This window comes from Microlunatus sp. YIM B11417 (assembly GCF_059617205.1).
The window spans coordinates 396168-507872 of the sequence record NZ_JCAMPJ010000003.1; the positions used below are offsets into that span (position 1 = coordinate 396168).

The following is a 111705-nucleotide window of genomic DNA, read 5'->3' on the forward strand; positions in this document are numbered from 1 at the left end:
CGGCAACGGCGGGTTCGTCCGGAGAGGTGCTCGATCATCTCGACGCCCGGGTGCCCACATCGTTCTACTGGTCGTTGACGCTGCTGGCGACGGTGGGCGGGTTCCTGTTCGGCTACGACACGGCGAACATCGGCTCGGTGATCAACTTCGTGCCGTACGAGCTCAGTCCGCTCGCGCTCGGCTATCTGGTGGCCGGGGCGTCCATCGGTGCCGCGGTCGGGGCGCTGGCGGCCGGTCCGTTGTCGGACCGGTTCGGCCGGAAGTCGTTGCTGATCATCGACGCCGGCATCTACGCGGTCGGTGCGTTGCTGTCGGCGTTCGCCTGGGACTCGTCGGTGCTGATCATCGCCCGGACCCTGATCGGGCTGGCGATCGGCGCGGACTCGGCGATCGCAACGGCCTACATCGCCGAGTACGCCCCGAAGGCGCGGCGCGGAGCGCTCGGCATGCTGCAGCAGTGGATGATCACGGTCGGCATTCTGGTGTCGTACGTCGTTGCCCTGGTGATCTTGGTCGCGCTGCCCGACCAGGCGTCGACGATAGACTGGCGGCTGATCCTCGGGCTGGGTGCGGTGCCCGCCGTGCTCGCGTTCTTCCTGCGGACCCGGATGCCGGAGTCGCCGCGATGGCTGATGCGCCAGGGCCGGTACGACGACACCCGCAAGGCGCTCGCCATGCTGCAGGTCGACGTGACCACCGAGCAGATCGCCGGCAGCGCCCGCGCGGTCGAGGAGGAGGAACGCAAGGTCAAACGGTCGCCGACCCAGTGGAGTCGCGGGGTCCGCCGGGCGCTGGTCGTGGTCTGCGTCTTCTTCACCTTCCAGCAGATCACCGGCATCAACATGCCGCTCTACTACGGGCCGAAGCTGCTCGCGCCCTACCTGCAGGGCGGCAACGACGAGGTGGCGGCGGCGATCGCGGCGGTCGGCGCGACGGCGGTCCTCAGCACGGTCAACGTGGCCGCGACCTACTTCGCGTTCCGGTTCATCGACCGGATCGGCCGGCGCAAACTGGCCATCGGCGGGTTCGCGGCGATGGCGGCGGCCATGCTGATCGGAGCGGCCGGCGCGGCGTTCGCCCAGGGTCCCACCCAGCTCGTCGTGATCATGGTCGGGCTGACCCTGTTCATCGCCGCCTTCGCGATCGGCGTCGGCGGGACCGGCTGGCTGATCCAGGGCGAGTACTTCCCGACGGCGGTCCGGGGCCGGGCCGCCGCCATCGGGGCGTCGGTCGACTGGCTGGCCAACTTCGCCCTGATCCTGCTGGTGCCGACCATGATCGCCGGCCTCGGCCTGTCCTGGCTGATGATCGTCTTCACCGTCCTGTCGGTGCTCGCGATCATCTTCGTCGTCCGCTTCGTCCCGGAGACCAAGGAGTTGTCCGTGGAGGAGATCACCAGGCTGTTCGAGCGGCAGGCCGCAGGTAGGTCCTAGGGAGCTTCGAGCTCGGCGATGATCTCGTTGACCGCGGGCAGGGCGTCGGGAGCGATCCGGGGCATCGACAGGAAGCCGTGGACCGCGTCCGGATAGATGATCACCCGATTCGGTACGCCGGCGGCGGTGAGTACGTCGCCGTAGCGCGGGGCGTCGTCGCGGAGGGGGTCCTGGCCGGCCGCGATCAGCAGGGTCCGCGGCAGCCCGCGATGATCAGCGGCGTGGATCGGGCTGATCGACGGATCGGCGTAGTCGAGGCTGTCCGGCCGGCCCTGCGGCAGGTACTGCCGGCCGTACCAGTCGAGCACCCGCCGTCCAGCCAGCGGCGCATCGTGGAACTCGGCCACCGACGCCGACGACAAGGTCAGGTCGGTCGCCGGATAGAGCAGGATCTGCCGCCACAGCGGTACGGCGAGCGGCTCGTCCCGCGCCCGGAGCGCGATCAGCGCGGCCAGTGTCCCGCCGGCGCTGTTGCCGATCACGCCGGCCCGCTCCGGGTCGGCGTCGAACCGGGGGATCAGGGCCATCGCCAGCTGAGCCATCTGCCAGGCGTCCTCGACGGCGGCCGGGGCGGGATGCTCGGGCGCGAGCCGGTAGGACGCCGAGACCACGGTCAGGTTGCCGCGGTCGGCCAGCTGCCCGCACAGCCAGTCGGTCTGGGACAGGTTGCCCAGCACGAACCCGCCGCCGTGGAAGTTGATCAACAGCGGGCGCCCGGGTTCCAGGTCCCGCGGCCGGTAGGTCCGCATCCGCGGCCTCGGATTCGCCGACCCCCACACGGCCTCATCGGTGACCACGATCCGGCGCGGCACCGGCCCGTAGACGAACCGGGCCAGCGGCCGCACCGGCTCGGCCCGGAGCAGCCGCAGCATCATGGTCGACGGCGGGTCCGAGTGCGGGATCATCCGCGCGGCAAGGCCGATCAGGCGGTTGCGCCGTTGCGGAGTCATGATCACCTTCCCCACGGTCCAGGCCGTCAGCCCACCCGCAGGAGCACGACCACCCGCCCCGGCAGCAGCAGCCGCCGGCCGGCGTCGAGCTGATCGTCCGGCAGCTCGCCGGACTCGCCGGTGTGCGCCTGCACCGTGTAGCTCTTGGCCCACGGACCAGCCGGCAGCTCCACCTCGACCGGGTCGGCGCCGGCATGGAACCAGATCAGGTACGCCTCGTCATGATCACGCTCCGGCGTGTCGTCGGCCAGGTAGAGCCCCAGCGTGCGGCGGCCGCCGTCACTCCAGTCGGCCTCGGTGAGTTCCTCCGGTCCGCCGCCGAACCAGGCCAGGTTCTTCCGGCCGCTGGGCCGGCCGCGCGCATCCAGGATCGGCTCGGAGTGCCGGAACCGGGTGGCCCGGAACAGCGGCGAGTCCTTCCGCAGCGCGAGCAGCTGCCTGGTCAGCGAACCCAGGTCGGCCCAGTCCTCCGCGGTGTCCCAGTGCACCCAGGACAGCGGCGAGTCCTGGCAATAGGCGTTGTTGTTGCCCTGCTGGGTCCGGCCGAGCTCGTCGCCGGCGGTGATCATCGGCGTACCGGCCGCGAGCAGCAGCGTCGCCATCAGGTTCCTGGACTGCCGGTGCCGCAGCGCGTTGATGCCCGGGTCGTCCGTCTCGCCTTCGTGGCCGCAGTTCCAGGACCGGTTGTCGTCGGCGCCGTCGGCGTTGTGCTCGCCGTTGGCCTCGTTGTGCTTGCCGTCGTAGCTGACCAGGTCGCGCAGGGTGAACCCGTCGTGCGCCGTGATGAAGTTGATCGACGCCGCGGTGTCCCGGCCGGACTTCTCGAACAGGTCCGCCGAGCCGGTCAGCCGGGTCGCCAGCTCCCGTACCCCATGGGTGTGGCCGCGCCAGAAATCCCTGACGGTGTTGCGGAACGCGTCGTTCCACTCGCTCCAGCCCTCGCCGAAGGCGCCCAGCTGGTAGCCGTACGGTCCGACGTCCCAGGGCTCGGCGATGATCTTGACCCCGGCCAGCACCGGATCCTCGGCGATCGCCGTCAGCAGCGGATGATCATGGTCGACGTGGTGCCGCTGGTCCCTGATCAAGGTCGTCGCGAGATCGAACCGGAACCCGTCCACACCTAGCTCGGTGACCCAGTAGCGCAACGAGTCCAGCACCAGCCGGAGCACGCCAGGATTCGACGTGTCCAGCGAGTTGCCGCAGCCGGTCACGTCGTAGTCGTCGATCTGATCATCGGTGAGCCGGTAGTAACCGCGATGATCGATGCCGCGGTACGCCAGCGTCGGCCCGGTGTGGCCGCCCTCGCCGGTGTGGTTGTAGACGACGTCCAGGATCACCTCGATGCCGGCGCGGTGCAGCGCCGTCACCATCTCCTTGAACTCGGTCACCTGCTCGCCCTGCGTCCCGACCGAGCAGTACGCGGCGTGCGGGGCGAAGAAGCCCAGCGTGTTGTAACCCCAGTAGTTGGTCAGCCCGCGGCCGACCAGGAACGGCTCGGAGATGAAGTGCTGCACCGGCAGCAGCTCGACCGAGGTCACGCCGAGCGAGCGCAGGTGGTCGGTCACGGCCGGGTAGCCGAGCCCGGCGAACGTGCCGCGCAGGTGCTCCGGCACCAGCGGGTGCAGCCGGGTGTAGCCGCCGACGTGCAGTTCGTACACGCTGGTCCGGTCCCGCGGCACCGGGGCCGCGATCGGCTCCGGCGGGGGAGTGTCGGCCACCACCACGCTGAGCGGTACGGCCAGCAGCGAGTCGGTCCGGTCCGGCACCTCCGGGGAGCCCGGCGCGTGGTCCAGGATCGGGCCGTTGTAGTCGACGCCGCCGGTGATGGCGCGGGCGTACGGGTCGAGCAGCAGGCGGGCCGGATTGAACCGGGCGCCCTGCTCCGGATCCCACTCGCCGTGCACCCGGTAGCCGTACCGCTGACCGGGTCCGATGCCGGCCACATGACCGGTCCAGACCCCGTCGTCGCCCCTGGTCAGATCGCGGTTGGCCTGGGTCCGGTCCTCCGCGACCAGGACCAGCTCGACTCGGCTGGCCCGCGGCGCCCAGAGGGCGAAACCGACGCCGTCCTCGCGTACGCGGGCGCCGAGCACCGTCGACGGACCGGGCGCAGTGCTCGCCGTCGTCGTCATCTCTCGTACCCCCAAGGTGTCACCTCTCCTGCCGGTCGTCCCGAACGGTTCGGTCGACTCTGGCCGGACAGTCCATTCTGCAGGTTACCCGTCGGTAACTAGGCCGCTACGCTGTTGGCATGTCGCAGTCGCCCTCTCCGGACCAGGTGGAAGCCGCCTGGTCGGACAACAAGCTGGCCCAGGTGCTGTACCACGACTGGGAGGCGGACACGTACGACGACAAGTGGTCGATCTCGTTCGACGAACGCTGCATCGACTACGCCCGGGACCGGTTCTCGGCGGTCGCCGGCACGGACGGCTGGCCGTACGCCCGTTCGTTGGAGATCGGCGCCGGCACCGGCTTCTTCACGCTCAATCTGATGCAGGCGGGCGTCATCGTCGACGGTGAGGTGAGCGACATCTCGGCCGGCATGGTGGCGGCGGCCCGGCGCAACGCGGAGCGGCTCGGGTTCAGCATCGGCGGGCGGGTCGGCGACGCCGAGTCGCTGCCGTACGACGACGACAGCTTCGACCTGGTCATCGGACACGCGGTGATCCATCATCTGCCCGACGTGCGGCAGGCGTTCGCCGAGATCCGCCGGGTGCTGAAGCCCGGCGGGCGGGTGGTGATCTGCGGCGAACCGACCCGCCTCGGCGACGCGATCGCGCGCCGGTTGTCCAGGGCGACCTGGGCCGCGACCACGAAGCTGACCAGCCGCGGGCCGTTCCGGACCTGGTCCCGGCCTAAGCAGGAGTTGGACGAATCGTCCCGCGCTGCGGCCCTGGAGGCGGTGGTCGACCTGCACACCTTCGATCCGGACGAACTGGCCGGGACCGTCCGGTCGACCGGGCTGATCGACGTGGCCACGGTGACCGAGGAGCTCACCGCGGCCTGGGTCGGCTGGCCGATCCGTACCTTCGAGGCGGCGATCCGGCCGGAACGGCTCGGCTGGGGCTGGCGGATGTTCGCGTACCGGACCTGGCTCGGGCTGAGCGCCTTCGACCGGCTGCTGTCCCGGGTGGTGCCGGACGAGCTCTACTACAACGTGTCGGTGACCGGGCTGAAGCCCCGCGGATGATCAAGACGGTGAGCTGGCTGTTCCGGCGCGGCTTCCTGACGCCGGGGCATCTGCGCAGCGCGCTGCGCTATCTGTGGGTACGGTTGCGGCACCCCGAGATCGAGTTCGAGGGGTACGCGTTCATCGGGCCTGGCGTCCGGTTCGAGGTGCGGCGCGGCTACGGCCGGTTGATCATCGGAGCCTGGACGCATCTCGGCGAACGGGTCAAGCTGCGGGCGCACGAAGGAGTGCTGCGGATCGGGCCCAAGTGCGTGATCGGGTACGACAGCACGGTGAACTGCTATCTCGACATCGAGATCGGCGAGGCGACGATCATCGGCGACCGGGTCTACATCTGCGATTTCGATCACCGGACCGACGATCCCGCGGTGCCGATCAAGGACCAGGGCTTGATCAAGTCTCCGGTCCGGATCGGCCCGGACTGCTGGCTCGGCACCGGGGTCACGGTGGTGCGCGGCGCTGATCTTGGTGAGGGTTCGGTGGCCGCCGCTCATGCCGTGGTCCGCGGAACCGTACCGCCGCAGTCGATCTGTGCCGGCGTACCGGCCCGGGTGGTGGCCGACCGGGCGCAGCGGTACGCCGACGCCGAGCAGGAGCGGGCCTATGTGAAGGCTCTCGGTGACCAGGCCGAGGCCGCCGTCCGCCGGGTCCTGGAGGGCGGGACCGGTGTCGCGTAAGTTACTCGTCAGTAATATGCTGAGCTGAAGGCGAACCCGAGGGAGCTGCGATGAAGATCGTGACGCTGGTCAAGTATGTGCCGGATGCCACCGGCGACCGAACGTTCACCGACGACGGGACGGTCGACCGCAGCGTCGACGGCCTGCTGTCGGAACTCGACGAGTACGCCGTCGAGCAGGCGCTGCAACTGGCCGACGACGGCGACGACGTGGAGGTCGTCGCGCTGACCGTCGGGCCGGACGACGCCGCCGACGCGATCAAGCGGGCGCTCCAGATGGGCGCGGCGTCCGGTGTCCACGTCTGCGACGACGCGGTGCACGGCACCGACGTGATCGGGACCAGCGCGATCCTGGCCGCCGCGATCCAGCGGCTGGAGCCGGACCTGGTGATCACCGGGATGTCGTCCACCGACGGCACCATGGGCGTCATGGCCGCGCTCCTCTCGGAGCGGCTCGGCTGGCCGGCCCTCAGCTTCGGTGCGACCGTCGCGGTCGACGGCAGCACGGTCTCGATCCGCCGCGACGGCGACGTGGCCAGCCAGACCGTCGAGGCGGACCTGCCGGCCATCGTCAGCGTCACCGACCAGTCGGGCGAGGCCCGCTACCCGTCGATGAAGGGCATCCTCGCGGCCAAGAAGAAGCCGGTCGAGGAGTGGACGGTCGCCGATCTCGGCCTGGACCCGGCCGGACTCGGCTTCGACGGTGCCTGGACCGCGGTCGCCGAGACCCAGCCCCGGCCGCCGAAGCAGGCCGGCCAGGTCGTCACCGACGCCGACGGCAGCGGTGCCGCCGCGTTCGTCGAGTTCCTGTCCGCCGGCAAGTACGTCTGAGAGGGAGACCCGATGTCGACAGTCGTTGTCCTGGTCGAGCACACCGACGGCCAGGTGGCCAAGCCGGCCCTGGAACTGCTCACCCTGGCCCGCCGGATCGGCGAGCCGGTCGCCGTCGTCCTCGGCTCCGGTGCCGAGACGGCCGCACCGAAGCTCGGCGAGTACGGTGCCACCAAGATCATCTCCGTGGTCGACCCTGCGTTCGACGAGTTCCTGATCGCGCCGAAGGCGGACGCGCTGGCCCAGGTCGCGCAGCCGCTGCAGCCGGCCGCGATCTTGATCAGCTCGACCGTGGACGGCAAGGAGATCGCGGCCCGGACCGCGTTCAAGCTGGAGTCCGGCTTGATCACGGACGCCGTCGATCTCGAGGTCGTCGACGGTGAGGTGATCACCACCCAGTCCGTGTTCGCCGGCAACTGGAGTGTCCGGTCCAAGATCACCCGCGGTGCCCCCGTGATCACCGTGAAGGCCAATGCCGTCGCGCCGGAGGTGGCGCCGGTCGAGGCCGCCGTCGAGACCGCAGCGGTGACCATCGGTGACGCGGCCCGGAAGGCGCGGATCGTCAAGGTGGAGCCGAAGCAGGCCAGCGGCCGGCCAGAGCTGACCGAGGCGGCGATCGTCGTTGCCGGCGGTCGCGGCACCGGCGGCAACTTCGGTCCGGTCGAGGAACTGGCCGACGTGCTCGGCGCGGCCGTCGGCGCGTCCCGGGCGGCCGTCGATTCGGGTTGGTATCCGCACGCGTACCAGGTCGGGCAGACCGGCAAGACCGTGTCGCCGCAGCTCTACGTCGCGGCCGGCATCTCCGGGGCCATCCAGCACCGGGCCGGGATGCAGACCTCGAAGTCGATCGTGGTGATCAACAAGGATCCGGAGGCGCCGATCTTCGCGCTCGCCGACCTCGGCATCGTCGGCGACCTGCACGCGGTGCTGCCGGCGGTCACCGCCGAGGTGAAGTCGCGGAAATGATCGTGCGCGCGACCTCGGCGGCGACGTCGCCGGGGTCGCGGCCGGTCGAGTCGACCCGCGGCAACCCGAGCTTGCGATAGGCCGCCGCGTCGGTCTCGCCCTCCATGATCACCGCCGGATCGTCGCGGACCGCCAACCGAGTCCGGCGCTCCTCGTCCGCGCAATCGAGCAGCAACCACGGGCCGCCCGGCCAGCCCGCAAGCTCGTCCGGCGTGCAGACCCACAGCAGGAGCACCGGGTTCGGCAGGATCAGTTCGAGCACCGTGCGCAGCAGGCCCTCATAGGCCGGCCAGGTCGCCGGTGTCGAGGCGATCGGGGCACCGGCCAGTCTCTCGGCGTCCGGCATCAGGGCGTCGCCGTCGACCACGGTCCAGCCGGGCAGCCGCGGCCGGAGGTGCGGGACCAGCGTCGTCTTGCCCGACCCCGGCGCCCCGAGCACGTACCCGATCATGGGCGGGAGCGTACCCGCGACTTCACTCCACTTCTTAGCGCTTTACGCGAGTTACTTCTCGGGTAAAGCGACGGTTTTTCACGTTAACGTGAAAAACTTGGGGCCAGAGTGACGACGGGCGGCGGCACTAGGCTGGCCCGGTGACGAACCGGGTCTATCTCGATCACGCGGCGACCACCGCTCTGGTGCCGGCCGCGGTCGAGGCGATCACCCGGGAGCTGGCCAGGCTGGGCAATCCTTCGTCGTTGCACAGTTCCGGCCGGGATGCCCGGCGGGTGGTGGAGGAGAGCCGGGAGGCGGTCGCGGCGGCGTTCGGGGCTCATCCGACCGAGGTGATCTTCACGGGTGGCGGCACCGAGGCGGACAACCTGGCGATCAAGGGCGGCTACTGGGCAGCGCGGGCGGCGGACCCGGCCCGGGACCGGGTCGCGATCAGCGCCATCGAGCACCACGCGGTCCTTGAGTCGGCCGACTGGCTTGACCGCGAGCAGGGTGCCGTCGTCGACGTGCTGCCGGTGGATGCGGAGGGCCGGGTCGATCCCGGGACGGTCGGCGGCGAGGACACCGCGCTGGTCTCGGTGATCTGGGCCAACAACGAGATCGGGGCCGTGCAGCCGATCCGGGCGATCGCCGACGCCGCGCACCGGAGCGGCGCGCTGGCCCATTCCGACGCGGTCCAGGCTGCCGCGCAGCTGCCGGTCGACTTCGCCGCCAGCGGGCTCGACCTGCTGACGGTGACCGGCCACAAGCTCGGCGGGCCGGTCGGTGTCGGGGCGCTGCTGGCCCGGCGGGAGCTGACCCTGACGCCGGTGCTGCACGGCGGCGGCCAGGAGCGTGACGTACGGTCCGGGACGGTCGACGTGCCCTCCGTGGCGGGCTTCGCGGCCGCCGTCCAGGCCGCGGCGGCGGACCGGGCCGACGAGGCGGTACGGCTGCGGGCGCTGCGGGACCGGCTGACGGCCGGGCTCGCGACGCTGCCGGGCGTCCGGGTCAACGGGCCGAGCGTGCCGGACGAGGTGCTGCCCGGCCTGGTCAGCGTCTCCTTCGACGGCTGCGACGCCGACGCGATCGTGATGCTGCTGGACCGGGCCGGGATCGACTGCTCGGCCGGCGCCGCCTGCTCGGCCGGAGTCACCGAACCCAGCCACGTGCTGCTGGCGATGGGCCGGACGCCGGCGGAAGCCCGTTCGGCGGTCCGGTTCTCGTTCGGGCACGGCACCTCCGCGGCCGACGTCGACGCCCTGCTGGCCGTACTCCCGGAGGTGGCCGGGCGAGCGCGGGCCGCCGGAAGCCTGGCCGGTTAGACTTGCTCGGTCCAGCACTCCCGACCCGAGGAAGTATTCGATCATGAAGGTCTTGGCCGCGATGTCCGGCGGCGTCGATTCGGCCGTGGCCGCGGCGCGCGCGGTCGACGCCGGGCACGACGTGACCGGCGTTCACCTCGCGCTGTCCAAGAATCCGCAGTCGTTCCGGTCCGGAGCCCGCGGGTGCTGCTCCCGGGAGGACTCGCACGATGCCCGGCGGGCCGCCGACGTGCTCGGGATTCCCTTCTACGTCTGGGATCTCTCGGACCGGTTCGCGGCCGACGTGGTGGACGACTTCGTCGCGGAGTACGCGGCGGGCCGGACCCCGAACCCGTGCCTGCGCTGCAACGAGAAGATCAAGTTCTCGGCGGTGCTCGACCGCGGGATCGCGCTCGGTTACGACGCGGTGTGCACCGGGCACTACGCCCGGCTGGTGCGCACCGACGACGCCGTCGAACTGCATCGGGCGGCGGACGCGGAGAAGGACCAGAGCTACGTGCTCGGCGTGCTGACGCCGGACCAGCTGGCGCGGTCGTACTTCCCGCTCGGCACCTCGGTGAAGACCGAGGTCCGGGCCGAGGCCGCCCGGCGCGGGCTGGCCGTCGCGGACAAGCCGGACAGTCACGACATCTGCTTCATCCCGGACGGCGACACCGCCGGCTTCCTGGAACGGCACCTCGGCGAGCGTCCGGGCGCGATCGTCGACGAGTCCGGAGTGCGGCTGGGCGAGCACACCGGCAGCCACCGGTTCACCATCGGTCAGCGGCGGGGCCTGAAGCTGGGCGACCCGGCCGGGGACGGCAAGCCGCGCTACGTGCTGGACATCTCGCCGGTCAGCAACACCGTCACGGTCGGCCCGCGGGAGTCGCTCGAGGTCGGCGAGATCGTCGGCATCCGGCCGAACCGGCTGGGCTGGACCGGCGAGCGCCGCCGGGCCGAGGTGCAGGTACGGGCTCACGGCGCAGCCCTGCCGGCCGAAGTGATCATGGATGACGACGGCTGCCGGGCGGTGCTGGACCGGCCGGCGACCGGGATCGCACCGGGCCAGGCTCTGGTGATCTACGACGGCAGCCGGGTGATCGCCAGCGCCACCATCGACCGCGCGGCGACCGACACTCTGACCGCCGTGCCCGGTCCGGCATGACCCTCGAGCGCACCGTCGTGCACACCGGGGTGGGTTCCTGGCCCGGCACCGACATCGTCGAGGCGATCAAGATCACCTTCGACGAGTGCCCGGAACTCCCTTATCTGCCTGAACTTCCGGCCCGCGGTGCCCCGGCCGGGCTGATCGGCCGCAGTGCCGGACGGCTGGCCGACCTGACCGTCGACCTGCAGCCCTCGGGATGGCGGCTGACCGACGGCCTCGGCCTTGATCATCGCCGGGCGGTCGCGCTGTTCCGCGATGATCTTGATCTGCTGGAGGAGCAGGCGCAGGGCTACGCCGGCTGGTTCAAGATCGGCTTCGCCGGTCCGTGGACCCTGGCGGCCTCGATCGAACGCCAGCGCGGCGGGTTGGCCCTGGCCGACCGGGGCGCCCGGCGCGACCTCGGCCAGTCGCTCGCCGAAGGCCTGGCCGAGTTGATCAGCGAGCTGAACCGGCGGCTGCCGGACCTGCGGCTGATCATTCAGCTGGACGAGCCGTCGCTGCCGGCGGTGCACCAGGGCCGGGTGCCGACGGCGAGCGGGTACGCCACCCATCGGCCGATCGACGACCCCGAGCTGAGCGAGACGCTGACCCACGTGGTGCGCCGGCTCGACCCGACCCCGGTGGTGCTGCACTGCTGTGCCGCCGGGGCGCCGATCCCGCTGCTGGCCGGAACCGGGCTGCGCGGCCTCGGCCTCGATCTCGATCAACTCCGGGCGGTCGACTGGGACGGCATCGGCGTCGCCCTGGAGCAGGGCCTCTGGTTCGGCATCGGCGCTGCACCGACCGACCGGGTGCTGGGCCCGGACGCGGTCGCCGAGCGGGTGCTCCGGCCGGTCCGTGATCTTGCTCTGGACCCGTCGACCACCCGGCTCGCGATCACGCCGGCCTGCGGCCTGGCTGGGGCCACCCCGGCCGACGCGCTGGCGATCCTGCGCTCGGCCCGTACCGCCGCCGGGATCGTCGCCGACGAACTGCCCCGCTGAGCGGAGATCAGCCGGATCGCAGACACTGCTCGACCCGATCGGCCAATTCGTCGACCGGCAGGCGGCCGTCGAGTTCGAGCGAGGCCCCGGTCAGGATCAGCGGCTCCACCTCGGCCACGTAGCGCGCGATGTCCGCCTGCTGCTCGGCCGTCTTCCCGTACGGGTTGTTGGTCCGCGTCCGGACCCGGTCCAGCAGCACCGGGAGCGGTACCCGGAGATAGATCACGTGCTCGAACCGGTCGTAGAACCGGCCCTGGTTCTCCACCGTCCCGCTGACGGCGACGGTCGACTGCTCGGCGAGCAAGGCGCTCATCCGCGGCTCGTCCCACCGCCCGTCGGGCAGCGCCCAGCCGTCGTAGTCGGTGTCGACGACACGGAAGCCCCGGGCGGCGACCGCCTCCAGCACCGTGGTCTTTCCCGCGCCGGACATCCCCGTGAGCAGCACCCGAGCCATGGCAGGAGCGTAAACCGCACCCCTTCGGCGTCGATACAGAGCCGGCCGGACGTCCTAGTTCCGGCCGACCAGCATCGGCGGTCGGCCGGGCAGGGCGAGCAGGACACGGCCGTCGCCGGTCGGGACGGCTCGGCCGGGCAGGTCGCTCGGAGCGACCCGGGGGAGCCGGATCCGGGCCAGCTCGGTGCCGTCCACGAGGTCGTACGCGAGCAGGGTGGACTCCTCGCCCAGGGTGCCGAACAGGCCCGGCGTGGCGTCGCCGAGGACGACCACGGTGGAGCCGACGACGGAGACCACGGGCCGGCTCGCGCCGACGGCCAGCGGCAGCGGGGCGGACCGCCAGGCCGGCGGGGCGCCGGTCCGGACGAACGGGGTCCACGGCCAGCCGTCCAGCACGTCGCCGGTCAGCCGCGCCCGGCCGTGCTGGCCGAGGTCGCTGTCCGGGGTCCGGCCGAACGCCGTCGCGGTCTCGAACGGCTCACCGCCGCCGAGGACCGGGCCGGGCCGGATGACGGTGACGTAACCGTGCGGCTGCTCGACGACGAGCAGTCCGTTCCGGACCCGGATCGACCACGGGCTGACGCAGTCGACGGCCTCGGTCGGTCCGTTCTGGAGCCGGACGATGCACGGGCCGAGGTCGTCGCCGCCCAGCGTGATCGCCCACAGGTCGATCAGCCGGATCGCCTTGCCCTCCAGGGTTCCGGCCGGTTCGCCGGTGGCGGAGCGGAGGGCCCAGCGGGGCGATTCCGCGGGGCCGCCGGCGGTCCGGATCGCGAGCTGGGACGGCAGGCCGGTGGAGGCGTACTCGGCGACGTCGGGCCGGTGCAGCGCCACGTACGGCACCTCCAACTGCCAGGTCCGGTCGCCGGTCGCGGTCCGGCCCTCGACCCGGCAGCTGCCGCCGGCACAGAAGGCGAGCGCGACGACGCCCTCGTCGTAGGCGAGGATCCGGTGGCTGTCGATCGGCTCCGGCCAGGTCGGCCGGCCGGCGAGGTCGTACCGCATGAATCCTTCGGAGGTCCGGACCAGCACCCCGTCGCCGACCACGGTCGCCACGTCCGACGGCTGCAGCGGGACCTCGGCGACCACGGACCCGTCGCCGAGCCGGAGGAACAACAGCCGGTCCTCGGCGGTCAGCACGGCCGTGTCCCCGGCCACCGCCAGCGGCGCCGCCCCGCGGGTGGCAGCAGGAGCGACCCAGGTCAGCCCGGTCCCGCGCGGCCCGAACTGGGTTACGGCGACCGGGGCGATGACCAGCAGCAGCGTCGCTCCGCCGGCCACGAAGGCGGTGATCAGCGTGATCCGCCGGCGTCGCTCCGGCGCCGCGGGGCGGAGGGCGAGCGCGACCAGCAGCACCAGCAGACCGGCCGCCGCCGCCGTCGTGAGCAGCCGCAGTTCCAGGGTCCGCGCCGACCACTCCGAAGCCGCCAGCACCAGGGTCGCCCCGAGCAGCAGGGCTACCGCGACCATCGGCCAGGGCCCGCGGGCAGCCGGGGCAGGGCCGAAACCGCCGTCGTCGCCGTACGACAGATCTTCGGGACCGTCCTTCTCGAGGACATCCTTCGCGGACATGGTCGGGTCGCTTTCCGGTGCCGGCGCAGTGCGGACCTCTGCAGCCAGTATGGCGACTCCGGCAGGTTCGGCTCGGATGTCGGTGCGGGCCGTTAATGTTTCGGACGTGGCGAGGAAGAACGAAGAGGAACTGCCGGATGCGGCCAAGGTCGACATCGACATCGACGACCCCGACCCCAAGTCCCGGGAACGGCACGCCGACCTCGCGGAGGCGCTGAACGAGGCGCGCTGGCGCTACCACGTGCTGGACGCGCCGACGATCTCCGACGCCGAGTTCGACACGATGATGCGGGAGCTGAACGGGTTGGAGGACCGGTTCCCGTCGCTGCGGACGCCGGACTCGCCGAGTCAGCAGGTCGGCGGGCCACCGTCGACGACGTTCACGCCGGTGCAGCACCTGCAGCCGCTGATGAGCCTGGACAACGCGTTCTCCGCCGAGGAGCTGGAGCGCTGGGCGCAGCGGGCGATCCGGGAGCTGGGTGAGCAGCAGATCACCGAGTCCGGCTTCCTCTGCGAGCTGAAGGTGGACGGGCTGGCCATCGATCTGGTGTACGAGAAGGGCCGGCTGACCCGGGCCGCCACCCGCGGCGACGGCCGGGTCGGCGAAGACGTCACGGCCAACGTCCGGACCATCGACGCGGTGCCGGGCCGCCTGGCCGGGAAGGACGTGCCCGACCTGCTCGAGGTCCGCGGTGAGGTGTTCTTCGCGGTGGAGGACTTCGCGACGCTGAACGAGCACCTGGTCGCCGACGGCAAGCCGCCGTTCGCCAACCCGCGCAACGCCGCCGCGGGCTCGCTGCGGCAGAAGGACCCGAAGGTCACCGCGTCCCGGCGGCTCGGGTTCGTGGCGCACGGCCTGGGCGCCGCCGAGGGATTCTCGGTGCCGCGGCTGTCCGAGGTCTATCCGGCGCTGAAGGCCTGGGGCCTCAAGGTCAGCGAGCACGCCAAGCTGTGTCACGACCTGGACGAGGTCTGGCAGGTGATCAACCACTTCGGCGAGCACCGGCACTCGGTCGAGCACGAGATCGACGGCATCGTGATCAAGCTCGACCTGCGCTCGGTCCAAGATCAACTCGGGTCCACCTCGCGGGCGCCGCGCTGGGCGATCGCCTACAAATACCCGCCGGAGGAGGTCAACACGAAGTTGATCGACATCCGGGTCAACGTCGGCCGGACCGGCCGGGTCACGCCGTACGGGGTGATGGAGCCGGTCAAGGTGGCCGGGTCGACCGTGGCGATGGCGACGCTGCACAACGCCTCCGAGGTGGTCCGCAAGGGCGTGCTGATCGGCGACACCGTGGTGTTGCGCAAGGCCGGCGACGTGATCCCCGAGATCGTCGGTCCGGTGGTCGATCTGCGTACCGGTGACGAGCGGGCGTTCGAGATGCCGACCCACTGCCCGGAATGCGGCACCGCGCTGGCGTACGAGAAGGAGGGCGATGCGGACATCCGCTGCCCGAACACCCGGTCCTGCCCGGCGCAGCTGCGGGAACGGCTGTTCCACCTGTCCGGGCGGGCCGCCCTCGACATCGAAGTGCTCGGCTACCAGTCCGGCCAGGCCCTGCTGGACGCCGGCCTGATCGGCGACGAGGGCGATCTGTTCGGACTGACCGAGGAAGGGCTGCTGCAGAGCGAGTTCTTCACCACCAAGGCGGGCGCGCTGTCGGCGAACGGACGCAAGCTGCTGGCCAACCTGGAGGAGGCCAAGACCCGGCCGCTGGCGAAGTTCCTGGTGGCCCTGTCGATCCGGCACGTCGGCCCCGGCGTGGCGCCCGACCTGGCCGCCGCCTTCGGCAGCATCCAGTCCCTGATGGAGGCGACCGAGGAGCAGCTCGCCGACGTCGAGGGGATCGGTCCGACCCTGGTCACCGCGATCCGGGAACACTTCGCGGAGCCGTGGCGGCGGGAGATCGTGGACAAGTGGCTGGCCGCCGGCTGCGTGATGGCCGACGAGCCGGGAGAGACCAGGGACCAGACCCTGGCCGGGCACTCGTTCGTCGTGACCGGCTCGATCCCCGGTTACACCCGCGACTCGGCGGCCGAGGCGATCACCAGCCGCGGCGGCAAGGTCAGTGGGTCGGTGTCCAAGAAGACCTCCTTCGTCGTGGTCGGCGAATCGCCCGGCTCCAAGTACGACAAGGCGGTCACACTGAAGGTGCCGATCCTCGACGCCGAAGGCTTCGAGGTGCTGCTGCACAACGGTCCCGAGGCGGCCGCCGAGGTGGCCCGGGTCGGCGAGGAGGAGTGAGCGGATGGACGAGTCGAAGCTGAAAGCCCACTACGTGGAGATCTACGCGGAGGCCGATCGTGGCGGCCGCGCAGCGCCGTGGGACCGGGAGGGCCCGCACTCGCACCTGCGGCACTGGGTCGAACGCAGCGGCGTCCGGGGCGACGGCAGGACGGCGATCGTGGTCGGCTGCGGGTACGGCGGCGACGCGGCCCACCTGGCCTCGCTCGGCTTCCGGACCACCGGCTTCGACTTCGTGGCCGAGGCGGTCGACGAGGCCCGGCGCCGGCACGCCGAGGCCGGCCTCGACCTCCGGGTTGCGGACCTGTTCGCCCTGCCGGCCGAGTGGGCCGGTGCCTTCGACCTCGTCTACGAGAGCCTGACCATCCAGTCGATCTCGCCGGACCGCCGCGCCGACGCGACGGCCGCGGTCGCAAGCCTGGTCGCGCCCGGCGGCACCTTGGTCGTCGTCGCGTCCGCGCTCGACGAGGGCGAGGTCACCGGACCGCCGTGGCCCCTGAACCGGGCCGACATCGACCGGTTCACCGAGCACGGGCTGGAGCCGGTGAGCATCGACCGCGTGGGCCCGCAGGATCGCTTCGCCACCGACCCCTGGCTGGCCGAGTTCCGCCGGCCCGCCGTTGGCTAAGGTGGACGCCGTGCCGAAGATCTTCTCCAACCTGAACCTGAACGGGCAGGCGCCGCCACGGGTGCAGCCGAGTGTCGGCGAGTGGGGGCCGGAGAAGGTGCCCAGCACGAAGTCGAAGAAGCGGATGCGGATCTGGGTCAGCCTCGCCCTGTTCGGCGCGATGCTGGCCTGCTTCCTGCTGGGTTGGTACGTCTATTACGTGATGACCGGCGACCTGGGCTTCGGGCTCGGTCGCCCGGAGGGCAACTAGCCTTCGGCCCGGGCCGCCGGTCCGTCGCGGCCTATTTCGGCCGGTTGTCGTACGCCTGCTGGTAGAGCTCGAGGTAGGCAGGCAGGCCCATCGCCTCGAACTTGGCCACGTAGGCGTTCCAGGCGGCGTCGTCGTTGACGTCGAGCTCAGCGGTGCTGAACTTGGCCAGATGCTCCTTGACGGCCAGCTCGATCGCGGCCGCGGTGTCCGCCTTCTGCGCCGCGCTCGACTCGTCGAACAGCAGCGGCGGCAGCTGCATCTCCTTCGGCTGCTGGTGCGGCTCGTAGACCAGGCTCGCCTCGTACAGGTCCTTCTCGAACGTCGGCTGCTTCGGGTCCACCCACTGGCCGAGCCGGAAGTCGTTCGAGCGGTACATCACCGAGTGCTGATCCCAGGACGTGCCCTGCGGTGCCGGGAACTCGACCGAGTACCAGACGGCCTGCTTGCCGTTGATCGCCTCGTCGCCCTCCTTGGCCCAGCCCCAGTTCTCGTCCTTGATGCCGCCGTAGGCGCCCATGATCGCCTCCAGCTCCATCTGGGCGTCGGCCCACTGGACCAGCAGCTCGGGATTGCTGCACTTGCTGGTGATCACCAGGTTGCCGGCCGCGTAGCCGTAGTGGTCCCAGGCCGCGTACTGCACATCGCCCGGGCCCTTCAGCGGCGGCACCGGCACGTAGTCGTGCCAGAGCGCGTCCTCCTTGTACTCGAGGTCCATGAAGGCACCCCACCAGTAGCCGCGCATGACGCCGAACCGACCGGTGTTGCCGGCCTTGAGCAGAGCGTCCTTGGTCATGGTGAACGACGTCTTGGGCAGCGTGCCGTCGTCGTACAGGGTGCGCAGGAAGCGCAGCCCCTCGCGCCACTCCGGCTTGTCCGCGACGAACTCGACCTTGCCCTCGTTCAGCCGCAGCCAGCCACCGTTGCGGTCGCCGCCGGGGTTGTAGAGGAACGCGTTCATGATGAACCGGTCGACCTGCTGATCGACGGCCGCGCCGAACGGGATGATGTTCTTGCCCGGCGTCGGGTCGTTGTCCTTCAACGCCTTGAGGACCGTACGGAGCTCCTCGGTCGTCGTCGGAATCTTGGCGCCGATGGCGTCGAGGTACTTCTGGTTGACGAAGGCCCGGCCGGGGGAGACCCGGCAGTGGAAGCAGTCGTTGATGCCGCGGAACCAGTACGTGTTGCCGTCCTGAGCCCGGTTCAGGGCGTCGAAGTCCGGATACTCCTGGCGCATCCGCCGCGCCTCCGGTGCATAGGTCTCGATGTAGTCCTGCAGCGCCACGAACAGGCCCTGCTGCCCGTACAACGACACCTGATCACTGGTGAACGGGATGTTGAGGAACGCGTCCGGCAGTTCGTTGGAGGCGAGCATGGCGTTGATCTTGGTCATGTCGACCGACCCGTCGGTGGCGGTCACCATGACCTGGACGAATTCGATCTTGACGCCGGTCCGCTTCTCCAGCCAGGCGGAGAACTTGTTGGTGGACCAGTCGCCGACGTCCTCGGCGTCCACCTGGACCACGACCTTGAACGTCTTCGAGCCGTCGCCGAAGGGCTCCTTCTGACTGGCCCTCGGGCCGACGTACCCGTCCGGGTAGGTCACCCCGGGCGTGTCCGCGCCGAGCTGTTTCTGCTCGACGTTCTCGATGCCCTTGGGCTGCTCGGGTCCGCTGCCCTCGGTGGAGCAGGCGGCCAGCGCCCCCGGCACGGCGAGCCCGGCGGCGCCGAGCCCGGCGGCCCGGACGAACGCGCGCCGGTCCAGCTGCAGTGGCTTGAATTCTTTGGATTGCATGATCGGCACCCCTGTGTTGACGCGTACTGACTGGTAGATGCTGGGCGGACGGACTAGAAGAGGCTCTGCTTCGCGACCCGGCGGGCGAGCCAGTTGGCGACCACGAGCAAGATCACGCCGATCACGGACTTGAACAGCCCGATCGCGGTGGCGTACGAGAACTGCGGGATGGTCGCGAAGCCGATCCGGTACGAATAGGTGTCGATCACCTCCGAGACCGACTGGTTCAAGGGGTTCTGCATCAGCAGCACCTTCTCGAACCCGGTGTTGAGCATGTTGCCCATGTTGAGGATCAGCAACGTGATCATGACCGGGATGACGGCCGGCAGATCGATGTGCCAGATCCGGCGGAGCAGGTTGGCCCCGTCCACCTTGGCTGCCTCGTGCAGCTGGGGGTCGACGCCGGTCAGCGCGGCAAGGTAGATGATCGCCGAGAAGCCGAGCGTCTGCCAGGCGTCGGACCAGACGTAGGTGTGCCGGAACGCGCCGGAGCTGAGGAAGTCCACCGGCTGGCCGCCGAACGTCTCGATCGCCTGGTTGACGACGCCGCCGGACGGGTCGAACAGCATGATGATGATGCCGACCACGACGACGGTGGAGATGAAGTGCGGGGCGTACGTGATCATCTGCACGACCCGCTGGTACTTCACGCTGCGCACCGTGTTCACCAGCAGGGCCAAGATCACCGGCAGCGGGAACAAGGCGATCAGCTGGTAGAAGTTCAAGATCAACGTGTTGCCGAGGATCGGCCAGAACTGGTACGAGGTGACGAACTGCTCGATGTACTTCAGCCCGACCCACGGGCTGCCCTCGATGCCCTTGACCACGCTGAAGTTCTTGAACGCCATCTGCAGGCCGTACAGCGGCCACCAGAGGAAGATCAACGCGTAGATCGTGGGCGGGATCAGCAGGACGTACAGCTGCCAGGACCGGCGCAGCCGGAGCGACAGCTTGGTCTTCGGCTTCTCGGTCCGCTCGCGGTCCGCGGCCGGCCGGGCGGTGGGGGTCGTCGTTGCAGTCATCGCGGCCTCACTTCAGCGATCCGATGAGCGCACCCTTGACGAAGTGCTTCTGGACGAACGGATAGACGATCAGCGGCGGCAGCATGGCGACCACGATCACCGCGTACTTGAGCTTGTCGAACAGCTCCCGGTTCCTGATCAACTCCTGGACGTCCACGCCGGACAGCTGGGCCGGGTCGGGGGCGCTCTTGGCCAGGATGTTGCGCAGGACCAACTGCAGGGGATAGAGATCGGAGTTGGTCAGGTACAGGAAGGCGCTGAACCAGCTGTTCCACTGGGTCACGCCGTAGAACAACAGGTTCACCGCGATGATCGGCTTGCTCAGCGGCAGTGCCACCTGGAAGAAGAACCGGAAGTCACTCGCGCCGTCGACCCGGGAGGCCTCGAGCAGCTCCCGCGGGATGTTGATCTGGTAAAAGGTCCGGGTGACGATCATGTTGAAGATCGCCATCGCGCCCGGGAGGATGATCGCCCACCGGGTGTCCAGCAGACCGAGCTGGCGGACCACGATGTAGTTCGGGATGATTCCCGCGCTGAACATCGTCGGGATCAGGAAGAAGAACGTCAGCGGCCGGCGGAACGGCAGATCGTCGCGGGACAGCGGGTAGGCCGCCAAGATCGTGATCGCGGTGCCGATCAGCGCACCGGCCACCGCGTAGAAGAGCGAGTTCAGCAGACCGCCGAACAGCTCGGGGGAGCGGAAGATGTCGACGTAGGCGTCGATGTTGAAACCGACCGGCCAAAGCACGACCTGGCCGGAGTTGATCGCCGTCGCCGAGCTGACCGAGGCGCTCAGGACGAAGATCAACGGGTAGAGCACGGAGAGGCAGAACAGCGCCAGCACCCCGTAGTTGATGATCAAGAACGCGTGGTCGGACTTGGGCTCCTTGATCCGTCGCGACTGAAGGCGTTCCCTGGGCCGGCGGGCCGCGAGGACACTCATGATTGGATTCCCCCTCCTGCGTCCTGATGGTCGGTGACCGATTGGCTTGGAGTCGACGGGGTCGCGTCCCTCGTGGTCGATGGAGGGATCGGTGTCTGAGGCCAAGCCGTCGCTTCATTCGGTGAGCGACGATGCATCCGATGAACCAGGGTCATTCCTCCCAGCAAGCCTGCGGTGGCTGGGCTCATCATGGGCAAATGATCTGATGTTTGTCAACGCCGACACCGGATCGATGCCAAATCGCAGCGACCTTCCACGTTAATCGTTTCACCACGTGGACAGCCGAACGGCGGATCTTGCCGGCGAGGGCGTACCGAGTGTCGTCGGGCTGTGGGACCGTGGAGCGGTGGACGAAGCCGTCGAATGGCTGTTGGGCTCGGACGAGCCCGGCATCCGCCTCCAGGCGCGGCGCGATCTGCTCGGCGAGCCGGGGGTCGAGCCGCCGGCCGGGGTCCTGACCGGTCCGAAGGTGGTCGCGCTGTTGGAGGGGCAACTCCCGGACGGAAGCTTCGCCAAGCAGGTCACCATCCGGCGGTACGCCGGCACCTCGAGGGCGCCGGAGGACCTGATCGGGATCGACCGCATCGACGTGACCCCGGACGTCGGCGGGACGCTGTGGCGCACCCTGTCGCTGACCGAGCTCGCGGTGCCACCCGACCCGCGGATCCTGGCGGCCGCCGGCTTCCTGCTCGACGCCACGATGGCGGCCAGACCGCCGCGGGTGATCGACGGCCTGGCCCGGATCTACGGCTTCCTCCCGGGCGGCGTGCTCCTGATCGCCGCGCGGCTCGGGCTCGCGGATGATCAACGAGCCGTGGCGATCGCCCGGCGGCTCGTCGAGTGGCAGTGGCCCGACGGTGGCTGGAACTGCCACATCAAGGCCTCCGGGCGGCGATCGTCCTTCCACCAGTCGCTACTGCCCGCTGGCGGCCTCCGGGAGTACGCACTCGTGACGGGTGACGCTGCTGCCGCAGCAGCGGCGGACCGGGCCGCCGAGTTGTTCCTGGGCCACCAGCTCTACTACAGCACCGGGACCGGGGTCCCGAGTCGGTCCCGCCCGAACCCGAGGCCGGCCGGAGCGATCATCGACCAGCGGTGGACCAAGCTCGGCTATCCGTCGTACTGGCACTACGACGTGCTCGCCGCGCTGACCTTCCTGGCGGTCGATCGCACTGTCATCGACACCCGCGCCGACCACGCTCTGGACCTGCTCGAGCGCAAACGCCGCCCCGACGGACGCTGGGCGGCGGATCGGCAGTGGTGGGTGCCGAAGGGGCACCGGTTCGAGCACCAGGTCGAGGTCGTCGACTGGGGTGTCGCCGGCGCGCCCAGCGAGATGATCACGCTCAGCGCGCTGCGCATCCTGCGTGCGGCCGGGCGCTGGCGTCCGTGACGACGACCCGATCGACCGGCGCGCCGTGGAAGTCAGCCTGCGGTGTCGCCCGGCTCGTAGTGCTTGCTGATCTCCTCGGCGTTGTCGGCGAGGTCGTTGGTCTCGTTGAGGCTGTACCAGTTGCCGAACGGGTCCCGGAACACCGCCTCGACGCCGTACGGGCGATCCTGCGGCTCCTGCAGGAACTCGACGCCGCGGGCCGTGTACTCGCGGTGGGTGGCCCGGCAGTCGTCGGTGTTCCAGGCGCCTCCGCTCAGCGCGCCCTTGGCCAGCAGCATCCGGATCGCGGCCGTCGTCTCCTCGTCGTGCATCGGCGGTCCGGGCACGGTCAGGTTCAGCTGGAAGTCGGGCGCACCGGGCGGCGCGACGGTGCACCAGCGGTACCCGTTCTCCAGCTTGACGTCGAACCGCTCGGTGAAGCCGAGCTTGTCGACGAAGAACTCCTTGGCCTGGTCGTAGTCGGTGACGTAGATGCCGGCGACACCCAGTTTCGTGATCATGGAACGCTCCCTTCGGTTGGCCTCGACGCTACTGAGCCGCTCCGGGCCCGGGCTTCTCCGAGCTTGCTCTCCTGTGCGGCTGCCCGTACATGAGCACGTAGCAGCCGGGGATCGGCGGTCGGCCGGTCCGGTGGGCCTCGGCCTGGAACCGGGCCGGGGAGGTGCCGACGAAGTCGGTGAAGGCGCTGCTGAACGAGCCCAGGCTGCTGAACCCGACCAGGTGACAGACCTCGGTCACACTGAGGTTGACCCAGCGCAGCAGTTCGGCGGCGCGTTCGATCCGGCGCCGGGTCAGATAGCGGACCGGGGTTTCGCCGTACGCGGCGCGGAAGGCCCGGGCGAAGTGGAACCGGGAGTAGCCGGCCGCGGCGGCCAGGTCGTCCAGGTCGAGCGGTTCGGCGTAGTGGCGGTCCACCAGGTCGCGGGCCCGGCGTAGTGCGGCCAGCTGGGCGGCGTCGCGGAGCCGCCAGGGCTCTCGTACCGGATCGTCGGCGGTCATGATCATCAGAACGGTAGCCAAGCCACCCCGAGGGCCACCAGGACGAACCGGGTCACCCGGCCGGCCGCGACCACGACCCAGAACCAGAGCGCACGCATCCGGCTGGCCCCGGCGACCAGGGCGACGGCGTAGAGCGGCGGGATGCCGATCACCGCCGCCAGGGCGACGATCGGCAGCCCCCAGCGGTTCGTGCCGACCAGCTCCAGCAGCCGGGCCAGGACGGCCCGGATCCTGGTCCGGACCGGGCCGACCGCGGTTCGTTGATCATGGTGCTTGCGGAGGAACCAGTAGTCGCGGCCGCGCCGGACGGCGACGAACAACAGCAGCTTGCCGGCCGACTGGCCCAGCCCGACCCCGACCGCGACCGGGATCGGCCCGGCGACCGCGGCGACCTGCGAGGCGATCACGTACGCCTCGGCGTTGGCGACCGGGATGATCGCCGAGACCACGCCGAACGCGAGCGAGGTCAGCAGCGCGAGGAGTTCCGGCCAGCCGAGGAGCACGAAGCGTACGGTAGCGCCGGAAGCGGCCTATTTGACGAGCGCGGCCAGGTGGTTCAGCCGGGCGATCTCCGAATCCAGGAACGGCGGCCCGCCGAGCCGGCCGATGATGATCACCCGATCGTCCCCGACCGGCGTGATCACGACCGTCGATTCGCCCCAGCCGGGCAGCCAGCCCGCCGGCAGATCGACCCGCCGGGTCTCGTGGAACGGCGCCAGCGACTCCGGCGGCCGCTCGCCGAACTCCGGCGCCAGCGTGGTCGAGTAGACCGCCTGCGGCGGATCGGCGGCGACGTCGAGCAGCATGGCCCAGTGCGACCGGAAGACCACCGGGCACATCGACGCCAGCGTCTCCGCCGCCTGGGTCGGGTCGGCGGTCATCCGTTCCAGCGCCTCGAGATCGGACTGCAGCCCGCCGCCCTCGGGATAGCGGGAGATCCATTCGACCCGGACCCCGTCGAGCACCTCGCAGGCGGTCACCAGGGTCTCGGGCAGTTGGCCGTTCGGCAGGTCGACGATGAAGTCGTCGATGACGACGTCACCGGTCTTGTCGACGATCTCCACCGCGTTGATGTCGGCGCCGACCGTGCCCAGCGCGGACGCCACGGCACCCAGCGAACCGGGTCGGTCGGGCAGGGACACGCGCATCAGGAACACGCACACCATCATGGCCTACTCGCGATTACCGTGGTGTTTCGGTCTCGTCTGGCAGGCTGGGGCCGTGCCCGCCTTCGTGCCCTTCGCCGCCCTGCGCTATGCCGCCACCGACGATCTGGATGCGCTCGTCGCGCCGCCGTACGACGTGCTGTCGGAGGCCGACGCCGAGGCCTACCGGCAGCGCTCGGGCCACAACATCGTGCACGTCGACGTACCGAGCGGACCAGATGGCTATGCCCGTTCCGGCCGGTTGCTGGAGCAGTGGCAGGCGGACGGCACCCTGGTGACGGACCCGGTGCCGACGTTCACGATCTACCGAGTCCGGTTCACCGACGCGGCCGGCGTGCCGCGCGATCTGGCCGGCGTGATCGGCGGACTCGAGGTGGTCGACGAGGGCGCCGGCGGGGTGCTGCCGCACGAACGGACCACGCCCAAGGCGTCCACCGACCGGCTCGACCTGACCCGGGCCACCCGGGCCAACCTGTCGCCGGTCTGGGGTCTCGCGCTCGCGTCCGGTCTGACCGCGCTGCTGGCCGAGCCCGGCGAGCCGGTCGGCAAGGTGCTCGACGAGGGCGTGGAGCACGTCGTGGAGCGGGTCTCCGATCCGGCCCGGGTCGCCGTGATCGCCGCACTGGTCGGCTCCGACGACGTGCTGATCGCCGACGGGCATCACCGCTACGGGGTGAGCCGGATCTATCGCGACGAGGTACGGGCGGCGACCGGCCGGCGCGACACGGCGGCCGAGCAGACGCTGGCGTACGTGGGCGAACTGGTGGCCGACCAGCTCAGCGTCGCGGCGATCCACCGGCTCTACACCGGGATCACCGCCACCGACCTGCTGACCGCGTTGCGGCGCCGCTTCCGTACCAGTGAGATGGAGGCGCCGACGCCGGCGACCCTGGCGGCGATGGAGGCCGACGGCCACCTGGTCCTGGTCGCCCGGGACGCGGCCTGGCGGTTGGAGCCCTTGCCGGGCGCCTTCGAGGGCGTACGCGAGCTGGACGGGGCCTGGCTGGAAGCCGCGCTCGCCGACGTGCCGCACGAGGTGACGTACCAGCACGGGCTGGCGGAGGTCGGCGCCGCCGTTCGGGACGGCCGGGCCGAGGCCGGCATCCTGATCCGCCCCGTGTCGGTCGCCGAGATCCAGCGCACTGCCCGGGACCATCTGCTGATGCCCCCGAAGTCGACCTTCTTCACCCCGAAGCTCAAGACCGGCTTCGTGATCCGTCCTCTCTGAAAAACCCTTCCGCCGACCGGTCACCAAAGCAGGCGTTTGGGCGGCGTGTCGCTGCGCAACTGACCGGTCGGTGAGCCTCCTAGCTGTACCCGGCCATCAGGTTGGTAGCGGCGAGCCTGGTTGAACGAAGGGGAACCTCCGAATGGGATGTGGCTTGTCTAAGGCCCACTCCCACCCGGAGGTTCTCGTGTCCCACGCTAATGCCCGGTTGACTGTTCACGGTCGCCGATTGATCGTCCAGCGCCACCAGGCTGGCTGGCCACAAGCCCACATCGCCGCCGCGACAGGGGTCTCGCGCAAGTGCGTGAAGACCTGGATCGACCGCTTCGCATCCGAAGGCGAGGCGGGGTTGGTGACCCGATCGTCACGGCCACACTCGATGCCGACTAAGACCAGCGACGAGGTCGAGCAGGAAGTCCTCGCTGCACGTGCCGAGCATCGCGACGGCCCCGATGTGCTCGGTCCGAAAATCGGCGTCCCAGCCCGGACGGTGTCGCGGATCCTGCGCCGAAACCACGTGCCCCACCTGCGCGACCTGGATCCGCTGACCGGCGAGGTGATCCGGTCCTCGAAACAGACCACGGTCCGCTACGAACGTGACCGCCCGGGCGAGCTGGTCCACATGGACGTCAAGAAGCTCGGCAAGATCCCTGACGGCGGCGGCTGGCGAGCCCACGGACGAGCAGCGACGGTCGATCACCGCCACAAGAAGGTCAAGGTCGGCTACGACTACGTGCACTCCCTGATCGACGACCACTCCCGGTTGGCCTACTCGGAAATCCTTCCCGACGAGAAGGCCGCGACAAGCGCGGCGTTCCTACGCCGAGCAGCCGCCTACTTCGCAACCAAGGGCATCGCTCGGATCGAGCGGGTGATCACCGACAACGCCTTCGCCTACCGGCACTCAACCGAGATGAAGAAGGCCTGCGCCGCCCTGGGCGCCAAGCAGAAGTTCATCAAGCCCCACTGCCCCTGGCAGAACGGCAAAGTGGAACGCCTCAACCGCACCCTGTCCACCGAATGGGCCTACCACCAGACCTTCACCAGCAACGCCGACCGAGCCGCGGCCCTTGCACCCTGGATCGAGCACTACAACACTGAACGCCGTCACAGCGCACTCGGAGGCAAGCCACCGATCAGCCGCCTGCTACCAACCTGATGGCCGGGTACACCTAGCCGTGATCAAGGGCATCCGTGAGCAGGTCGAGGTGGCCGACATGGCAGGCCGTCTCCTCCAGCAGGTGCACCAGGACCCAGCGCAGGGTGACCGGGCCCTTGCCGAAGGAGGGGCGCGGCGCCCTGGTGTCCAGGGACGGCAACCGGTCGGTGACCGCGCGGCTGCGGGTGCAGGCGGCTCGGTACAGCTCGGTCAGCTCCTGCACCGTGTCGTCGGCCGCGGATTCGAAGTCCCAGCCCGGCCGGGTGGCCAGCGGCGCCGACGCCCACGGCTCGGGTAGCTCACCGCCGCCGACCCGGGCCGTGAACCAGTGATCCTCCATGTGCGCCAGGTGTTTGAGGATCCCGCCGGCCGTCAGTTCGGTCGCGGGCAGGACCCGTTGTCGTGCCTGGGCGTCGGTCAGCCGCTCCACCCGCTGCAGCGCTCGCCCGCGGTATTGATCAAGGAACTGGCGGAGCGTGGTCGGCTCGTCGGCGTCGAGGTCGGGGTACGGCTCCATCTCACCACTCGGCGAAGCTGTCGTCGGCCGGGTAGAACCAGGTCGGCGAGCCGGGGGCCAGCGGCTCGGTGGCGACCTGGGACCGAACCGCGTCCTCGTCGATCTCGATGCCGAGACCGGGGCCGGTGAGCACCGGCAGATAGCCGTCGACCGGGGCCAGCACTTCCGGGTTGGTCAGCAGTTCCAGGCCGCGGCCGGGTTGTTGATCATGGAGTTCGATCACGGTCTCCTGGGCCAGGAAGTTCGGCACCGCGGCGTCGACCTGCAGGCAGGCGGCCAGCGCGACCGGGCCGAGCGGGCAGTGCGGCGCCAGCTGGGCGTCGTAGATCTCTGCCTGGGTGGCGATCCGGAAGGATTCCGAGATGCCGCCGGCGTGCGAGAGATCCGGCTGGACGACCGCGACACCGGCCTCCAGCACCGCGCGGAACTCGGTCCGGGTGTAGAGCCGCTCGCCGGTCGCGATCGGGATCGACGTGCTGTCCACGACCGAGCCGATCAACTCGGAGTGTTCCGGCCGGAGCGGCTCCTCGACGAACGCGGGCGCCAGGTGCTCGATCAGCGGTAGTGCCCGGCGCGACATCGGCACCGAGAACCGGCCGTGCAGGTCGATCCCGAAGTCCACCGCCCCGCCGATCGCTTCCCTCAGTTCGGTGACGTCGGCGACGAACCGGTCCAGGTAGTCGGCGTTGTCCACGAACCCGACCTGGCCGTCCGGCGCGACCTTGATCATCGTGTAGCCCGCCTCGACCAGCGCACGGGCTCGTTCCGGGCTCCCGGTGTGGCCGGACCGGCCGCCGGCATGGGCGTAGATCCTGATCTTGGACCGGACCGAGCCGCCGAGCAGCTCATGGATCGGTACGCCGAGCGCACGGCCCTTCAGGTCCCACAGTGCTTGGTCGATCCCGGCCAGCGCCGACCCGAACAGTGGTCCGCCCCGGTAGAACCCGCCCCGGGCGAGCACCTGCCAGTGGTGGGTGATCCGGCGCGGGTCCTGCCCGACCAGGTAGTCGGCCATCTGCTCGACGATCGCCTCGATCGGCCGAGCCCAGCCCTCGAGCGTCGGCTCACCCCAGCCGAAGTGGCCGGTGTCGGTACTGATCTTGAGCAGGATGCGGCGGTTGGTGATCACGAACGTCTCGACGGAGGTGATCTTCATCGGTCGGGTCCTCTGCAGGTCGATGGGAGTGGAGGTTCGGCGACGACGGTCTCCCCGGATCGACCGGGGACAGCGCGATGATCAACATCGTAGGCCGCCCCGCCCGCCTCGGAGCCCCCCGGTCGGGCCGATGGGACGACTCGGCGAGCGCCGCGGGTGAGGGTCGACGGAGCGTGGCGGGGGAGCCACGGCGGCCTGGTGCGCGGAGGCCTGGGTGCGCGCCTGGGATCCACGTCCAAAGCCACGTGACTCAAATCTGCAACGCAACGCCTCCAGCAACCGATTTCTCGGCTTCGAAGGTCGGTTGTGAGGCAGATGTGTGTCACCGCCGCTCTTCGCCGGTCCGATCGCGCATCGCGTGATCGGCGGATCGTTCCATCGGCCGATCGTGGTCGGGCGGATCCGGGCTTCGAGTCTGCCGGTCAAGCCGGATCCACCGTGCACCACTGGGCGGTTGCCCCGGCTCGGGCGGGCCACGCCGAATCCACTCATCGTGCGCCGACCAGTCGCGCCCGCTCCACCGGCATCAGGCTCGCATCGCGCGGGTCGATCACCCGGGCCCCTCGACTGGGACCGGGCCTCTCGACAGTCGGTCGCCCGGCTTCGACCGCTGGTGGTCGGCGCGGGACCGCTTCGTGCGGACCAGACTCTGGGTCGGTCCGTTGCCGCGATGTCGGAGTACGGGCCGTCGGGCGTCGATCGCGGCTCGGCGGTTCCGCGCGACCTGGGCGGATCGCAGCGTTCCTTCACCGGGCGGCGGGCTGCGTCGCGGGTGGCGGCTGGGTCCGCGAGGGTGCGGGTGTCCGAGCGATTCGTAGCGATCTCCCTGATCCCGCGCAGGTGTCGACCGCTCGTGCGGTCCCATTGCTGGCCTCACCCGATCTTCGCATCGACCGGATCTCGTTGATGCGTTCCGGCCTGCGCCCGCTCCTTCGCCTCGACGGCTCGCGTCGATTCGTACTGGTCCGCGCCGGGTGCGCGTGTCGACCGGCCCGGCGTCGATTTGTTCGGGCTCGCGCCACTGCTTCGTCCTGATTCGTTCCGATTCGCCGACCCGTCTCGATGATCCAGCCCGGCCTGCACCCACCCTTCGCAACCGACCGGTTGACGCGGGACCCATCCGCTCTCCTCTCCATCGACACGTCAGTTCCGCAGCGACACGCCGCAACAACCGCTGCTTTGGTGACCGGTCAGCGGGATTTGGGGGTAGGGTTCGACATATGAACAGGTCTTCAGGTGTGCATCTGGTGGACGAGGAGCACGTTGCGGAGGTACGGGAGCGGATGCCGGAGGCCGAGGACATTGCGGACACTGCGGAGATCTTCGGGCTGCTGGCGGATCCGAGTCGGCTGCGGTTGCTGATCGCACTGTTGGACGGCGAGCTGTGCGTCTCCGACCTGGCCGCGGTCACGGGGCAGAGCGAGTCGGCGGCTTCGCATGCGCTGCGGCTGCTCCGGGCGCACCGGGTGGTGACGGCGCGGCGGGCGGGGCGGCTGGCGTACTACCGGCTCGCCGACGCTCACGTACGGATGCTGCTCGACGTCGCCATCGCGCACAGCGAGCACACCGAGGCGATCCACCCGGAGCGGGAGCACTGAGATGGGGCACGGACATGATCATGGACACGCGGGCGGCCGGCATCGCTGGCGGCTGGCGGTGTCGTTCGTCCTGATCGCGGCGTTCTTCGTCGTCGAACTGGTGGCCGGCCTGCTGTCCGGCTCCCTGGCACTGTTGTCCGACGCTGGTCACATGGCGGCGGACGTGGTGACGCTCGGGGCCGCGCTGGTCGCCACCAGGATCGCGACCCGGCCGGACCGGACCGGCCGGCGCAGCTACGGCTCCTACCGGGCCGAGGTGTTCGCGTCACTGCTCGCGGTGTTGATCATGCTCGGGCTCGCGGTGTACGTCACGGTGGAGGCGATCAGCCGGATCGGTGCGGCGACCGCGATCGAGACCGGACCGATGCTGGTGGTCGGCGTGATCGGATTGGTGATCAACCTGATCGCGCTGCTGTTGCTGCGGGACGGCTCGGCGGAGAGCCTGAACGTACGCGGCGCCTACCTCGAGGTGCTGGCCGACACGGCCGGCTCGGTCGGCGTGATCGCGGCCGGCATCCTGATCATGGTCACCGGCAGCCCGTTGTGGGACACGGTGATCGCGATCGCCATCGGGATCTTCGTCGCGGTCCGCGCCGTGATGCTGGGCCGGCAGGTGTTCGCGGTGCTCGGCCAGCACGTGCCGGAGGGCATGGACGCGGGGGAGGTGGCCGGTGATCTTGCGGCGATCGACGGCGTCGGCGACGTGCACGACCTGCACCTGTGGACGCTGACCTCGGGCATGAACGTTGCCACCGCCCATCTGGTCACCGCCGAGTCGGCCGATCCGCACGCGGTGCTCGACCGGGCCCGGGCGCTGCTGCGGGAGCGGCACGGCGTCGCGCACGCCACCCTGCAGGTCGAGCCGCGTGATCATCGCGGCTGCGACGAGGTCGGCTGGTAGTCCCCGGCGCAAACGTTCCCTGAGCCTGTCGAAGGGTTGGGCCCGAATCTGGCACTTCGACAGGCTCAGTGCGCGTTGGGCAGCGGGCTCAGGGCGCGTTGGGCAGCGGGCTCAATGCACGATCTGTCGTCCGGCTAGGTGGCGGTGCCGGCCGAGGGTACGTCGTCCGTGGGCTGATCTTCCTCGGCGCCGGGCCGCGTGATCGCGAAGAGCACCGCCGCGATGATCGCGAACAGGACGATCCCGACCACGCTGATCGGCCCGACCAGTGCGAAGTTGACCTGTTGCCCGGAGGCACCGAGGAGCAGCACCAGCCCGGTCGACCCGTTGAAGACGCCATGGCCGACGACGGCCGGCCAGACGCTGCCGGTGAACCACCGGGTCCAGGCGAGCACCGCGCCGAAGGCGATGCAGAACGGGATGAACATCAGCGCCGACCACGGCCCGAGCATCGCGTAGTTGTAGCCCAGCAGGGTCAGCGGTGCATGCCACAGGCCCCACACCACACCGGTGATCAAGATCGCCGCCCAGGGTCCGTACCGGAGCAGGTTGGGGAACAGCCAGCCGCGCCAGCCGAGCTCCTCGCCGAACGACGGCAGCGCGTTGAGCAGCGGCGTCAGCGCGACCGCGCCGATCGAGGTGATCAACATCGCCTGCGGGTTCGGGGCCTTGCCGGTCTTCAGGCGGTACTCGTCGCCGAGCAGCGAGAAGGTCTCCAGGTCGAGCCGGTACAGCCCGAAGAGTGCGCAGATCAGCGTGGTGATCACCACGAAGACCGGGATGCCGACCCAGACCGCCGCGATCACCGCCGCCGTCCGCCGCCGGTTCGGGCCGAAGCTGAGGCCGGTGGTCCAGGCGAGTTCCCGCAGGCTCCGCCCGCCGCGCGGCCGGGTCACCAGCCAGGTGATCACCACCGCCACCGTGGGCGTGAACATCATCGCCGAAGCGGTCGCGCCGAGCAGCGGCGAGGTGATGCCGCCGCCGTTCTGCCAGAGCGGTACGCAGACCAGCCAGGCGCCGGCGAAACTGACCAGACCGAAGATCACCAACGACCATCGCAACGACGTGCCCGATGCTCCGGGCGCGCTTGTGGAGTGCACTCCGAGTCCGCCTTCCTGGACGTTCCGCCCAGATCTTTCGGCGTGGTCCGCGGAGAGACTACCGGCGGGTCAGCCGAGGTTGCTGAGTGGGTGACCGTTTTCCGCGCAGCCGTCGATGATCAACTTCTTCGCCTCGGCCGGGACCTCCTTGGGGTTCTCCAGCAGCGTGATCGTGGCCTCGACCCAGGCCTGGCCGTCGGCGTCGAGTTGCCGGGAGTCACGCAGGGCCCGCAGCCCGGCCAGGGTCGCCTTGTTGGCGACCGAGCCGGTCGCCGCGACCGAGTCGACCGCCGGGCAGCCGATCGCGTACGCGTCCTTGGCGGAGATTCCGGTCTCGGCGCAGCCGGCGAAGGTCAGCGCAGCGACCGCGGTGATGGCCAGCGCAAGGATCCGCTTCATGCCGCCCAAACTAGCGTCGCGATCAACCTCACGTCCTGTCTGTGCGGTCCGTGTCCGGCGTCTGTGGGCGCGGTTCGGGGCGCCGGTTCTGAGGATCCGGCGCCGCGTCCCTAGGATTGGGCCGAAACTCGAAGCACCACCCGACGAGGAGAGACGTGGCACTGACCGCCGACGACGTTGCCGCCCTGGCCCGGCTGGCCAGGATCGACCTGACCCCGGACGAGCAGCAGCAGCTGGCCCCGCAGCTGGACGTGATCTTGGAGTCCGTGGCGCGGGTGTCCGAGGTCGCGGCCGAGGACGTGCCGCCGACCTCGCACGCCCTGCCGCTGACCAACGTGTTCCGGGCCGACGAGGTGCGGGAATCGCTGCCGGTCGACCACGTGCTGGCCGGTGCCCCGGCGGCCGAGCAGGACCGGTTCCGGGTGCCCCGGATTCTCGACGAGGAGGCGTGATGAGCGACCTGATCACCGCCACCGCGGCGGAGTTGGCGAGCAGGATCGCCGCCCGGGAGGTCAGCGCGGTCGAGGTCACCCAGGCCCATCTGGACCGGGTGGCGGCCGTGGACGACCGGGTCGGCGCCTTCCTGCACGTGGACGGCGAGCGCGCCCTGCAGCAGGCCGCGGCGGTCGACGCCAAGGTCGCCGCCGGCGAGGCGGTCGGTCCGCTGGCCGGCGTCCCGCTGGCCCTCAAGGACGTGCTGACCTACGTCGGCGCGCCGACCACCTGTGGTTCCAAGGTGCTCGAGGGCTGGCTGCCGCCGTACAACGCGACGATCACCCAGCGGCTGCTCGACGCCGACGTGGTGATCCTCGGCAAGACCAACATGGACGAGTTCGCGATGGGCTCGTCGACCGAGAACTCGGCCTACGGCCCGACCCGGAACCCGTGGGACCTGGACCGGATCCCCGGCGGTTCCGGCGGCGGCTCGGCCGCCGCCCTGGCCGCGTACGAGGCTCCGCTGGCGATCGGTACCGACACCGGTGGCTCGATCCGGCAGCCGGCCTCGGTGACCGGCACGGTGGGCATCAAGCCGACCTACGGCGCCAGCTCACGGTACGGTCTCGTCGCGCTGGCGTCCAGCCTCGACCAGCCCGGCCCGTGTGCCCGCAACGTCGAGGACGCGGCCCTGCTGCACCAGGTGATCGCCGGCCACGACCCGCGTGACTCCACCTCGATCGACGCCCCGGTCCCGCCGGTCGTCGAGGCGGCCCGGTCCGGCGACGTCAAGGGCATGAAGATCGGCGTGATCACCGACCTGCGCGGCGAGGGCTATGCGCCCGGCGTCATGCAGCGGTTCGACGAGGCGGTGGCGAAGCTCGCCGACCTGGGCGCCGAGATCGTCGAGGTCTCCTGCCCGCACTTCCAGTACGGCCTCGCCGCCTACTACCTGATCCTGCCCAGCGAGTGCAGCTCCAACCTGGCCAAGTTCGACGCGATGCGGTTCGGGCTGCGGGTCGGCGACGACGGCGCGAACTCGGCCGAACAGGTGATGGCGGCGACCCGCGAGGCCGGATTCGGTCCCGAGGTGAAGCGCCGGATCATCATCGGCACCTACGCGTTGTCGGCCGGCTACTACGACGCGTACTACGGCCAGGCGCAGAAGGTCCGGACCATGATCATCCGCGACTTCCAGGCGGCCTTCGATCAGGTCGACGCGCTGGTCTCGCCGGCCACGCCGGTGACCGCGTTCAAGATCGGCGAGAAGGTCGACGACCCGCTGGCCATGTACGCCAACGACCTGTGCACCATCCCGTCCAGCCTGGCCGGCAACGCCAGCGCCTCGTTCCCGATCGGGCTGGCGCCGGAGGACGGCCTGCCGGTCGGCCTGCAGGTGATGGCGCCGCCGCTGGCCGATGATCGTCTCTACCGCGTCGGCGCCGCCCTCGAGCGCGCGTTGATCAAGGACTGGGGCGGCCCGTTGCTCGACCGGATCCCGGAACTGGAGGTGGCGGCGCGATGACCGTCCTGCCGTACGAGGAGGCCCTGGCGACCTTCGATCCCGTCCTCGGGCTCGAGGTGCACGTCGAACTGAACACGGCCTCGAAGATGTTCTGCGGCTGCTCGACCGCGTTCGGCGCGCCGCCCAACACGCAGACCTGCCCGACCTGCCTCGGCCTGCCCGGCTCGCTGCCGGTGGTCAACGCCCGCGCCGTCGAGTCGGCGATCCGGATCGGGCTGGCGCTGAACTGCTCGATCGCGTCGTGGTGCCGGTTCGCCCGGAAGAACTACTTCTACCCGGACATGCCGAAGAACTACCAGATCTCCCAGTACGACGAACCGATCGCGTTCGACGGCTGGACCGAGGTGGAGGTCGACGGCGAGACGTACCGGATCGGCATCGAGCGCGCGCACATGGAGGAGGACACCGGAAAGTCGCTGCACGTCGGCGGTGCGACCGGCCGGATCCACGGCGCCGACTACTCGCTGCTGGACTACAACCGGTCCGGCGTGCCGCTGATCGAGATCGTCACCAAGCCGATCGAGGGAACCGGTGAGAAGGCGCCCGAGGTTGCGCGTGCGTACGTGACCATGCTGCGCGACCTGCTCCGGGCGCTCGACGTGTCCGACGTCCGGATGGAGCAGGGCTCCCTGCGCTGCGACGCCAACGTCTCGCTGAGGCCGTCCCCGAACGCCGAGTTCGGCACCAGGACCGAGACCAAGAACGTGAACTCGCTGCGCAGTGTCGAACGTTCGATCCGGTACGAGATCACCCGGCAGGCCGCCGTGCTGACCGAGGGCGGAACGATCAAGCAGGAGACCCGGCACTGGCATGAGGACACCGGCGAGACCACGCCGGGCCGGAGCAAGGAGACCGCGGAGGACTACCGCTACTTCCCCGAGCCCGACCTGGTGCCGGTCGCCCCGGACGCGGCCTGGGTGGAGGAGTTGCGGGCCAGCCTGCCCGAACCGCCGGCCGCCCGGCTGAAGCGGGTCAGCGCCGAATGGGGCTTCACCGAGCTGGAGCTGCGCGACGTCGTCGCGGCCGGCGCGGTGGACCTGATCGACCGGACCGTCGCCGCCGGCACGACGCCGCAGGCCGCCCGGAAGTGGTGGCTGAGCGAGGTCGCGCGGCGGGCCAACGAGACCGGAGTCGATCTTGCCGACGCCGGGATCACGCCGGAGCAGGTGGCTGAGATCCAGGCGCTGGTCGACGCCAGGACGATCAACGACAAGCTGGCCCGGCAGGTGTTCGACGGAGTCTTCGCCGGCGAGGGCTCGCCGGCCGAGGTGGTCAAGGCCAGGGGTCTCGCCGTGGTGTCCGACGAGGGCGCCCTGGGTGCGGCCGTCGACGCCGCGATCCAGGCCAACCCGGACGTCGCCGACAAGATCAAGTCCGGCAAGGTCCAGGCCGCCGGGGCCCTGATCGGCGCGGTGATGAAGGAGATGCGTGGCCAGGCCGATGCCGGCCGGGTCCGCGAGTTGATCTTGGAGAAGCTCGGCTGACCCGAGCCTGCTCGTCCCTTGAGCCTGTCGAAGGGCGTGGGCCAGGCCTGACCTGGCTCGGCCCTTCGACAGGCTCAGCGCACGTCCGCGGTCAGCGGAGGTCGATCACGTCGAGGTCGGGGCGGAAGCGGCGGAGCGGGTCGGCCAGGTGCTCCACCGGGAAGTTGCCGATCAGATCCGGCAGCCGGAACTCGGCGGTCACCCTCGGGTCCGTACCGTCCGAGGGCCCCGTCCGGATCGGGTCGTCGGCGGGCACCGGCTCGGCGAGCAGGATCAGGGTCGTCGTGGAGCCGTCGAGTTCCTCGATCTCCTTGATCAACACCGTCCGCACCCGTTCCCAGGGAATGAAGGCCTGGCGGCCCTGTGCGATGCCACCCGGGCCTGCGGTGATCACCGGGGTCGGCTTCCGCTCGCCGACGTAGATCGTCAGCGAGGCGACGATCAAGATCATCGCGATCAGGGTGAACGGCGAGACGCCCGGCTGGACCAGGAAACCCAGCGCGCCCATGGCCACGCCGCCGACCAGGAACAGGACGATCAGCCAGGTCCAGTGCCGACGTTCCACCCGCAGGACGTCGATCCGCTGATCACGCATCAGTGCTGACCGGGCGGGCCGTTCGGGTCCCGGCCGGCCCGCGCGGCCAACCAGAGCAGGACGGCGCCGGCGACGGCGACCACGAGGCCGATGATCAACCACAGCGGCTGGCCGGTCATCGAACTGCCGCCGATCAGGTTCGCGCCCTGGCCGATCCAGACCAGGCCGACGACGAGGGCCAGCACGCCGATCACGGTGAACAGCCGGGCCCGAGTACGCGAAGTCACCGGACCATCCTCGCAGTCACCGGGTGATCCGCAGCAGCCGGTCGTCCCCGTCCCGCGGCTGGGTCCGACCGTCGGTGTTGTTGGTGAGCACCAGCAGCGACTCGCCGTCGGCGGAGACCTCGACCGAGCGGAGGCGGCCGTACTCCTCGGTGAAGTGGGCGATCGGCTCGCCGGCCCGGTCGCCGTCCAGCGGGATCTCCCAGAGGCGCTCGCCGCGCAGGGCGGCGAGATAGAGCGATCCCTTCCAGTACGTCAGCCCCGACGGCGAAGCGTCCGCGGTGGACCAGACCGCCTGCGGGTCGATCAGGTCGCTGCCGCCGCCCTCGCCCTCGACCAGCGGCCAGCCGTAGTTGCCGCCGGCCTCGATCAGGTTCAGCTCGTCCCAGGTCTGGTCGCCGAACTCGCTGGCCCAGAGTCGGCCCTCGGGATCGAACGCCAGGCCCTGCACGTTCCGGTGGCCGAAGCTGTACACCTCGCTGTCGAACGGGTTGCCGGGCGCCGGCGACCCGTCGGGGGTGATCCGGAGGATCTTGCCGGCCAGCGAGTCACGGTCCTGGGCCAGGCCCGCCTCGCCGGTCTCGCCGGTGCTGACGTACAGCAGGTCGTCGGGACCGACCCGGAGCCGGCCACCGTCGTGCCGGGCGCCGTGCGGGATGTCCTGGAGGATCACGTCGGGCTGGCCGAGCTGGTTGCCGTCCCAGCTGAACCGGGCCACCCGGTTGTCGGAATCGGTGGTGAAGTAGGCGAAGACGACACGTTCGTCGGCGCTGGCGGCGATACCCAGCAGACCGCCCTCGACGTTGGGCTCGGCCTCGGCCACGGTCGCCACGACCGCGGCCTCCTTGCCGACGATCCGCTTGATCTCGCGGGTGTCCCGTTCGGAGACCAGGAAGCTGCCGTCCCGGAGCGGGATCAGTCCCCACGGGGAGGTGAGCCCGGTGATCAACTCGGTGGCCTTCGGCGCGCCGAGTTCGGTCGAGCTGGGCGTCGGGGTCGGCGTCGCGGACGGGCTCTTCGACCCGACCAGAGGCGACGGCCCGCGCGAGGACGGGGCCGGGCTGGGCGATGGTGGAACGGGCTCCGGCTGCGAGCAACCGGCGACGCCGGCCGCGGCCGCGAGTCCGAGGAAGCGGCGGCGGGGCAACATCATCGGGCCAGTCTCCACCGATCGGCCAAACGGCGCCATGGGGCTATCGTGCGATCATGCCCGGTCGCGCCCAGCCGCTGATACCGCGCGTCGAACGCCAGCATCGGCTGATCGAGGAGCTGCGGATCAGCGCGCCCAAGGCCGTGACCGCCGAGGTGCTCGGCGATCGGGTCGGCGCCGTCGCGCGGACCATCGAGCGCGATGTTGCCGAACTCACGGCCGCCGGCGTGCCGATCACCACCCGGCGCGGCCCCGGCGGCGGCTACGCCATCGACGCCCGGCGCGACCTCCCGCCGATCCGGCTGACGCCCGGCGAGGCGTCGGCACTGGTGGCGGCGCTGACCGTGATCGGCCCGCGGTCCTCCGCGACGGCGCAGACGGCGATGGGCAAACTGCTCGCGGCGCTGTACGGCACCGAACCTGAATAGCCGACACTGGCGGGTCGGGCTCCGGTCGTAAGTTGATCATCATGACGACGACACGGACCGCGATCGAGGTGACCGACCTGGCCGTCCGTTACGGACCGGTGGCAGCCCTGGACGGGATCGGGTTCGAGGTGCCGGCGGGTACGGTGACCTGCCTGCTCGGCCCGAACGGCGCGGGCAAGACCACCGCGGTACGGGTGCTGTCGACGCTGGAGCGGCCCAGCTCGGGCAGCGCGCGGATCCACGGCCACGACGTCGCCCGGTCGCCGGGCGCGGTACGACGGCTGATCAGCGCGGTGGGCCAGCAGACCACCCTGGACGACCAGGTGACCGGGCGGGACAACCTGCGCCTCTCGGCTCGGCTCTGGGGATACCGCCGGGCCGCGGCGGTCGAGCGCGCGGACGCGTGGCTCGCGCTGACCGGGCTCGGGGGCGCCGCGGACCGCCGGGTCCGGACCTACTCCGGGGGGATGCGGCGCCGCCTCGACCTGGCCGCCGGCCTGATCGGCGAGCCTGCCGTGATCTTCCTCGACGAGCCGGCCGTCGGCCTCGATCCGATCGGCCGCCGGACGGTCTGGCGGCTGATCGAGGACCGGGTCGCGGCCGGCGCCGCGGTCCTGTTGACCACGCAACAACTGGATGAGGCCGAGCAGCTCAGCGACCAGGTCTGCCTGCTCGACCGCGGCCGGGTCGTCGCCGCCGGTACGCCGGCCCAGCTGATCGCCGCGCTGCCGGGCGATCGGATCGAGCTGGTGATCTCCGAGCCGGGGCGGGTCGCCGATGCGGCCGCCGCCGTGGGCCGGCTGACCGGGCGGACGGTCGAGTCGGTGCCCGAGCAGTCGTCGATCGCGGTCACGGTGCCGCAGGGACCGCAGCGCATCCCGGCCCTGATCGGGTGCCTGCTGGCCGAGGACATCGGTGTCGCGGAACTCAACCTGCGGCCGCCGTCCTTGACCGATGTGTTCCTGGCCCGGGCCGGCACGAGCCGGGGAGGTGCCCGGTGACGGCCGTGCCGGCCAGGGTGCCGGCCGGACCGATCGCGGCGGTGCCGGTGTTCGTCGCCCGCCATCTCCTGCTGCTCCGCCGCAGCCCGGATGTGATCATGCTCGGCCTGGTGCAGCCGGTGATGTTCGCCTGCCTGTTCGCCTTCGTGCTGGGCGGCGCGATGGGTCCACCGGGCGACTACGCGGCGTACTTCCTGCCCGGTCTGCTCGTGCAGACGGCCGCGTTCCTCGGCATGGGAACCACCGCCGCCGGGTTGGCCGACGAACTCCGCGGCGGTGCGGTGGAACGCTTCGCGACCATGCCGGCCGGCCCGGTCGCTCCGGTCCTCGGCCGGACCGTCGGGGATCTGGCCCGGGCGGCGGCCGTCCTGATGATCATGGTCGGGATCGGCGCAGCACTCGGGCTGCGGGCCGAGGCGGGTCCGTCCCGGGCCGTCACCGGCGTCATGATCATGATCGCCACAGCCTGGGTGTTCAGCTGGCTCGGGGCCGCGGCGAGCCTGCTGACCCGCAGTGCCGAGGCGGCCCAGTACCTGACCTTCGTGATCTTGTTCCCGCTGACCTTCACCAGCTCCGCGTACGTGCCGGTGGCCGGGCTACCGGCCTGGTTGCGCCCCGCAGCCGAGCACAACCCGATCACCGCGCTGGCGGATCTGGTCCGGAGCTGTTTCGCACCGGGCCCGGTCGACGCCGCGGCCGGGATCGTCTGGCTGGCGGCCCTCTGGGCGCTCGGGCTCGGTGTCTCGCTGTTCCAGTTGCGTCGCCGGTTTCGATCGGGAAGGCGGTCGTGATCATGAAAGAGCTGGACCGGGTCCGGGTTCTCGACCATCGCCGCCGTGCGCAGGAGTTGATCACCCCGGCCGCGAGGCCGGCCGACTGTGCCGTGCTCGGTGCCGGGATCCGGGACAACCCGGTCGGCCGGACGGCGCCGCTCGCGCTGCGGGCCCGGACCGAGCCGGCCGACGACGCGGAGGAGGGACTGCTCCGCGCCTATTCGGTACGGAGTGCGATCCACCTGCACCGCCGGGCCGACCTGCCGCTGCTCGTCGCCGCCCTGCGCTGGCAGCGGCCCGACGAACCGGCCCGGGGCAATTTCGGCGACCTGGCGGTCCCGGACGCTCCGGCCGCGGTGGCCGAGGCGGCGGGGGCGATGCGGGCGATCACGGCTGACGGCGGGCCGCTGACGAAGGGCGAGCTGAGCGGAGCGGTGACGGCCCGGCTGGATCCCGCGCTCTCGCCGTGGTGCGCCGGCTGCGCAGCGCACCATCTGAACGACGGCCTGTTCCGGCAGGCCACCCTGCAGGCCGGGCTGGTCGTCGTCCCGGAGCCGGCCGGATCCTTCCGGCTGCACCCGTACGACGGCGTGATCGAGGATGTCGACCCGGACTCGGCCCGGCGGGAGTTGCTGCGCCGCTACCTGCACCTGGCCGGCGTCGCGACCCCGGCCGGGTTCGGCACCTGGCTCGGCTTGAGTACGTCCGCGGCCCGCGCCTGGTGGGACCTGCTCGCCGACGAACTGGAGCCGGTCCGGGTGGCGGGCCAGCGCTGCTGGATCCACGCCGACGACCTCGCCGCACCGGCCGGGCCGGCCGAACCCGTGGTCCGCCTGGTGCCGCCGCACGACCCGTACCTGGAACTGGCGGAGCGGAAGCTCCTGGTGGCCGACCCGGCCCGGCGGGCCAAGGTCTGGCGGGCGGTCCGCAACCCGGGCGCGGTGCTCCGCGGCGGCGAGGTGATCGGCAGCTGGCGGGATCGCAAGGTCCGGTCCGGCCGCTCGGTCACGGTGGAACTCTTCGAGACGCCCGGCCGAACTCTGCACCGTGCGATCGAAGACCAGGCCGAGCGGCTGCTGCCGGGCGCGACGGTCGAGACTCAGCGGTCGTAGCTGACGAAGCCCCGGACCGGCTCGAAGCCGAGTGAGCGGTAGAGCGTGTCGGCGCCGGTCGGGCTGGCGGCGTCGACGCCGAGCGAGGTGGTCTGAAAGCCGAGTTCGGCTGCGGTCCGGGCGACCCGGCGGATCAGGGCCGACGCGATGCCACGCTTGCGGTGGCTCGAGGCCGTGCCGACGGTGTCGATCCAGGCGTCCCGCTGACCGGTCGCCGCCGTGTCGGCCTCGAAATACTGGGTCAGCGCCAGTCCGACCGGCGTCCCGTCCGCGTCGACGGCGAGCCAGGTCAGGTCCGGCCGGAAGCTGCGGCTGCGGGTCTTGTAGTGCCGCCACTGCTCGACGGTCCACTGGCCGGCGCCCCAGTGATCGGCGAAGGCGGCGTTGCGCAGCTGCCGGAGCGGTTCCTCGTCCTCGTCCCGGTACGTCCGCAGCGTCAGCCCGGCCGGCTCCGGCGCCGGTTGCGGGGGAGTGGCGGACAGATCCCAGGTCAGCTCGGTGAACCAGCGGACCGCGGCGAAGCCGTGCCGGGTCAGCAGCCGGTCGCCGCCCCGGTCCGCCTCCGGCAGGCCGGTACGCAGGTTCAGCGGCAGGTCGGTCCCGGCCGCGGCGTGACGGGCCTCGGCGGTCCGGATCGCCCAGGTGATCAAGGTCGTGCCGACCCCGCGACCGCGCAGGGCCGGGTGCACCGAGGCGTCCAGGCTGAGCCGGAACACCGGCTCCGTCGTCTCCCGTGCCGCCAGCGTGGCCCAGCCGGCCAACCGCCCGTCGCCCAGCACGGCCAGTGTGTCCCGGTCCAGCTCGAGACCGGGCGTCTCGAGATCCTCGGCCAGGTCCTCGGGCGTGTAGTGCTCGCCGGTCCGGTCGGCCTCCGCGCAGGCCTCCAGCAGGTCGACCCAGGCCGGCAGGTCGGCGCGGCTCAGCGGCCGGGTCCGCAGATCCACGGGTCAGACGCTCAGGTCGGTCGAGTTGAGCAGGTCGATCGCGGCCGGCTCGCCGACCAGCTTCACCTCGGCGGCGGCGGTCCGGCCGTTGGCGAACAACATCAGCTCGCTGGGTACGCCGACCACGGTGACGATCGTGGCGCCGGTGCTGGCCCGGATCGCCTCGGGCTCGCCGTCGTCGCCGACCGAACCGGCCCGCTCCAGCACCACGCCGAGCGGCGCCCGGCGGAAGAAGGCCCGGCCGAGCAGCTTGAGCCGCCGCCACATCCAGTCCTCGACCTCGGCGTCCAGCTCCCGGTGGGGCTGCGGGACCGCGCCCGCTCGCCGTACGTCCTCGTGATGGATGAAGAACTCGGTCGTGTTCGCGGCGTCGTCGACCCCGGGCAGCGCGAACACCGAGAACCGGGCCGGGCCGTGCCGCAGCCGGTCCACCAGCTCGCCGTACTCCCAGCGCTGCTTGGTCTCGGCCATCCGTCGCTCGGTCAGCCCGGCCAGCGGTTTGGCCAGCATGCCGGGCGCACCGAGCGGGTCGGTCTCCCGGATCCACAGGTGGGCGGCCAGGTCGTGGGTGGACCAGCCTTCGCAGAGGGTCGCCGCGTCCGGACCGGCCTCGTCGAAGAGGTCACACAACGCGGCGCGTTCCGACTTCGCGAAGGTCATGTGCAGAAATGCTAGGACACCCGAACGATTGCCAAGCTATCCGGTGCAAGACTCCGTGGTGACAACCGCAACAATGGACCCCGTGTCCGAGACCACCGCCAACCCTGAAACGCTGCCGGCCGACATCGCTGCAGCGCTGAAGCGCGACCCCGACGGCCTGGTCGCCGCCGTGATCCAGGAGGAGAGCACCGGCGACGTGCTGATGCTCGGCTGGATGGACGACGAGGCCCTGCGGCGTACGTTGACCACCGGCCGGTCCACCTTCTGGTCGCGGAGCCGGCAGGAGCACTGGGTCAAGGGCGAGACGAGCGGCAACCGGCAGTGGGTCCGCGAGGTCCGGCTGGACTGCGACGGCGACGCGTTGTTGATCAAGGTCCACCAGGAGGGCCCGGCCTGCCACACCGGGACGCACACCTGCTTCGACGACCGGGAACTGCCGGCCGTGGTCCTCGACCGTGACCAGGAGGTACGGACCGAGGCGCCGGTGACGCCGACGCTGGACGAGTTCCGGGTCCAGGCCAAGGACCGCCGCGTGATCAGCGTCTACCGGCGGTTGTTGGCCGACACCGAGACCGCGGTCGGGCTGTACGCCAAGCTGAGCCGCGGCCTGCCCGGCAGCTACCTGCTGGAGTCGGCCGAGCAGGGCGTCTGGTCCCGCTACTCGTTCATCGGCGTGAAGACCGTGGCGACGCTGACCGAGCAGGACGGCGAGGCCCACTGGACCGGGCACGCGCCGGTCGGCCTGCCCACCGACGGCGACCCGATCGAGGCGGTCCAGGAGACGCTCCGGCTGCTGCACACGCCGCGCGCCGAGGGTCTGCCCCCGTTCACCTCGGGCCTGGTCGGCTATCTCAGCTACGACGCGGTCCGCCGGGTCGAGGTGCTGCCCGACACCAACCCGGGCGACATCGCGATCCCCGAGCTGGCGTTCCTGCTGGCCAGCGATCTGGCCGTGCTGGACCAGCACACCGGCGAGGTCTGGCTGATCGCCAACGCGATCAACTACGACGCGACGGACGAGCGGGTCGACGAGGCGTACGCGGACGCGGTGGCCCGGGTCGACGCGATGACCGAGGCACTGCGCCGGCCGACGCCGTCGGCCGTCGTGGCCGCGGACCGCGAGCACCAGCTGCCGATCCGGCGGCAGCGCACCGCCGACGAGTACCAGGACTCGGTGCGGGCGGCCATCGAGGAGATCAAGGCCGGCGAGGCGTTCCAGATCGTGGTGAGCCAGCGGTTCGAGGTGGAGACCTCGGCCGATGCGCTGGACATCTACCGGGTGCTCCGGCTGACCAATCCGAGTCCGTACATGTACCTGCTCCGGATGGACGGCTTCGACATCGTCGGCTGCTCGCCGGAAGCCCTGGTCACGGTCAAGGAGGGCACCGCGATCACCCACCCGATCGCCGGTTCCAAGCCGCGCGGCGCGACGCCGGCCGAGGACGCCGCGTACGAGGCGGAGCTGGAGTCGGATCCGAAGGAGCGGGCCGAGCACGTGATGCTGGTCGATCTCGGCCGGAACGATCTCGGCCGGGTCTGCAAGCCGGGCACGGTCGAGGTGATCGAGTTCGCCGAGGTGCGCCGGTACAGCCACATCATGCACCTCGAGTCCACCGTGACCGGCACCATCGCGGACGGCCGGAGCGCCCTCGACGTCGTGCTCGCCGCGTTCCCGGCCGGCACCCTGTCGGGCGCGCCGAAGGTCCGGGCGATGGAGATCATCGACAAGCTGGAGGTGAGCCGGCGGGCCCTGTACGGCGGCGTGGTCGGCTACTTCGACTTCGCCGGTGACGCCGATGCCGCGATCGCGATCCGGACCGCGTTGATCAAGGACGGCGTCGCGTACGTGCAGGCCGGCGGCGGCATCGTCGCCGACTCGGTGCCGGCCAGCGAAGATCAGGAGAGCCAGAACAAGGCCGCCGCGGTGATCCGGGCGATCTCCGTCGCGGAGTCCTTCGCCGAGCCGGTGCCCGCCAAAAGTTGATCATGGTCGATTCCGACACCACGATCACCAAGGTGGCCGGGCTGAGCCCGGGCCGGGCCAGGTTCGTCGCGCTGGCCGGGGTGGCCCTGGCCGGGCTGCTGGCCCTGATCATCTCCGGCCAGCCGTGGTGGCGGGCCCAGGGGAGCGATGCCGGCGTCGTCTTCACCGGGTCGGACGCGACGGCCGGGCTGAGCCAGGCACTCGGCGCGGTGGCGCTGGCCGGGTTCCTGCTGGCGTTGACCCTGCGCGGGCGGGGCCGGCAGGTGCTGGCCGGCCTGCTCGGGCTGGTCGGGATCGCCGTGATCGTCGTCGGCGGCTTCCGGTTCCAGCCGGACACCGCCGCCGTACGGGCCAAACTGCAGCAGGTCAGCCTGAGCCAGGAGTTCGCGCTGACCGGCACCCCCTGGCCGATCGGGTACGTGATCGCCGGCGTGCTGCTGCTCGCCGCCGCGATCCTGATCATGGTCACGGCGCCGTCCTGGCCGACCCGGACCGACCGGTTCCGGCGGGATCGGTCCGGCGCCGCGACGGCGGATGCGGAGCCGATCGACCTCTGGAAGGCGATGGACGCCGGCGCCGACCCGACGGTGCGGGCCGACCAGGAGGACGTGGGCGCACCGATGTCCGGCGACCAGGACGACGCGAGCTCCTCGAAGCCTGGCGACCCGGGCGGAGCGAGCCGGTCGAGGACCGGCGACCGGGAGACCCTGGACTGATCCGACGCGCGGTTCGGTGGGCGGCTCACCGGGGCGCGGATTGCTCCGCGGTGTGGGCGGGGCCACGGGGTCACACCGGCAGGCCTCGGCGAAGCTCGGCGCCACCCGGCGCCGAACCACTCGGCCGGCGCGGCCGGTGTTCCGTGCGGCCGGACCGTGGCGGCGGAGCGACAGCTACGGCAGGTCGGCGATGTCCCCGGCGGGCCCCGTGCGGCGGCGTCCCGGGCCAGGGTGGCGGACAGGCCGGTGCGCGCGGCCGGGTCCAGCAGTTCGACGATCGCGGGGCGGTCGAGATGCGCGGTGAGGCGGTCGTCCGCGGCAGGCGCTCCTCGAACGAGACGCGCCGCTGATGTCCGGTCATCGCCGTCCCGTCTCGATCGTGGGCATCGGGCGAGCATGTCATAGCGCCTGCTCACGACCCCGATGTGCATTCGGAGGGGCCGAGAGTCCACAATGGGGGAAACATGGCGAGGCGAGGGAACCATGACTGACACATCGAACGTGGCGGAGGAGAACTCCGCGCCGACCCGGGCGAAGCACGTCCACCACGGCCGGACTCCGGCTGCCTGGATCGGCGTGACGATCGGGATGATCGGCTTCATCGTCGGCGGCATCGCCATGGTCATCGGACCCAACTGGCCGCTGTTCTGGATCGGGGTCGCGATCTTGGTCGTGGCCCTGATCGTGACCCAAATCCTGCGCAAACTCGGCTTCGGCGCTGACTGAAGCCGGCCGTACGAGCTGATCGGGTGAGCCAGCCATGGGAGCACTAGACGACATCATCGCCGGCGTGCGTGCCGACCTTGAGGTACGCCAGCAGGAGGTGTCGCTGGACCGGCTGAAGGAGCGCGTCCAGCACGCCAACCCGGCCATCGATCCACGCCCGGTGCTGTCCGCGCCGGGGGTGGCCGTGATCGCCGAGGTGAAGCGCTCCAGCCCGAGCAAGGGCGCGCTCGCCGAGATCGCGGACCCGGCCGCCCTGGCCGGGGAGTACGAGGCCGGCGGCGCGGCGGCGATCTCGGTGCTGACCGAGCGGCGGCGGTTCGGCGGCTCGCTGGAGGACCTGGTCAAGGTCCGCTGCGCGGTCGACATCCCGGTGCTCCGCAAGGACTTCATCGTCACGGCCTACCAGCTGTTCGAGGCCCGCGCGGCCGGTGCCGACCTGGCCCTGCTGATCGTGGCGGCCCTGGACGACAACGAGCTGGTCAGCCTGATCGAGCGGGCCGAATCGATCGGCCTGACCCCGCTGGTCGAGGTGCACACCGCCGAGGAGATCAAGCGCGCGGTGGACGCCGGCGCCAAGATCATCGGCGTCAATGCCCGGAACCTGCAGACTCTCGAGGTCGACCAGAGCACCTTCGCCCGGCTGGCGCCGTCGATCCCGAACGGGATCATCCGGATCGCCGAGTCGGGGGTCCGCGGCCCGCACGACGTGATCGAACTGGCCCGGGCCGGCGCGGACGTGGTGCTGGTCGGCGAGGCACTGGTCACCGGCCGCGACCCGCGGGCCGGCGTGGCCGACCTGGTCGCCGCCGGTGCCCACCCGGCGCTCTACAAGTCCTGATCAGGCAACAATTCGATGATCTTCCGTGTCCCGGCCTCGTGCCGGGGCCGTTTCCAGGAAAGTTTCCTACTGTGTCGAGTTCAACCACCCCATCGACGGATCGACGGCTGCCCGACGAGCGCGGGCACTTCGACGCGTTCGGCGGAAAATACGTCCCCGAGGCGCTGTACGCGGCGCTGGACCAGCTGAACGCCGAGTTCGAGAAGGCGGTCGCAGATCCCGCGTTCGTGGCCGAGCTGGCCGCGCTGCGCGCCGACTACACCGGCCGGCCCAGCCCGATCACCGAGGTGCCCCGTTTCGCCGAGGGCTCCGGGGCCACGATCGTGCTGAAGCGCGAGGACCTCAACCACACCGGTTCGCACAAGATCAACAACGTGCTCGGACAGGCCCTGCTGACCCGCCGGATGGGCAAGACCCGGGTGATCGCCGAGACCGGCGCCGGTCAGCACGGCGTCGCCACCGCCACGGCCGCCGCGCTCTTCGGACTGGACTGCACCGTCTACATGGGCGAGGTCGACACCGAGCGGCAGGCGCTCAACGTGGCCCGGATGCAGCTGCTCGGCGCGACCGTGGTGCCGGTCAAGTCGGGCACCCGGACGCTCAAGGACGCGATGAACGACGCGATGCGCGACTGGGTCGCCTCCGTCGACAGCACCCACTACCTGATCGGGTCGGTGGCCGGTCCGCACCCGTTCCCGATGATCGTCCGCGAGTTCCAGCGGGTGATCAGCACCGAGGCCCGGGCCCAGCTGCTGGACCGCTACGGGCGGCTGCCGGACGCCGTCGCCGCCTGCGTCGGCGGCGGGTCGAACGCGCTCGGCATCTTCGCCGATTTCATCCCCGATACCGAGGTCGCCCTGTACGGCTTCGAGGCCGGCGGTGACGGCGTCGCGACCGGGAAGCACGCGGCGGCGATCACCGGCGGCGAGGTCGGCGTGCTGCACGGCATGCGGACGTACGTGCTGCAGGACGAGGACGGCCAGACCAAGGACTCGCACTCGATCTCGGCCGGCCTGGACTATCCCGGCGTCGGGCCGGAGCATTCCTGGCTGGCCAGCACCGGCCGGGCGACGTACGAGGCGATCACCGACGCCGAGGCGATGGAGGCGTTCGGGCTGCTGTCGCGGACCGAGGGCATCATGCCGGCCATCGAGTCGGCGCACGCGCTGGCCGGCGCGCTCAAGCTGGGCGAGCGGTTGCGCCGCGCGGACGGCGAGCCGCCGCTGGTGCTGGTCAGCCTGTCCGGGCGCGGCGACAAGGACGTGGCGACCGCGATCGACTGGTTCAAGCTCGACGTCGACGCCGGCAAGGAGTTGGGCTGACATGGGTTCCGAACAGCGGAGCTTCGAACAGGGCATCACGGGCGCTGCGCTGGCGGACATCCGGCAGAGCGGGCGGGCCGCGCTGGTGGGCTACCTGCCGGTCGGCTTCCCGTCCGTGCCCGGGTCGCTGGCGGCGCTGCGCGCGCTGACCGGCGAGGGCGATTCGCCGGGCGTCGACCTGGTCGAGGTCGGCATCCCGTACAGCGATCCGGTGATGGACGGCGTCACCGTGCAGCGGGCCGGGACCGCGGCACTGGAGCGCGGGGTACGGACCCGGGACGTGTTCGCGGCGGTCGAGGCGGTCACCTCGACCGGAACGCCGGCCGTCGTGATGACGTACTGGAATCTCGTCGACCGGTACGGCGTCGACGCGTTCGCCCGGGACCTGGCCGGGGTGGGCGGGGCCGGGCTGATCACGCCCGACCTGACCCCCGACGAGGGCGCGGAGTGGATCGAGGTCGCGGACGCGCGCGGGCTGGACAAGGTGTTCCTGGTCTCGCCGTCGTCGACCGACGAACGCCTGGCCCGGACGGTGAACGAGTGCCGCGGCTGGGTCTACGCCACGGCTGTGATGGGCGTGACCGGCGCCCGGGCCACCGTGTCCTCGGCGGCGCCCGAGTTGGTCGGCCGGATCCGTACCGCGGTGCCGGAGGCGTTCGTCGGCGTCGGGCTCGGCGTCTCGACCGGGGCCCAGGCCACCGACATCGGCGGCTATGCCGACGCGGTCGTGGTCGGGTCGGCGCTGGTGTCGACGCTGCTCGAGGCCGACGCGGCGGGCCGGCCGGACGACCTGACCGCGCTGCGCGGCCTGGTCGCGGACCTGGCCGAGGGTGTCCGTGCTCACAGTCCCGGTCACAAGTCGGACACGGCAGGAACCATTGCGGGAGATGTCGGGTTAGTCCCTCAGTGAGTCTCCAGCACCCCTACGCAGCCGCGCATCCGGTGAGTTCGTGGATCTCCACGCTGGCCCGGTGGCTGCTGGGTGGGGTGCTGATCGCCGCCGGCGCCATCAAGATGGTCAACCTGGCCGACTCTGCGGCCGGGGTGCGTGCCTATCAGTTGCTGCCGGAGACCCTGGCGGTCGCGGTCGGCTGGATGATCCCGTTCTTCTCGATCCTGCTCGGGCTGGTCCTGCTGGCCGGGGCGGTCACCCGGGTCGCGGCCATCGTGTCGGCGGTGCTGATGGTGCTGTTCCTCGTCGCGGTCGCGTCGGCGGCGGCCCGCGGGCTGAGCGTCGACTGCGGCTGCTTCGGCGGTGGCGGCGAGGTGGCGCCGGGCCAGGCTCAGTACGGCTTCGAGGTGGTCCGCACGGTCGGGTTGCTGGTCTGCGCCGGCTGGCTGATCGTCCGGCCGCGGAGCCGGTTCAGCTTCGACCGGGCCTCCCTGGACGAGGATGCGGCCGCCGAGCACGACCGCGAGGCCTCCCTGATCGGCGGGCGCCGGTGAACGCGTCGGCCAAGCGTCCCGGCGGGAAGGGCGGCCAGGCCGCGGAGCAGGAACGGCAGCGGGCCCAGCGGCGGAAGGACCTGCGGACCCTGATCATCGCCGCGGCCGTCCTGCTCCTGCTCGTCGTCGGCGCCGGCGTCGGCTACCAGGTGTGGCGGGTGAATCGGATGCCGAGCGCCGTACCGGAGCGGGCCGAGACCCTGGCGCCGCTGCAACTGGCCGACGGCAAGCCGGTCCGGCTGGGCCGGGCGGAAGCGCCGCACGTGCTGACCGCCTGGGTCGACTTCCACTGCCCGGGCTGCGCCGGCTTCGAGCAGGACTACGGGCCGGGGCTGTTCGCCGCCGTCCAGCAGGGCTCGGTGGCGATCGACGTCTACCCGATGTCGTTCCACGACGCCGGCTCGGTGGCCGCCGCGAACGGGTTCGCCTGCGCGGCCGAGGCCGGTTTCGGCACCGCGTACTACCGCGGCCTGTTCGCCAACCGCGACCTGGACTGGAGCAGCGACCAGTTGACCGACCTGGCCGGCCGGGTGTCCGCCGAGGTCCCCGCCTCCTTCGGGGACTGCCTCGCGAACGGGACCCACCAGGCCTGGGTGGACTCGATCACGACCGCCGCCGACCGGGCCGGGGTGCAGCAGACCCCGACCATCGCGCTCGACGGCAACCCGGTTGACCTCACCACCACGACACCTGAGATGCTCGTCGCCATGATCGAGAAGGCGACGGCCGCCCGATGACCGAACTCACGGTGCTCAGCATCCCGAGCCCGCCCGTGTCGTCCTGGAACATCTTCGGCTTCCAGCTGCGGGCGTACGCCGTCTGCATCATCATCGGCATCGTCGTCGCGTACTTCATCGCGAATCGGCGCTGGAAGGAACGCGGCGGCCGGCCCGACTCGATGGAGTTGGTGGTGGCCGCGGCCGTACCGTTCGGGATCGTCGGCGCCCGGATCTACCACGTGATCACCGACTACCAACTCTACTTCGGCCCCGGCCGTGATCCGCTGGACGCGTTGAAGATCTGGCAGGGCGGCCTCGGCATCTGGGGCGGCGTCGCCCTCGGTGCGCTGGGGGCCTGGCTGGTGGCCCGGAAGCGCAAGATCAAGTTCGCCGCACTGGCCGACGCCGTCGCACCCGCGATCCTGGTGGCGCAGGCGATCGGGCGGCTCGGCAACTGGTTCAACCAGGAGCTCTTCGGCGCCCCGACGACGCTGCCCTGGGGCCTGGCGATCGATCCGCAGCACCGGCCGGCCGGCTACGAGCAGTTCGAGACGTTCCACCCGACGTTCCTGTACGAGCTGCTCTGGTGCCTCGGCGCCTTCGTCGTGTTGATCTTGCTGGACCGGCGCCTGAAGCTCGGCCGCGGCAAGGTCTTCGCCCTGTACGTCGTCCTCTACACCGCGGGCAGGTTCTGGATCGAGGCGCTCCGGATCGATCCGGTGAACGAGGTCGGTGGGTTCCGGCTGAACAACTACACGTCCCTGATCGTCTTCGTGGCGGCGGTGATCGTGGTGATCCTGCTGTTCAAGTTCCGGCCCGGCCGGGAGGAGATCGTCGAGGGCGACCCGCCCGCCGCCGCACCGCCGGCGGACGACGACCACGCGAAGGACGACCGGTCCGCCGCCGACCCCGAGCCGGAGGAGTCCGAGCCGTCCGGGGCGGATCAACCGCCGGCGGCGGAGAAGCCGCTGAAGGCCGAGTCGACCTGACCCGGCAGCGAACCGGGCGGCCCGGACCCAGGGAAGGGACGGTCGCATGACGGGCCCGGCTCTCGTACCGGAATTGCTCGTCACCGACGTCGCCACCAGCCTCGACTTCTGGTGCGGTGGCATTGGAGCCGCCGCTGGGGCGAGGGATCAATCTCCAGATCGCGGTGTCGGACCTCGAGCCGATCCTTGCCGCGCTCTCGGGTGCCGCCTGGCCGCTGTTCCTGGAGCCGGAACTGAAGTGGTACCGGGTGAGTGGAACCGAGGAGGCCGGAGTGCGGCAGTTCCTGGTGACCGATCCGGACGGCTACCTGCTCCGCTTCCAGCAGTCGGTCGACCGCCGCACGGTGGCCGACTGACGGACCGGTCAACCCTGGTTCCGCCTACGATCAGGCGATGGGACCGTTCGAGTACGTCAGCGATCTCGATCTCAACCTGCACCATCTCCTCTACGCGGCCGCGTTCGGCGGCGTGCCGGGACGGGCGCGGGCGCAAGCGGTGCCGGACGACCTGGCCCTGAGCGGCCGGTCGGAATTCGCCCCGGCGGTGACGTACTACCGGGAACGGTTCGCGGACCGCGATCTCTTCTTGGACGACGACTTGTCGGGCTTGAGGCTGGTGCTGGCCTTCGGCGAGGGTGAGGCGCCGGCGGGCTGGGCCGACGTGTTCGATCCGCTGCGCGAACCGTACGCGGAGACCGACTGGCCGGCCCACGACAAGATCAACAAGGACTGGTCCGCTGCGCTGGCGGAGCGGTTGGGCCCGTTGCTGCCGGAGGTGCTGACCGAGCTGGAGCGGGTCTTCCGGCACCCCTGGCCGGAGGCCCCGGTGCGGGTCGACACGGTCTGGGTGGGTCACGCCCTGCCGGCCTATACGAACGTCCAGCCGGCCCACATCTGCTGCATGACCACCCATCCGCACCAGCGCGACTGGCTGACCGTGGAGATCGTCCTGCACGAGGCGTCCCACCTGCTGGCCCGCCCGCTGCAGTTGGCGATCCGGGAGCGGATCGATCCGTCCCGGACGGGCCTCGACGAACTCTGGCACGTGGTCCTGTTCGTGCTCACCGGCGAAACGGTACGGCGAGCCCTGGCCGGCCTCGGTGTCGATCATGAGCCGTACCTGGACGCGACCGGACTCTTCGACCGGGCCTGGCCGCAGTTCCGCCGGCCGGTCACGGAGGCCTGGACCGGCTACCTCGACGGCAGGGTCGACTGGACGGCTGCCTGCGATCGGATGCTGGCTGCCGTCGCCGACCGCTGAGGGGAGGCGGGGCGACCACGGTCTCCGGCCGTGGTCGCCCGCTGGCCCGAGCCGCCGTCAGCCCACGGGGGTGAAGTCGCGCGCCCCTACGTGCGGCGGGCGCGGCCGGGCCGCCGCGTACGGGGCGACGCAGGTGTTCTCCACGCTGTTGAAGACGATGAACACGTTCGACCGGGGGAGCGGCGTGATGTTGCCGTTGGACCCGTGCATGCAGTTGCAGTCGAACATGATCGCTCCGCCCGCGTTGCCTTCCAGGACGTCGATCCCGTGCCGGTCGGCGAGCCGGCTCAGGCTGTCGCGGTCCGGCGTTCCCGCCTCCTGCTGGACGAGGGAGGACTTGTAGTTGTCCGCCGGCGTTTCGCCGCCGCAGGAGATGTAGGACCGGTGCGACCCGGGCATGATCATCAACGCGCCGTTGTACGCGTGGTTGTCGGTCAGCGAGATCGAGATGCTGACGGCTCGCATCCGGGGCATGCCGTCTTCGGCGTGCCAGGTCTCGAAGTCGCTGTGCCAGTAGAACTCCTTGCCGTCGAAGCCGGGCTTGAAGTTGACCCGGCTCTGGTGGATGTACACGTCGGAGCCCAGGATCTGCCGGGCGCGGCCGACGACGCGGGGATCGGCGGCGAGTTCGCGGAAGACCTCGGAGATCTTGTGCACCTCGAAGATCGAGCGGACTTCCTGGCTCTGTCGCTCGACGATGGTCCGCTCGTCGGCTCGGACCGCGGGGTCGGTCGACAGTCGGTGCAGTTCGTCGCGGTACCGGCCCAGTTCGGCCTCCGTCACCAGCCGGTCGATCGACAGGTAGCCCCGCTCGTCGAACCCGGCCAGGGTCTCGGCGGTGATCGGGCCGGGCTCGGAGCCCCAGACGACGGGGTCCTGCCGTTCGAGTTCGCTGAAGTCGCCGGTGGTCCGGGTCGGGTAGAGGTCGGTCGGGTGTTCGAGGGTTCCGGTCATGCTTGAGCCTCCTGAATCTCGTCGGCGGTGGGTTCGGCGGCGGACGTCCCGCCGTCGGTGAGCAGCGGATAGACCCCGCGCTCGTCATGGACCTCGCGGCCGGTCACCGGCGGATTGAACGTGCAGGCCATCCGGAGATCCGTACGGGCCCGTACGGTGTGACGTTCGTGGCCGTCGAGCAGATACAGCGTCCCGTCCCGCAACGGATGCACCTCGCCGGTCTCGTCGTTGACGAGCTCGCCCTCGCCGCCGACGCAGTAGACGGCCTCGATGTGGTTCGCGTACCACATCGAGGTCTCGGTGCCGGCGTACAGAACGGTGTCGTGGAAGGAGAATCCGACTCCCTCCGAGGCCAGCACGAATCTGCGGCTGCGCCAGGTCTCGGTCCGGACGTCGCGGTCGGTGTCGTCGAGGTCGGTCAGCTGGGTCACGATCATGGTGTTGCTCCTCTCGTCGGGATGGATCCGGCCGGTCAGGCCGCTGGCTGCAGCACTTCGGCGGCGGCGGTCCCGATCCGGGCCACCCCCTCGGCCAGCCGGTCCGCCGTGATGGTCAGCGGCGGCATCGTCTTGAGCACCTCGCCCTCGGGGCCGGAGGTCTCCACCAGCAGCCGGTGCCGGAACGCCGTCTCCGCGATCCGTCCGGCGACGGTGGCGTCGGCGAACCGGATCCCAGCCAGCAGGCCGCGGCCGCAGACGACGCCGCCGTGCCGGTCCGCGATCCGGGCGAGGCCGCCGTGCAGTTCGGTGGAGCGCTCGCGTACCTCCTTGGCGAAGACGTCGTCGGACCAGAACTTCTCCAGTGCCGCGCGGCCGGTGACGAACGCCGGATTGTGGCCCCGGAACGTGCCGTTGTGCTCGCCCGGCTCCCACTGGTCGAGGTCGGGCCGGATCAGGGTGAGAGCCATCGGCAGGCCGTAGCCCGAGATGGACTTGGACAGGCAGACGATGTCGGGCACGATGCCGGCGCTCTCGAAGCTGAAGAAGGTCCCGGTCCGGCCGCACCCGGCCTGGACGTCGTCCACGATCAGGAAGATCTCGTGCCGGCGGCACAGCTCGGCAAGACGCCGGAGCCAGCTGTCCCGGGCCGCGTTCAGCCCGCCCTCGCCCTGGACGGTCTCGACGATGATCGCGGCCGGCTGGTCCACCCCGGACCCGCTGTCGGCCAGGACCCGCTCCAGCCAGGCGAAGTCCTCGACCGTGCCGGAGAAGTAGTCGTCGTACGGCAGCTTCGAAGCGTTGGTGAGCGGGATGCCCGCGCCCTGCCGCTTCATCGAGTTGCCGGTCACCGACAGCGAGCCGAGGGTCATGCCGTGGAAGGCGTTGGTGAACGACAGTACGTGCTCGCGGCCGCTGACCTTGCGGGCCAGCTTGAGCGCCGACTCCACCGCGTTGGTGCCGGTCGGGCCGGGGAACATCACCCGGTAGTCGAGTTCCCGTGGCCGCAGGATGAGGTCCCGGAACGTGGTCAGGAAGTCCCGCTTGGCGGCGGTGTGCATGTCCAGCGAATGCAGCACGCCGTTGTCGCGGAGATAGTCGATCAGCGGCTCGCGCAGCTCGGGCGGGTTGTGCCCGTAGTTCAGGGCGCCGGCGCCGCTGAAGAAGTCCAGGTAGGCGTCGCCGTTCTCGCTGTACAGGGTGTCGCCCTGGGCGCGGGCGAAGGTCACCGGCCAGCCGCGGCAGTAGCTGCGCACGGACGACTCGAGTTCGCTGAAGATGTCGGGTGAGGAGGCTTGGTTCATCTCTTCCTTTCGGGCGCAGCGGCAGGCTGCGCCGTCGCGGGACGGTGCGGGACGAGGGACGGCCGGGAGGTTCAGCCGGCGAGGGGACCGACCCGGAACAGGAGCTCGGCCTGATGCCCGTCGGGGAAGTCCTCGGCGGGGAACAGGGGCCGGCGTTCGATGGCAGCTCCGCGAGCCGCCGCGAACGAACGGAACAGGGCGATCGACGCGTGGTTGTCGGCCGTGATGGTCGTCTCGAGCTGGTCGAGATCCTCGTCGGTGGTGAGATGGTCCAGCATGCGCCTGGCGAGGCCGCGCCCGCGGTGTTCGGGCGCGACGGCCACCTGCCAGATCATCAGTGTGGCCGGTGCTTCGGGTCTTCGGTAGCCGGTGACGAAGCCGGTCACCTCGTCATCGACGGTCGCGATCACCGACGTGTCGGCGAAGTCGCGGGCCCACAGCAGGTAGGCGTAGGAGGAGTTGAGATCGAGCGTCCGCGAGTCTCGGGCGAGTCGCCACATGGCGCCGCCGTCGGCTGTCGACGGGCTTCGTAATTCTGTTGTCCGGTTGGTCTTCGGAGGTCGGTCTGTGGTCTCGAGGATCTCAGACATAGACCAGGGACCTTAGGCGACCAAGATCAGCAATGATCGGCGGGGGGTGCTCGAGATGCCGATCTCGGAGTATGGACGATCACGCCGGATCAGTCGATCACGATTGCGCAGGCCGGAGTCACTGTGCTGGTGGGCTGCTCCGGATCGCTTCTGTGCAAGGGATTCACAAGGCATGTGCACGTGATCAAGATCATGGGTCGACACTGAGTCTCGCCCGGAAAAGATCTTGAAAGGGACCTCAGGCGAGCCTCGATGTCGCCCCGCTTGCGTTCCTGGCTTAGGATTCGCGGCCGCTCGGTGATCTTGTCCTGTTCAGCGGGTCCGCATGATCAGGATCGGCTGCGGTCAGGTCAGGTGGTCGAAGTCGCCGCGGACCCAGCCGATGTGACGGTCGGCGGAGCGGCGGAGGATCTCCTGGCCGCCGGCGGCGACGGTGTTGCCGAAGTTGCCGATGATCCGGTCGAAGGTGAACCGGCCGAGCCGGGTGGCGACGCGGTCGACGACGGCGGCGGAGAGCGGGATCTTGTTGGGGTAGCTGCGCAGGAAGCCCAGCGAGGTCCGGTCCGGGTTGGGGAAGACGGTGTCGCCGGCGAACAGGATGCCGCGGCCCTCGGCGCCGGCCGCCCAGACGGCGACGCAGCTGCCGGGGAAGTGACCGCCGACCTGGTGCAGGGACAGGCCATCGGTGAGGTCGCGCCGGTCGGACCAGAACTCGACCGCGGACCCAGTCCGGCCCAGCCACTCCCGGTCGGCCTCGCAGACCAGCACCGGCGCGTCCAGCGCGGCGGCCCATTCCAGCTGGACGCCGAACATGTGCGGATGGCTGGCGGCGATCGCCAGCACGGGGCCCTTGGCCTTGATCCTTTCGACGGTCTCGTCGTCGATGAAGCCGAGCGGGTCCCAGAGCAGCGAGCCGGCCGGCGTGCTGATCAGCTCGGCGGTCTGGCCGATGCCGACACCGGGATCGGCGGAGAGCGCGACCAGGTTCGGCTCGCGCTCGGTCCAGGTGATCGTGCGGCCCTCGCCGGCCAGGGTGGCCAGGTCGGTCCAGTGCTGTCCGTCGGCCGGCACCCACTGACGCTCGTCCTCGCAGATCGGGCAGACCTCGGGCGTCGGCTCGTCGTACTCGACGGCGCAGGTGGCACAGATCAACATCGGTCGTTTCCCCTCGTCCTGAGATCACTCCGGCCGGACGGCCACCAAGGCGGCGTCCGCTCCGCCGCGCCAGACTAACCCGGCCTCGCCGAATCCGGCGGCCTTCAGCACCTCCAGCTGGTGGTCGTGGCTGGGCTGCCAGCGATCCTGGTCCGGCGCCGGGAAGATCGCGTCCCGCTCGGCGACCGCATCGCCGAGTTCGGCCGACCCGCGGGCCCGCTCCCACCAGCCCGGCCAGGTCTCCGCGGCTCCGTCCCGGTAGGCCTGGTCGCGGCGCCGCCCGGCGAGATCGGCCAGCCTCGCCGACAGGGTGGGCAGGCCCGGATCGGGCATGTGGTCCGCATTGCCGAACAGGCCGCCGGGCCGGATCAGCCCCGCCAGCTCGCCGTAGAGCCCGACGATCCGGTCCCGGGTGAACCAGTGCAGGGCCGTCGCGGTGAGGACGGCGTCGAACGGACCCTCGGGTTCGGGCAGGGCCGCGGTCCAGCCGGAGTCACTCAGGTCGGCGCGCGCGATCCGTACCCGAGCGTCCTGGCCGATCGTGTGCTCGGCGATCCGCAGCAGCGCCGGATCGGCGTCCACCAGCACGGCCGATGCGCCGGGGAAGCGTTCCAGCAGCCGGATCGTGATCGACCCCGTCCCGCCGGCCAGGTCGAGCACCCGCGGCTCGGTCCCGACGGTCGCCTCGACCGCGTCGAACAGGACGGCCAGCCGTTCCTCCCGATCCGGCAGGAACGCCTCCTGCTGCCGGTCCCAGGTCCGCTGCCAATCCCACCAGTCCACGCCGTCCTCGCCCGGGCCGGAACGGCCGACGGCGCCCCTGCGGAACCGCGCCGGGCCGGTCTGGACGGGCACCACGCAGAAGACCAGCCCGTCCGGGTCGGCCAGCTCCGCGTACTCGCCGTGGTCCCCCCGTATCGAGGCTCCCAGCCCGACCAGCCGGCCGACCTCAGCCGGTACGTCATCGGTCTCCAGGTCCAGGTGCACCCGCGGCGCACCCTCGTCGAGATGCTGGAACGCGAACTCGACCCCGTCCAGCCAGCCGAGGCTGCCGTACGTCTTCGAGGGGTCGGCGGCGGGCACCCCGACCGCGGCCTCCCAGAACCGCTGCGCCGCCTCCGACCGCGGCCGCGGCTGATCGATCAGGACGACGGCGACTCGACTCCGATGCATGGCTCGCACCCTAGTGGCGTGTCGCGGCTAGTGATCAGGCCGACAGCACCCCGGACGGCCGTACCAGTCGGCCCTCAGGTAAGAAGTGGCCCAGGTACCGCGCGATAGGATCATGGGTGCCGTTCGCAGCATCCCGCGGGCGGGTGAGGGGTGTCACACCGAGGCGCCCCAGTGTGAAAGATGTGCTGCAACCGGACCTGATCGGGTCGGGAATCTTCGGGGGCGTGCCGACCTGGGCGCGAGGTTGTTGCACGTGATGCGGTGTGAGTGCACTGATCACGGGGCAAAACCGTTCCAGGATGCCCGATGGGCTGGGTTAGCATCGCCCGGACCACTCCTGGCCAGCGCCGCCTCCGGGGTGCACCGACGCCGCAAGGCAAGACGCCGCAAGGCAACCGGTCCGTTTCGCGGAGTGCGAACGACGGGGGACGAAGGGGGTTCGCTCGCTTCGCTCGGCAGAGTCCCCGTTCCTGGGCTCCGCCACCGGCCTCGACGACGGGAGTACCGACGATGAAGAACGCGCCTGTACGGCTGTCCCGAACCCTTCCGGGTCGCCCGGCGGAGGGCCTCTACGACCCCGCCTACGAACACGACGCCTGCGGCGTGGCGTTCGTCGCCCACCTGTCCGGCGAGGCGACCCACACGATCGTCGAGCAGGGCCTGGAGGCGCTGCGTAATCTCGATCACCGCGGCGCGACCGGCGCCGACCCGGGCACCGGCGACGGCGCCGGCATCCTGATCCAGGTCCCCGACGAGTTCCTCCGGGCCGAGGCCGGGTTCGACCTGCCGCGCCCGGGCGGGTACGCAGTCGGCCACGCCTTCCTGCCGACCGACGAGGAGGACGCGGCCAAGGCGCGCGCCCAGATCGAGCGGCTGGCCGAGGAGGAGAGCCTCGCCGTGCTCGGCTGGCGGGTCGTGCCGACCGACACCAGCTCCCTGAGCGACGTCTCCCGGGACGCCATGCCGCGGTTCGAGCAGCTGTTCGTGGCGGCCCGGCCGACCCCGCTGATGGGGATCGCGCTGGAGCGGCTGGCGTACTGTCTGCGCCGCCGGGTGCAGAACGAGGTCGGCGTCTACATGTCGTCGCTGTCCTGCCGAACCCTTGTCTACAAGGGAATGCTGACCACCGAGCAGCTCGAGCTGGTGTTCCCCGAACTGCACGACGAACGGCTGGCGAGCGCGCTGGCGATCGTGCACTCCCGGTTCTCCACCAACACCTTCCCGGCCTGGGAACTGGCCCACCCGTTCCGGATGATCGCGCACAACGGCGAGATCAACACCGTGATGGGCAACCGGAACTGGATGCGGGCCCGCGAGGCGCTGCTGCGGAGCAATCTGCTGCCCGGCGACCTGGAGCGGCTGTTCCCGATCATCACGCCCGGCGAGTCCGACTCGGCGTCGTTCGACCAGGTGGTCGAGCTGTTGCACCTCGGCGGCCGGTCGCTGCCGCACGCCGTGCTGATGATGATCCCGGAGGCGTGGGAGAACAACGCCGAGATGGACCGGGCCCGGAAGGACTTCTACGCCTTCCACTCCTGCCTGATGGAGCCGTGGGACGGGCCGGCCTGCGTCGTCTTCACCGACGGCACCCAGATCGGTGCCGTGCTGGACCGCAACGGCCTGCGGCCGGGCCGGTTCTGGGTCACCGACGACGGCCTCGTGGTGCTGGCCTCGGAGTCGGGCGTGCTGGACCTGCCGGCCGAGAAGGTGATCAAGAAGGGCCGGCTGCAGCCGGGCAAGATGTTCCTGGCGGATCTGGCCGAGCACCGGATCATCTCCGACGACGAGGTGAAGGGCACCCTGGCCACCGCCGCGCCGTACGGCGAATGGCTGGTCGGCGGCCGGATCGCGCTGTCCGACCTGCCCGAGCGTGAGCACGTCCGGCACAGCCACGCGTCGGTCACCCGGCGCCAGCAGATCTTCGGCTACACCGAGGAGGAGCTGCGCCGGATCCTCGCCCCGATGGCGAACGCCGGCACCGAGCCGATCGGTTCGATGGGTACGGACACGCCGGTCGCCGTGCTCAGCGAGCGGCCGCGGCTGCTGTTCGACTACTTCTCCCAGCTGTTCGCGCAGGTGACCAACCCGCCGCTGGACGCGATCCGCGAAGAGCTGGTCACCTCGCTCTACAACACCATCGGACCGGAGCACAACCTGCTCGAGCCGGGCCCACGGTCCTGCCGCCGGGTGGTGCTGCCGTTCCCGGTGATCGACTCCGACGACCTGGTCAAGATCAGGCACATCAACCGTGACGGCGACATGCCGGGCTACGCGACGCACGTGATCCGCGGTCTGTACGACGTCCACGGCACCTCCGGCGGGCCGGGCGGGGCCGAGGCGCTGGCCGCCAAGCTGGAGGAGCTGTGCGCCGAGACGTCCGCGGCGATCGCCGACGGCGCCCGGATCATCGTGCTCTCCGACCGGCACTCGACCGCCGAACTGGCGCCGATCCCGTCGCTGCTGCTCACCTCGGCGATCCACCACCACCTGGTCCGGGAGAAGACCCGGACCCAGGTCGGCCTGATCGTCGAGGCCGGCGACGTGCGCGAGGTGCACCATGTGGCGCTGCTGATCGGGTACGGGGCCGCAGCGGTGAACCCGTACCTGGCGATCGAGACGGTCGAGGACCTGGCCAAGCAGGGTGATTTCGTTGATCTTGAGCCCGAGGACGCCGTCAAGAACGTGATCAAGGCGCTCGGCAAGGGCGTGCTCAAGGTGATGAGCAAGATGGGCGTCTCCACCGTCGCCTCGTACACGGGAGCGCAGATCTTCGAGGCGCTCGGCCTGTCGCAGGACCTGGTGGACCGCTATTTCACCGGCACCACGTCGAAGCTGGGCGGCATCGGCCTTTCCGAGCTCAGCGAGGAGGTACGGCAGCGGCACCTGCGCGCCTACCCGTCCGACGGGATCCCGCTGGCGCACCGGCGGCTCGAGGTCGGCGGCGAGTACCAGTGGCGCCGCGAGGGCGAGCCGCACCTGTTCGACCCCGAGACCGTGTTCCGGCTGCAGCACTCGACCCGGGCCGGCCGGTACGACATCTTCAAGACCTACACCCAGCAGGTCGACGACCAGTCCGAGCGGCTGATGACGCTGCGCGGGCTGCTCAAGTTCAAGTCCGACCGGCCCTCGATCCCGATCGAGGAGGTCGAGCCGGTCTCCGAGATCGTCAAGCGGTTCTCCACCGGGGCGATGTCGTACGGCTCCATCTCCAAGGAGGCCCACGAGACCCTCGCCATCGCGATGAACCGGCTGGGCGGCAAGTCCAACACCGGTGAGGGCGGCGAGGACACCGACCGGCTGCACGACCCGGTCCGGCGCAGTGCGATCAAGCAGGTCGCCTCCGGCCGGTTCGGCGTCACCTCGGACTACCTGACCAACGCCGACGACATCCAGATCAAGGTGGCCCAGGGCGCGAAGCCGGGGGAGGGCGGTCAGCTGCCCGGCCCCAAGGTCTATCCGTGGGTCGCGAAGACCCGGCACTCGACGCCGGGCGTCGGCCTGATCTCGCCGCCGCCGCACCACGACATCTACTCGATCGAGGACCTGAAGCAGCTGATCCACGATCTGAAGTGCGCCAATCCGGCCGCTCGGATCCACGTCAAGCTGGTCGCCGAGGTCGGTGTCGGTACGGTCGCGGCGGGGGTCAGCAAGGCCAAGGCCGACGTGGTGCTGATCTCCGGTCACGACGGCGGCACCGGCGCGGCGCCGCTGACCTCGCTGAAGCACGCCGGCGGCCCGTGGGAGCTCGGCCTGGCCGAGACCCAGCAGACGTTGTTGATCAACGGACTGCGGGACCGGATCGTGGTCCAGGTCGACGGCCAGCTGAAGACCGGCCGGGACGTGATCATCGGCGCGCTGCTCGGGGCTGAGGAGTTCGGCTTCGCCACCGCGCCGCTGGTGGTCAGCGGCTGTGTGCTGATGCGGGTCTGTCATCTGGACACGTGCCCGGTCGGCGTGGCGACCCAGAACGAGACGCTGCGCCAGCGCTTCACCGGCAAGCCGGAGTTCGTGATCAACTTCTTCGAGTACATCGCCGAGGAGGTCCGGGAACACCTGGCCGAGTTGGGCTTCCGTACGTTGGACGAGGCGATCGGCCACGTCGAACTGCTGGACGCGACCCGGGCTGTCGATCACTGGAAGGCGCACGGCCTGGACCTGTCGCCGATCCTGCACCTGCCGGAGCTTCCCGAGGGTGCGCACCGGCGCCAGGTGATCACTCAGGATCACGGGCTGGAGGCGTCGCTGGACACCGAGTTGATCGAGATCTGCCGGCCGGCTCTTGATCAAGGAGCGCCGGTCCGGGCCCAGCTCGACGTACGCAACATCCACCGGACCGTCGGCACCCGGCTTGGCCACGAGGTGACCAAGGCGACCGGCGGCGTCGGGCTGCCGGACGGCACGATCGACATCACCCTGACCGGCAGCGGCGGACAGAGCTTCGGCGCGTTCCTGCCGGCCGGAGTCACGCTGCGGCTGGAGGGCGACAGCAACGACTACCTCGGCAAGGGCCTGTCCGGCGGCCGGCTGGTGGTCCGGCCGGCCCGGGACGCGGTGCTCACCGCCGAGGAGAACATCATCGCCGGCAACGTGATCGCCTACGGCGCGACGTCCGGCGAGCTGTTCCTGCGTGGCGTGGTCGGCGAACGGTTCTGCGTCCGCAACTCCGGCGCGACCGCGGTCGTCGAGGGCGTCGGTGATCATGCGCTGGAGTACATGACCGGCGGCATCGTGGTGGTCCTCGGCCCGACCGGCCGCAACGTCGCCGCGGGCATGTCCGGCGGGATCGGGTACTTCCTCGATCTTGATCTTGGTCGGCTGAACGCCGAACTGGTCGACGCGGGCGCGCCGACCGAGGCCGACCTCGAGGTACTGCGCGGGCTGGTCGCCCGGCACGCCGAGAACACCGGTTCGACGGTCGCCGAAGGCCTGCTGGCCGACTGGACCGCCGCCGGCGCGCGGTTCACCAAGGTGCTGCCGCGGGACTACGCCCGGGTGGTCGCCGCCCGGGAACAGGCGGAACGGGACGGGCTCGACGACGCGACCACCACGACACGGATGATGGAGGCCGCTCATGGCTGACCTCTTGACGATCCCCGAGCCTGTCCAAGGGCAGGGCACGAAGGGCGGTGATCACCATGGCTGATCCCCGAGGGTTCTTGAAGCATCCGCGCCGCGTCGCCGAGCGACGCCCGGTGGCGGAGCGGGTGAAGGACTGGAACGAGGTCTACCCGGGCACGCCCGGCCGGGCCCTGCTGCCGATCATCAGCGACCAGGCCGGCCGCTGCATGGACTGCGGCATTCCCTTCTGTCACACGGGTTGTCCGCTGGGCAACCTGATCCCGGAGTGGAACGACCTGGTCTGGCGCGACGACTGGGCCGAGGCGCTGGAACGTCTGCACGCCACCAACAACTTCCCGGAGTTCACCGGTCGGGTCTGCCCGGCGCCGTGCGAGGACGCCTGTGTGGTGGCGATCGCCGACGAGCCGGTGACGATCAAGAACGTCGAGGTCGCGATCATCGACAAGGCGTGGGACGAGCGCCGGGTCGAGCCGCAGCCGCCCGAGTGGCACACCGGCAGCACGGTCGCCGTGATCGGCTCCGGCCCGGCCGGGCTGGCCGCCGCGCAGCAGTTGACCCGGGCCGGCCACACGGTCGCGGTGTTCGAGCGGGACGACAAGCCGGGCGGTCTGCTCCGGTACGGCATCCCGGAGTTCAAGATGGAGAAGAAGGTCGTCGACCGGCGGATCCGGCAGATGCGTGACGAGGGCACCAACTTCCGCTGCAATGTCCGGGTCGGCGTCGATGTCACCGGGCAGCAGTTGCGGCAGCGCTACGACGCCGTGATCGTCGCCACCGGTGCGACCGTGCCGCGCCAGCTCGAGGCGAAGAACCCGGAGCTGAACGGCGTGCACTACGCGATGGACTACCTGACCCAGGCCAACCGCTCCTCGCTCGGCGAGGAGGTGCCGGACCAGATCACCGCCGAGGGCAAGAACGTGATCATCATCGGCGGCGGCGACACCGGCGCCGACTGCCTCGGCACGGCGATCCGGCAGGGTGCGAAGTCGATCCTGCAGCTGGAGCACAACATCACCCCGCCGGAGCAGCGCGAGCCGCACGAGCCGTGGCCGACGTACCCGCGGATCTTCCGGTCCTCGGCGGCCAACGAGGAGGGCGGCGAGCGGCTGTTCAAGGCCGCGACGACCGAGCTGGTCGGCGACGAGAACGGCGACGTGACCGCGCTGCGCATCGTCGAGGTGGTCCGGCAGAACCGGGTCAACACGCCGGTCGAGGGGACCGACCGGGAGTTCCCGGCCGACCTGGTCCTGCTCTCCATGGGCTACACCGGCCCGGAGCCGGACGTCCTGGAGCAGCTCGGCGTCAACACCGAGCGCGGCCTGGCCGTCCGGGCCGAGGACTACAGCACCGACGCCCCCGGCGTCTTCGTCTGTGGCGACGCCGGCCGCGGCCAGTCGCTGGTGGTCTGGGCGATCGCCGAGGGCCGCGCCTGCGCCGCGACCGTCGACGAGTTCCTCTCCGGCTCGACGAAGCTGCCCCGCCCGATCCCGTCGACCGCCCGCCAGATGGCCGTCTGAGAGGGCTGCGGCGGCAGGTCGACGACCGGGGCGTTGAGCCGCAATCGCTCGCTCCCCGGTTCGGCGGCATGCAAGACTTGGGCCGTGACCTCGTCCGCTGATCGTTGGACCGGATCGTCGTCGATCCGGGGATCGTGCATGGGAAGCCGCGCATTCGCGGTACCCGGCTGACCGTGCAGGGCATCCTCGAATTGCTTGCTGCAGGGGAGACCATCGACGAACTGCTGGGCGACTATGACGAGTTGACCCGTGAGGATGTTCAGTTTCCTCGGGCAGGGGACTCTTCGGATGCGGAGATCACGGCGTTGGCCGACACCGAAGGTCGCGTCGTCGTGACCAGGATGCGGACTTCCGTCACAGCCACGAAGTCTCCGGCCGCCCGGCACGGCTGCTGCACATCACCCTCGGGAATCTGACGAACCAGGAATTGCTCGACCACCTTGAACGTCACCACTCCTCGCTCGTCGCCGCGCTCGACCAGGCGGACTTCGTGGAACTCGGGTCCATCGGGCTAACGCTGCACAAGTGACTCGGGCCAGAGGCACAGCCGATCCCTATCGGCGGGAGTGATGGGCTGAAGGCGGTGACGCGCTGATCGGTCGCGTTCGCGATGGGCCCGACCTGGCTCGTGGAGCCGGCCCCGCGGTGACGCTCGGACCTGCGCGTGCGGGTGCCGTCACGCAGCCCAGGCGACCGCGTGGTCCTGGCTGTCCGGGGCGACGTAGCGGAGCAGGCGTTCGGCCTCGTCGGCGAGGGCGGTCCGATCCTGGCGGGGGAGCGGCGCGAACGGTTCCAGGGTCAGCGTGGCCAGCTCGTCCGTCGACTCCCAGCTCCACAGGCCCGCGACCGTGCCGTCGATCAGGAAGGTGGGCAGGACGTCGCCGTTCTTCTTGTAGACCGCGGCGACGTGGGCCGGGTCGACCAGCCGGGCCCGGGCCTTCGGGGCGTACGCGATCAGGGCGCTGTCCCAACGGGCCAGCAGGCGGGGCGGGGCCGGGACATCGGCCGACACCCGATCGAGGTCGGCCAGGTCGAGCCAGGGTTCGGTGCCCGGCCCGTCGAACTCGACGATCCGGTCTCCGAGCGCCTTCAGCGCGGCCTTGACGATCCCGACCCGGCGCTGCCCGGACCACTGCATGAAGTCGCCCGCCGTCGCCGGACCGTACCCGGCCAGGAACCGTTCGATGCCGGTCCGCAGTGCCTCCTCGGGGGTCGGCTCGTCCGCCGCGGCGGCCTCGGGCAGCCAGCGGTCCGCCGCGACGTAACTGGGCTTGCCGTGCTCGCGCCAGAACCCGCTCGGCGGTACGTGGACCAGCCCGCCGCCGGCCGTGCCGAGCCGGAACCAGCCGTTGCGGACGCCGCCCGGGATGTGGTCGGCCGGGTCGATCCCGGGATGCAGAGTGCTCAGCTGCTGCTCGATCTCGGCGACGGTGCGCGGCTCGGCGCAGAAGTCCCGTACCGCGTTGTTGAGTTCGGTCAGGTCGAGGCCGGCCCGGGCCGCGCTCGGCTGCCAGGTCGCCAGCCGCGGCAGCGCCGACAACGCGTCGAACGTCCGGACGTCCGCGGCATCGAGCAGGTGCAGCGTGGTCCGCATCACCGTCGCCTTGACCACGCTCGTGTCGGCCAGCGCGTTCTCCAGTTCGGCGATCTCGGCCGTGTGACGGCGACTCCAGAGTGCGACGTAGGGCCAGGTCGCATGCTGGGCCTGGAGGCCGCCGACCCGGCCGATCGCGTCGGCCACGGAACCGTCGCTCCGCTCCAGCAACAGCTGGCGGTGCAGCGTGGAGCGGTTCAGCTCCTTCAACGTCAACGCGGGTCGAGAACTCATGGGCCGAGTCTCGCAACTGCTGCCGACATTCCGTCGGTGATCAGTGGGTGTCGGCTGCGGTCAGGGCCGTGGCGAGGGGTTCGAGGCCGGTGATCAGCTCGTCCAGGTCGGCGGGAGCCAGATGGGAGTACGCGGGAGCGTCCAGGTCGTCGGTCATCGTCTCGATCCGTTCCCGGAGGTCCCGGCCGGCGTCGGTGAAGCGGTCCTCGGCGTCGACCAGTCCGCGGGCGCGCAGCCCGGCCAGGATCGCGGTCAACGTGGCGACGGGGAGGTGGCTGACCCGGCCGTCCCGCAGCGGCGGGTCGCCGTCGGCGAGCGCACGCAGCAGATGGGACTCGGTGCCGCCGACGCCGAAGACGGCGAGGGCGAGGTTGTGGACGTCGCCCCTGTACTCCCGGAGCAGGGTGGCCCCGTGCCAGAGGCGGGCGATCGGCTCCTCCGGTACGGGCAGCGCACGGAGCCCGGCGAACAGCGGCCGGGACTCGGTCGGCGCCCCGGCGGCGGCCTTGATCATCAGGTCCGCCACCCGGGCGACACCGGCGCCGTCGGCCAGGTCGCCCAGGATCCGCCGCAACGCCGCGACACAGCCGCGTTCCCGCGCGGCCAGCGCTGCCTCCGGCGTCGTGATCTCCCAGACCCGCGGGATGTGCCGGGCGACCTCGCCGTCGGCGAAGTTGTAGAACACGGCGTGCACGACCTCGGCCGGGGCCAGGCCGAGCGGCGCCGCCCGGCCGGCGAAGTAGCCGTCCCAGTAGTTGCGCCGGAGGCCGAGCGCCGCCAACTCCTCGTTCGGCTCGTCGGCCTCGTAGGCGATCAGGTGGATCGGGTCGACCAACCTCTTGATCCGGCGGGTCACGGGCGATCCGGTCATGATCAACTCCTTCGTCGCGATGCGGTCCGTCCACCTCTGCCACGAACGGGCGGCGCCGGATCGGACACCACGCGCCGCGGAGAGGTCAGTCGGCCGGTCCGAGGGCGGTCACGGGCGGTGTGGCCATCCGCGGCGTCTCGATCAGCAGCCGCCAGCTGTCCGTCTCGGTGTCCAGCCAGCGGACGTCCTCGCGATGATATTGGAGGGCGTACGCGACGCGCGGCTCAGCGGTGACATTCGGTCCGGACCCGTGCACGGTCCACCGGCTGAAGGCGACCGCGTCACCCGGGCGCAGCCGGATCGGCAGGCACTGCAGGGGATCGACGTCCACCTGCCGGTGCGTGTCACCGTCGTCGCTGGACCGCGAGTCGAGTTGGGCCCGGTGTGACCGCGGAACGATCTGCAGACAGCCGTTGTCCGGTGTCATGTCGCCGAGCGCCACCCAGAGGTTGATCGAGCCGAGCGCCGGATCGTGCCGGGTGTAGTTGTTGTCCTGGTGGAAGTGCATGGTGCCGCCTCCGCCGCCGGCCTTGACCGCGGTGAACGGGAGATAGCGGTGCGCCGGACCGCCGATCAGCCGGGCGGCCACGGCCAGCGTCGCCTCGCCGTTGATCAACTCGTCCAGCGCCGACCCGGCCAGGTACTGCGGGCACTGGCGCAGCTTGTCCGCCGTGTCGGTGGCCCGGTTCAGGCCGGCCCGGGGCACCCCGTTGGCCTCCAGGACGGCGAACACCTCCTCCCGCAACTGCTCGACCGCGCTGCTGTCGACCAGTCCGGGCAGGGGCAGGTAGCCTTCCCGCTTGTAGAATTCGACCTCACTGTCGGTGAGCGAGAGTGGTGTGACGATGCCGCTCCGGGCCGATTCGATCATGGAGATGTCCCTTTTCTGATCGCGAATTGCTGCTGGTTGGGATCCATCCTCGGCGGTTCATGATCAACAGGCCATGGAGGTTGACGTCGATGATTTGCATCTTTCGACCGCGAGGGGAGTACGGTCGTGCTGGATGACCTGATCTTTTTGCACGGCAAGCACACGCCGGCCTGCATCGCGACCGTGGACAAGCATTTCGACTACCACACGGTGCAGTTGCTGACCGGCGGAGCGGTCGAGCTGTTCTACGACGACCGGCGGTACGAGCTCGCCGGCGGTGCCTGGCTCTGGCCCTGCCATCCCGGCCCCTGGATCCGCTTCCACGAGTGGCCGCGCGGCCGGCCCTGGAACCACCGCTATCTCTCGTTCACCGGTCCGCGGGTCGTCGCCTGGCAGGCCGACGGGTTGTGGCCGCGGCAGCCGGTCGCGTTGCCGCCCGAGCTCGCGGTGTCGGCGTCCGGGCTGCTCGACGCGGCGACCGAGCTCGCCCACCGGCAGGACGGCTGGGCGCAGCGCCGCGCGGCGAACCTGCTGGAACGGCTGCTGCTCGAACTGGCCGAGGCCGCCGCGCGGCCGAGCCGCAGTCGGCCCGCTTGGCTGGAGCGGGTGCTCCGGGAGTTGGCCGGGCCGGACCAGCCGCCCGACCACACCCGGCTGGCGGCCGAGGTCGGGATGTCGCTGACCACGCTGCGCCGCCGGTTCCGCGAGGCCACCGGGCAGTCGCTGCACCAGCATCACCTCGCCTGCCGGGTGACCGAGGCCAAGCGCCGGCTCAGCGACTCCGACGAGCCGATCAAGCTGATCGCCCAGCAGCTGGGCTATCGCGACGTCTTCTACTTCAGCCGCCAGTTCCGGCAGCTGGCCGGCACCTCCCCGGCCGCGTACCGCCGCAGCCGGCAGGCCTGACCCCGGGCCCGCTCAGTCGACGATCATGATCGCCTGGCCCGGGCAACCGGCCGCGGCGCGGTGGACGGCGGCCTCCTGCGCGACCGGCGGTTCGGCGTCGAGAACGTACCCCTTGTCGTCCTCCTCGCGCTGGTCGAACACCTCCTCGATGATCAACACGCACTGGCCGGAGCCGACGCACCGGTCCTGATCGATCTCCACCCGCACGGCAGCCTCCTTGTTTCGCGTCGTTGACGACTGTTAACTTGACAGTAAACACTCACCCTCCAATCACCGTGCCCCAGGGGGTCTGATGGATCAACTGCCCTTCCCGTCCACCGGCGATCCGCTCGCGATCGCGCCGCGGTACGCCGAGCTGCAGCGCAGCGAGCCGTTGACCCGGGTGCTGACCCGGGTCGGCGACGAGGCCTGGCTGGCCACCGGCTACGAGGTCGTCCGGGCGCTGGCCTCGGAGCCGACGCTGGGTCGCTCCCATCCCGAGCCGGAGCGGGCCGCACGCAGCCACGAGGCCGCCCTGCTCGGCGGCCCGAGCGGAGACTTCGAGACCGAGCAGCAGAACCACGCGCAGATGCGCCGGCTGCTCGGCTCGGCGTTCTCGGCCCGCCGGATGCGGCTGCTGCAGGCGTCCATCGAGCAACGGGTGGAGGCACTGCTGGACGCCTTCGGCGAGCCGCCGATCGACCTGCACGAGGCGCTGTCGGCGCCGCTGCCGGTGATGGTGATCTGCGACCTGCTCGGGGCACCGGTCGAGGACGCCGACCTGCTCCGTACCTTCTCCACCCGACTGGCCAAGATCAGCGACGCCGCGGACTCGCACGCCGCCGACCTCGAGTTCACCGAGTACGCGGCCGGCCTGCTGGACCGCAAGCGCGCGGCACCCGGCGAGGACGTCTTCTCGGACCTCGCCACCGTGGACGGGCTGGCGGCGGCGGAGGCGGCGCGACTGGCCAAGGGGCTGCTGTTCGCCGGCCACGAGACGACGATGACCCGGATCGACCTGGGCACCCTGCTGTTCATCCGGAACCCCGAACAGCGCACGCGGCTGCACGCCGACCCGACCTTGATCAACGGCGCGGTGGAGGAGATCCTCCGGCTGACCATCGGGACCGGTTCGTCGGCCGGCACGCTGCTGCGCTACGCCGGGACCGAGCTCAAGATCGACTCGACGGTGATCAACCGCGGCGACGCGGTGCTGCTCGGCTTCGGCGTGGCCAACCGGGATCCGGGTGTGTTCGCGCGGCCGGACGACTTCGACATCGCGCGGGATCCCAATCCGCACGTCGCGTTCGGCCACGGTCCGCACTACTGCATCGGCAACAGCCTGGCCCGGATCGAGCTGCGCGCGGTGTTCGCCCGGCTGTTCGAGCGCTACCCGGACCTGCACCTGGCCACCGAGCGGCTGGACCTCCGCGACGACGCGATCGGCGGTGGGCTGGCCTCGCTGCCGGTGGCCTGGTGACCCGTCCGGTCAGGGGCCGTCCAGGGCGGCGGCGGCCATCGCCTTGATCGCCTCGACCAGGTGGTCCGCCGGGATCGGGCGGTCGGTGTCGAGCCAGGCCAGGATCGACTGGATCGTCAGTTCAGGCACCGCCGCGGCCAGCCAGGCCCGGCGCCGGCGGTCCCGGACCCGTACCGCCAGCAGGTCGTTCGAGGTGGCCCGCTGGGTCGCGTCCAGCTCGCGGACGTAGTCGGCGAACTCGGGTTCCCGGCGGACGTGCCGGAACAGGATCCGGAACCCGTCCGGGTCCTGGTCGGCGGCCTGCACCAACCGGGTCAGCCGGTCCGCGTCGGCACCCGTCGCCGAGGTCGACAGCCGGTCCCAGGCCCGGCCCAGGACGGCCAGGTAGATCTCCCGCTTGGTCGAGAAGTGCCGGTAGATCAGCACCTTGGTGACACCGGCCGCCTCGGCGATCTCGTCGACCGTCGTACCGGCGAAGCCGCGCCGCAGGAAGGCCCGCGCCGCCGCGCCGATGATCTGGTCCCGCCGCTCGGCCCGGCCGAGCAGCACCCGCTCGCCGCGCGGTGCGCTGCCTCGGGTCATGATCATCCTCCGCTGGGCCCGGTGACCGGGACGGTCGTACGGGCAGCCTATGCCGAACGACGGGCTTCGGCCGTATAGTCACCGCATGGGTCCCGATGCGGTGGATGCTCAGGCAGCTGATCAACGTCGCGAGGTGACCCGGCCGGTCGGCAAGGAGACGGTCGAGGAACTGATCGCCACCTACGACGAGGAGCGCCCGGCCCGCCGGCTCGGCCCACGGCTCGATCTCGTGCTCGGTGCGATCTGTTTCGTGATCGCGCTCTGGGTGCTCTGGCAGGTGTTCTTCCCGCTGCCGCAGGGCAACCAGTTCTCCTTGATCATCTTCCTCGGCGCGACGCTGCCGCTGGTGTTCCTCACCTTCCGTTTCCGCAAGCGGCGCAGGGAAGGAGCGCGCGGGGACAACCCGGGCGTGATCGACTGGCTGCTCGCCGCGATCGCCCTGCTGGTCTGCCTCTATCCGGTGCTGCCGGTGCCCGGCGGAGGCTTCAACGCGTTCCTTGATCGACAAGGGCAGCTGAGCACGCTCGACGTGATCGCGGGAGCCCTGCTCACCGTACTGCTGCTGGAGGCGTGCCGGCGGACCACCGGACTGGTGCTGCCGATCGTCTGCGTGGTCTTCTTCCTGTACGCCTACTACGGCGGGTTCCTGCCGATCTCCTGGCCGGTGAGCCACGCCGGCGTCGACTTCGACCAGATCATCAACGGGTTCTACAACGACCAGTCCGGCTTCTACGGCACGCCGCTCGACGTCGCCGCCTCCTACATCGTGCTGTTCACGATCTACGGTGCGGTGCTGGACGCGACGGGTGCCGGCCGGTTCTTCATCGACCTGTCCTTCGCGCTGTTCCGCAAGTCCCGCTCGGCTCCCGGCCGGACCGTGACGCTGTCCGGCTTCCTGCTCGGTACGGTCTCCGGCTCCGGCACCGCCACCGCGGTGAGTCTGGGCGCCGTCACCTGGCCGATCCTGCGCAAGGCGGGCTATCCGCGGGAGAACGCGGGCGGGATGCTGGCCGCGGCCGGGATCGGGGCGATCCTGTCCCCGCCGACGCTCGGCGCGGCCGCGTTCATCATCGCGGAGTATCTGCGCGTCCCGTACCTGCAGGTGCTGCTCTGGGCCGTGGTCCCGACGATCTTGTTCTACCTCGGCATCATCCTGGCGGTCGAGATCGACTCCCGCCGGTTCGGCGCGCACGCGGTCGAGGTGCCGCGGCGGAACCCGCTCAGGCTCCTGCTCCGGTACGGCTACCACCTGCTGTCGCTGGCGATCATCGTCGTCTTCCTCGCCGTCGGCATCCCGCCGTTCCGCGCCGTCGTGTACGCCACCGCCGTCGCCGCGCTGTTCGGGCTGGTGGAGCGCCTGGTCTCCCGGCACGACCCGCTGGACCCGGACACCGAGCCGCAGCCGCGCGGCCGGGCCATGATCACGTACGGAAGGGATCTGGCCCGGGCCCTGAGCAGCGGCATCCGGTCGGCGCTCGGCGTGGTCACGGTCTGCGCGTCCGCCGGGGTGATCACCTCGGTGATCGTCAAGACCGGCCTGGGCCAGAACCTGGCCGACATCCTGGTCGCGGCGGCCCGGGCGCTGACCGACAACCAGACCGTGGTGTTGATCTTGACCGCGGTGCTCGCCGCCGTGGCGGTGCTGTTGCTCGGGCTGGCGGTGCCGGTGACCGCCTCGTTCATCATCGCCTGGGTGGTGATCGGCCCGGCCCTGCAGACGCTCGGGGTCAGTGCGCCCGAGGCGGCGATGTTCATCTTCTATTACGCCGTACTGTCCGAGGTGTCGCCGCCGACCGCGCTGGCGGCGGTCGCGTCGTCGGCGATCACCGGCGGCAGGACGATCCCGACGATGTGGCAGGCGACGAAGTACACGCTGCCCGCCTTCCTCGCCCCCTTGGCGTTCGTGATCACCGACAACGGGTCGCACCTGCTGCTGCAGGGTTCGCCGCTGGACGTGCTCTGGACGACCCTGGTGAGCATGATCGCGATCGCCGCCCTGGCCGCGCTGACCGGCGGCTGGATCGTCCGGGAGGCGAACTGGCTGCAGCGGCTGCTCTGCCTGCCGGCCGCACTGCTGCTGCTCTACCTGCACCCGGTCTCGATCGCGGTCGGCCTGGCCTGCGCCGCGGTCGCGGTGATCTTGAACCTGCTCTCCTCCCGACGACAATCTCCAATGATGCAAGGAGTTTCCGATGCGTGATCAGCTCCGTCCGGCGGCCATGATCGTCGCGACGCTGTCCGTACTGGCCCTGGTGCTGAGCGGCTGCGGCGGCCGTCAGGACCGCAGCAGCGAGCCGTCCGGCGGCGGGTCGGCCGGCGCCTGCGAAGCGACCGCGGCCCAGCTGACCATGGCCACCGGCAACAGCACCGGCGTCTACTACGTGCTGGGCGGCGGCATGGCCGGCCTGATCAGCGCCGAGACGCCGATCCGGACCACGGCCGCGGAGACCGGCGCTTCGGTGCAGAACATCCAGCAGCTGGTCGACGGCACCTACGACATCGCGTTCTCGCTGGCCGACACGGCCGCCGACGCGGTGGCCGGGAAGAGCGCGTTCGACCAGCCGCAGCCGATCCGGGCGCTGGGCCGGGTGCACTCCAACTACACCCAGGTGGTGGCCCGCAAGGACGCCGGTATCGAATCGATCGAGGACCTGCGCGGCAAGACCGTCTCGACCGGCTCGCCCAAGTCCGGCACCGAGGTGATCGCGAACCGGCTGTTGCAGGCCGGCGGCCTGGACCCGGCCAAGGACGTCAAGGCGCAGCGGCTGGACCTGGCCAAGACCGTCGACGGGCTCAAGGACGGCTCGATCGACGCGTTCTTCTGGTCCGGTGGCCTGCCGACGCCCAACCTGACCGATCTGTTCACCTCGCAGCCCGACCTGGCCGCGTTCGTCGACGTCACGCCGCAGCTGGCGAAGCTCAAGGAGATCAATCCGGTCTACGCGGAGGGCACCATCCCGGCGGCGACGTACAACCTGAAGAGCGACGTGCCGACGATCGTGGTGCCGAACGTCCTGCTGGTCCGCGACGACTTCCCGGCCAACAACGCCTGCGCGATCACCAAGCTGCTCTGGAGCAGCAAGGACAAGCTGGCCCAGGTGCACCCGTCGGCCAAGGAACTGGATCCGAAGACCGGTCAGGAGACGGCGCCGATCGAGCTCGCCGCCGGGTCGAAGGAGGCGCTCACCGAACTCGCCGGCGGCTGACGGTCCGGTGCAGGCCTCGCGGACAATGGGCCGATGGTCGACGTACGGCAGCCACGGGTCCGGATCAGCTACTGCACGCAGTGCCGGTGGCTGCTGCGAGCGGCCTGGATCGCGCAGGAACTGCTCAGCACGTTCCCGCGGGAACTCGGCGAGGTCGCCCTGGTGCCGACCACCGGCGGCACCTTCGTGATCGAGGTCGACGACGTCCGGATCTGGGATCGGGCCGGCGACGGCGGCTTCCCGGAGATCGGCGCGCTCAAGCGCCGGGTCCGTGACCTGGTCGCGCCCGGCCGCCCGCTCGGCCACGTGGACCGGGCCGCGGACGATGCCGACTGAGCCGTCGCTGCCCGGAATAGGTCCCCGGCGCACGGAGTTGCTTGAAGAGTCAAGAACTTCGTGATGAGGAGGCGGCATGTCGATTGCGGTGACCGGGGCGACCGGGCAGCTGGGTGGGTTGGTGCTGGAGGCTCTGACGGCGAGCGGGCACGGGTCGGAGGAACTGGTCGCGGTCGTCCGCGACCCGGAACGGGCGGCGGGGCTCGCCGAGCGAGGCATCGAGGTGCGGACCGCCGACTACGGCGACCCGGACGCCCTGCTCAAGGCGTTCCAGGGTGTCGAGCGGCTCCTCTTCGTCTCCGGCAGCGAGCCCGGCCGGCGGCTCGAGCAGCACCGCAACGTGGTGGCCGCGGCGCGGTCGGCCGGTGTCGGGCACCTGGTCTACACGAGCGCCCCGAAGGCCGACAGCACCGACCTGGTGCTCGCTCCGGACCACCGGGCGACCGAAGAGTTGATCAAGGAAGCGGGGCTGCCGGCGACCGTCCTGCGGAACAACTGGTACACCGAGAACTATGCGGCCCAGCTGGACGAGGCGCGCAACACGGGAGCGATCACCGCGGCCGCGGGGGAGGGCCGGGTCGCCTCGGCCTCCCGAGCCGACTTCGCCGCCGCGGCCGCCACCGTGCTGACCGGTGATGATCATGTCGGCCAGGTGTACGAGCTCGCCGGCGACACCGCCTGGACCTACGCCGAGCTGGCCGACGCGGTCGGCGAACTGCTCGGTCGCGAGGTGGTCTACCGGCCCGTCGAACCGGCCGAGCTGACCCAGAAGTTGATCACCGCCGGCCTCGACGAGCCGACCGCCGGCTTCGTCGCCGCCCTGGACGCCAACATCGCGGCCGGCGCCCTCGCCGACACCGGCGACCGCACCCTGAGCCGCCTCCTCGGCCGCCCCACCACACCGCTCCTGGACGGCCTCCGCCCACTCCTCTGACTGGGCCGTCGGTTTTTCACGTTAACGTGAAAAACTGGCACTTTGCTCGAGATATATCGCGCGGGAAGTGCCAGAAAAGTGGGTGAGGTGTGGCCCGTGGTGACACCCGCGTCCGCGGACTGGTCCCGTCCGTTCGCGGAGCGGGGCGGTGGATCTGAAGGGGGTCGTCCCCCTTCACTCAACACGATCAGTGCGTGTCCGTTCGCGGAGCGGGGCGGGGGATCTGAAGGGGGCCGTCCCCCTTCACTCAACACGATCAGTGCGTGTCCGTTCGCGGAGCGGGGCGGGGGATCTGAAGGGGGTCGTCCCCCTTCACTCAACACTGTCAGTGCCGTGCGATGGACTGTCGGCGGCGTGCCTCATGATGGTGCGTTCCGAGAGGGCATAAGGTGTGTGTCCGAGCCGAAACTTCCCCACGGCCGGCGCCGCAACTTCGAGTATTGGAGGAAGGTTTCAGGTCATGGCGGGAACCACGGCGGCAGCGGGTCAGGACAGCTTCGTTCACCTCCACGTGCACACCGAGTTCTCGATGCTGGACGGGGCCGCCCGGATCGGCGATCTGTTCGCCGGCGCCGAGCGGATGGGCATGCCGGCACTGGCGGTCACCGACCACGGGATGCTGCACGGGGCGTACGAGTTCTACAAGCAGTCCAAGAAATATCCGGTGAAGCCGATCATCGGCATCGAGGCGTACGTCACGCCGAAGACGCACCGGAGCGAGCGCAAGCGAGTCCGGTGGGGCGACGGCGGTGGCGACGACGTCTCGGGTGGTGGCGCGTTCACCCACATGACGATCCTGTCCGAGACCAACGAGGGCATGCACAACCTGTTCCGGCTGGGCTCCCGGGCCTCGCTGGAAGGCTTCTTCTACAAGCCGCGGATGGACCGCGAGTTGCTGTCGGAGTACTCGAAGGGACTGATCGCCACCACCGGTTGCCCGTCCGGTGAGGTGCAGACGTACCTCCGGCTGGGCAAGTACGACGAGGCGATCGCCAGCGCCGCCGAGTTCCGCGACATCTTCGGCGCCGGCAACTACTTCGTCGAGATCATGGACCACGGGCTGAGCCTGGAGAAGCGGGTCCGGGAGGACCTGCTCAAGATCTCACGCGAGCTCAACCTGCCGCTGGTCGCGACCAACGACCTGCACTACTCGACGCCTGAGGACGCGCCCGCGCACGAGGTGCTGCTCTGCGTCCAGACCGGCGCGACGATGGCCGACGCGAACCGGTTCAAGCTGGACGGCAACGGCTACTACCTGAAGTCGCCGGCCGAGATGCGCCAGGTGTTCAAGGAACTGCCGGAGGCCTGCGACAACACGCTGGCGATCGCCGAGCGGTGCCAGATCGCCTTCACCGAGGGCGAGGGCCGGTTCATGCCGCGCTACCCGTGCCCGCCCGGCGAGGACGAGATCTCCTGGTATCTCAAGGAGGTCGAGAAGGGCCTGAAGTTCCGCTACCCGAACGGGATCACCGACGAGATCCGCAAGCGCGCGGACTACGAGAACGAGGTGATCATCCAGAAGGGCTACCCGGGCTACTACCTGGTGGTCGCCGACTTCATGCAGTGGGCCAAGGACCGGGGGATCCGGACCGGTGTGCGGGGGTCCGGCGCCGGCTCGCTGACCGCGTACGCGATGCGGATCACCGACCTCGATCCGCTCGAGTACAAGCTGACCTTCGAACGCTTCCTCAACCCTGAGCGCGACTCGCCCCCCGACTTCGACGTCGACTTCGACGAGCGTCGGCGGGGTGAGGTGATCCGGTACGTCACCGAGAAGTACGGCGACGACCGGGTGGCCCAGATCGCGACCTACGGCACGATCAAGGCGAAGCAGGCGGTCAAGGATGCGTCCCGGGTGCTCGGCTACCCGTTCGCGATGGGCGACCGGATCACCAAGGCGATGCCGCCGCCCGTGATGGGCAAGGACGTGCCGCTGAAGAAGCTGTTCGACGAGTCTCACCCGCGGTACGCGGAGGGCGGCGAGTTCCGGCAGCTCTACCAGGGCGACAACGACATCCAGCGGGTGGTCGACACCGCCCAGGGGCTGGAGGGCCTGATCCGGCAGTCCGGCGTGCACGCGGCCGGCGTGATCATGTCCTCGGACCCGCTGCTGGACATCATCCCGATCATGAAGCGGGAGGCCGACGGCGCGATCATCACGCAGTTCGACTACCCGTCCTGCGAAGCGCTCGGCCTGGTCAAGATGGACTTCCTGGGCCTGCGCAACCTGACCATCCTCGGCGACGCCGTGGAGAACGTGAAGCTCAACCGGGGCGTCGAGCTCGATCTCGACGAGCTCGGCCAGGACCCGACGGACGAGAAGGCCTACCAGCTGCTCAGCCGGGGCGACACGTTGGGCGTGTTCCAGCTGGACGGCGGCGGCACCCGGTCGCTGCTGCGGCTGATGCAGCCGCGCCGGATCCAGGACATCATGGCGACGATCGCCCTGTACCGCCCCGGTCCGATGGGCATCAACTCCCACGTCAACTACGCGCTGCGGCGCAGCGGGCAGCAGGAGGTCGTCTACCCCCACCCCGAGGTGGTGGAGGCCCTCGAGCCGGTCATCGCGAACAACTACGGCCTGATCGTCTACCAGGAGGACGTGATCGAGGTCGCCCGGCAGCTGGCCGGCTACAGCCTCGGCCGAGCCGACCTGCTGCGGCGGGCGATGGGCAAGAAGAAGAAGGAAGTCCTCGACGCGGAGTACGAGCCGTTCGCGGCCGGCATGAAGGAGCGCGGCTTCTCCGACGAGGCCGTCAAGGCGGTCTGGGACGCGCTGATGCCGTTCGCCGACTACGGGTTCGGCAAGGCGCACGCCGCCGCGTACGGCCAGGTGTCCTACTGGACGGCGTACCTGAAGGCGAACTACCCGGCCGAGTACATGGCCGCCGTGCTCACCTCGGTGAAGGACGACAAGGACAAGATGGCCATCTACCTGGCGGAGTGCCGGCGGATGGGGATCAAGGTGCTGCCGCCGGACGTGAACGAGTCGGAGCACAACTTCACCCCGGTCGGTTCCGACATCCGCTTCGGGCTGACCGCCATTCGCAACGTCGGCGCCAACGTGGTGGACGACATCGTGGCGGCGCGCGAGGGCAAGGGCAAGGCCGCCACCTTCTACGACTACCTGGACCACATCGGCCAGGTCGCGTGCAACAAGCGAGTCACCGAGTCGTTGATCAAGGCCGGCGCGTTCGACTCGATGGGGCACAGCCGGCGCGCGCTGATGTCGATCTACGAGAACGCGGTCGACAGCGTGATCGACATCAAGCGGAACTCGGCGCACGGGCAGGACGATCTCTTCGGCGATCTGGGCGGCGACGACCCGGTGCTCGGCGGGACCGTGCCGGACCTGGAGGACTGGGACAAGACCACCAAGCTGGCGTTCGAGCGCGAGATGCTCGGGTTGTACGTCAGTGATCATCCGCTGCAGGGACTCGAGCACATCCTGTCCGCCGAACGTGATCTCAGCATCGCGGCCGTGCTGGCCGACGACGGTCCGCGTGAGGGCATGATCACGATCTGCGGCATGATCACCAACATCACCCGGAAGACGACCAAGCGGGGCGACATCTGGGCCGTGATCACGGTGGAGGACCTGGAGGCCTCGATCGAGGTGCTGCTCTTCCCGAAGGCGTACGACCTGGTGTCGACGGTCCTGGCCACCGACACGGTGGTGAAGGTCAAGGGCCGGCTCAAGGTGGACGACGACAGCATCGCGTTGACCGGCCAGGAACTGACGCTGCCCGACGTGACCGACGCGCCCTCCGGTCCGGTGGTGATCTCGCTGCCCGCGGTGCGCTGCACGCCGCCGGTGGTCGAGCAGCTCCGGGCCGTGCTCACCTCACATCCGGGCGGCACCGAGGTGCGGCTCAAGCTGGTGTCGTCCGGCAAGACGACGCTGATGCGGCTTGATCAACAGCTGCGGGTGAACCCGTCCCAGCCGCTCATGGCGGACTTGAAAGCACTGCTCGGGCCTTCCTGCTTGGCCTCCTGAGGGGCGGACGCCGCCCGGAGGGTCGGGGTGTCAGTGCGCGGGCAACCAGTCGCGCGCGGTGATTCTGTGCCGCTGCCGCGATTCCCTATGCGCGCGACGGCCAGTCCCATCCACGCCCGCGCACTGACACCCCGACCCTCCGGGCTCGAGCCAAGGGGTGCCTGAAGGCCCTCGAGTGCGGAGGGATTGGTCGACGCGAGTTGGGTGCGTGGGGGATCTGGGCGCCGCGCGTTGATCTCAGCCGGGAACGGGTGTGGTGCGGAATGCGGCGCGCTCAGGTGGTCTTCGGCGCGTACCTGTGGGAGCGAGGAGTGGGGAGCATAGACTCGCCGGGTGCCAGCACGTCGGGCGATGGAAACACGGCGGGATCGACGGCGCCGGGCTCTGCGCTGGATTCTCGGTTACGCCGCGCTCTGTGTTGCCCTCGGGCTGCTGACCGGGGTGCTCTGGACCCGGATCACGCCGCTGGCGACGTACCGGGTGGCTTCGGATGCGTCCGCCTCGATGCCCGAGCGGCAGTTGGTGGAGATCGTGGCCGGTGACGCGTACTTCGTCATGATCGGCTTCGTCGTCGGGCTGGGACTGGGGATCGTCGCCTGGCGTTGGCTCGGGCGGCTCGGCTGGACCTCGGTCCTGTTCACGGTGCTCGGTGTGTCCCTCGCCGGGTTGATGTGCTTCCTGGTCGGCGGGATCCTCGGGCCGCACGACTTCGAGTCACGGCTGGCGTCGGCCCGGCCGGGCGACCTGGTGCCGATCGACCTCACCCTGCGCTCGCCGATCGCGTTCCTGGCCTGGGCGTTCGGGGGAGTCATCCCGCTGCTGCTGGCGTCCTCGTTGGTCCGCGACCCGGAGGAGCCGCGGCCGCTGCTGCCGCGCCGGGCGGTGCGGTCAGGGCGTTAGGTCGCGAGTCGCGAGCGCCGGCATCGCGCGGGACATCCGGGCGAAGTCGATATCGCGGTGGACGATGATCAAATCCAGCCGCAGCGCCACCGCGGCGATGAGACAGTCCAGACTTGACCTGACGGTGTGCCCACGGGAACGAGTCAGCCGGTAGATCGAAGCGGCGTCGTCGAAGTCTGCCTCGGTGACGGCCGCTGTCGGGATCAGGTTCAGAGTCTCGCGGATCAGTTCATGGTCAGCGTCGCCGGATCCCTTGAGCAGTTCGAGCCGAACCGGCCCGCAACTCCAGACTTCGGCATCGTCTGGATCGATCAGGGTCGCGAGTCTGCTGGAAACGCTCTCGTCCCCGTTGAACCAGCTGATCCAGACCGAGGTGTCGAGGAGGAACCTCGTCATCAGGAGTCGCCGGCATCTTCGAGTTCGTCATTGGACATCGGATAGCCGATGCCCCGGAGGCTGCGGAACTTCGTCTTGAAGGCACGCTGGTCTCGCACCGTTCGGCGCAGGGCGAAGTCGATCGCTTCTCGTTTGGTCGTCAGCCCGTTCTGCTCCATCACGGTCTGAACCAACTCGTCGTCGATGTCGATGTTGGTGCGTGTCATACACCAACGATACACCTTGATCAGGAAGCGTCCTCGACCACGATGTCGTCGGGCGTCTTGTCCGGCCGCCAGCCGCGCCAGACCGGGTGCCAGAGCAGGCCGGGTTCGGTCCAGCCCGCGTACTCCACCTCGCCGACCAGCACCGGCTCCACCCAGTGCACGCTGCGCGGCTCCTCGGCGGGCACCGCGGGCAGCGGGGTCTTGGGCAGGGCGAGCGGGGTGAGCAGTTCCATCGCCAGGTCAAGGTCGGCGTCGGCCAGGCCGCTGCCGGCGGCGCCGACGTAGCGCAGCCGTTCGCCGTCCGGCACCGCGAGCACCAGGGCGCCGATGCTGCCGTCCCGGCGGCCCTGCCCCTCCCGCCAGCCGACGACGATCACCTCCTGGTGCCGCCGGTGTTTGATCTTGAGCCAGGTGCTGGCCCGGCGGCCCTTGAGGTACGTCGAAGTACGGCGCTTCGCGACGACGCCCTCCAGGCCCATCGCCTCGCTCACCTCCAGCGCCGTCTCAAGATCACCGTCGAAGGCCGGCGGCACCTGGATCCGGGGATCGGCGCCGGTCAGCAGTTCGGTGAGCCGCTCCCGCCGTTCCGTGTACGGGGTGCGCAGCAGGGACCGGTCGTCGACCATGATCAGATCGAAGGCGACCAGCTGCACCGGGACGCTGGACCGCAGCCGGGCCACATCGGCGGATTTGCTGACGTTGATCCGGTGCTGCAGCCGGCTGAAACTCGGCCGGCCGTCGGTGTCCAGGGCGACGATCTCGCCGTCCAGGATGGTCTGGTCGGTGTCGAGCTTGGCGCAGGCCTCGGCGATCTCCGGGTACGTCGCGGTGACGTCCAGCCCCCGCCGGCTGTACAACTTCACCTGGCCGCCGCCGAGGCAGGCGACCACCCGGACGCCGTCCCACTTCATCTCGAACGCCCAGTCGTCGGTGGTGCCGAAATCGCCGACCGAGGCCAGCCCGGCCGTCATCGGCGTCACGGGTTCCGGCAGTGGGCCGGTGGCCTCCGCCGGCTGGTCCTGCAGCTTGGCTGCCGACTCCGGCTTCATCAGGTGGATCAGCCACTGGTTGTCCGGCCGGTCACCGCCGCCGGTGTGGATCAGCGCATAGGTCCGCGGCCCGTCCAGCCCGCCGCCGTCGCGCCCGGTCAGGGTGGCGATCACCTCCTTGCCGTCGCGCCACTTGTGCTCGACATAGCTGCCGGAGTCCCAGATCGTCACGTTGCCGCCGCCGTACTCGCCGGCCGGGATGGAGCCCTCGAAGCTGCCGTACTCCAGCGGATGATCTTCGGTCTGGACGGCCAGATGGTTGGTGTCGGGGGTGGTCGGCACACCCTTCGGCAGGGCCCAGCTGACCAGGACGCCGTCGTGCTCGAGCCGGAAGTCCCAATGCAGCCGCCGGGCGTGGTGCTCCTGGATCACGAAGGACCGGCCGTCGGACTCGATCGGGCGAGTGCTGGGCACCGGTTCCGGCGTCTTGGCGGCGTCGCGCATGCTGCGGTACGTGCTCAGTCGGTCCGGCCGGGCCTCGGCCGGGACGAGGTCGGCCAGCGGGTCCGGTTGATCGAGCCGGGCCAGCACCTGGTGGTAGTCGAGATGATCAAGGTCCGGGTCGTCCAGCTCGGCCCAGGTGCGCGGCGCCGCGACCATCGGCCGGGACCGGCCGCGCAGCGAATAGGGGCAGATCGTCGTCTTGGCCGCGTTGTTCTGGCTCCAGTCGACGAACACCTTGCCCGGCCGGAGCGACTTCTTCATCTGGCTGGTGACCAGGTCGGGGTTGGTCGACTCCAGGGCCCGGGCCAGTTCCCGGGCCAGCGTGCTGGCGCCGTCCGAGGTCACGTCGCCGGCCAGGTTCGCGTACAGGTGCAGGCCCTTGCTGCCGCTGGTCACCGGCACGGCGGTGAGGCCGATCCCGGTCAGCAGGTCGCGCAGCTGCCGCGCCACTTCGGCACACTCGGCCAGCCCGACGCCGGGTCCCGGGTCGAGATCGAGCACCAGCCGGTCCGGATGCCCGGGCTTCCCGTCGGCGTCGAACCGCCACTGCGGGACGTGCAGCTCCAGCGCCGCGTACTGAGCCATCTGGGTCAGCGAGGCGAGCGAGTCGATGATCGGGTAGTTGTTCACCCCGTCGCTGTGGGTGATGCCCTGCCGGGTGATCCAGTCCGGAGTGCCGGAGTCGAGGTTCTTGGTGAAGAAGACGATCTCCGGGTCCCGCTCGGTGCCGACGCCGTTGGGCCAGCGCTTCCGGGTCGCCGGCCGGTCGGCCAACTGTGGCAGGATCCGGTCGGCGATCTCGGTGTAATAGAGCAGCACCTCGCCCTTGGTCGTCCCGGTCTCGGGATACAGCACCTTGTCGAGGTTGGTCAGCCGGACCTGATGCCCGTCGATCACCACCATCCCGCCATTCTTGCCGACGGGCGCGGCCCGGGTCGAAGATGAGGTGCTCAGTGAGCGATGGCCGCGAACGCGCCCTTCGTGGCGGTCCGGAGGTCGGCCGGGGCCAGTTCCAGTTGCAGGCCGCGCTTGCCGGCCGACACGAAGATCGTCGGGTACGACTCCGCGGAGGCGTCGATCACCACCGGCAGCGGGCGGCGGGACCCGAGCGGCGAGATGCCGCCCACCACCGAGCCGGTCAGCCGGGCCGCGGCCTCGGGATCGGCCATCGCCGCCTTCTTCGCGCCGCGGGCCGCCGCCAGCGCCTTCAGATCGAGCTGCCGGGCCACCGGCACGACGGCCATCACCGACGCGCCGGCCACGTCGGCGACCAGGGTCTTGAAGATGCGGAGCGGGTCGACCCCGAGCGCGGCAGCGGCCTCGTCGCCGTACCCGGTCGTGCCGGGGTCGTGCTCGTACGGGTGCAGCGTGAAGTTGATCTTGGCCCTGGTCAGCAGGGCGGTGGCCGGGGTGCCGCCGGTCGCCATGCGCGTCCTCCTCTGTCCGCCGGTCACCTTCGCACAGCCCGGCCGGGGTAGCCTCAGCGGGTGCCCGACCCAGACCGCGAGCCCGGCCTGACCATCGGCCCGGGCCGGGATTCCGACCGGGACGGGCCGGAGGCCCGGGAACCGGAGTCGCAGCGCGGCCAGGTGGCCATCGTCCTCGGCCTCATCGCGGCGGTGCTGCTGGCGGTGGGCGGTTTCGTGATCGTCCGCGATCTGACCGACTCGGACGATTCCGGCGAGGTCGTACCTGCCTCCTCGGCCTCGGTGACCCCCGGACGGGTCGAGACCGAGCCGGGCGGCCGGGAACCGCTGCCCGAGGGTTGCCGATCGCCGGCCGCGACGCCCCGGCCGCTGGCCAGCGAGGCCGCCGCGAGGGAGCTCTGCCAACGCTTCGGCGACCGGCTGCGCCGAGACACCCGAGCCATGTTCGACTGCACGATCGACGACCGCGTCGAGGACTGCCGCCCCGCCGCCCGCCGGGCCTGGTCCACCCTGGCCGCTCTGCGCCAGGACCCGGCCTTCGCGAAGGCCCAGGTCGTCCTGAACGACGCGGTCGCGCTGGCCGACGAGAACGGCCGCCAGTACCTCGGCGGGACCTGCATCGGCCGCAACGATCCCCAGGACGAGACAGCCGTCGACTGCAACGCCGGCTACGCCACCTTCGGCCTCGGCCTGAGCACCCTCGAAGTCCGTCTCCGCGCCTCCTGACCCATCCCATCCGCCGACCGGTCACAGAAGCAGGCGTTTGGGCGGCGTGTCGCTGCGCTTGTGACCGGTCGATTCGGGGTTGTGGTAGTGGGGGCGCCGTGACCTCACACGCGAGGTATCCCTGGCAGGAGTCGACCCGGAGCGGGCTCGAGGTGGTGGGCTCGGGTCAGGAGGAGGGCGGCCCGGTGGCGGAGGTGTACGGCACGGCGGTGGGCCCGGGCCCGGCGGCGGGATTCCCGGCGGAGGCGGATCGCCTCGGCGAGGTGTCGGGCCTGCTCGAGGTCCGGCCGGTCGGGGGCGCCGGGGTGGGGCAGGCCGAGGCGGGTGGTCAGCCAGACTTCGTGCCCGTACACCATGATTCTCCGATCTGAAGCACTTCTTTCAGACATGAAGCCTAGAAGGCACGAAGACCGATGTCAAACACTTCTTTCACATCTTCGTTAGGCTGGGCGCATGAGTGACGAGGACGAGGTCCAGGTCGAGCTCACCGACGCTCGGGCGATCCGGGCGATCGCGCACGAGGCGCGGCAGCGGGTGATCAACATCCTGTACGCCGAGCAGCGGCCGCTGACCGCGACCCAGTTGGCCGGCCGCACCTCGCTCAGCCCGAGCGCGCTCAGCTACCACCTGCGGGCTCTGGAACGCTGGGGCGTCGTGGTCCGGGACGAGGGGACCGACGGCGACGGGCGGAACCGGCCGTGGCGGGCGGCCGGGACCGTGCTCGCGATCCGGGCCGGTCACGGGCCCGGCGACGCCGGGGCTGCCGACGCCCTGTTCGAGGCGATGCTGGACGACCAGCGGCAGCGGATCAGGCACCTGCGGACGCTGCCGGAGCGGGACCAGGAGGGATTCACCTCGATGAGTGTGTCCACCTACTGGCTGACCGACGACGAGGTGGCCGACGTGCGGCGCGAACTGGACCGGCTGCTGAAGTCCTACCGCGGCGACCGGCCGGTGGCGGGGGAGGGCCGGCGCCGGGTGGCCGTCACGTATTCGGTCCTCCCCGTCGTCGAGTCATGATCAGAAGAAGATCAACCGCAGCACGGCCGTGACGGCGACCGCCACCACGAACACCACCAGCAGGCCGCGTTTCAAGATCAACATCAGGACGCCGGCCGCGAAGCCTGCCAGCACCGGCCAGTCGACACTGAACCGCCGGCCGCCGTCGAACAGCTCGGTGATCACCAGCGCCGACAACATGGCGATCGGCAGGTAGTGCGCGATCCGCTGCACCCGCGGATGATTGAGGACGGACTCGGGCAGCGACAGCCCGGCCAGCTTGAGCAGGTACGAACCCACGGCGGCGATGATCACCGCGACCCACAGCGCGGTCATGCCGGCGCTCCCGGCGGCTCAGGCCGGTTCCGATCCCGGTCCGGGGCGAAGCCGGCGACCACGGCGACGGCGGCGGCCGCGATCACCGGTACGCCGGTCGGCGCGATCGGGATCAGCAACAGCGCCAGCGCGGCCGCGCCGACGGCGGTCCAGCGGGCCCGGGGCCGGCGCAGCGACGGCCAGAGCAGCGCCAGGAACACGGCCGGTGCCGCGGCGTCCAGCCCGAACGCGGCCGGGTCGATCACGCTGCCCAGCAGCGCCCCGGCCAGGCTGCCGCACTGCCACAGCACGAAGAGGATGAGCCCGGTGGACCAGAAGGCGTACCGCTGGGTCGGCCGGTCCGGCTGACCGGAGGCCATCGCGGTGGTCTCGTCGATGACGAAGTGCGCGGTCCAGAGCCGGGCCGGCCAGCGCGGCGTCAGCATCTCCGCGACCGGCACCCCGTAGAAGGCGTTGCGGACGCCGAGCAGCAGCGCGGCCGGGATCGCCGCGAACGGGGCGCCGCCGGCCGCGACCACCCCGGCGAAGGCGAACTGCGACGCGCCCGAGAACAGCACCAGGCTGAGCACCATCGTCTGCCCGACCGAAAGCCCCGACCCGACCGAGACGGCCCCGAACGAGGCGCCGAACGCCCCGGCGTAGAGCCCGATCGCGACGGCGGACCGGACGATGCGCCCGTGTTGGCGAGGTTCGGGCGGTTCGATGGCGGGCTCGGTCACCCAGCGGATTCTGGCAGACGGGTTTCGGCTCCCACGATGGGATATTGGCGCGGCGTTCGCGGACCGGCTCCGTAGAATCGGCGCGTGCCACAGACCTCACTGACCCTGCGCCGGATCGACCTCCGCGGCCGATCGGCCCACGGCGAGGCGATCGACTACGGCTCGGTCGTGCCGCGGGCCGAGTTCGCCATCGAAGCCGCCGTCGAGGCGGTCCGGCCGATCGTCGAGGACGTCGCCGAGCGCGGCGTCCCTGCTCTGGAGAAGTTCTCCGAGGAGTTCGATCACGTGGTGCCGCAGCATTTCCGGGTTCCGGCGACGGAGCTGGCCCGGGCTGCGTACGAGCTCGACAACGACCTGCGCGGCGCCTTCAACGAGTCGATCCGACGCCGCCGTGAGGTGTGCGTGGTCGAGCGGGGCGAACCGGAGTCGATGATCGAACTGGCGCCCGGAGCCCGGGTCAGCCAGCGGTTGATCCCGGTCGACCGGGTCGGCCTCTACGTTCCCGGCGGGCGTGCCCCGCTGGCCTCCAGCGTGATCATGAACGTCGTCCCCGCGCAGGTCGCCGGCGTCGGCTCGATCGCCGTCGCGTCCCCGCCGCAGGCCGAGTTCGGCGGCCTGCCGCACCCGTCGATCCTGGCGGTCTGCCACCTGCTCGGCGTGACCGAGGTGTACGCCGTCGGCGGCTCGCAGGCGATCGCCATGTTCGGGTACGGGGTCGAGGGCCTCTGCGAGCCGGTGAACGTGATCACCGGTCCGGGCAACAGCTACGTCGTCGCCGCGAAGCGGCTGCTCAAGGGTCGGGTCAGCATCGACGCCGAGGCCGGCCCGACCGAGATCGCCGTGCTCGCCGACCACACCGCGAACCCGCGCTTCGTCGCTGCTGATCTGATCTCCCAGGCCGAGCACGATCCTGCCGCGGCCTCGGTGTTGATCACTCCCGACGAGGCGCTGGCCGACGCTGTCGACGCCGAACTCCAGCGGCAGCTGCCGGCCACCAAGCACACCGACCGGATCCTCACCGCGCTGAACGGCCAGCAGTCCGCTGTCGTCCTCGTCGATGATCTTGATCAAGGGGTCGCGGTGGCGAACGGCTACGCGGCCGAGCACCTGGAGATCCAGACCGAGGACGTGACCTCGATCGCCAGCCGGATCCGCAACGCCGGCGCGATCTTCCTCGGCCCGTGGGCGCCGGTCTCGCTCGGCGACTACTCGGCCGGCAGCACCCACGTGCTGCCCACCGGCGGCTGTGCCTGCCACTCGGCCGGGCTGACCGTCCGCAGTTTCGTCAAGGCCGTGCACGTGATCGACTACACCGAGTCGGCGCTGGCCGAGATCGCCGGCCAGATCGAGAACTTCGCCAACGCGGAGGACCTGCCGTCGCACGGCGCGGCCGTGTCGGTCCGGTTCCAGGAGGGCCGATGAAGCCCGCCGCCACGGCGCCGGGCCGTCTCGCTGATCTTCCGCTGCGGCCGGAGTTGGTCGGCGAGGAGCCGTACGGTGCGCCCCAGCTTGACGTCCCATACCGGCTGAACGTCAACGAGAACCCGTACTCGCCGAGCGCGGTGGTGATCGCCGACATCGCGGCCGCCGCGGCGACGGCGGCGACCGACATGAACCGCTACCCGGACCGAGAGGCCCGGGCGCTGCGTGATGATCTTGCTCGCTACCTCGGCCACGGCCTGACCGGCGACGAGGTCTGGGCCGCGAACGGCAGCAACGAGGTGATGCTGCACGTGCTCGGCGCGTTCGGCGGGCCCGGCCGCAGCGTGCTGTCGTTCGCTCCGACCTACTCGATGTATCCGGAGTACGCCCGCGACACGCACACCGCGTGGCTGACCGTGCCGCGGGCCGACGACTTCACGATCGACCCGGCCCAGGCGGTCGCCGCGATCAAGGAGCACCGGCCGGACGTCGTCTTCGTGACCAGCCCGAACAACCCGACCGGTACCGCCGTTGCGCTGTCCACGCTGGAGTTGATCATCGAGGCGGCGCCCGGCGTGGTCGTGGTCGACGAGGCGTACTACGAGTTCGCCCGGGCCGGTACGCCGAGCGCTTTGGAACTGCTGCCGCGGTATCCGCGGCTGGCGGTGACGCGCACCATGTCCAAGGCGTTCGCGTTCGCGGGTGGGAGGCTCGGCTACCTGGCGGCGAGCCCGGCCTTCGTCGACGCGCTGCGGATCGTCCGGCTGCCGTACCACCTGTCGGCGGTGACCCAGGCGGTGGCCCGGGCCGCGCTGGCCCACGCCGACGAACTACTGGCCCGGGTGGCCGACCTGCGGGAGGCCCGGGACGACCTGGCCGCCTGGCTGGCCGACCGCGGCTTCGCGGTGGCCGAATCGGACGCGAACTTCGTGCTGTTCGGCCGGTTCGCCGACCGGCACGCGGTGTGGCAGGGTCTGTTGGATCACGGCGTGCTGATCCGGGAGACCGGCCCCGACGGCTGGCTCCGGGTCAGCGCGGGGACGCCGGAGGAGATGGCCGCATTCAAGGACGCCCTGGACCGGGTGACGAAGGAGCAGCAGACATGACCGACCGGACTGCGCAGGTGGAGCGGGAGACGTCCGAGTCGTCCGTGAAGCTGAGCCTCAACCTGGACGGCACCGGCCGCTCCAACATCCTGACCGGGGTCGGCTTCTACGACCACATGCTGACCGCGTTCTCCAAGCACTCGCTGATCGATCTCGACGTGCACACAGTGGGCGACATCCACATCGACGCGCACCACACCGTCGAGGACACCGCGATCGTGCTCGGCCAGGCGATCCGGACCGCGCTCGGCGACAAGGCCGGCATCCGCCGGTTCGGCGACGCGCTGGTGCCGCTGGACGAGGCGCTGGCCCAGGCCGTCGTCGACGTGTCCGGGCGACCGTACTGCGTGCACACGGGTGAGCCGGACGGCCAGGAGTACGTACGGATCGGCGGCGGGCCGGCCGGCTCGGCGGGCGGCACGGTGCCGTACACCGGATCGCTGACCCGGCACGTGCTGGAGACGCTGGCCTTCCACGCCCACCTCTGCCTGCACGTACGGGTGCTGGCCGGCCGCGATCCGCACCACATCATCGAGGCCCAGTTCAAGGCGTTGGCGCGGGCCCTGCGGACCGCGATCGAGCCGGACCCGCGGGTCACCGGCGTGCCGAGCACGAAGGGTGCGCTGTAGCCCATGAGCGTTCCCCGCGTGGTGATCCTGGACTACGGCTCGGGCAACGTCCGGTCCGCGGTCCGCGCCGTCGCCCGCGCCGGTGCCGAGGTCGAACTGACCGCCGACCGCGATGCGGCCCTGCGCGCGGACGGCCTGGTGGTGCCGGGCGTCGGCGCGTTCGCCGCCTGCATGGACGGGCTGACCGCGATCGGCGGCGGAGACATCATCGCCGAGCGGGTCGCCGCGGGCCGGCCGGTGCTGGCGATCTGCGTCGGGCACCAGGTCCTGTTCACCGACGGGATCGAGCACGGCGAGCAGGCCAAGGGCTGCGGTGTCTGGCCCGGCACGGTCGAGCGACTGCATGCGGTCCGGCTGCCGCACATGGGCTGGAACGTCGTGCAGCCGCCGCCGGACAGCGCCGCGTTCGCCGGCGTGGAGCGGCAGCGGTTCTACTTCGTGCACTCGTACGGCGTGCGGGCGGACTCGGTCCGGCTGCATCCCGAACTGGCCGGCAAAGTCACCTGGGCCGACCACGAGGGCGACCGTTTCGTTGCGGCGGTCGAGGACGGCCCGGTCTGGTCCACCCAGTTCCACCCGGAGAAGTCCGGCGACGCCGGCCGGCAGTTGATCACCAACTGGCTGGGCCGGCTCTGATCCCGGCCGAAGTCGATCAGCGGACCGTGATCAACTCCGCGCGGACCGTGGCGCGGTGCAGCAGGGCGGCGAGTCCGGCCAGCAGCAGCGCCGTCACGGAGCCGGCCACGGCGAGGTGCAGGCCGGCCGTGATCGACGCCGGCGTCGGCGCATCGGATGCCGCGGCGTAGAAGATCACTCCGATGACGGCCACGCCGAACGAGCCGCCCAGTTGCTGGACCGTGCTCAGCGTGCCCGAGGCGCTGCCGGCATCGGCCGGCGGCACGGTGGCGAGGGCGACGTCGTACACCGGGACGATGATCAGGCCCATCCCGATCCCGCCGAAGCTCAACCAGCCGGCCAGCTGCCACCAGGCCGGCGCCGCGCCGGCTCCCGGGTCCGTCGCGGCGACCGCGACCATGATCATCGAGAGGGCGAACAGGCCCGCGCCCGCAGCCATCACACGATGGCCGAACCGGGCCAGCAGCGGCGCCGCGATCGAGCTGCCGATCAGCGCGCCGACGCTGAGGCCGAGCCAGACCAGACCGGACTCGAGTGCGCCGAATCCCAACGCCTGCTGGAGATACAGCGTGACGAACAGGAAGAAGGCGACCAGTCCCGCCTGGAGGCAGAAGTTGATCATGCTGCCGGTCCGGTAGCCGCGGTCGGTGAACAGCCGGAGCGGGATCAGCGGCGTCCGGCCCGCGCGGTCCAGCCGGCGCTGCCGTACCGCGAAGGTGAGCAGGAGCAGCGGCCCGGCGGCGAACAGCAGCCAGCACCACCACGGCCAGCCGCGCTCGCGTCCCTCGATCAGCGGCAGGATCAGGCAGAGCACGCCTGCCGTGATCAGGGCGGTGCTCGGCAGGTCCAGGCGTAGCGCGGGTCCCGGCCGTGCGCTCGGCACCAGACGGAGGGCGGCCAGGAACAGGATCACACCGACCGGGATGTTGATCATGAAGATGGCGCGCCAGCCGAAGCCGTACGCCCCGGTGCTGACGATCACGCCGGACAGCACCGGTCCGACCACGCTGGCCGTACCCGTGATGAAGCCGACCACGCCGTAGACGGGCGCCCGGCGCTCGGGCGGGAACAGCACCTGCACGCCGGCCAGCACCTGGGGCACCATCAGACCGGCCGCGCCGCCCTGCAGTGCGCGGGCGATCACCAGCACCGTTGCGTCCGGAGCCGCGGCGGCCAGCAGCGAGGCGAGCGTGAAACCGGCGATCCCGGCCAGGAACACCCGACGCAGCCCGACCAGATCACCCAGTCGCCCGCCGGTGATCAAGGTCGCGGCGAGGGCCAGGGTGTAGGCCGCGACCAGCCACTCCACCGAGGCCGACCCGGCACCGAGATCGGCCTGGATCGACGGCAGCGCCACATTGACCACCGTCGTGTCCATCAGATCCATGAAGTTGGCGACGATCAGGACGACCATCGCCGCCATCGCCCTGGTCCGGTTGCCGGCCATCGACCCTCCCGAGATAGTTCCGATCTGGAATTACCTTGGCACGATAGCATGTGCTTCCAGAATGGAACTACTTCCGGGAGGTCGGATGCGAGCGAGGTCACAGGGCGAGCAGACGATCCGCGACCGCTTCCAGCACCTGGTGCCGCAGATGATCTTGCTGCACGAGCGAGTGGCCAAGGAGATGGGTCTCTCGGCGGTCGCGCTGCAGGCGTTGCACATCATCGACCTGCACGGCGCGCCGATCTCTCCGACCGAGCTGAGTCGGCAGAGCGGCCTGCCGCGGAGCACCGTCGCGCGGGTGCTGGCCGGCCTGGAGGTCGACGGGTACGTGACTCGCTCCGAGGTGCCCGGCGACGGCCGCCGGGCCTTGATCAGCTCGGCACCGAAGGCCCGAACCGTCGGTCGCCGGTTCGACCTGTACGAGAAGGCCATGCAGGCCGCCGTGGCCGACTTCACCGACGACGAGGTCGCGGTCATCGCCCGCTACTGGGATTCCCTGCTGGACCACGTGACCCAAGCCGATCCCGCGCCCGACTGACCGCCCCTGCGCCGATCGCCGCTCCGGTTCGGTTCGTCGAGCGTGACGAAGGAACCACCTGAAATCGATCTCAGGCGTCCGCAACGTCACACTCGGCGAGTCGTGGGGGTTGGTCGGGGCTCAGCGGTGGCGGGTCCGGGCTGGACCTTGAGGGTGGCGGGGTCGGGCTGGGCTTCGAGGGTGGCGGGGTCCGGACTGGACCTTGAGGGTGGCGGAGTTCTGGGTGCTGGGACTCGGTTGTGCTGGGGTCGGTCGGAGCTTCACTGGAGGCGGAGGCGGTCTGGAGCTCGAGGGTGGCGGGTTCGGGTTGGACCTCGACGGCGGCCGGGTTCGGGTTGGACCTCGACGGCGGCCGGGTTCGGGTTGGACCTCGACGGCGGCCGGGTTCGGGTTGGACCTCGACGGCGGCCGGGTTCGGGTTGGACCTCGACGGCGGCCGGGTTCGGGTTGGACCTCGACGGCGGCCGGGTTCGGGTTGGACCTCGACGGCGGCCGGGTTCGGGNCCGGGTTCGGGTTGGACCTCGACGGCGGCCGGGTTCGGGTTGGACCTCGACGGCGGCCGGGTTCGGGTTGGACCTCGACGGCGGCCGGGTTCGGGTTGGACCTCGACGATGGCCGGGTTCGGGGGTTTCCGTTGCAGCTGGCTCGGGTCGGCGTTCTCGGTGGGTTGCGGCACTGCTGGGGCGACGGTCGCCGGGCCGGCGGTGCGCCCGAGCCTTGGCGAAGCGGGGCCAGGCCACGGCGGGCGGGCGTGCGAACTGCCGACGACGGCTACGACTCGGCCGCCGGGCACGGGTCCGGTGACCTCGCGGAGCTGCGCCGCCATGGCGAGGTTGCTGGTGGAAAGTTCGGCCGGTTCTCGCGGTCACAGGGGTTCCGGCAGAAGGTCGACGATCGTCACCGGCACGGGGTTGTCCGCGATCACGTCGGCCCATGATCGGCGCCCGGAGCAATCCCGGCGTCCTGTTCACTCCGGACCCCACCCCTTCATCGACCGGTCACTTCAGCAGCGACACGCCGCCGAAACGCCTGCTTTTGTGACCGGTCGGCGGTCTTCTTGGGGTTATTCCTGCAGGGAGAGGGCGGCGGAGGGGCAGAAGGCGACCGCTTCGCGGGCGGCTTCCTCCTCGTCGGGGTCCGGTACGTCCTTGATCACCAGGACGGTGCCGTCGTCCTCGCTCTGGTCGAAGAGTTCCGGCGCGGTGAACGCGCAGTTGCCCGAACCGACGCAGACGGTGCGGTCGGCAATGATCTTGATCGGCATGATCACCACGCTACCGGGAGTCGGTGCACGCCGTAGATCACCATGTCGTGGCGCAGTGGTACGTCGCTCGGATCGACGGCGAGCCGCAGGCCGGGGAAGCGGGCCAGGAGCTTGCCGAGGCCGACGACCAGTTCGGTCCGGGCCAGTTGCTGGCCGAGGCACTGGTGGATGCCGTGGCCGAACGCGACGTGGCGAACCCGTTCGCGGGTGACGTCGAGGGTGTCCGGGTCGGCGAACTGGTCCGGGTCGCGGTTGGCCTCGGGCAGGTGCATCGCCACCGTCTCGCCGGCCGGGATCCGGTAACCGCCGAGTTCGACGTCCTCCAGCGGCACCCGTACCGCGACGAACTGGACGATGGTCAGGTAGCGCAACAACTCCTCGACGGCGCCGGGGATCAGGTCCGGATCGCGGCGCAGCCGGTCGAGTTGATCTTGGTGCTGCAGCAGGGCGAAGGTGCTCAGCCCGATCATGTTCGCCGTGGTCTCGTGGCCGGCGATCAGCAGCAGCTTGCCGACGTTGGCGAGTTCCTCGTCGGTGAAGGCCGCGTCGGACTCGATCAATCCGCCCAGGATGTCGTCGGCAGGGTGTCGCCGCTTGTGCCGGACCAGATCGCGCATGAAGTCGTCCAGCCGCTGCCACAGCTCGCCGACCTCCTCCATCGGGGTCTCCAGGTTGAGCAGCTTCGCGGTCCACTCCTGGAACCGGGCGCGGTCGGCGTAGTCCACGCCGAGGAGTTCGCAGATCACCAGCGAGGGGACCGGCATGGCGAACTCGGCGACCAGGTCGGCCGGGGCGCCCGCCGCCTCCATCGCGTCCAGCCGCTCGTCGACGTACTCCTCGATCCGGCCGGCCAGCGCCCGCATCCGCCGTACGGTGAACAGGCCGGTCAGCTGCTTGCGGTAACGGGTGTGGTCCGGCGGGTCGTGCGAGATGAACATGCCCGGCGGGGTCTCCCGGCGGTCCTGCGGCCGGCGACCCCGGATCGGCGAGTCGGCCTTCGCCCGGTCGGCCGAGAAGCGCGGATCGGCCAGCACCTGACGCGCCTCCTCGTAGCCGGTGACCAGCCAGCCGCGGCGATCGCCGGCCATCAGGATCGGCCGCACCGGGCCGAGCCAGGCCGGGTCGCGAAGCGCCGGCGGCGGGTCGAAGGGGGTGCTGCGCTGGGTGGGGAGCGGGGTGAGGGTCTCGGTCGCGTACGGCTGCGTCATGGTGCACGTACTCCTTCGGTGGATCCGCCAGTTCCTCCAGCGTAGGAGTGATCTTGCGTGGTCTGCAAAGTTTCTTGATGTGAATCAGTACACACAGGGTCCCCTTGCTACCGTGAGGCCATGTCCGTTCCCACTGGGCTGCGGGAGCGCAAGAAGCGCGCGACCAGGGTCGCGCTCAGCCGCGCGGCGCTGCGGCTGACCCTCGAACTCGGCTGGGACAAGGTCACCGTCGAGGGGATCGCGGCCGAGGTGGACGTCTCGGCGCGCACGTTCTTCAACTACTTCTCCACCAAGGAGGAGGCGGTGATGGCCGACACCGAGGATCAGCTCGACCGGTTCGTCACCGCGCTGACCGAGCGCCCGGCCGACGAGCCGATCCTGGACGCCATCCACCACGCACTGATCGACACGATGAAGTTCGGCGACGACGACGCCCGGGAATGGGTCGCCCAATTCCGGTTGGCCCGCCGCGAGTCGAGCCTGCTGCCGTACTTCATGGCGAGGGTGCACGAGATGGAACGCCACCTGGTCTCGGCGATCGCCGCGCGTACCGGTACCGACCCCGAACATGATCTCTACCCGGCGCTCGTCGCCACCGCGGCCGGCGGGGCGATCAAGGCGGCCCTGCGGGTCTGGTCCGACCGGCGCAGCCCGCTGCCGCTGGCCGACCTGGTGGCCGATGCCCTGGACCAACTCGGCCGGGGCCTGCCCGAGCCGCAGCGGCGGTCCTGACCGGGCCGGGGTCGTGGGCGGTCCGGCGACGCCCGTCGGATAGGTTGGCGCGCATGCCTGAATCCAGCTATTCCACCGTGGTGTTCGATCTTGGAGCGGTGGTGCTGGCCTGGGATCCGGTGCCGGCGTTCGCGACCGTACTGCCGGCGGAGGATGTGCCCGCCTTCCTGGACAAGATCGACTTCCGGACCTGGAACCACACCCAGGACGCCGGCCGGACCTTCGAGGTCGGCGAGGCCCTGCTGGTCGAGCAGCACGGCGCCGAGCACACCGACGCGATCCAGGCCTACCGGCTCAACTTCCCCAAGACGTTGACCGGGATGATCCCGGGCACCGGCGCCGTGATCGCCGAACTGCAGCGGGCCGGGGTACGGCTGCTGGCGCTGACCAACTGGTCGCACGAGACGTTCCCGCACGCCCGGCGGCGGTTCGGGCTGCTCAACCGGTTCGAGGACATCCTGGTCTCCGGCGCCGAGCGGCTGGCCAAGCCGGATCCGGCGATCTTCCGCCTCCTCGTCGAGCGGTACGGGCTCGACGCCGGCCGGACGGTCTTCGTCGACGACGTCGCCGCCAACATCGCGGGCTCCGAGGCGGTCGGCCTGACCGGGATCCAGTTCACCGACTCCGCCGCGCTGCGGGCCAGGCTGGTCGAGCTCGGTCTGCTCGGCGAGCGCGAACCGGTGGCAGGGCCGGTCTATCACCTGACCGACGCGGCAACCTGGCAGGCGGCCCAGGCCGCGGGGGAGTACCCGTGGTCGACCCGCGACGTGCCGTACGACAGCGAGGGATACGTCCACCTCAGCTTCGCCGGCCAGGTCGCGGGCGTCCGGAAGCGGGCCTATCCGGACCACGCCGACGCGGATCTGGTGCTGCTCCGGCTCGACCCGGAGCCGGGCGACCCGATCGTCGCCGAGGACCTGGACGCCGGCGAGCCGTACCCGCATCTCTACGCCCAGCTCCCGTTGGACCGGGTCCGGGTCGAACCGCTGCCTGACCCTGTCGAAAGCTGAGCCGCATCGGGCCGGGCCCTTCGACAGGCTCAGGGCGCTGAAGCTGGTCGTTCCGGACACGTTGCCGTCAGTTCACGCCGTGTTCAGCGTCGGTCCCTAGTCTCCGCGGGTGCCGAGAAACGCGTTGTTCATCGCCGCCTTCGACTCGCAACTCAAATGGTGCGGGCGGATCCGCGACGAGTTCGCCGACCGCGGCTACGCGTGCCGGGTCGTGGTGCCGGACGTACGGTCCGCACTGTCGGCCCAGCAGATCGCCGACGCCGGCTTCGACCGGGTCGACTCGCTGAGTTGGTCGGACCTGCTCGACGTCGCGGTGATCAGCGACGTCGTGGTCTGCGGCCTGTCCGGGCCGATCACCAAGGGCTTCAGCGTGGAGCTGGCCGACCGCCGCCGGGCCGCGGGCGTCGTCGGGCCGGTGTTGATCACCGGCTGGGTGGGCGTGATCATCGAGAAGATCACCGCCGGCTACCTGGACCGGTGCGGCTCCGACATCGTCGCGGTCAACTCGGTCGCCGACTTCGACCACTTCACGACCGTGGGCGGCCGGCTCGGGCTGCCGCCGAACAACCTGGTGCTGACCGGGCTGCCGTTCCTCAGCCCGCGACCGCAGCCGCAGCGGACCGGCCCGATCCGGCGGGTCCTGTTCGCTGATCAGCCGACCGTGCCCGGCCGCGAGGTGGAGCGCCGCTACGTCTACCAGAAGCTGGTCGACTACGCCTACCAGCATCCGGACCGCGAGGTGATCCTGAAGCCGCGGCACCGGCCGGGCGAGGACACCTTCCACAAGATGCTCTACCACCCGGAAGCCGTACTGGCCGGGATCGAACAGCCGCCCAACTTCATGATCGACTACACGCCGATCGGCGAGGTGCTGGACTCGATCGATCTCATGATCACGATGTCGTCGACCGCCTGCCTGGAGGCACTGGACCACGGCTGCCGGGTCGCCCTGGTGCTGGACCTCGGCGTGCATGAGCGGTACGGCAACCAGGTGTTCCTGGACAGCGGCCTGCTCCGGACCTTCGACGCGATCGGTGCCGACCAGCTGGGCACGCCGGAACAGTCCTTCCTGGACAGCTACTTCTTCGACCGCGACCGTACCTCGACGGCGATCATCGCCGACCGCGCCGACGAGCTGGTCGCCGCCGACACGCGGCCCTCGCACGCAGCCTGGGAGACCGACTACCTGCGCAGCGCGGCGGAGTTCCACCGGGAGACCTCGGCCGGACCTGGCGGCGGCCGGCCGAACGGGCAGCACAGCCTGGTCGCGCTGCGCCGGCGGATCGTCCGGCACGGCCCGGTGAAGGGTGTGCTCGCCCAGGCCTCGGTCTCGCTGCTGCCGCCGATCCTCAACCGCTCACTCAGGAATCTGATCAGGAACGGAAGGACCCTATGAGCAAGCCCATTCGCGGATACTCCGACATCCCAGGCTGGTTCTGGTGGATCGACCGCCAGCTCTTCGCGACCATCCTGGACGTCCAGGCCGCCTCGGCGCCGGGCGTGCTCGTCGAGCTGGGCACCTACAAGGGCAAGAGCGCGGTGATCATCGGCAACCACGTCCGGCCCGGCGAACGGTTCGTCGTGCTGGACCTGTTCGGCCGCACCGAGCTGCTGACCGACACGGCCGCCGACCGGGCGAACCGGACCGAGGCCGAGCGCTCGTACGCCACGCTGGACCGGATCACCTTCGAGCAGAACTACCTCGCGCTCCATGATCAACTTCCGGAGATCATCGAGGCGCCGAGCACCGCGATCGTCGAGTCGGTCCAGCCGGACACGGTCCGGTTCCTGCACGTCGACGCCTCGCACCTGTATCCATACGTCCGCGAGGATGCCCGGAACGCCAAGTCGATGCTGCGGTCCGACGGCGTGGTGGTCTTCGACGACTGGCGCGGCGAGCACACGCCCGGTGTCACCGCCGCGGTGTTCGAGTCGGTGTTCGCCGACGGCCTGGTCCCGTTCGCGCTGACGCCGACCAAGTTCTACGGGGTCTTCGGCGACCCGGAACCGTACCTGACGGTGGTCCGGGAGTTGATCAAGAACGATGACCGGGTCTGGGGCGAGGAGCAGGAGATCCTCGGCCGGCCGGTGCCGCGACTGAACCTGATCAAGAAGAAGGAAGCCCCGAAGGGCTCGATGTCCGACGCCGACATCGACCGGATCAGCGAACGGTTGATCACCAAGCTCGGCCCGGCCCTGAACGGCCTCCGGACCAGTTGACCCTCTCCCGGCGCGGTCAACGTGGAAATCTGCGCCGGGTCTGATTGACCGAAAGTTCCACACCCCGGGTGTGCCTCCCGGGGCCGGTCCGGCGATCGCGGCGCTCCGTGCCGGGTGCAGGTCGCAGGCTGCGTGACCCGACCCGCTGCTCCGGTCCATGGGCGTCGGGCGCCGTGAAATGCCCGTGATACCAGGCCTGACAGGACGTGTCGCGGACCCCGTGCCGGCAAGCTGCACGCCAGGTCATCGCTGAGGCGCGCCACGCACCACCGGCCGCCGGTCCGGGTCGGTGGGTCCCGTCGTTCGCCATAGCGACGCCGCTTCGATGTCGCGATTTCTCTTCACGCCGGACGGTTCAACGTTGGAATCGGCCGGAGCGCTCCATCAGCAGTGAAATCGTGACAGGCACCGCGGGACGCAAGAACCGCGGACGGCCTCCGGCGCTACAGCCTTGCGCCGAGTGTGACGGTTCCATCCGCGATCTTCGCTCTCGCGGCCCGGATCGCACTCGCCGGTTCGCGGCCTGGACTCCGCAGGCCTGCACCGACCGGTCACTTCGGCAGCGACACTCCGTCCAAAGTGCTGCTTTGGTGACCGGTCGGCGGAGTTCGCGGGGTCAGGGGGTTGTGACGGGGCGGGGTGCGGGGCGGAGGGCGCGGAGGACCTTCCGCTTGCCGCGGCCGACCATCCGGCTCAGTTTCGGGCCGAGGATCCGGCGGACGGTGCGCTGGAGCGGGGACCGCTTCCTGCGCGGCTTCTTGATCACCGTCGGGAGCCGGCCGGGCAGGTCGAGGATGGTGAGGCGCCGGCGCTTGACGTACCCGCGCACCTCCTCCCAGTGCTCGCCCAGCACCCGCTCGGCGGTCGGCCGGAGGTCGGGGTTGCGCACCGACTGCATGCAGTAGCCGACGGTCCGGACCAGGTCGTCGGTCGACACGGCGCCGGTGGCGGCCGGTGCGAGCGCCGGGCCGGTGGCGAGGTGGTGCAGGTCGGGCAGGGTCGCGTGCACCAGGGTGACCGGGATCCGGTTGCTGTTCTCGTACGGCCGGACCCGTTCCAGCGCCAGTTCGGTACCGATCCGGGCAGTCGGCAGACCGTAGCAGCTGGCCGCCGTCAGGAGCGCGGTGGAGAAACAACCGGCGACCAGGCCGATGCCCGGCTGGTCGAACCAGGCCTCGACGAGATCCGGCTCGTCGTGCACCGTGAGGTCGGCACCGAGGCGTTCGGCCTCGGCGGCGAGCGTCGTGGTGAGCAGATCCGGGGCACTCGGGTGCGGCTTGAAGACCAGCGTGCTGAAGCCCGCCGCGACGGCGCCGCTGACCAGCTCGCGGAGCAGCTCCTGCTCCTCCTCGACACTGAGAATCCCGATCGCCGACAGGTACTGCCCGAGCAGCACCGCCACCGAGCCGGGCTCCGCCGCGGTGATCACCTTCGGCACCTCGATGCCCAGGCTGCCGACCACGGTACGGAACGAGGCGGTGTCGATCAGCGACGGCGTGGCTCCCCACTCGCGGAGCAGCAGCGGTGTCACGCCGGGCACCAGGTCGAGATGATGCACCCGGTCCACCCGGGACCCGATCTGGGTGTAGAGGCCGACCCGGGTCGGGCTGTACGACATCAGGCCGTCGGCGTACACGTCGATCCGGGCGTCCGGGAACAGCCGCGCGATGGTCAGGGCCGGCGCGGCCTGGATGCTCTCGACGATCAGCCGAAGATCATGATCGACAACGCCCCACTCGTGCGCGACCAGGCGCTGCAGCAGCGGCAGCTCGGTGTCCGGCGGCCGCCACTCGGACGGGTGCAGCGGACTGATCAACTCGTTGTAGTCGTACGTCCGGTCGAACAGCCCGGTCAACTGCTCCATGCCCGCCGAGCTGAGCAGTCCGGGGCTGGCCTCCGGGGCGGTGCTGTTGTTGGAGATGACCAGGATCCGCTGGTCGGCGGCGGGCCAGGCCCCGTCGGCCAGCGCGGCCGCCAGCGTGGTCAGCCCGAACGGTGTGGTGGCGACGAACAGTTGGGTGCTCATGCCGCCATCACCTCGGTGATCACCTTCTGGCGACGCGGATCGAGCCCGGCGACCACCTCGGCGAGATGACGCCGGGGGAGCCGGGCCAGGGCCGCCGCGCAGAGCGCGTACAGCTCCTCGCCGAGCGGCTCCTCGTACGTCTTCAACCGGCCGAGGTGGTGGTTGATCATGCTGCAGTAGCTGCGGATCGCCTTCGGCAGCAGCAGTTCCGCGTCGCGGTCGGCGGACACGTCGGCGATGACCTGGTCGAACGCCGTCAGGAAGTCGAACTGGCGCCGATCGGAGATCCTGGTCAGCGACGTCGAGACGTCACGCCGGTAGAAGACGCCGAGCAGCCCGACCACGGCGAAGGATTCGCCGTTCAGGTGCAGCTTCCAGTTCCACGGCCGGTCCTCGCAGGTCTTCAGCTTCTCGTTGAACCGCAGCAGGCCGCTGTCGGCGAGCTTGCGGTGGAAGATCCCGGCCCAGGCGTTTGGTGCGTCCACCGACGTGGTCCGATCCACTGGAAGGATCGCGTCGCGCGGGTTCGCCACCGCGTTGCGGTGCGGGTGGTTGATCCGGTGCACCGTCCGCTTCCGGCCGACCACCCGTACATGATCGGTACGCAGGAAGTCGCAGCCGAGGCGTTCGATCGCCGCCAGCAGCTCCGGGTAGTAGCCGGGACGGACGAAGTCGTCACCGTCCAGGAAGGTCAGGTACGTCGCGTCGCCGGCCTGGTCGATCCCGACGTTGCGGGCCGCCGCCAGACCGATGTTGTCCGGACACTTGATCAACTCCGCGCCGGCGACCCGATCCAGTTGTCGCTCGATGATCGACGCGGTCGCGTCGGTGGAGGCGTCGTCAATCAGCAGGAATCTGATCCCTGGGCCGGAATTCCGCCGTAGGCTCTGCAGCATCGGACCGACGTAGGCCTCGATGTTGTGACACGGAATGATCACGCAGAGTCGCGTCGGCTGGCCGCCGTCGGCGCGATGCATCGTCCTCCTCGTTGTCGCAGACTGGTCGGCTGCTGCGGCCGTGGCCACGGCATTGGTCCGCCATCCTTCTGGAGTCAGGTGAACACTCGACGGCCCGCGGGTGAACGGCGCCTACCGTCAGTTGACCGTAACCCGAAGGCTCCGAGCCGACCGCGGGATCCGGCGCTGTGCAAGGGATCGTCGCGGCCACCGGGTCGCCGTCGCGAGGAGTTCGGGGGCGGTTCACCGCCCGTTCACGGTGGTCCTGCCGAGTGGCACCAGATGTCGTGGTTTGTTCGTTGGACGTTCAATTCGGCGGTGCGATCTCGCCACGTACGGTTCCTAGCTTCGCTGTCATGACAGCCAACGTTTCGTTCACCTCGCCGACCCGTTCGATCGGTGATCACGAGGTCGGCATCGATCACCCGGTCTACGTCACCGGGGAGATCGGCATCAACCACAACGGTGATCTCGACAACGCCAAGGCCTTGATCGACATCGCGGCCGACGCCGGCTGCGACGCCGTCAAGTTCCAGAAGCGGACGCCCGAGGTCTGCACCCCGCGGGATCAGTGGGACATCGAGCGGGACACCCCCTGGGGCCGGATGAAGTACATCGACTACCGGCACCGGGTCGAGTTCGGCGTCGAGGAGTACCAGGCGATCGCCGACCACGCCAAGGCGCGCGGCATCCACTGGTTCGCCTCGCCGTGGGACGTCGAGTCGGTCGAGTTCCTCGAGCAGTTCAACGTGCCGGCCCACAAGGTGGCCTCCGCCTCGCTGACCGACGACGACCTGCTCCGGGCCTTGCGGGCCACCGGCAAGACGATCATCCTCTCCACCGGCATGTCCACCCCGAAGCAGATCCGGCACGCCGTCGAGGTGCTGGGCAGCGAGAACATCGTGCTGCTGCACGCGACGAGCACGTACCCGGCGAAGGCCGAGGAGCTCAACCTGCGGATGATCCACACGCTGCAGTCCGAGTTCCCGAACGTCCCGATCGGCTACTCCGGCCACGAGACCGGCCTGCAGACCACGCTGGCCGCGGTCGCGTTGGGCGCCGTCTTCGTCGAGCGGCACATCACGCTGGACCGCGCGATGTGGGGCTCCGATCAGGCCGCGTCCGTCGAGCCGCAGGGCCTGCAGCGGCTGGTCCGCGACATCCGGATCATCTCCGAGTCGCTCGGCGACGGGGTGAAGAAGGTGTACGAGGGCGAGCTCGCCGCGATGAAGAAGCTGCGCCGGGTCCCCGGTGTGCTGGCCGAGCAGGAGTCGCCGCAGCTGGTCGGTGCCTGACCGACCGGTCGTTGCTGCGGGGTGAGGAAGGCGGGATGAAGACGCTCGCTCTGGTGGAGAGCCCGGCCCAGTTGCTCAACGTCCTGGAATGGGCCCACCGGCACGACGTACAGCGGGACGACCTGACCACGGTCGTGCTGGCGCCGCGCCCGGAACAGTCGCGGCTGCAACTGCGGCGGATGACGGAGATCGCCCGCAACCTGCGGCACGTCGTCCGCTGGCACGAGCCGCGGCTGGGTGCGGCGTCGACCGCGCGCACCGTACGGGCGATGGCCGGTGAGCTGATCGGCATCGACCGGCTGGTGATCGGCGACCCCTTCTCGGGTGTGATCCAGGTGGTCCTCGGGGTGACCCGGGTGCCCGAGGTGGTGATCGTCGACGACGGTACGGCCACGATGGAGTTCGCCCGGCTCTGGGCGGCAGGGGAGGAACTGGTCCGCTGGCACACGACCAAGACCGCGCCGCACCGCCGGCAGATCGCCTCGCTGGCCCGGCGCCGGATGACCGCCGCGACCGGCAGCAAGATCAGCTTGTTCAGCTGCCTGCCGCTCGAGGTCGAACTGCCGGTGATCAAGAACGACTTCGGCTGGACCCGGAGCCAGTACGGCCAGCCGACGGTCAAGATCACCGGCGACCTGGTCGGCACCTCCCTGGTCGAGACCGGGGTGGTCGACGAGGAGGCGTATCTGGCCGGCGTCGCCAGCCTGGCGGCCCGCTACAAGGTGGACCGCTATTTCGCGCACCGCAAGGAGGAGCCGGCGAAGCTGGACCGGATCACCGCCCTCGGTGTCGAGGTGGTCCGGCCGGAGTTGCCGATCGAGCTGACCGCGCGGATGGGCCCGATCGGCCGGCACGTGATCAGCTTCCCGTCGACCGTGGTGCACACGCTGCCGGTCGTGCTCGCCGACACCGCGGCCGACCTGGTCGTCTGCGACATCAACCAGGACTGGTACACGACCAAGACCAGCGCCGCCTCGAGCACGTTCCTCAGTCACGTGGCGACCAGCGCGCGACTGACCCACGGGCTCACCGCCGCGGCCTGCTGAACCTGCGAAGCGTCCTCGAACCGATCGGGTTCGAGGGCGCTTCGGCGTACCCGCAGAAATCTCTGATTCGAACTTCTTGCGTATCCGCAGATTGTGCGTATGTTGGGGTCATGTCCGAAGACACCACCGTCGACGACGTACGACGAGCTCTCGACGCCGCGGACGGAGCGCCCCCGGAGGAGGCGTTGCCGCACCTGCGCGAGGCCGCCGACCGGCTCACCGAGCTGATCGACGCCACGCTCGCCGCCGCCGTGCTGAGCGGCCGGTCGAGCCTCCGTGCGGCCGGGGCGAAGGCCGGCCTGTCCGAGAACGCGGTCGGCCCCAGGCTGGCCCGGACCCGGCAGCTGGGGGCGTATGCCGACGAACGGGGGCGGGTGACCGCCGCTGGGGTGGAACGGGCGAGGTACGACGAGGAGTCGGGCACACCACGCACGACCCCCGAGCGGGCCGTGCCGCTGCGCTTCAAGCCGCGCCGGCCGACCGGCTGACGAACGAGGAGAGGGGATTGACCAGGATGACCGACCACACGCTCACCCAGATCTACGTACTGCTGGACCGCAGCGGCTCGATGCAGTCGATCAAGAACGACGTCGAAGGCGGGTTCGCGGCGTTCATCGAGGAACAGCGCGCCGGCCAGGGGACCTGCCGGGTCAGCCTGGCCCAGTTCGACGACCGCTACGAAGAGGTCTACACCGACCGCCCGGTGGCCGACGTGCCGTCGCTCGACCTGCAGCCGCGCGGTTCGACGGCCCTGCTCGACGCGATGGGCCGGCTGATCACCGACGCCGGCGCCCGGCTCGCCGCGCTGCCCGAGGAGCAGCGGCCCGGCACGGTCGTCGTCGCGATCATGACCGACGGGATGGAGAACGCCAGCCGCGAGTGGACCCACCCGGCCATCAAGGCCCTGGTGGAGCAGCAGACCAAGAGCTACAACTGGCAGTTCCTCTACATGGGTGCCGACCAGGACGCCATCGAGGTCGGCGCCTCGATCGGCATCCAGCGCGACTACGCGGTGACCTACGGCCGCGGCCGGAGCGCCGAGGCGATGGCGACCAACAGCGCGAAGATCGCCGCCGTCCGAGCCGCCCGGCTGACCAACCCGGGTGCCGCGATGCCCGCCTTCACCGACGAGGAACGAGCCAACCTGGCCGACTGACCCGATGTCGCAGAAGTGCCCCGCTGCGAGGTGAAAGTGCCGAGATCCGCACTTGTGCCCACAGCGGGGCACCTCTGCGACACGCCTCGACGCAGCGCGGCGGCTGCGGCGGTCATGGCGATCGTTGTCCCGCGTTGAGGTGTCACCGGGCGGAAGGCGAATCTGCGGGCGGATCGGCGTGGGGGCGATGACGTTATTTCTCCACAGGTGGCGAGCTCCGGGCCGCTGCCACGCGGCAACGCTCGAACGGAGGAGGAATCGCGACACGATCAGCTGTCCCTCCCGGGTGCTGGCGCGCCTCCAGCCCGGCGCCGCCTCGCTGCGACATCCCGTAGCCGGTGTGCGTGGGATCGGCCGCGGCCGACCGGAACCCTCGACCGGTCACTTCGGCAGCGACACGCCGCCAGAAACGCTGCTGTTGTGACCGGTCGGGGGGATGTGGGGGATCGCGCGGGCTCAGCGCGGGACACGCGTCAACGCAGCGCGGTGGCCCACGTGGCCGAATACGCGGCGAGGAACTCGGCGACCGATCGCCAGTAATCGCCGTGGCCGTTCAGGAACATCGAGGCCCACGGCTCGTCGCCTTGGGCGTGAGCAGCGCGGAGGCTGTCGTAGCTGGCCCGGGCCCTCTGCGTCATCGCGTCGGGGAGACCGGCGCGCAGGGCATCGTCCGCGTCGTAGCCGGCGATGAAGGCGGCCAGTCGGTCGCCCGCGCCACGGAGTTCGTCGGGGTTGAGGCCGGCGAAGGACTGTGCCGCGTAGGCCAGGTCCCACAACCTGGTGCTCGGCCCGGCCCCGTCCCAGTCGATGAAGACCCAGCGTTCGCCGACGATCAGGTTCCAGGGCGCGAGGTCGTTGTGGCAGATCAGGTCGCCTGCGGGTCCTGGAACGGCGAGGTCCCAGGCAGGCGGGTCGACGGGGTAGCCCTCGCTCGCGTCATGGATGCCTCGGACCATCGTGCCGACCCGTCGAAGGTCGTCCGCACCGAACCGGGGCAGGTTCTGGGCCAGGGCGCCGTCGACGTACTCGAGGATCTGGCGGCCGCGCTCGTCGCGGCCGAGGGGCCGGGGCGCGTCGATGCCGGCCGCGCGCAGGTGGGTGACGTAGCTGTTCACCTTCGGTGTGTTCGGCAGCCAGGGTTTCCGCACGGTCGGCCCGATCCGGACGACTCCGGCCGAGGCGTTCCCGCCTTCGAGCGGCTCCTCGGGGTCCATCGTCCCAACCTGGCATGGCCCGGCTTCCGGCGCGACCGGATTCCTTCTTGGCACGGTTGCCGAGCGGATTTACAAAGGCGGTCGGGATCGCGCATGCTCAGTGCAGGGTGGACGGATTGCTGAACAGGGTGAGCGGGAAGATAGGGTCTGGCGCGTGGATTCTTTGGTGCTGCTACCGGCGGTCGACGTGGCCGGAGGACAGGCCGTGCAACTCGTGCAGGGCAAGGCGGGCACGGAGAAGCGGTTCGGGGAGCCGAATGCGGCGGCGCGGCGCTGGGCCGAGGCGGGGGCCGAGTGGATCCACCTGGTCGATCTCGATGCGGCGTTCGGGCGCGGCGACAACGCGGCGCTGATCGCGGAGGTGATCGCCGGCCTCGCGGGTGATCATCCGAACCTGAAGGTCGAACTGTCCGGCGGGATCCGCGACGACGCGAGCCTGAGCCGTGCGCTGTCCACCGGCTGCGCCCGGGTCAACATCGGCACCGCGGCGCTGGAGCGGCCGGATTGGTGCACCAAGATCATCGCGGACCACGGCGAGCAGATCGCGATCGGGCTGGACGTGCGCGGCACCCGGCTGGCCGCTCGCGGCTGGACCCAGGAGGGCGGCGACCTGTACGAGACGCTGAACCGGCTGAACGCCGCCGGCTGCGCCCGCTACGTGGTCACCGACGTCGCCTCGGACGGCATGCTGGCCGGGCCCAACCTGGACCTGCTGCGGGACGTCTGCTCCCGTACCGACGCCGCGGTGATCGCCAGCGGCGGCGTGTCAAGCCTGGACGACATCGCGGCCCTGGTCACGCTCGTGCCCGAGGGTGTCGAGGGCGCGATCATCGGCACGGCCCTGTACGTGGGCAATCTGACGCTTCCCGAGGCCCTTCGACAGGCTCAGGGCGCGAAGGCGAGCGGACCGGTTTCATGACCCTGCTCACCGAGACCGCCACGGGATCGTCCCCGTTCGGCGGGGCACGGCTGCGGGAGCGCTTGGCCGGGATGACGGTGCTGGTCACCGGCGTCACCGGGTTCATCGGCGAGCAGTTGCTCTGGAAGATCCTCACCGAGCTGCCGGACACGAAGGCGGCGGTGCTGGTCCGCCGGAAGCGGTCGGCCAGCGGCCGGGACCGGATGCTCACGCTGCTCAAGAAGAAGATCTTCAGCGACCTGCGGGACGCGGCCGGCGGCGCCGAGGCGCTGCTGGACTCCCGGGTGATCGTCGTCGAGGGCGACCTGCCAGGAGTGCCGGAGCTGCCGGCCGGGATCGACGTGGTGATCCACTCGGCCGGCGACGTGTCGTTCGACCCGCCGATCGACCAGGCCTTCACCACCAACGTGCTGGGTTCCTCGGCCCTGGTGGACCGGCTGATCGAGGCCAACACCGACGCGTCGGGCGCCCTGACCAAGCTGCCGCACTACGTCCACATCTCCACGGCCTACACCGCCGGCCGCCGCCGCGGCGTGATCCCGGAGACGGCCCACGCGCACGACATCGACTACCGCGCGGAGACCAAGGCCGGCCTGGCGATGCGGGAGCTGATCGAAGCGGAGTCGCGTACGTCGGCCAGGCTGACCAAGCTCCGCAAGCAGGCCGAGCGGGAGCACCGGGCGGCCGGCTACCTGACCACCGCCGAGGACACCGAACGCCGGCGCAAGGAGTGGGTCAGCGCTGAACTGGTCAAGGCCGGCACCGAGCGCGCCCGGTCGCTGGGCTGGACGGACGCCTACACGTTCACCAAGGCCCTCGGCGAGCGCGCCGTGGCCGAGCACGGGGCGAACATCCGGGTCTCGGTGGTCCGTCCCGCGATCGTCGAATCCAGCTGGGTGCACCCGTACCCGGGCTGGATCGAGGGCTACAAGATGGCCGAGCCGATCATCCTCGCGTACGGCCGCGGCGACCTGCCCGAGTTCCCGGCCTCCCCGGACGCGATCGTCGACATCGTGCCGTGCGACCACGTCGTGAACGCGATCATCGCGGCCGCCGCGACCGAGCCGGAGGTCGGCAAGCCCGAGTACTACCACGTGTCCTCCGGGGCGCGGAACCCGCTGACCTTCCGGGACCTGTACAGGCACGTCCGGGCCTACTTCACGGCCCACCCGTTCTCCGGCGGTGAGCGCGGTGCGGCCCACCTGCCGACCTGGAAGTTCCCCGGTGCCGCGTCGATCGAGCGGATCCTGGTCACCTCCGAACGGGCGCACACGGTGGCCGACCGGCTGGTCTCGATCGCTCCCAGGTCGAACCGCACCCGGACCATGGCCGCCGGCCTGGACAAGATCCGGACCCGGATCGACTTCTTCCGGAAGTACCTCTCGCTCTACAACGAGTACCTGCAGTCCGAGCTCCACTTCGTCGACGACAACACGCTGGCGCTGCACCACGCGCTGCATCCCGACGACCACGAGTCGTTCGCCTTCGACACCTCGGTGTACGACTGGACGACGTACCTCGAGGACGTGCACTGCCCGTCGATCACCAGCCCGGTGCGCCGGATGGACGCGCTGCGCCGCAAGCGGGGCAACCGGGCGACGACGATGCGCGACCTGTCCAAGGACACCGCGGGCTCGTCGGCGCTGGCCGTGTTCGACCTGGACGGCACGATCATGTCGACGAACGTGATCGAGCAGTACCTGTGGACCCGGCTGCCGGAGCTGTCCCGGTCCGCCCAGCTGGCCGAGGTCGGCCAGGTGCTGCGGCGGCTGCCGACCTACCTGCGCACCGAGCGGCGGGACCGCGGCAGCTTCCTGCGCGCCGTCTACCGGCGCTACGCCGGTGCCGACCTGGCCGCGCTCGAGGAGCACATCGACCACGACCTGGCGCCGCACATCCTGAGCCGGCTCTCGCCCGAGGCGGTACGCCGCGTACGGGCCCACCGGGCCGCCGGGCACCGGACGATCCTGATCACCGGCGTCGTCGCGCCGCTGACCCGGCCGTTGCGGCCGCTGTTCGACGAGATCGTCGCGGCCGAGCTCGCCACCGACGCGGACGGCCGCTGCACCGGCTTCCTGACCGGCCCGCCGCTGGTCGGCGAGTCCCGGCCGGCCTGGCTGCGGCACTACGCCGACACCCACGGGATCGACCTGGCCAAGAGCTACGCGTACGCCGACTCCCACTCAGACCTGCCGATGCTGACCGCGGTCGGCAACGCGGTCGCGGTGACACCCGACATCGCGTTGATGCGCGCGGCCTCCGCGAACCAGTGGTCGGTGGTGGAATGGAGGATCAGGCCCGACAGCCCGCGCTGGGCGTTGCCCGGTCCGCAGCAGTGACGGCTCGCGTACCGCAGCCGATCATGGAACAGACGAACAACAGGGGAGAACGTTAGAGATGGCCCGTCCCGGCTTCGTGCTCGAGGTCGAGGAACGCACGCCGCCGCTCGTCGTCCACTCCGGCGACACTGTGGTGCGTCAGTTGTTCCCCCTCGGCGCCAAGGTGGTCTATCCGCCCGATCCGCTGCCCGCGCTGGCCGACGTCCGCGGTGAGGTCGGCCGCGCGCTGGACCAGCCGCTCGGCGGCGACCCGCTGGCCGCCCGGCTCCGGCCGGACAGCCGGCTCACCGTCGTCGTCGAGGACCTCAGCGTCCCGGTGCCGTCGATGCCGGATCCCGACGTCCGCGGTGTGATCGTCGAGGAGGTGCTCAGCCGGGCGGCCGACGCCGGCGTCGACGACGTCGAGGTGATCGTCGGGACCGGGCTGCGCCGCCGGCTGACCGGCGCCGAGCTGCGCCGCCTGGTCGGCGAGCGGGTGTTCCGCTCCTTCGTCGGCGACGGGCTGCTGCGCAACCACGACGCCGAGGACGACAACCGGCTGACCGCGATCGGCTCGGTGTCCGACACGCTGACCGTACGGATCGACCGGAGGGTCGTCGAGTCCGACCTGGTCGTCGTGGTCCGGGTGGCCGGGCAACCGGCGCCGGCCTTCGACATTCCGGAGGGCAGCCTGGGCCACTGGCTGGCCGCCAGTCTCGGCTCGACCGCGACGATCACCGGCCTGACCGGCCCCGACGGCGAGTCGGTGGCCCGGCTGGTGGGCGGTTCGGTGACCGCGTTCGCCGTCGACGCGGTGCTGGACAACCGCACCTTCGGTGCGCCGGTGGAGTTCCTGGGCAAGCGCGAATGGGAGTGGAGCCTGCGCGACCAGGCCCGTGCGTACGGACTGCGGCAGGGACTCTCGTTGATCCCGGCCAAGCTCCGCCGCAGCCTGGCCGGCAGCCTGCCCGGCGGATACGGCGTGGTCAGCGTGGCCGCCGGCGATCCCGCGCTGGTCGCCGACGCGGCCGCCGAGACCGTACGGGCTCAGCAGCGGGTCGAGGTCGAGGGCCAGGCCGATGTCGCCGTGATCGGCGTACCGCAGGCCGGGCCGGGCAGCCTCGGCTCGGTGACCAACCCGATCCTGGCCGCGTGGTCCGGGCTGGTCGGCACCCTCGGCGCGGCGACCGGCAAGCCCGTGGTCCGCGACGGCGGCGCGGTGATCCTCTACCACCCGGCGCGGAGCGAGTTCTCGCCGCTGCACCACCCGTCCTACGTCGATTTCTTCGACGAGGTGCTGCCGTCCGGCGTGACCGCGGAGGCGTTCGGCCGGTTCGCCACCGACGAGTGGTACCGGCATCTGTACCGGACCAG

Annotated in this window: 109 protein-coding genes and 1 pseudogene (2 of these 110 running past the window's edge); 66 read left to right on the forward strand and 44 right to left on the reverse strand. The window is 70.5% G+C overall.

Annotation, left to right across the window (positions count from 1 at the left end):
* Nucleotides 1-1433 carry the 3' portion of a sugar porter family MFS transporter gene (locus tag AC6CCG_RS16965; RefSeq protein WP_496655773.1) on the forward strand. 7 nt of this gene lie to the left of the window's left edge, so only the last 1433 of its 1440 coding nucleotides appear in the window; its start codon lies off the left edge, out of view; it ends in the stop codon at nucleotides 1431-1433.
* On the opposite strand, the gene AC6CCG_RS16970 is transcribed toward AC6CCG_RS16965, so the two are convergent.
* Nucleotides 1430-2383 (reverse strand): alpha/beta hydrolase, encoded by a 954-nt coding sequence (locus AC6CCG_RS16970; RefSeq protein WP_496655774.1) that lies wholly within the window; start codon nucleotides 2381-2383, stop codon nucleotides 1430-1432. The two genes, AC6CCG_RS16965 and AC6CCG_RS16970, sit on opposite strands and share 4 nt — an antisense overlap.
* 26 nt (nucleotides 2384-2409) lie before the next feature.
* Nucleotides 2410-4515, reverse strand: coding sequence for a glycogen debranching protein GlgX (gene glgX, locus AC6CCG_RS16975; RefSeq protein WP_496655775.1), 2106 nt, complete (start codon nucleotides 4513-4515; stop codon nucleotides 2410-2412).
* A gap of 119 nt (nucleotides 4516-4634) precedes the next feature.
* Between glgX and AC6CCG_RS16980 the strand changes: the two genes are divergently transcribed.
* The 4 genes from AC6CCG_RS16980 to AC6CCG_RS16995 are packed head-to-tail and all read left to right on the forward strand — an operon-like array spanning nucleotide 4635 to nucleotide 8046.
* Nucleotides 4635-5573, forward strand: a complete 939-nt coding sequence (locus AC6CCG_RS16980; protein WP_496655776.1) for a class I SAM-dependent methyltransferase — start codon at nucleotides 4635-4637, stop codon at nucleotides 5571-5573.
* Complete coding sequence (locus AC6CCG_RS16985) at nucleotides 5570-6250, forward strand: acyltransferase (RefSeq protein ID WP_496655777.1); 681 nt, start codon at nucleotides 5570-5572, stop codon at nucleotides 6248-6250. The genes AC6CCG_RS16980 and AC6CCG_RS16985 overlap by 4 nt, the downstream gene beginning before the upstream one ends.
* A 50-nt stretch (nucleotides 6251-6300) precedes the next feature.
* A complete protein-coding gene (locus AC6CCG_RS16990) occupies nucleotides 6301-7080 on the forward strand; it encodes an electron transfer flavoprotein subunit beta/FixA family protein (RefSeq protein ID WP_496655778.1) in 780 nt (259 codons plus the stop codon).
* Nucleotides 7081-7092: 12 nt separating this feature from the next.
* Nucleotides 7093-8046, forward strand: coding sequence for an electron transfer flavoprotein subunit alpha/FixB family protein (locus AC6CCG_RS16995; protein WP_496655779.1), 954 nt, complete (start codon nucleotides 7093-7095; stop codon nucleotides 8044-8046).
* On the opposite strand, the gene AC6CCG_RS17000 is transcribed toward AC6CCG_RS16995, so the two are convergent.
* Nucleotides 8018-8497 (reverse strand): P-loop nucleotide/nucleoside kinase family protein, encoded by a 480-nt coding sequence (locus AC6CCG_RS17000; protein WP_496655780.1) that lies wholly within the window; start codon nucleotides 8495-8497, stop codon nucleotides 8018-8020. The genes AC6CCG_RS16995 and AC6CCG_RS17000 overlap by 29 nt on opposite strands.
* Nucleotides 8498-8637: 140 nt before the next feature.
* Here AC6CCG_RS17000 and AC6CCG_RS17005 point away from each other — a divergent pair, with 140 nt between their 5' ends.
* From AC6CCG_RS17005 to AC6CCG_RS17015, 3 genes are read left to right on the forward strand one after another with little or no spacing between them, the layout of a single operon-like run.
* Nucleotides 8638-9801: a cysteine desulfurase family protein gene (locus AC6CCG_RS17005; protein WP_496655781.1), complete on the forward strand. Its 1164-nt coding sequence runs from the start codon at nucleotides 8638-8640 to the stop codon at nucleotides 9799-9801.
* A 43-nt stretch (nucleotides 9802-9844) separates the two neighbouring features.
* Nucleotides 9845-10945: a tRNA 2-thiouridine(34) synthase MnmA gene (mnmA, locus tag AC6CCG_RS17010; protein WP_496655782.1), complete on the forward strand. Its 1101-nt coding sequence runs from the start codon at nucleotides 9845-9847 to the stop codon at nucleotides 10943-10945.
* Nucleotides 10942-11931, forward strand: coding sequence for a uroporphyrinogen decarboxylase/cobalamine-independent methonine synthase family protein (locus AC6CCG_RS17015; RefSeq protein ID WP_496655783.1), 990 nt, complete (start codon nucleotides 10942-10944; stop codon nucleotides 11929-11931). Before mnmA ends, AC6CCG_RS17015 begins: the two co-directional genes overlap by 4 nt.
* A 7-nt stretch (nucleotides 11932-11938) precedes the next feature.
* On the opposite strand, the gene AC6CCG_RS17020 is transcribed toward AC6CCG_RS17015, so the two are convergent.
* Together AC6CCG_RS17020 and AC6CCG_RS17025 are read right to left on the reverse strand one after the other, a co-directional pair.
* Nucleotides 11939-12385: an AAA family ATPase gene (locus tag AC6CCG_RS17020; RefSeq protein WP_496655784.1), complete on the reverse strand. Its 447-nt coding sequence runs from the start codon at nucleotides 12383-12385 to the stop codon at nucleotides 11939-11941.
* Nucleotides 12386-12439: 54 nt separating this feature from the next.
* Nucleotides 12440-13957 (reverse strand): hypothetical protein, encoded by a 1518-nt coding sequence (locus AC6CCG_RS17025; protein ID WP_496655785.1) that lies wholly within the window; start codon nucleotides 13955-13957, stop codon nucleotides 12440-12442.
* On the opposite strand from AC6CCG_RS17025, the gene ligA reads away from it, so the two are divergent.
* From ligA to AC6CCG_RS17040, 3 genes are read left to right on the forward strand one after another with little or no spacing between them, the layout of a single operon-like run.
* Complete coding sequence (gene ligA, locus AC6CCG_RS17030; protein ID WP_496655786.1) at nucleotides 13956-16205, forward strand: NAD-dependent DNA ligase LigA; 2250 nt, start codon at nucleotides 13956-13958, stop codon at nucleotides 16203-16205. The two genes, AC6CCG_RS17025 and ligA, sit on opposite strands and share 2 nt — an antisense overlap.
* A gap of 4 nt (nucleotides 16206-16209) precedes the next feature.
* Entirely contained in the window at nucleotides 16210-16833 is a 624-nt protein-coding gene (locus AC6CCG_RS17035) for a class I SAM-dependent methyltransferase (protein ID WP_496655787.1), read from the forward strand.
* A gap of 10 nt (nucleotides 16834-16843) precedes the next feature.
* Complete coding sequence (locus AC6CCG_RS17040; protein WP_496655788.1) at nucleotides 16844-17083, forward strand: hypothetical protein; 240 nt, start codon at nucleotides 16844-16846, stop codon at nucleotides 17081-17083.
* A 31-nt stretch (nucleotides 17084-17114) separates the two neighbouring features.
* Here AC6CCG_RS17040 and AC6CCG_RS17045 read toward each other — a convergent pair whose 3' ends face one another.
* From AC6CCG_RS17045 to AC6CCG_RS17055, 3 genes are read right to left on the reverse strand one after another with little or no spacing between them, the layout of a single operon-like run.
* Nucleotides 17115-18875 (reverse strand): type 2 periplasmic-binding domain-containing protein, encoded by a 1761-nt coding sequence (locus AC6CCG_RS17045; RefSeq protein WP_496655789.1) that lies wholly within the window; start codon nucleotides 18873-18875, stop codon nucleotides 17115-17117.
* A 53-nt stretch (nucleotides 18876-18928) separates the two neighbouring features.
* A complete protein-coding gene (locus AC6CCG_RS17050) occupies nucleotides 18929-19897 on the reverse strand; it encodes an ABC transporter permease (RefSeq protein WP_496655790.1) in 969 nt (322 codons plus the stop codon).
* A 7-nt stretch (nucleotides 19898-19904) separates the two neighbouring features.
* On the reverse strand, nucleotides 19905-20840 hold the full coding sequence (locus AC6CCG_RS17055) for a carbohydrate ABC transporter permease (RefSeq protein WP_496655791.1): 936 nt from the start codon (nucleotides 20838-20840) through the stop codon (nucleotides 19905-19907).
* A gap of 274 nt (nucleotides 20841-21114) precedes the next feature.
* On the opposite strand from AC6CCG_RS17055, the gene AC6CCG_RS17060 reads away from it, so the two are divergent.
* The gene (locus tag AC6CCG_RS17060) at nucleotides 21115-22233 is read left to right on the forward strand and encodes a hypothetical protein (RefSeq protein WP_496655792.1); all 1119 of its coding nucleotides are present in this window, start codon (nucleotides 21115-21117) and stop codon (nucleotides 22231-22233) included.
* 32 nt (nucleotides 22234-22265) lie between these two features.
* On the opposite strand, the gene AC6CCG_RS17065 is transcribed toward AC6CCG_RS17060, so the two are convergent.
* From AC6CCG_RS17065 to AC6CCG_RS17080, 4 genes are read right to left on the reverse strand one after another with little or no spacing between them, the layout of a single operon-like run.
* Complete coding sequence (locus AC6CCG_RS17065; RefSeq protein ID WP_496655793.1) at nucleotides 22266-22733, reverse strand: VOC family protein; 468 nt, start codon at nucleotides 22731-22733, stop codon at nucleotides 22266-22268.
* Nucleotides 22734-22761: 28 nt separating this feature from the next.
* Nucleotides 22762-23238 (reverse strand): helix-turn-helix domain-containing protein, encoded by a 477-nt coding sequence (locus AC6CCG_RS17070; protein WP_496655794.1) that lies wholly within the window; start codon nucleotides 23236-23238, stop codon nucleotides 22762-22764.
* Nucleotides 23238-23735, reverse strand: coding sequence for a hypothetical protein (locus tag AC6CCG_RS17075; RefSeq protein ID WP_496655795.1), 498 nt, complete (start codon nucleotides 23733-23735; stop codon nucleotides 23238-23240). Before AC6CCG_RS17075 ends, AC6CCG_RS17070 begins: the two co-directional genes overlap by 1 nt.
* A gap of 27 nt (nucleotides 23736-23762) precedes the next feature.
* A complete protein-coding gene (locus AC6CCG_RS17080) occupies nucleotides 23763-24380 on the reverse strand; it encodes an ACT domain-containing protein (protein ID WP_496656278.1) in 618 nt (205 codons plus the stop codon).
* Nucleotides 24381-24453: 73 nt separating this feature from the next.
* Between AC6CCG_RS17080 and AC6CCG_RS17085 the strand changes: the two genes are divergently transcribed.
* Both AC6CCG_RS17085 and AC6CCG_RS17090 read left to right on the forward strand, forming a co-directional pair.
* Nucleotides 24454-25626, forward strand: a complete 1173-nt coding sequence (locus AC6CCG_RS17085; protein ID WP_496655796.1) for a DUF1015 family protein — start codon at nucleotides 24454-24456, stop codon at nucleotides 25624-25626.
* Between the two features lie 187 nt (nucleotides 25627-25813).
* Nucleotides 25814-26785: an IS481 family transposase gene (locus AC6CCG_RS17090; protein ID WP_496655797.1), complete on the forward strand. Its 972-nt coding sequence runs from the start codon at nucleotides 25814-25816 to the stop codon at nucleotides 26783-26785.
* Between the two features lie 13 nt (nucleotides 26786-26798).
* On the opposite strand, the gene AC6CCG_RS17095 is transcribed toward AC6CCG_RS17090, so the two are convergent.
* Both AC6CCG_RS17095 and dgoD read right to left on the reverse strand, forming a co-directional pair.
* The gene (locus AC6CCG_RS17095; RefSeq protein ID WP_496655798.1) at nucleotides 26799-27302 is read right to left on the reverse strand and encodes a DinB family protein; all 504 of its coding nucleotides are present in this window, start codon (nucleotides 27300-27302) and stop codon (nucleotides 26799-26801) included.
* 1 nt (nucleotide 27303) lies between these two features.
* Entirely contained in the window at nucleotides 27304-28458 is a 1155-nt protein-coding gene (gene dgoD, locus AC6CCG_RS17100) for a galactonate dehydratase (RefSeq protein ID WP_496655799.1), read from the reverse strand.
* Between the two features lie 1220 nt (nucleotides 28459-29678).
* On the opposite strand from dgoD, the gene AC6CCG_RS17105 reads away from it, so the two are divergent.
* Nucleotides 29679-30056 (forward strand): ArsR/SmtB family transcription factor, encoded by a 378-nt coding sequence (locus tag AC6CCG_RS17105; RefSeq protein ID WP_496655800.1) that lies wholly within the window; start codon nucleotides 29679-29681, stop codon nucleotides 30054-30056.
* Between the two features lies 1 nt (nucleotide 30057).
* Nucleotides 30058-30957, forward strand: a complete 900-nt coding sequence (locus tag AC6CCG_RS17110; protein WP_496655801.1) for a cation diffusion facilitator family transporter — start codon at nucleotides 30058-30060, stop codon at nucleotides 30955-30957.
* Between the two features lie 134 nt (nucleotides 30958-31091).
* On the opposite strand, the gene AC6CCG_RS17115 is transcribed toward AC6CCG_RS17110, so the two are convergent.
* Together AC6CCG_RS17115 and AC6CCG_RS17120 are read right to left on the reverse strand one after the other, a co-directional pair.
* Nucleotides 31092-32018 (reverse strand): CPBP family intramembrane glutamic endopeptidase, encoded by a 927-nt coding sequence (locus AC6CCG_RS17115; RefSeq protein ID WP_496655802.1) that lies wholly within the window; start codon nucleotides 32016-32018, stop codon nucleotides 31092-31094.
* 108 nt (nucleotides 32019-32126) lie between these two features.
* Entirely contained in the window at nucleotides 32127-32456 is a 330-nt protein-coding gene (locus AC6CCG_RS17120; RefSeq protein WP_496655803.1) for a hypothetical protein, read from the reverse strand.
* Nucleotides 32457-32611: 155 nt separating this feature from the next.
* On the opposite strand from AC6CCG_RS17120, the gene gatC reads away from it, so the two are divergent.
* Genes gatC through gatB form a run of 3 tightly spaced genes read left to right on the forward strand, consistent with a single transcriptional unit; the run spans nucleotide 32612 to nucleotide 35900 of the window.
* Nucleotides 32612-32908, forward strand: coding sequence for an Asp-tRNA(Asn)/Glu-tRNA(Gln) amidotransferase subunit GatC (gene gatC, locus AC6CCG_RS17125; RefSeq protein ID WP_496655804.1), 297 nt, complete (start codon nucleotides 32612-32614; stop codon nucleotides 32906-32908).
* Nucleotides 32908-34416, forward strand: coding sequence for an Asp-tRNA(Asn)/Glu-tRNA(Gln) amidotransferase subunit GatA (gatA, locus tag AC6CCG_RS17130; protein ID WP_496655805.1), 1509 nt, complete (start codon nucleotides 32908-32910; stop codon nucleotides 34414-34416). The genes gatC and gatA overlap by 1 nt, the downstream gene beginning before the upstream one ends.
* Complete coding sequence (gene gatB, locus AC6CCG_RS17135; RefSeq protein ID WP_496655806.1) at nucleotides 34413-35900, forward strand: Asp-tRNA(Asn)/Glu-tRNA(Gln) amidotransferase subunit GatB; 1488 nt, start codon at nucleotides 34413-34415, stop codon at nucleotides 35898-35900. The genes gatA and gatB overlap by 4 nt, the downstream gene beginning before the upstream one ends.
* Before the next feature lie 91 nt (nucleotides 35901-35991).
* Here gatB and AC6CCG_RS17140 read toward each other — a convergent pair whose 3' ends face one another.
* From AC6CCG_RS17140 to AC6CCG_RS17150, 3 genes are read right to left on the reverse strand one after another with little or no spacing between them, the layout of a single operon-like run.
* On the reverse strand, nucleotides 35992-36495 hold the full coding sequence (locus AC6CCG_RS17140) for a hypothetical protein (protein WP_496655807.1): 504 nt from the start codon (nucleotides 36493-36495) through the stop codon (nucleotides 35992-35994).
* On the reverse strand, nucleotides 36495-36722 hold the full coding sequence (locus AC6CCG_RS17145; protein WP_496655808.1) for a hypothetical protein: 228 nt from the start codon (nucleotides 36720-36722) through the stop codon (nucleotides 36495-36497). The genes AC6CCG_RS17140 and AC6CCG_RS17145 overlap by 1 nt, the downstream gene beginning before the upstream one ends.
* Before the next feature lie 16 nt (nucleotides 36723-36738).
* Complete coding sequence (locus AC6CCG_RS17150) at nucleotides 36739-37872, reverse strand: PQQ-dependent sugar dehydrogenase (protein ID WP_496655809.1); 1134 nt, start codon at nucleotides 37870-37872, stop codon at nucleotides 36739-36741.
* A 53-nt stretch (nucleotides 37873-37925) separates the two neighbouring features.
* Between AC6CCG_RS17150 and AC6CCG_RS17155 the strand changes: the two genes are divergently transcribed.
* The 4 genes from AC6CCG_RS17155 to AC6CCG_RS17170 are packed head-to-tail and all read left to right on the forward strand — an operon-like array spanning nucleotide 37926 to nucleotide 41183.
* Nucleotides 37926-38297 carry a helix-turn-helix transcriptional regulator gene (locus AC6CCG_RS17155; protein ID WP_496655810.1) on the forward strand — a complete coding sequence of 124 codons (372 nt, stop codon included), beginning with the start codon at nucleotides 37926-37928 and terminating at the stop codon, nucleotides 38295-38297.
* Nucleotides 38298-38338: 41 nt separating this feature from the next.
* The gene (locus AC6CCG_RS17160; RefSeq protein ID WP_496655811.1) at nucleotides 38339-39298 is read left to right on the forward strand and encodes an ABC transporter ATP-binding protein; all 960 of its coding nucleotides are present in this window, start codon (nucleotides 38339-38341) and stop codon (nucleotides 39296-39298) included.
* Nucleotides 39295-40089: an ABC transporter permease gene (locus AC6CCG_RS17165; RefSeq protein WP_496655812.1), complete on the forward strand. Its 795-nt coding sequence runs from the start codon at nucleotides 39295-39297 to the stop codon at nucleotides 40087-40089. Before AC6CCG_RS17160 ends, AC6CCG_RS17165 begins: the two co-directional genes overlap by 4 nt.
* Nucleotides 40090-40091: 2 nt before the next feature.
* Entirely contained in the window at nucleotides 40092-41183 is a 1092-nt protein-coding gene (locus tag AC6CCG_RS17170) for a winged helix DNA-binding domain-containing protein (protein WP_496656279.1), read from the forward strand.
* Here AC6CCG_RS17170 and AC6CCG_RS17175 read toward each other — a convergent pair.
* Together AC6CCG_RS17175 and AC6CCG_RS17180 are read right to left on the reverse strand one after the other, a co-directional pair.
* Complete coding sequence (locus AC6CCG_RS17175) at nucleotides 41171-42127, reverse strand: GNAT family N-acetyltransferase (RefSeq protein WP_496655813.1); 957 nt, start codon at nucleotides 42125-42127, stop codon at nucleotides 41171-41173. The two genes, AC6CCG_RS17170 and AC6CCG_RS17175, sit on opposite strands and share 13 nt — an antisense overlap.
* 3 nt (nucleotides 42128-42130) lie before the next feature.
* Nucleotides 42131-42787, reverse strand: a complete 657-nt coding sequence (locus AC6CCG_RS17180; protein WP_496655814.1) for a TIGR03085 family metal-binding protein — start codon at nucleotides 42785-42787, stop codon at nucleotides 42131-42133.
* Nucleotides 42788-42860: 73 nt separating this feature from the next.
* Between AC6CCG_RS17180 and hisI the strand changes: the two are divergent.
* The 12 genes and pseudogenes from hisI to AC6CCG_RS17240 all read left to right on the forward strand — a co-directional run.
* Nucleotides 42861-43211, forward strand: a pseudogene (hisI, locus tag AC6CCG_RS17185) (phosphoribosyl-AMP cyclohydrolase); the annotation flags it as partial.
* 60 nt (nucleotides 43212-43271) lie between these two features.
* On the forward strand, nucleotides 43272-44771 hold the full coding sequence (locus AC6CCG_RS17190; protein WP_496656280.1) for an anthranilate synthase component I: 1500 nt from the start codon (nucleotides 43272-43274) through the stop codon (nucleotides 44769-44771).
* A gap of 2 nt (nucleotides 44772-44773) precedes the next feature.
* Entirely contained in the window at nucleotides 44774-45487 is a 714-nt protein-coding gene (locus tag AC6CCG_RS17195) for a Trp biosynthesis-associated membrane protein (protein WP_496655815.1), read from the forward strand.
* Between the two features lie 483 nt (nucleotides 45488-45970).
* Nucleotides 45971-46213 (forward strand): HGxxPAAW family protein, encoded by a 243-nt coding sequence (locus tag AC6CCG_RS17200; protein WP_496655816.1) that lies wholly within the window; start codon nucleotides 45971-45973, stop codon nucleotides 46211-46213.
* A 34-nt stretch (nucleotides 46214-46247) separates the two neighbouring features.
* Nucleotides 46248-47051, forward strand: coding sequence for an indole-3-glycerol phosphate synthase TrpC (trpC, locus tag AC6CCG_RS17205; protein ID WP_496655818.1), 804 nt, complete (start codon nucleotides 46248-46250; stop codon nucleotides 47049-47051).
* 71 nt (nucleotides 47052-47122) lie between these two features.
* The gene (gene trpB / locus AC6CCG_RS17210; RefSeq protein WP_496655819.1) at nucleotides 47123-48373 is read left to right on the forward strand and encodes a tryptophan synthase subunit beta; all 1251 of its coding nucleotides are present in this window, start codon (nucleotides 47123-47125) and stop codon (nucleotides 48371-48373) included.
* A 34-nt stretch (nucleotides 48374-48407) separates the two neighbouring features.
* Complete coding sequence (gene trpA / locus AC6CCG_RS17215) at nucleotides 48408-49283, forward strand: tryptophan synthase subunit alpha (protein WP_496656281.1); 876 nt, start codon at nucleotides 48408-48410, stop codon at nucleotides 49281-49283.
* A gap of 32 nt (nucleotides 49284-49315) precedes the next feature.
* Nucleotides 49316-49819 (forward strand): MauE/DoxX family redox-associated membrane protein, encoded by a 504-nt coding sequence (locus tag AC6CCG_RS17220; RefSeq protein ID WP_496655820.1) that lies wholly within the window; start codon nucleotides 49316-49318, stop codon nucleotides 49817-49819.
* Nucleotides 49816-50556 (forward strand): DsbA family protein, encoded by a 741-nt coding sequence (locus AC6CCG_RS17225; protein ID WP_496655821.1) that lies wholly within the window; start codon nucleotides 49816-49818, stop codon nucleotides 50554-50556. The genes AC6CCG_RS17220 and AC6CCG_RS17225 overlap by 4 nt, the downstream gene beginning before the upstream one ends.
* A complete protein-coding gene (gene lgt, locus AC6CCG_RS17230; protein ID WP_496655822.1) occupies nucleotides 50553-51527 on the forward strand; it encodes a prolipoprotein diacylglyceryl transferase in 975 nt (324 codons plus the stop codon). Before AC6CCG_RS17225 ends, lgt begins: the two co-directional genes overlap by 4 nt.
* A gap of 116 nt (nucleotides 51528-51643) precedes the next feature.
* Nucleotides 51644-51883: a VOC family protein gene (locus AC6CCG_RS17235; RefSeq protein WP_496655823.1), complete on the forward strand. Its 240-nt coding sequence runs from the start codon at nucleotides 51644-51646 to the stop codon at nucleotides 51881-51883.
* Between the two features lie 37 nt (nucleotides 51884-51920).
* A complete protein-coding gene (locus AC6CCG_RS17240; protein ID WP_496655824.1) occupies nucleotides 51921-52787 on the forward strand; it encodes a hypothetical protein in 867 nt (288 codons plus the stop codon).
* Between the two features lie 57 nt (nucleotides 52788-52844).
* Here AC6CCG_RS17240 and thpD read toward each other — a convergent pair whose 3' ends face one another.
* The 6 genes from thpD to AC6CCG_RS17270 all read right to left on the reverse strand — a co-directional run bounded on the left by thpD (nucleotide 52845) and on the right by AC6CCG_RS17270 (nucleotide 58400).
* A complete protein-coding gene (gene thpD, locus AC6CCG_RS17245; protein WP_496655825.1) occupies nucleotides 52845-53741 on the reverse strand; it encodes an ectoine hydroxylase in 897 nt (298 codons plus the stop codon).
* Nucleotides 53738-54178 carry an ectoine synthase gene (locus AC6CCG_RS17250; RefSeq protein WP_496655826.1) on the reverse strand — a complete coding sequence of 147 codons (441 nt, stop codon included), beginning with the start codon at nucleotides 54176-54178 and terminating at the stop codon, nucleotides 53738-53740. The genes thpD and AC6CCG_RS17250 overlap by 4 nt, the downstream gene beginning before the upstream one ends.
* A 35-nt stretch (nucleotides 54179-54213) precedes the next feature.
* Nucleotides 54214-55482: a diaminobutyrate--2-oxoglutarate transaminase gene (gene ectB / locus AC6CCG_RS17255; protein ID WP_496655827.1), complete on the reverse strand. Its 1269-nt coding sequence runs from the start codon at nucleotides 55480-55482 to the stop codon at nucleotides 54214-54216.
* A 71-nt stretch (nucleotides 55483-55553) separates the two neighbouring features.
* Entirely contained in the window at nucleotides 55554-55982 is a 429-nt protein-coding gene (gene ectA, locus AC6CCG_RS17260; protein ID WP_496655828.1) for a diaminobutyrate acetyltransferase, read from the reverse strand.
* 435 nt (nucleotides 55983-56417) lie between these two features.
* A complete protein-coding gene (locus AC6CCG_RS17265) occupies nucleotides 56418-57227 on the reverse strand; it encodes an MBL fold metallo-hydrolase (protein ID WP_496655829.1) in 810 nt (269 codons plus the stop codon).
* Nucleotides 57228-57251: 24 nt separating this feature from the next.
* On the reverse strand, nucleotides 57252-58400 hold the full coding sequence (locus AC6CCG_RS17270) for a VOC family protein (RefSeq protein ID WP_496655830.1): 1149 nt from the start codon (nucleotides 58398-58400) through the stop codon (nucleotides 57252-57254).
* A 510-nt stretch (nucleotides 58401-58910) separates the two neighbouring features.
* Between AC6CCG_RS17270 and gltB the strand changes: the two genes are divergently transcribed.
* From gltB to AC6CCG_RS17290, 4 genes are all read left to right on the forward strand, one after another.
* Nucleotides 58911-63479, forward strand: a complete 4569-nt coding sequence (gltB, locus tag AC6CCG_RS17275; RefSeq protein ID WP_496655831.1) for a glutamate synthase large subunit — start codon at nucleotides 58911-58913, stop codon at nucleotides 63477-63479.
* 56 nt (nucleotides 63480-63535) lie between these two features.
* Nucleotides 63536-64996, forward strand: coding sequence for a glutamate synthase subunit beta (locus AC6CCG_RS17280; RefSeq protein WP_496655832.1), 1461 nt, complete (start codon nucleotides 63536-63538; stop codon nucleotides 64994-64996).
* Nucleotides 64997-65100: 104 nt separating this feature from the next.
* The gene (locus AC6CCG_RS17285) at nucleotides 65101-65412 is read left to right on the forward strand and encodes a DUF433 domain-containing protein (protein ID WP_496655833.1); all 312 of its coding nucleotides are present in this window, start codon (nucleotides 65101-65103) and stop codon (nucleotides 65410-65412) included.
* Nucleotides 65394-65525 (forward strand): hypothetical protein, encoded by a 132-nt coding sequence (locus AC6CCG_RS17290; protein ID WP_496656282.1) that lies wholly within the window; start codon nucleotides 65394-65396, stop codon nucleotides 65523-65525. The genes AC6CCG_RS17285 and AC6CCG_RS17290 overlap by 19 nt, the downstream gene beginning before the upstream one ends.
* Before the next feature lie 147 nt (nucleotides 65526-65672).
* On the opposite strand, the gene AC6CCG_RS17295 is transcribed toward AC6CCG_RS17290, so the two are convergent.
* The 3 genes from AC6CCG_RS17295 to AC6CCG_RS17305 form a co-directional block, all read right to left on the reverse strand.
* Nucleotides 65673-66824: a winged helix DNA-binding domain-containing protein gene (locus AC6CCG_RS17295; RefSeq protein WP_496655834.1), complete on the reverse strand. Its 1152-nt coding sequence runs from the start codon at nucleotides 66822-66824 to the stop codon at nucleotides 65673-65675.
* Nucleotides 66825-66864: 40 nt separating this feature from the next.
* Nucleotides 66865-67695: a MarR family winged helix-turn-helix transcriptional regulator gene (locus tag AC6CCG_RS17300; RefSeq protein WP_496655835.1), complete on the reverse strand. Its 831-nt coding sequence runs from the start codon at nucleotides 67693-67695 to the stop codon at nucleotides 66865-66867.
* 85 nt (nucleotides 67696-67780) lie between these two features.
* Nucleotides 67781-68566 carry a phytanoyl-CoA dioxygenase family protein gene (locus AC6CCG_RS17305; protein WP_496655836.1) on the reverse strand — a complete coding sequence of 262 codons (786 nt, stop codon included), beginning with the start codon at nucleotides 68564-68566 and terminating at the stop codon, nucleotides 67781-67783.
* A 126-nt stretch (nucleotides 68567-68692) separates the two neighbouring features.
* Here AC6CCG_RS17305 and AC6CCG_RS17310 point away from each other — a divergent pair, with 126 nt between their 5' ends.
* Nucleotides 68693-69472 (forward strand): helix-turn-helix transcriptional regulator, encoded by a 780-nt coding sequence (locus AC6CCG_RS17310; protein WP_496655837.1) that lies wholly within the window; start codon nucleotides 68693-68695, stop codon nucleotides 69470-69472.
* A 12-nt stretch (nucleotides 69473-69484) separates the two neighbouring features.
* Here the strand turns inward: AC6CCG_RS17310 and AC6CCG_RS17315 are convergent, their stop codons facing one another.
* Entirely contained in the window at nucleotides 69485-69679 is a 195-nt protein-coding gene (locus AC6CCG_RS17315) for a ferredoxin (protein ID WP_496655838.1), read from the reverse strand.
* Nucleotides 69680-69764: 85 nt separating this feature from the next.
* Between AC6CCG_RS17315 and AC6CCG_RS17320 the strand changes: the two genes are divergently transcribed.
* Nucleotides 69765-70931 carry a cytochrome P450 gene (locus AC6CCG_RS17320; RefSeq protein WP_496655839.1) on the forward strand — a complete coding sequence of 389 codons (1167 nt, stop codon included), beginning with the start codon at nucleotides 69765-69767 and terminating at the stop codon, nucleotides 70929-70931.
* 9 nt (nucleotides 70932-70940) lie between these two features.
* On the opposite strand, the gene AC6CCG_RS17325 is transcribed toward AC6CCG_RS17320, so the two are convergent.
* A complete protein-coding gene (locus tag AC6CCG_RS17325; RefSeq protein WP_496655840.1) occupies nucleotides 70941-71519 on the reverse strand; it encodes a TetR/AcrR family transcriptional regulator in 579 nt (192 codons plus the stop codon).
* Nucleotides 71520-71598: 79 nt separating this feature from the next.
* On the opposite strand from AC6CCG_RS17325, the gene AC6CCG_RS17330 reads away from it, so the two are divergent.
* The 6 genes from AC6CCG_RS17330 to AC6CCG_RS17355 all read left to right on the forward strand — a co-directional run bounded on the left by AC6CCG_RS17330 (nucleotide 71599) and on the right by AC6CCG_RS17355 (nucleotide 80886).
* The gene (locus AC6CCG_RS17330; RefSeq protein WP_496655841.1) at nucleotides 71599-73713 is read left to right on the forward strand and encodes a TRAP transporter permease; all 2115 of its coding nucleotides are present in this window, start codon (nucleotides 71599-71601) and stop codon (nucleotides 73711-73713) included.
* Nucleotides 73706-74719, forward strand: coding sequence for a TAXI family TRAP transporter solute-binding subunit (locus tag AC6CCG_RS17335; protein WP_496655842.1), 1014 nt, complete (start codon nucleotides 73706-73708; stop codon nucleotides 74717-74719). Before AC6CCG_RS17330 ends, AC6CCG_RS17335 begins: the two co-directional genes overlap by 8 nt.
* A gap of 33 nt (nucleotides 74720-74752) precedes the next feature.
* Nucleotides 74753-75055, forward strand: coding sequence for an Rdx family protein (locus AC6CCG_RS17340; protein WP_496655843.1), 303 nt, complete (start codon nucleotides 74753-74755; stop codon nucleotides 75053-75055).
* Between the two features lie 76 nt (nucleotides 75056-75131).
* Nucleotides 75132-75989, forward strand: coding sequence for an SDR family oxidoreductase (locus tag AC6CCG_RS17345; protein WP_496655844.1), 858 nt, complete (start codon nucleotides 75132-75134; stop codon nucleotides 75987-75989).
* Between the two features lie 460 nt (nucleotides 75990-76449).
* Nucleotides 76450-79986: a DNA polymerase III subunit alpha gene (gene dnaE / locus AC6CCG_RS17350; RefSeq protein WP_496655845.1), complete on the forward strand. Its 3537-nt coding sequence runs from the start codon at nucleotides 76450-76452 to the stop codon at nucleotides 79984-79986.
* Nucleotides 79987-80319: 333 nt separating this feature from the next.
* Nucleotides 80320-80886 (forward strand): hypothetical protein, encoded by a 567-nt coding sequence (locus AC6CCG_RS17355; protein WP_496655846.1) that lies wholly within the window; start codon nucleotides 80320-80322, stop codon nucleotides 80884-80886.
* Here the strand turns inward: AC6CCG_RS17355 and vapC are convergent.
* Genes vapC through ybaK form a run of 4 tightly spaced genes read right to left on the reverse strand, consistent with a single transcriptional unit; the run spans nucleotide 80875 to nucleotide 84408 of the window.
* A complete protein-coding gene (gene vapC, locus AC6CCG_RS17360) occupies nucleotides 80875-81282 on the reverse strand; it encodes a type II toxin-antitoxin system VapC family toxin (protein WP_496655847.1) in 408 nt (135 codons plus the stop codon). The genes AC6CCG_RS17355 and vapC overlap by 12 nt on opposite strands.
* Nucleotides 81282-81488 (reverse strand): type II toxin-antitoxin system VapB family antitoxin, encoded by a 207-nt coding sequence (locus AC6CCG_RS17365; protein ID WP_496655848.1) that lies wholly within the window; start codon nucleotides 81486-81488, stop codon nucleotides 81282-81284. Before AC6CCG_RS17365 ends, vapC begins: the two co-directional genes overlap by 1 nt.
* Before the next feature lie 20 nt (nucleotides 81489-81508).
* The gene (locus AC6CCG_RS17370) at nucleotides 81509-83884 is read right to left on the reverse strand and encodes an ATP-dependent DNA ligase (RefSeq protein WP_496655849.1); all 2376 of its coding nucleotides are present in this window, start codon (nucleotides 83882-83884) and stop codon (nucleotides 81509-81511) included.
* 47 nt (nucleotides 83885-83931) lie between these two features.
* On the reverse strand, nucleotides 83932-84408 hold the full coding sequence (ybaK, locus tag AC6CCG_RS17375) for a Cys-tRNA(Pro) deacylase (protein WP_496655850.1): 477 nt from the start codon (nucleotides 84406-84408) through the stop codon (nucleotides 83932-83934).
* Between the two features lie 60 nt (nucleotides 84409-84468).
* On the opposite strand from ybaK, the gene AC6CCG_RS17380 reads away from it, so the two are divergent.
* The 3 genes from AC6CCG_RS17380 to AC6CCG_RS17390 all read left to right on the forward strand — a co-directional run bounded on the left by AC6CCG_RS17380 (nucleotide 84469) and on the right by AC6CCG_RS17390 (nucleotide 86154).
* The gene (locus tag AC6CCG_RS17380; protein ID WP_496655851.1) at nucleotides 84469-85134 is read left to right on the forward strand and encodes a hypothetical protein; all 666 of its coding nucleotides are present in this window, start codon (nucleotides 84469-84471) and stop codon (nucleotides 85132-85134) included.
* A gap of 98 nt (nucleotides 85135-85232) precedes the next feature.
* Nucleotides 85233-85505: a hypothetical protein gene (locus AC6CCG_RS17385; RefSeq protein ID WP_496655852.1), complete on the forward strand. Its 273-nt coding sequence runs from the start codon at nucleotides 85233-85235 to the stop codon at nucleotides 85503-85505.
* Nucleotides 85506-85587: 82 nt separating this feature from the next.
* Complete coding sequence (locus AC6CCG_RS17390; RefSeq protein ID WP_496655853.1) at nucleotides 85588-86154, forward strand: ArsR/SmtB family transcription factor; 567 nt, start codon at nucleotides 85588-85590, stop codon at nucleotides 86152-86154.
* On the opposite strand, the gene AC6CCG_RS17395 is transcribed toward AC6CCG_RS17390, so the two are convergent.
* Together AC6CCG_RS17395 and AC6CCG_RS17400 are read right to left on the reverse strand one after the other, a co-directional pair.
* Complete coding sequence (locus tag AC6CCG_RS17395) at nucleotides 86155-86469, reverse strand: AzlD domain-containing protein (RefSeq protein WP_496655854.1); 315 nt, start codon at nucleotides 86467-86469, stop codon at nucleotides 86155-86157.
* Complete coding sequence (locus AC6CCG_RS17400; protein ID WP_496655855.1) at nucleotides 86466-87188, reverse strand: AzlC family ABC transporter permease; 723 nt, start codon at nucleotides 87186-87188, stop codon at nucleotides 86466-86468. Before AC6CCG_RS17400 ends, AC6CCG_RS17395 begins: the two co-directional genes overlap by 4 nt.
* Nucleotides 87189-87302: 114 nt before the next feature.
* On the opposite strand from AC6CCG_RS17400, the gene hisD reads away from it, so the two are divergent.
* From hisD to hisH, 4 genes are read left to right on the forward strand one after another with little or no spacing between them, the layout of a single operon-like run.
* A complete protein-coding gene (gene hisD, locus AC6CCG_RS17405; protein ID WP_496656283.1) occupies nucleotides 87303-88610 on the forward strand; it encodes a histidinol dehydrogenase in 1308 nt (435 codons plus the stop codon).
* Entirely contained in the window at nucleotides 88607-89716 is a 1110-nt protein-coding gene (locus tag AC6CCG_RS17410; RefSeq protein WP_496655856.1) for a histidinol-phosphate transaminase, read from the forward strand. Before hisD ends, AC6CCG_RS17410 begins: the two co-directional genes overlap by 4 nt.
* Nucleotides 89713-90345 carry an imidazoleglycerol-phosphate dehydratase HisB gene (hisB, locus tag AC6CCG_RS17415; RefSeq protein WP_496655857.1) on the forward strand — a complete coding sequence of 211 codons (633 nt, stop codon included), beginning with the start codon at nucleotides 89713-89715 and terminating at the stop codon, nucleotides 90343-90345. The genes AC6CCG_RS17410 and hisB overlap by 4 nt, the downstream gene beginning before the upstream one ends.
* Before the next feature lie 3 nt (nucleotides 90346-90348).
* A complete protein-coding gene (hisH, locus tag AC6CCG_RS17420) occupies nucleotides 90349-90981 on the forward strand; it encodes an imidazole glycerol phosphate synthase subunit HisH (RefSeq protein WP_496655858.1) in 633 nt (210 codons plus the stop codon).
* Between the two features lie 16 nt (nucleotides 90982-90997).
* Here hisH and AC6CCG_RS17425 read toward each other — a convergent pair whose 3' ends face one another.
* A complete protein-coding gene (locus AC6CCG_RS17425) occupies nucleotides 90998-92428 on the reverse strand; it encodes a DHA2 family efflux MFS transporter permease subunit (RefSeq protein WP_496655859.1) in 1431 nt (476 codons plus the stop codon).
* An 85-nt stretch (nucleotides 92429-92513) separates the two neighbouring features.
* On the opposite strand from AC6CCG_RS17425, the gene AC6CCG_RS17430 reads away from it, so the two are divergent.
* Nucleotides 92514-92966 carry a MarR family winged helix-turn-helix transcriptional regulator gene (locus AC6CCG_RS17430; RefSeq protein WP_496655860.1) on the forward strand — a complete coding sequence of 151 codons (453 nt, stop codon included), beginning with the start codon at nucleotides 92514-92516 and terminating at the stop codon, nucleotides 92964-92966.
* A 1064-nt stretch (nucleotides 92967-94030) separates the two neighbouring features.
* Here AC6CCG_RS17430 and AC6CCG_RS17435 read toward each other — a convergent pair.
* The gene (locus AC6CCG_RS17435) at nucleotides 94031-94231 is read right to left on the reverse strand and encodes a ferredoxin (RefSeq protein WP_496655861.1); all 201 of its coding nucleotides are present in this window, start codon (nucleotides 94229-94231) and stop codon (nucleotides 94031-94033) included.
* A gap of 2 nt (nucleotides 94232-94233) precedes the next feature.
* A complete protein-coding gene (locus AC6CCG_RS17440; protein WP_496655862.1) occupies nucleotides 94234-95439 on the reverse strand; it encodes a cytochrome P450 in 1206 nt (401 codons plus the stop codon).
* Nucleotides 95440-95559: 120 nt separating this feature from the next.
* Here AC6CCG_RS17440 and AC6CCG_RS17445 point away from each other — a divergent pair, with 120 nt between their 5' ends.
* The 4 genes from AC6CCG_RS17445 (at nucleotide 95560) to AC6CCG_RS17460 (ending at nucleotide 99401) form a co-directional block, all read left to right on the forward strand.
* Nucleotides 95560-96171, forward strand: coding sequence for an acyl-CoA-like ligand-binding transcription factor (locus tag AC6CCG_RS17445; protein WP_496655863.1), 612 nt, complete (start codon nucleotides 95560-95562; stop codon nucleotides 96169-96171).
* Nucleotides 96172-96224: 53 nt separating this feature from the next.
* Complete coding sequence (locus AC6CCG_RS17450; RefSeq protein WP_496655864.1) at nucleotides 96225-97181, forward strand: HAD-IA family hydrolase; 957 nt, start codon at nucleotides 96225-96227, stop codon at nucleotides 97179-97181.
* 109 nt (nucleotides 97182-97290) lie between these two features.
* Nucleotides 97291-98577: a DUF6716 putative glycosyltransferase gene (locus tag AC6CCG_RS17455; protein WP_496655865.1), complete on the forward strand. Its 1287-nt coding sequence runs from the start codon at nucleotides 97291-97293 to the stop codon at nucleotides 98575-98577.
* Complete coding sequence (locus AC6CCG_RS17460; protein WP_496655866.1) at nucleotides 98574-99401, forward strand: class I SAM-dependent methyltransferase; 828 nt, start codon at nucleotides 98574-98576, stop codon at nucleotides 99399-99401. The genes AC6CCG_RS17455 and AC6CCG_RS17460 overlap by 4 nt, the downstream gene beginning before the upstream one ends.
* Nucleotides 99402-100017: 616 nt before the next feature.
* On the opposite strand, the gene AC6CCG_RS17465 is transcribed toward AC6CCG_RS17460, so the two are convergent.
* Both AC6CCG_RS17465 and AC6CCG_RS17470 read right to left on the reverse strand, forming a co-directional pair.
* Complete coding sequence (locus tag AC6CCG_RS17465) at nucleotides 100018-101427, reverse strand: polysialyltransferase family glycosyltransferase (RefSeq protein ID WP_496655867.1); 1410 nt, start codon at nucleotides 101425-101427, stop codon at nucleotides 100018-100020.
* Nucleotides 101424-102404 carry a glycosyltransferase family 2 protein gene (locus AC6CCG_RS17470; RefSeq protein WP_496655868.1) on the reverse strand — a complete coding sequence of 327 codons (981 nt, stop codon included), beginning with the start codon at nucleotides 102402-102404 and terminating at the stop codon, nucleotides 101424-101426. The genes AC6CCG_RS17465 and AC6CCG_RS17470 overlap by 4 nt, the downstream gene beginning before the upstream one ends.
* Before the next feature lie 335 nt (nucleotides 102405-102739).
* On the opposite strand from AC6CCG_RS17470, the gene AC6CCG_RS17475 reads away from it, so the two are divergent.
* The 4 genes from AC6CCG_RS17475 (at nucleotide 102740) to AC6CCG_RS17490 (ending at nucleotide 105880) form a co-directional block, all read left to right on the forward strand.
* Complete coding sequence (locus AC6CCG_RS17475) at nucleotides 102740-103678, forward strand: N-acetylneuraminate synthase family protein (RefSeq protein WP_496655869.1); 939 nt, start codon at nucleotides 102740-102742, stop codon at nucleotides 103676-103678.
* 35 nt (nucleotides 103679-103713) lie between these two features.
* Entirely contained in the window at nucleotides 103714-104724 is a 1011-nt protein-coding gene (locus AC6CCG_RS17480; protein WP_496655870.1) for a hypothetical protein, read from the forward strand.
* Between the two features lie 110 nt (nucleotides 104725-104834).
* Nucleotides 104835-105212: a hypothetical protein gene (locus AC6CCG_RS17485; protein WP_496655872.1), complete on the forward strand. Its 378-nt coding sequence runs from the start codon at nucleotides 104835-104837 to the stop codon at nucleotides 105210-105212.
* Nucleotides 105213-105238: 26 nt separating this feature from the next.
* Entirely contained in the window at nucleotides 105239-105880 is a 642-nt protein-coding gene (locus AC6CCG_RS17490; protein WP_496655873.1) for a vWA domain-containing protein, read from the forward strand.
* A gap of 473 nt (nucleotides 105881-106353) precedes the next feature.
* Here AC6CCG_RS17490 and AC6CCG_RS17495 read toward each other — a convergent pair whose 3' ends face one another.
* Nucleotides 106354-107094, reverse strand: a complete 741-nt coding sequence (locus AC6CCG_RS17495) for a phosphotransferase (RefSeq protein WP_496655874.1) — start codon at nucleotides 107092-107094, stop codon at nucleotides 106354-106356.
* A 154-nt stretch (nucleotides 107095-107248) separates the two neighbouring features.
* On the opposite strand from AC6CCG_RS17495, the gene priA reads away from it, so the two are divergent.
* The 3 genes in view from priA to AC6CCG_RS17510 are tightly spaced (at most 58 nt apart) and all read left to right on the forward strand, a layout consistent with a single transcriptional unit that may run on beyond the window.
* A complete protein-coding gene (priA, locus tag AC6CCG_RS17500) occupies nucleotides 107249-108013 on the forward strand; it encodes a bifunctional 1-(5-phosphoribosyl)-5-((5-phosphoribosylamino)methylideneamino)imidazole-4-carboxamide isomerase/phosphoribosylanthranilate isomerase PriA (RefSeq protein ID WP_496655875.1) in 765 nt (254 codons plus the stop codon).
* Nucleotides 108010-110352, forward strand: a complete 2343-nt coding sequence (locus AC6CCG_RS17505) for an HAD-IB family hydrolase (RefSeq protein WP_496655876.1) — start codon at nucleotides 108010-108012, stop codon at nucleotides 110350-110352. The genes priA and AC6CCG_RS17505 overlap by 4 nt, the downstream gene beginning before the upstream one ends.
* Nucleotides 110353-110410: 58 nt before the next feature.
* A protein-coding gene (locus tag AC6CCG_RS17510; RefSeq protein WP_496655877.1) for a lactate racemase domain-containing protein crosses the window boundary here: on the forward strand, nucleotides 110411-111705 show its 5' portion. Its footprint extends 235 nt past the window's final position; the window shows 1295 of its 1530 coding nt (coding positions 1-1295); its start codon is at nucleotides 110411-110413; its stop codon lies beyond the right edge, outside the window.

Bases quoted from the DNA above. Each gene is read 5' to 3' on its own strand.
- AC6CCG_RS17410 (WP_496655856.1), top strand. From the start codon at position 88,607: ATGAAGCCCGCCGCCACGGCGCCGGGCCGTCTCGCTGATCTTCCGCTG.
- AC6CCG_RS17390 (WP_496655853.1), top strand. From the start codon at position 85,588: ATGAGTGACGAGGACGAGGTCCAGGTCGAGCTCACCGACGCTCGGGCG.
- AC6CCG_RS17480 (WP_496655870.1), top strand. From the start codon at position 103,714: ATGAAGACGCTCGCTCTGGTGGAGAGCCCGGCCCAGTTGCTCAACGTC.
- dnaE (WP_496655845.1), top strand. From the start codon at position 76,450: ATGGCGGGAACCACGGCGGCAGCGGGTCAGGACAGCTTCGTTCACCTC.
- gltB (WP_496655831.1), top strand. From the start codon at position 58,911: ATGAAGAACGCGCCTGTACGGCTGTCCCGAACCCTTCCGGGTCGCCCG.
- AC6CCG_RS17270 (WP_496655830.1), bottom strand. From the start codon at position 58,400: ATGCATCGGAGTCGAGTCGCCGTCGTCCTGATCGATCAGCCGCGGCCG.
- AC6CCG_RS17395 (WP_496655854.1), bottom strand. From the start codon at position 86,469: ATGACCGCGCTGTGGGTCGCGGTGATCATCGCCGCCGTGGGTTCGTAC.
- AC6CCG_RS17475 (WP_496655869.1), top strand. From the start codon at position 102,740: ATGACAGCCAACGTTTCGTTCACCTCGCCGACCCGTTCGATCGGTGAT.
- AC6CCG_RS17105 (WP_496655800.1), top strand. From the start codon at position 29,679: ATGAACAGGTCTTCAGGTGTGCATCTGGTGGACGAGGAGCACGTTGCG.
- AC6CCG_RS17195 (WP_496655815.1), top strand. From the start codon at position 44,774: ATGGTCGATTCCGACACCACGATCACCAAGGTGGCCGGGCTGAGCCCG.
- ybaK (WP_496655850.1), bottom strand. From the start codon at position 84,408: ATGGCGACCGGCGGCACCCCGGCCACCGCCCTGCTGACCAGGGCCAAG.
- AC6CCG_RS17440 (WP_496655862.1), bottom strand. From the start codon at position 95,439: ATGACGCAGCCGTACGCGACCGAGACCCTCACCCCGCTCCCCACCCAG.
- ligA (WP_496655786.1), top strand. From the start codon at position 13,956: ATGGTCGGGTCGCTTTCCGGTGCCGGCGCAGTGCGGACCTCTGCAGCC.
- AC6CCG_RS17445 (WP_496655863.1), top strand. From the start codon at position 95,560: ATGTCCGTTCCCACTGGGCTGCGGGAGCGCAAGAAGCGCGCGACCAGG.
- AC6CCG_RS17295 (WP_496655834.1), bottom strand. From the start codon at position 66,824: ATGAGTTCTCGACCCGCGTTGACGTTGAAGGAGCTGAACCGCTCCACG.
- AC6CCG_RS17300 (WP_496655835.1), bottom strand. From the start codon at position 67,695: ATGACCGGATCGCCCGTGACCCGCCGGATCAAGAGGTTGGTCGACCCG.
- AC6CCG_RS17265 (WP_496655829.1), bottom strand. From the start codon at position 57,227: ATGTTGATCTGTGCCACCTGCGCCGTCGAGTACGACGAGCCGACGCCC.
- AC6CCG_RS17335 (WP_496655842.1), top strand. From the start codon at position 73,706: ATGCGTGATCAGCTCCGTCCGGCGGCCATGATCGTCGCGACGCTGTCC.
- thpD (WP_496655825.1), bottom strand. From the start codon at position 53,741: ATGACCGGAACCCTCGAACACCCGACCGACCTCTACCCGACCCGGACC.
- AC6CCG_RS17330 (WP_496655841.1), top strand. From the start codon at position 71,599: ATGGGTCCCGATGCGGTGGATGCTCAGGCAGCTGATCAACGTCGCGAG.
- AC6CCG_RS17200 (WP_496655816.1), top strand. From the start codon at position 45,971: ATGACTGACACATCGAACGTGGCGGAGGAGAACTCCGCGCCGACCCGG.
- AC6CCG_RS17080 (WP_496656278.1), bottom strand. From the start codon at position 24,380: ATGCGCGTGTCCCTGCCCGACCGACCCGGTTCGCTGGGTGCCGTGGCG.
- AC6CCG_RS17430 (WP_496655860.1), top strand. From the start codon at position 92,514: ATGCGAGCGAGGTCACAGGGCGAGCAGACGATCCGCGACCGCTTCCAG.
- AC6CCG_RS17055 (WP_496655791.1), bottom strand. From the start codon at position 20,840: ATGAGTGTCCTCGCGGCCCGCCGGCCCAGGGAACGCCTTCAGTCGCGA.
- AC6CCG_RS17365 (WP_496655848.1), bottom strand. From the start codon at position 81,488: ATGACACGCACCAACATCGACATCGACGACGAGTTGGTTCAGACCGTG.
- ectB (WP_496655827.1), bottom strand. From the start codon at position 55,482: ATGAACCAAGCCTCCTCACCCGACATCTTCAGCGAACTCGAGTCGTCC.
- gatA (WP_496655805.1), top strand. From the start codon at position 32,908: ATGAGCGACCTGATCACCGCCACCGCGGCGGAGTTGGCGAGCAGGATC.
- AC6CCG_RS17370 (WP_496655849.1), bottom strand. From the start codon at position 83,884: ATGGTGGTGATCGACGGGCATCAGGTCCGGCTGACCAACCTCGACAAG.
- mnmA (WP_496655782.1), top strand. From the start codon at position 9,845: ATGAAGGTCTTGGCCGCGATGTCCGGCGGCGTCGATTCGGCCGTGGCC.
- AC6CCG_RS17320 (WP_496655839.1), top strand. From the start codon at position 69,765: ATGGATCAACTGCCCTTCCCGTCCACCGGCGATCCGCTCGCGATCGCG.
- trpC (WP_496655818.1), top strand. From the start codon at position 46,248: ATGGGAGCACTAGACGACATCATCGCCGGCGTGCGTGCCGACCTTGAG.
- AC6CCG_RS17035 (WP_496655787.1), top strand. From the start codon at position 16,210: ATGGACGAGTCGAAGCTGAAAGCCCACTACGTGGAGATCTACGCGGAG.
- AC6CCG_RS17505 (WP_496655876.1), top strand. From the start codon at position 108,010: ATGACCCTGCTCACCGAGACCGCCACGGGATCGTCCCCGTTCGGCGGG.
- AC6CCG_RS17435 (WP_496655861.1), bottom strand. From the start codon at position 94,231: ATGCCGATCAAGATCATTGCCGACCGCACCGTCTGCGTCGGTTCGGGC.
- AC6CCG_RS17465 (WP_496655867.1), bottom strand. From the start codon at position 101,427: ATGAGCACCCAACTGTTCGTCGCCACCACACCGTTCGGGCTGACCACG.
- AC6CCG_RS17450 (WP_496655864.1), top strand. From the start codon at position 96,225: ATGCCTGAATCCAGCTATTCCACCGTGGTGTTCGATCTTGGAGCGGTG.
- hisH (WP_496655858.1), top strand. From the start codon at position 90,349: ATGAGCGTTCCCCGCGTGGTGATCCTGGACTACGGCTCGGGCAACGTC.
- AC6CCG_RS16990 (WP_496655778.1), top strand. From the start codon at position 6,301: ATGAAGATCGTGACGCTGGTCAAGTATGTGCCGGATGCCACCGGCGAC.
- AC6CCG_RS17070 (WP_496655794.1), bottom strand. From the start codon at position 23,238: ATGATCATGACCGCCGACGATCCGGTACGAGAGCCCTGGCGGCTCCGC.
- AC6CCG_RS17155 (WP_496655810.1), top strand. From the start codon at position 37,926: ATGCCCGGTCGCGCCCAGCCGCTGATACCGCGCGTCGAACGCCAGCAT.
- AC6CCG_RS17095 (WP_496655798.1), bottom strand. From the start codon at position 27,302: ATGGAGCCGTACCCCGACCTCGACGCCGACGAGCCGACCACGCTCCGC.
- AC6CCG_RS17180 (WP_496655814.1), bottom strand. From the start codon at position 42,787: ATGACCTTCGCGAAGTCGGAACGCGCCGCGTTGTGTGACCTCTTCGAC.
- AC6CCG_RS17305 (WP_496655836.1), bottom strand. From the start codon at position 68,566: ATGATCGAATCGGCCCGGAGCGGCATCGTCACACCACTCTCGCTCACC.
- AC6CCG_RS17065 (WP_496655793.1), bottom strand. From the start codon at position 22,733: ATGATCACGAAACTGGGTGTCGCCGGCATCTACGTCACCGACTACGAC.
- AC6CCG_RS17045 (WP_496655789.1), bottom strand. From the start codon at position 18,875: ATGCAATCCAAAGAATTCAAGCCACTGCAGCTGGACCGGCGCGCGTTC.
- hisB (WP_496655857.1), top strand. From the start codon at position 89,713: ATGACCGACCGGACTGCGCAGGTGGAGCGGGAGACGTCCGAGTCGTCC.
- AC6CCG_RS17490 (WP_496655873.1), top strand. From the start codon at position 105,239: ATGACCGACCACACGCTCACCCAGATCTACGTACTGCTGGACCGCAGC.
- AC6CCG_RS17000 (WP_496655780.1), bottom strand. From the start codon at position 8,497: ATGATCGGGTACGTGCTCGGGGCGCCGGGGTCGGGCAAGACGACGCTG.
- lgt (WP_496655822.1), top strand. From the start codon at position 50,553: ATGACCGAACTCACGGTGCTCAGCATCCCGAGCCCGCCCGTGTCGTCC.
- AC6CCG_RS17025 (WP_496655785.1), bottom strand. From the start codon at position 13,957: ATGTCCGCGAAGGATGTCCTCGAGAAGGACGGTCCCGAAGATCTGTCG.
- AC6CCG_RS16970 (WP_496655774.1), bottom strand. From the start codon at position 2,383: ATGACTCCGCAACGGCGCAACCGCCTGATCGGCCTTGCCGCGCGGATG.
- AC6CCG_RS17460 (WP_496655866.1), top strand. From the start codon at position 98,574: ATGAGCAAGCCCATTCGCGGATACTCCGACATCCCAGGCTGGTTCTGG.
- AC6CCG_RS17495 (WP_496655874.1), bottom strand. From the start codon at position 107,094: ATGGACCCCGAGGAGCCGCTCGAAGGCGGGAACGCCTCGGCCGGAGTC.
- vapC (WP_496655847.1), bottom strand. From the start codon at position 81,282: ATGACGAGGTTCCTCCTCGACACCTCGGTCTGGATCAGCTGGTTCAAC.
- AC6CCG_RS17345 (WP_496655844.1), top strand. From the start codon at position 75,132: ATGTCGATTGCGGTGACCGGGGCGACCGGGCAGCTGGGTGGGTTGGTG.
- AC6CCG_RS17470 (WP_496655868.1), bottom strand. From the start codon at position 102,404: ATGCATCGCGCCGACGGCGGCCAGCCGACGCGACTCTGCGTGATCATT.
- AC6CCG_RS17280 (WP_496655832.1), top strand. From the start codon at position 63,536: ATGGCTGATCCCCGAGGGTTCTTGAAGCATCCGCGCCGCGTCGCCGAG.
- AC6CCG_RS16995 (WP_496655779.1), top strand. From the start codon at position 7,093: ATGTCGACAGTCGTTGTCCTGGTCGAGCACACCGACGGCCAGGTGGCC.
- AC6CCG_RS16985 (WP_496655777.1), top strand. From the start codon at position 5,570: ATGATCAAGACGGTGAGCTGGCTGTTCCGGCGCGGCTTCCTGACGCCG.
- AC6CCG_RS17485 (WP_496655872.1), top strand. From the start codon at position 104,835: ATGTCCGAAGACACCACCGTCGACGACGTACGACGAGCTCTCGACGCC.
- glgX (WP_496655775.1), bottom strand. From the start codon at position 4,515: ATGACGACGACGGCGAGCACTGCGCCCGGTCCGTCGACGGTGCTCGGC.
- AC6CCG_RS17325 (WP_496655840.1), bottom strand. From the start codon at position 71,519: ATGATCATGACCCGAGGCAGCGCACCGCGCGGCGAGCGGGTGCTGCTC.
- AC6CCG_RS17050 (WP_496655790.1), bottom strand. From the start codon at position 19,897: ATGACTGCAACGACGACCCCCACCGCCCGGCCGGCCGCGGACCGCGAG.
- AC6CCG_RS16980 (WP_496655776.1), top strand. From the start codon at position 4,635: ATGTCGCAGTCGCCCTCTCCGGACCAGGTGGAAGCCGCCTGGTCGGAC.
- gatB (WP_496655806.1), top strand. From the start codon at position 34,413: ATGACCGTCCTGCCGTACGAGGAGGCCCTGGCGACCTTCGATCCCGTC.
- AC6CCG_RS17240 (WP_496655824.1), top strand. From the start codon at position 51,921: ATGGGACCGTTCGAGTACGTCAGCGATCTCGATCTCAACCTGCACCAT.
- AC6CCG_RS17340 (WP_496655843.1), top strand. From the start codon at position 74,753: ATGGTCGACGTACGGCAGCCACGGGTCCGGATCAGCTACTGCACGCAG.
- ectA (WP_496655828.1), bottom strand. From the start codon at position 55,982: ATGTGGCGACTCGCCCGAGACTCGCGGACGCTCGATCTCAACTCCTCC.
- AC6CCG_RS17015 (WP_496655783.1), top strand. From the start codon at position 10,942: ATGACCCTCGAGCGCACCGTCGTGCACACCGGGGTGGGTTCCTGGCCC.
- AC6CCG_RS17170 (WP_496656279.1), top strand. From the start codon at position 40,092: ATGAAAGAGCTGGACCGGGTCCGGGTTCTCGACCATCGCCGCCGTGCG.
- AC6CCG_RS17425 (WP_496655859.1), bottom strand. From the start codon at position 92,428: ATGGCCGGCAACCGGACCAGGGCGATGGCGGCGATGGTCGTCCTGATC.
- AC6CCG_RS17120 (WP_496655803.1), bottom strand. From the start codon at position 32,456: ATGAAGCGGATCCTTGCGCTGGCCATCACCGCGGTCGCTGCGCTGACC.
- dgoD (WP_496655799.1), bottom strand. From the start codon at position 28,458: ATGAAGATCACCTCCGTCGAGACGTTCGTGATCACCAACCGCCGCATC.
- AC6CCG_RS17140 (WP_496655807.1), bottom strand. From the start codon at position 36,495: ATGCGTGATCAGCGGATCGACGTCCTGCGGGTGGAACGTCGGCACTGG.
- AC6CCG_RS17150 (WP_496655809.1), bottom strand. From the start codon at position 37,872: ATGATGTTGCCCCGCCGCCGCTTCCTCGGACTCGCGGCCGCGGCCGGC.
- AC6CCG_RS17020 (WP_496655784.1), bottom strand. From the start codon at position 12,385: ATGGCTCGGGTGCTGCTCACGGGGATGTCCGGCGCGGGAAAGACCACG.
- AC6CCG_RS17160 (WP_496655811.1), top strand. From the start codon at position 38,339: ATGACGACGACACGGACCGCGATCGAGGTGACCGACCTGGCCGTCCGT.
- AC6CCG_RS17250 (WP_496655826.1), bottom strand. From the start codon at position 54,178: ATGATCGTGACCCAGCTGACCGACCTCGACGACACCGACCGCGACGTC.
- AC6CCG_RS17110 (WP_496655801.1), top strand. From the start codon at position 30,058: ATGGGGCACGGACATGATCATGGACACGCGGGCGGCCGGCATCGCTGG.